The 115343-nt window shown below is 46.4% G+C and carries 105 protein-coding genes (1 of these 105 only partly in view); 49 read left to right on the top strand and 56 right to left on the bottom strand.

Going from position 1 to position 115343, the window contains the following annotated elements; translation table 11 throughout:
* Positions 1 to 84: the 5' end (the start) of a patatin-like phospholipase family protein gene (locus tag KWJ01_RS09110; RefSeq protein ID WP_304502769.1), read on the bottom strand. Its footprint begins 705 nt before the window's first position; the window shows 84 of its 789 coding nt (coding positions 1–84); its start codon is at positions 82 to 84; its stop codon lies beyond the left edge, outside the window.
* A 187-nt stretch (positions 85 to 271) separates the two neighbouring features.
* Here KWJ01_RS09110 and KWJ01_RS09105 point away from each other — a divergent pair, with 187 nt between their 5' ends.
* Positions 272 to 3673 (top strand): methylmalonyl-CoA mutase family protein, encoded by a 3402-nt coding sequence (locus KWJ01_RS09105; RefSeq protein WP_224996119.1) that lies wholly within the window; start codon positions 272 to 274, stop codon positions 3671 to 3673.
* Positions 3674 to 4311: 638 nt separating this feature from the next.
* Here KWJ01_RS09105 and KWJ01_RS09100 read toward each other — a convergent pair.
* A complete protein-coding gene (locus KWJ01_RS09100; protein ID WP_224996118.1) occupies positions 4312 to 5133 on the bottom strand; it encodes a DUF4013 domain-containing protein in 822 nt (273 codons plus the stop codon).
* Positions 5134 to 5518: 385 nt separating this feature from the next.
* Between KWJ01_RS09100 and KWJ01_RS28130 the strand changes: the two genes are divergently transcribed.
* Entirely contained in the window at positions 5519 to 5638 is a 120-nt protein-coding gene (locus tag KWJ01_RS28130; RefSeq protein ID WP_304502768.1) for a Txe/YoeB family addiction module toxin, read from the top strand.
* A 330-nt stretch (positions 5639 to 5968) separates the two neighbouring features.
* Here KWJ01_RS28130 and KWJ01_RS09090 read toward each other — a convergent pair whose 3' ends face one another.
* From KWJ01_RS09090 to KWJ01_RS09080, 3 genes are read right to left on the bottom strand one after another with little or no spacing between them, the layout of a single operon-like run.
* Positions 5969 to 6520, bottom strand: a complete 552-nt coding sequence (locus KWJ01_RS09090; RefSeq protein ID WP_224996117.1) for a hypothetical protein — start codon at positions 6518 to 6520, stop codon at positions 5969 to 5971.
* On the bottom strand, positions 6501 to 7025 hold the full coding sequence (locus KWJ01_RS09085) for an RNA polymerase sigma factor (RefSeq protein ID WP_224996116.1): 525 nt from the start codon (positions 7023 to 7025) through the stop codon (positions 6501 to 6503). Before KWJ01_RS09085 ends, KWJ01_RS09090 begins: the two co-directional genes overlap by 20 nt.
* Positions 7006 to 8412, bottom strand: coding sequence for a serine hydrolase (locus KWJ01_RS09080; protein WP_224996115.1), 1407 nt, complete (start codon positions 8410 to 8412; stop codon positions 7006 to 7008). Before KWJ01_RS09080 ends, KWJ01_RS09085 begins: the two co-directional genes overlap by 20 nt.
* 524 nt (positions 8413 to 8936) lie before the next feature.
* Between KWJ01_RS09080 and KWJ01_RS09075 the strand changes: the two genes are divergently transcribed.
* The 5 genes from KWJ01_RS09075 (at position 8937) to KWJ01_RS09055 (ending at position 10283) form a co-directional block, all read left to right on the top strand.
* The gene (locus tag KWJ01_RS09075) at positions 8937 to 9188 is read left to right on the top strand and encodes a type II toxin-antitoxin system Phd/YefM family antitoxin (RefSeq protein WP_224996114.1); all 252 of its coding nucleotides are present in this window, start codon (positions 8937 to 8939) and stop codon (positions 9186 to 9188) included.
* Positions 9185 to 9439, top strand: coding sequence for a Txe/YoeB family addiction module toxin (locus KWJ01_RS09070; protein ID WP_224996113.1), 255 nt, complete (start codon positions 9185 to 9187; stop codon positions 9437 to 9439). The genes KWJ01_RS09075 and KWJ01_RS09070 overlap by 4 nt, the downstream gene beginning before the upstream one ends.
* 62 nt (positions 9440 to 9501) lie before the next feature.
* Positions 9502 to 9723: a hypothetical protein gene (locus KWJ01_RS09065; protein WP_224996112.1), complete on the top strand. Its 222-nt coding sequence runs from the start codon at positions 9502 to 9504 to the stop codon at positions 9721 to 9723.
* Position 9724: 1 nt separating this feature from the next.
* Positions 9725 to 10015 carry a type II toxin-antitoxin system RelE/ParE family toxin gene (locus KWJ01_RS09060; protein ID WP_224996111.1) on the top strand — a complete coding sequence of 97 codons (291 nt, stop codon included), beginning with the start codon at positions 9725 to 9727 and terminating at the stop codon, positions 10013 to 10015.
* Between the two features lie 85 nt (positions 10016 to 10100).
* The gene (locus tag KWJ01_RS09055; protein ID WP_224996110.1) at positions 10101 to 10283 is read left to right on the top strand and encodes a hypothetical protein; all 183 of its coding nucleotides are present in this window, start codon (positions 10101 to 10103) and stop codon (positions 10281 to 10283) included.
* Between the two features lie 488 nt (positions 10284 to 10771).
* Here KWJ01_RS09055 and KWJ01_RS09050 read toward each other — a convergent pair whose 3' ends face one another.
* The 3 genes from KWJ01_RS09050 to KWJ01_RS09040 all read right to left on the bottom strand — a co-directional run bounded on the left by KWJ01_RS09050 (position 10772) and on the right by KWJ01_RS09040 (position 13149).
* Positions 10772 to 11413, bottom strand: coding sequence for a hypothetical protein (locus KWJ01_RS09050; RefSeq protein ID WP_224996109.1), 642 nt, complete (start codon positions 11411 to 11413; stop codon positions 10772 to 10774).
* A 281-nt stretch (positions 11414 to 11694) separates the two neighbouring features.
* Positions 11695 to 12777, bottom strand: coding sequence for a type I restriction endonuclease (locus KWJ01_RS09045; RefSeq protein ID WP_224996108.1), 1083 nt, complete (start codon positions 12775 to 12777; stop codon positions 11695 to 11697).
* 129 nt (positions 12778 to 12906) lie between these two features.
* Entirely contained in the window at positions 12907 to 13149 is a 243-nt protein-coding gene (locus KWJ01_RS09040) for a LytTR family DNA-binding domain-containing protein (RefSeq protein WP_224996107.1), read from the bottom strand.
* Between the two features lie 444 nt (positions 13150 to 13593).
* Between KWJ01_RS09040 and KWJ01_RS09035 the strand changes: the two genes are divergently transcribed.
* From KWJ01_RS09035 to KWJ01_RS09020, 4 genes are all read left to right on the top strand, one after another.
* A complete protein-coding gene (locus KWJ01_RS09035; RefSeq protein ID WP_224996106.1) occupies positions 13594 to 13770 on the top strand; it encodes a hypothetical protein in 177 nt (58 codons plus the stop codon).
* A gap of 115 nt (positions 13771 to 13885) precedes the next feature.
* Positions 13886 to 14641, top strand: a complete 756-nt coding sequence (locus tag KWJ01_RS09030; protein ID WP_224996105.1) for a hypothetical protein — start codon at positions 13886 to 13888, stop codon at positions 14639 to 14641.
* Between the two features lie 32 nt (positions 14642 to 14673).
* The gene (locus KWJ01_RS09025) at positions 14674 to 15612 is read left to right on the top strand and encodes a DUF6807 family protein (protein WP_224996104.1); all 939 of its coding nucleotides are present in this window, start codon (positions 14674 to 14676) and stop codon (positions 15610 to 15612) included.
* A gap of 111 nt (positions 15613 to 15723) precedes the next feature.
* Positions 15724 to 16587 carry a sugar phosphate isomerase/epimerase gene (locus KWJ01_RS09020; RefSeq protein WP_224996103.1) on the top strand — a complete coding sequence of 288 codons (864 nt, stop codon included), beginning with the start codon at positions 15724 to 15726 and terminating at the stop codon, positions 16585 to 16587.
* Between the two features lie 186 nt (positions 16588 to 16773).
* Here the strand turns inward: KWJ01_RS09020 and KWJ01_RS09015 are convergent, their stop codons facing one another.
* From KWJ01_RS09015 to KWJ01_RS28290, 11 genes are all read right to left on the bottom strand, one after another.
* Entirely contained in the window at positions 16774 to 17904 is a 1131-nt protein-coding gene (locus tag KWJ01_RS09015; RefSeq protein WP_224996102.1) for a hypothetical protein, read from the bottom strand.
* 244 nt (positions 17905 to 18148) lie between these two features.
* A complete protein-coding gene (locus tag KWJ01_RS09010; RefSeq protein WP_224996101.1) occupies positions 18149 to 18826 on the bottom strand; it encodes a hypothetical protein in 678 nt (225 codons plus the stop codon).
* 147 nt (positions 18827 to 18973) lie between these two features.
* Entirely contained in the window at positions 18974 to 19513 is a 540-nt protein-coding gene (locus KWJ01_RS09005; protein WP_224996100.1) for a pyridoxamine 5'-phosphate oxidase family protein, read from the bottom strand.
* Positions 19514 to 19955: 442 nt separating this feature from the next.
* The gene (locus KWJ01_RS09000; protein ID WP_224996099.1) at positions 19956 to 20870 is read right to left on the bottom strand and encodes a pirin family protein; all 915 of its coding nucleotides are present in this window, start codon (positions 20868 to 20870) and stop codon (positions 19956 to 19958) included.
* Positions 20871 to 20941: 71 nt separating this feature from the next.
* Entirely contained in the window at positions 20942 to 22378 is a 1437-nt protein-coding gene (locus KWJ01_RS08995) for a S41 family peptidase (protein ID WP_224996098.1), read from the bottom strand.
* A 333-nt stretch (positions 22379 to 22711) separates the two neighbouring features.
* On the bottom strand, positions 22712 to 23140 hold the full coding sequence (locus KWJ01_RS08990; protein ID WP_224996097.1) for a hypothetical protein: 429 nt from the start codon (positions 23138 to 23140) through the stop codon (positions 22712 to 22714).
* Positions 23141 to 23529: 389 nt separating this feature from the next.
* Entirely contained in the window at positions 23530 to 24162 is a 633-nt protein-coding gene (locus tag KWJ01_RS08985; protein ID WP_224996096.1) for a fibrobacter succinogenes major paralogous domain-containing protein, read from the bottom strand.
* A gap of 142 nt (positions 24163 to 24304) precedes the next feature.
* Complete coding sequence (locus KWJ01_RS08980) at positions 24305 to 25132, bottom strand: CPBP family intramembrane glutamic endopeptidase (RefSeq protein WP_224996095.1); 828 nt, start codon at positions 25130 to 25132, stop codon at positions 24305 to 24307.
* A 267-nt stretch (positions 25133 to 25399) separates the two neighbouring features.
* On the bottom strand, positions 25400 to 26128 hold the full coding sequence (locus KWJ01_RS08975) for a fasciclin domain-containing protein (RefSeq protein ID WP_224996094.1): 729 nt from the start codon (positions 26126 to 26128) through the stop codon (positions 25400 to 25402).
* Positions 26129 to 26529: 401 nt separating this feature from the next.
* A complete protein-coding gene (locus KWJ01_RS08970) occupies positions 26530 to 26811 on the bottom strand; it encodes a hypothetical protein (RefSeq protein ID WP_224996093.1) in 282 nt (93 codons plus the stop codon).
* Between the two features lie 288 nt (positions 26812 to 27099).
* Positions 27100 to 27978 carry an SRPBCC family protein gene (locus tag KWJ01_RS28290; RefSeq protein ID WP_370634690.1) on the bottom strand — a complete coding sequence of 293 codons (879 nt, stop codon included), beginning with the start codon at positions 27976 to 27978 and terminating at the stop codon, positions 27100 to 27102.
* Positions 27979 to 28334: 356 nt separating this feature from the next.
* Here KWJ01_RS28290 and KWJ01_RS08955 point away from each other — a divergent pair, with 356 nt between their 5' ends.
* From KWJ01_RS08955 to KWJ01_RS08945, 3 genes are all read left to right on the top strand, one after another.
* Complete coding sequence (locus KWJ01_RS08955) at positions 28335 to 29204, top strand: endonuclease/exonuclease/phosphatase family protein (protein WP_224996092.1); 870 nt, start codon at positions 28335 to 28337, stop codon at positions 29202 to 29204.
* Positions 29205 to 29411: 207 nt separating this feature from the next.
* Complete coding sequence (locus KWJ01_RS08950) at positions 29412 to 31046, top strand: PQQ-dependent sugar dehydrogenase (RefSeq protein ID WP_224996091.1); 1635 nt, start codon at positions 29412 to 29414, stop codon at positions 31044 to 31046.
* Between the two features lie 416 nt (positions 31047 to 31462).
* The gene (locus KWJ01_RS08945; RefSeq protein ID WP_224996090.1) at positions 31463 to 32755 is read left to right on the top strand and encodes a PP2C family protein-serine/threonine phosphatase; all 1293 of its coding nucleotides are present in this window, start codon (positions 31463 to 31465) and stop codon (positions 32753 to 32755) included.
* Between the two features lie 130 nt (positions 32756 to 32885).
* Here the strand turns inward: KWJ01_RS08945 and KWJ01_RS08940 are convergent, their stop codons facing one another.
* From KWJ01_RS08940 to KWJ01_RS08915, 6 genes are all read right to left on the bottom strand, one after another.
* Positions 32886 to 34898 (bottom strand): heavy metal translocating P-type ATPase, encoded by a 2013-nt coding sequence (locus KWJ01_RS08940; protein ID WP_224996089.1) that lies wholly within the window; start codon positions 34896 to 34898, stop codon positions 32886 to 32888.
* 86 nt (positions 34899 to 34984) lie between these two features.
* Positions 34985 to 35710, bottom strand: a complete 726-nt coding sequence (locus tag KWJ01_RS08935; protein ID WP_224996088.1) for a siderophore-interacting protein — start codon at positions 35708 to 35710, stop codon at positions 34985 to 34987.
* Positions 35711 to 35865: 155 nt separating this feature from the next.
* Positions 35866 to 36732: a helix-turn-helix domain-containing protein gene (locus KWJ01_RS08930; protein ID WP_224996087.1), complete on the bottom strand. Its 867-nt coding sequence runs from the start codon at positions 36730 to 36732 to the stop codon at positions 35866 to 35868.
* A 235-nt stretch (positions 36733 to 36967) separates the two neighbouring features.
* A complete protein-coding gene (locus KWJ01_RS08925) occupies positions 36968 to 37726 on the bottom strand; it encodes a LuxR C-terminal-related transcriptional regulator (RefSeq protein WP_224996086.1) in 759 nt (252 codons plus the stop codon).
* A gap of 349 nt (positions 37727 to 38075) precedes the next feature.
* On the bottom strand, positions 38076 to 40523 hold the full coding sequence (locus KWJ01_RS08920) for an outer membrane beta-barrel family protein (RefSeq protein WP_224996085.1): 2448 nt from the start codon (positions 40521 to 40523) through the stop codon (positions 38076 to 38078).
* A gap of 257 nt (positions 40524 to 40780) precedes the next feature.
* A complete protein-coding gene (locus KWJ01_RS08915; protein WP_224996084.1) occupies positions 40781 to 42127 on the bottom strand; it encodes a hypothetical protein in 1347 nt (448 codons plus the stop codon).
* A gap of 108 nt (positions 42128 to 42235) precedes the next feature.
* Between KWJ01_RS08915 and KWJ01_RS08910 the strand changes: the two genes are divergently transcribed.
* Positions 42236 to 42922 carry a family 16 glycoside hydrolase gene (locus KWJ01_RS08910; RefSeq protein WP_224996083.1) on the top strand — a complete coding sequence of 229 codons (687 nt, stop codon included), beginning with the start codon at positions 42236 to 42238 and terminating at the stop codon, positions 42920 to 42922.
* A gap of 128 nt (positions 42923 to 43050) precedes the next feature.
* Here the strand turns inward: KWJ01_RS08910 and KWJ01_RS08905 are convergent, their stop codons facing one another.
* Positions 43051 to 43617: a hypothetical protein gene (locus tag KWJ01_RS08905; protein ID WP_224996082.1), complete on the bottom strand. Its 567-nt coding sequence runs from the start codon at positions 43615 to 43617 to the stop codon at positions 43051 to 43053.
* 370 nt (positions 43618 to 43987) lie between these two features.
* Here KWJ01_RS08905 and KWJ01_RS08900 point away from each other — a divergent pair, with 370 nt between their 5' ends.
* The 9 genes from KWJ01_RS08900 (at position 43988) to KWJ01_RS08860 (ending at position 55048) form a co-directional block, all read left to right on the top strand.
* Positions 43988 to 45142, top strand: a complete 1155-nt coding sequence (locus KWJ01_RS08900) for a PA14 domain-containing protein (RefSeq protein ID WP_224996081.1) — start codon at positions 43988 to 43990, stop codon at positions 45140 to 45142.
* Positions 45143 to 45508: 366 nt separating this feature from the next.
* Positions 45509 to 45997 carry a thermonuclease family protein gene (locus tag KWJ01_RS08895; RefSeq protein WP_224996080.1) on the top strand — a complete coding sequence of 163 codons (489 nt, stop codon included), beginning with the start codon at positions 45509 to 45511 and terminating at the stop codon, positions 45995 to 45997.
* Between the two features lie 72 nt (positions 45998 to 46069).
* Positions 46070 to 46822, top strand: coding sequence for a hypothetical protein (locus KWJ01_RS08890; protein ID WP_224996079.1), 753 nt, complete (start codon positions 46070 to 46072; stop codon positions 46820 to 46822).
* 161 nt (positions 46823 to 46983) lie between these two features.
* Positions 46984 to 47796: an AraC family transcriptional regulator gene (locus KWJ01_RS08885; RefSeq protein ID WP_224996078.1), complete on the top strand. Its 813-nt coding sequence runs from the start codon at positions 46984 to 46986 to the stop codon at positions 47794 to 47796.
* A gap of 75 nt (positions 47797 to 47871) precedes the next feature.
* A complete protein-coding gene (locus KWJ01_RS08880) occupies positions 47872 to 49533 on the top strand; it encodes a serine hydrolase (protein ID WP_224996077.1) in 1662 nt (553 codons plus the stop codon).
* A 175-nt stretch (positions 49534 to 49708) separates the two neighbouring features.
* A complete protein-coding gene (locus KWJ01_RS08875) occupies positions 49709 to 50539 on the top strand; it encodes a hypothetical protein (protein WP_224996076.1) in 831 nt (276 codons plus the stop codon).
* A gap of 187 nt (positions 50540 to 50726) precedes the next feature.
* Entirely contained in the window at positions 50727 to 53450 is a 2724-nt protein-coding gene (locus KWJ01_RS08870; protein WP_224996075.1) for a YCF48-related protein, read from the top strand.
* Positions 53451 to 53958: 508 nt separating this feature from the next.
* Positions 53959 to 54150 (top strand): cold-shock protein, encoded by a 192-nt coding sequence (locus tag KWJ01_RS08865; protein WP_224996074.1) that lies wholly within the window; start codon positions 53959 to 53961, stop codon positions 54148 to 54150.
* A 376-nt stretch (positions 54151 to 54526) separates the two neighbouring features.
* Positions 54527 to 55048, top strand: coding sequence for a hypothetical protein (locus tag KWJ01_RS08860; RefSeq protein ID WP_224996073.1), 522 nt, complete (start codon positions 54527 to 54529; stop codon positions 55046 to 55048).
* A 2-nt stretch (positions 55049 to 55050) separates the two neighbouring features.
* On the opposite strand, the gene KWJ01_RS08855 is transcribed toward KWJ01_RS08860, so the two are convergent.
* The 3 genes from KWJ01_RS08855 to KWJ01_RS08845 all read right to left on the bottom strand — a co-directional run bounded on the left by KWJ01_RS08855 (position 55051) and on the right by KWJ01_RS08845 (position 59032).
* On the bottom strand, positions 55051 to 56160 hold the full coding sequence (locus KWJ01_RS08855) for a site-2 protease family protein (protein WP_224996072.1): 1110 nt from the start codon (positions 56158 to 56160) through the stop codon (positions 55051 to 55053).
* 112 nt (positions 56161 to 56272) lie between these two features.
* Positions 56273 to 57880: an alpha-amylase family glycosyl hydrolase gene (locus tag KWJ01_RS08850; RefSeq protein ID WP_224996071.1), complete on the bottom strand. Its 1608-nt coding sequence runs from the start codon at positions 57878 to 57880 to the stop codon at positions 56273 to 56275.
* Positions 57881 to 58003: 123 nt separating this feature from the next.
* Positions 58004 to 59032 carry an alpha/beta fold hydrolase gene (locus tag KWJ01_RS08845; RefSeq protein ID WP_224996070.1) on the bottom strand — a complete coding sequence of 343 codons (1029 nt, stop codon included), beginning with the start codon at positions 59030 to 59032 and terminating at the stop codon, positions 58004 to 58006.
* A gap of 107 nt (positions 59033 to 59139) precedes the next feature.
* On the opposite strand from KWJ01_RS08845, the gene KWJ01_RS08840 reads away from it, so the two are divergent.
* Together KWJ01_RS08840 and KWJ01_RS08835 are read left to right on the top strand one after the other, a co-directional pair.
* Entirely contained in the window at positions 59140 to 59853 is a 714-nt protein-coding gene (locus KWJ01_RS08840; protein ID WP_224996069.1) for a membrane or secreted protein, read from the top strand.
* A gap of 173 nt (positions 59854 to 60026) precedes the next feature.
* Positions 60027 to 60503, top strand: coding sequence for a hypothetical protein (locus KWJ01_RS08835; protein ID WP_224996068.1), 477 nt, complete (start codon positions 60027 to 60029; stop codon positions 60501 to 60503).
* A gap of 257 nt (positions 60504 to 60760) precedes the next feature.
* Here the strand turns inward: KWJ01_RS08835 and KWJ01_RS08830 are convergent, their stop codons facing one another.
* From KWJ01_RS08830 to KWJ01_RS08805, 6 genes are all read right to left on the bottom strand, one after another.
* A complete protein-coding gene (locus KWJ01_RS08830; protein ID WP_224996067.1) occupies positions 60761 to 62764 on the bottom strand; it encodes a PAS domain-containing hybrid sensor histidine kinase/response regulator in 2004 nt (667 codons plus the stop codon).
* Between the two features lie 2 nt (positions 62765 to 62766).
* A complete protein-coding gene (locus KWJ01_RS08825) occupies positions 62767 to 63558 on the bottom strand; it encodes an alpha/beta fold hydrolase (protein ID WP_370634697.1) in 792 nt (263 codons plus the stop codon).
* A 468-nt stretch (positions 63559 to 64026) separates the two neighbouring features.
* A complete protein-coding gene (locus KWJ01_RS08820; protein ID WP_224996066.1) occupies positions 64027 to 64578 on the bottom strand; it encodes a CHRD domain-containing protein in 552 nt (183 codons plus the stop codon).
* Between the two features lie 299 nt (positions 64579 to 64877).
* The gene (locus tag KWJ01_RS08815) at positions 64878 to 65675 is read right to left on the bottom strand and encodes a DUF4249 family protein (protein ID WP_224996065.1); all 798 of its coding nucleotides are present in this window, start codon (positions 65673 to 65675) and stop codon (positions 64878 to 64880) included.
* Positions 65657 to 67897 (bottom strand): TonB-dependent receptor, encoded by a 2241-nt coding sequence (locus KWJ01_RS08810; protein ID WP_224996064.1) that lies wholly within the window; start codon positions 67895 to 67897, stop codon positions 65657 to 65659. Before KWJ01_RS08810 ends, KWJ01_RS08815 begins: the two co-directional genes overlap by 19 nt.
* A gap of 48 nt (positions 67898 to 67945) precedes the next feature.
* Positions 67946 to 69577, bottom strand: a complete 1632-nt coding sequence (locus tag KWJ01_RS08805) for a hypothetical protein (protein WP_224996063.1) — start codon at positions 69575 to 69577, stop codon at positions 67946 to 67948.
* Positions 69578 to 70248: 671 nt separating this feature from the next.
* Here KWJ01_RS08805 and KWJ01_RS08800 point away from each other — a divergent pair.
* Positions 70249 to 70779, top strand: a complete 531-nt coding sequence (locus KWJ01_RS08800; RefSeq protein WP_224996062.1) for a hypothetical protein — start codon at positions 70249 to 70251, stop codon at positions 70777 to 70779.
* A 210-nt stretch (positions 70780 to 70989) separates the two neighbouring features.
* Here the strand turns inward: KWJ01_RS08800 and KWJ01_RS08795 are convergent, their stop codons facing one another.
* The gene (locus KWJ01_RS08795) at positions 70990 to 73119 is read right to left on the bottom strand and encodes a TonB-dependent siderophore receptor (RefSeq protein ID WP_224996061.1); all 2130 of its coding nucleotides are present in this window, start codon (positions 73117 to 73119) and stop codon (positions 70990 to 70992) included.
* A gap of 463 nt (positions 73120 to 73582) precedes the next feature.
* On the bottom strand, positions 73583 to 74317 hold the full coding sequence (locus KWJ01_RS08790; RefSeq protein ID WP_224996060.1) for a hypothetical protein: 735 nt from the start codon (positions 74315 to 74317) through the stop codon (positions 73583 to 73585).
* 765 nt (positions 74318 to 75082) lie between these two features.
* On the opposite strand from KWJ01_RS08790, the gene KWJ01_RS08785 reads away from it, so the two are divergent.
* The 6 genes from KWJ01_RS08785 (at position 75083) to cfa (ending at position 81840) form a co-directional block, all read left to right on the top strand.
* Positions 75083 to 75487, top strand: a complete 405-nt coding sequence (locus tag KWJ01_RS08785; protein WP_224996059.1) for a nuclear transport factor 2 family protein — start codon at positions 75083 to 75085, stop codon at positions 75485 to 75487.
* Between the two features lie 11 nt (positions 75488 to 75498).
* Positions 75499 to 76092 carry a GNAT family N-acetyltransferase gene (locus KWJ01_RS08780; RefSeq protein WP_224996058.1) on the top strand — a complete coding sequence of 198 codons (594 nt, stop codon included), beginning with the start codon at positions 75499 to 75501 and terminating at the stop codon, positions 76090 to 76092.
* Between the two features lie 32 nt (positions 76093 to 76124).
* A complete protein-coding gene (locus tag KWJ01_RS08775) occupies positions 76125 to 77024 on the top strand; it encodes a carbon-nitrogen hydrolase family protein (RefSeq protein WP_224996057.1) in 900 nt (299 codons plus the stop codon).
* A gap of 146 nt (positions 77025 to 77170) precedes the next feature.
* Positions 77171 to 79639: a zinc-dependent metalloprotease gene (locus KWJ01_RS08770; RefSeq protein ID WP_224996056.1), complete on the top strand. Its 2469-nt coding sequence runs from the start codon at positions 77171 to 77173 to the stop codon at positions 79637 to 79639.
* 272 nt (positions 79640 to 79911) lie between these two features.
* Complete coding sequence (locus KWJ01_RS08765) at positions 79912 to 80694, top strand: hypothetical protein (RefSeq protein WP_224996055.1); 783 nt, start codon at positions 79912 to 79914, stop codon at positions 80692 to 80694.
* A gap of 24 nt (positions 80695 to 80718) precedes the next feature.
* Positions 80719 to 81840, top strand: coding sequence for a cyclopropane fatty acyl phospholipid synthase (gene cfa / locus KWJ01_RS08760; RefSeq protein WP_224996054.1), 1122 nt, complete (start codon positions 80719 to 80721; stop codon positions 81838 to 81840).
* A gap of 117 nt (positions 81841 to 81957) precedes the next feature.
* Here the strand turns inward: cfa and KWJ01_RS08755 are convergent, their stop codons facing one another.
* On the bottom strand, positions 81958 to 82767 hold the full coding sequence (locus KWJ01_RS08755; protein WP_224996053.1) for a fasciclin domain-containing protein: 810 nt from the start codon (positions 82765 to 82767) through the stop codon (positions 81958 to 81960).
* 484 nt (positions 82768 to 83251) lie between these two features.
* Between KWJ01_RS08755 and KWJ01_RS08750 the strand changes: the two genes are divergently transcribed.
* Together KWJ01_RS08750 and KWJ01_RS08745 are read left to right on the top strand one after the other, a co-directional pair.
* The gene (locus KWJ01_RS08750) at positions 83252 to 83524 is read left to right on the top strand and encodes a hypothetical protein (protein ID WP_224996052.1); all 273 of its coding nucleotides are present in this window, start codon (positions 83252 to 83254) and stop codon (positions 83522 to 83524) included.
* 172 nt (positions 83525 to 83696) lie between these two features.
* Positions 83697 to 85193 (top strand): YfcC family protein, encoded by a 1497-nt coding sequence (locus KWJ01_RS08745; protein ID WP_224996051.1) that lies wholly within the window; start codon positions 83697 to 83699, stop codon positions 85191 to 85193.
* A gap of 265 nt (positions 85194 to 85458) precedes the next feature.
* Here the strand turns inward: KWJ01_RS08745 and KWJ01_RS08740 are convergent, their stop codons facing one another.
* A complete protein-coding gene (locus KWJ01_RS08740; RefSeq protein ID WP_224996050.1) occupies positions 85459 to 86802 on the bottom strand; it encodes a M56 family metallopeptidase in 1344 nt (447 codons plus the stop codon).
* 2 nt (positions 86803 to 86804) lie between these two features.
* A complete protein-coding gene (locus KWJ01_RS08735) occupies positions 86805 to 87170 on the bottom strand; it encodes a BlaI/MecI/CopY family transcriptional regulator (RefSeq protein ID WP_224996049.1) in 366 nt (121 codons plus the stop codon).
* A 200-nt stretch (positions 87171 to 87370) separates the two neighbouring features.
* Between KWJ01_RS08735 and KWJ01_RS08730 the strand changes: the two genes are divergently transcribed.
* Positions 87371 to 88282: a DUF2279 domain-containing protein gene (locus KWJ01_RS08730; protein ID WP_224996048.1), complete on the top strand. Its 912-nt coding sequence runs from the start codon at positions 87371 to 87373 to the stop codon at positions 88280 to 88282.
* A 137-nt stretch (positions 88283 to 88419) separates the two neighbouring features.
* Entirely contained in the window at positions 88420 to 89310 is an 891-nt protein-coding gene (locus tag KWJ01_RS08725; RefSeq protein ID WP_224996047.1) for a PQQ-binding-like beta-propeller repeat protein, read from the top strand.
* Between the two features lie 149 nt (positions 89311 to 89459).
* On the opposite strand, the gene KWJ01_RS08720 is transcribed toward KWJ01_RS08725, so the two are convergent.
* The 3 genes from KWJ01_RS08720 to KWJ01_RS08710 form a co-directional block, all read right to left on the bottom strand.
* Positions 89460 to 90311 carry a DUF305 domain-containing protein gene (locus KWJ01_RS08720; RefSeq protein WP_224996046.1) on the bottom strand — a complete coding sequence of 284 codons (852 nt, stop codon included), beginning with the start codon at positions 90309 to 90311 and terminating at the stop codon, positions 89460 to 89462.
* Between the two features lie 251 nt (positions 90312 to 90562).
* Positions 90563 to 90934: a hypothetical protein gene (locus KWJ01_RS08715; RefSeq protein ID WP_224996045.1), complete on the bottom strand. Its 372-nt coding sequence runs from the start codon at positions 90932 to 90934 to the stop codon at positions 90563 to 90565.
* Positions 90935 to 90944: 10 nt separating this feature from the next.
* Positions 90945 to 91163 carry a hypothetical protein gene (locus KWJ01_RS08710; RefSeq protein WP_224996044.1) on the bottom strand — a complete coding sequence of 73 codons (219 nt, stop codon included), beginning with the start codon at positions 91161 to 91163 and terminating at the stop codon, positions 90945 to 90947.
* A gap of 169 nt (positions 91164 to 91332) precedes the next feature.
* Here KWJ01_RS08710 and KWJ01_RS08705 point away from each other — a divergent pair, with 169 nt between their 5' ends.
* The 3 genes from KWJ01_RS08705 to KWJ01_RS08695 all read left to right on the top strand — a co-directional run bounded on the left by KWJ01_RS08705 (position 91333) and on the right by KWJ01_RS08695 (position 93112).
* Positions 91333 to 91497 (top strand): DUF1328 domain-containing protein, encoded by a 165-nt coding sequence (locus tag KWJ01_RS08705; RefSeq protein WP_224996043.1) that lies wholly within the window; start codon positions 91333 to 91335, stop codon positions 91495 to 91497.
* A 35-nt stretch (positions 91498 to 91532) separates the two neighbouring features.
* On the top strand, positions 91533 to 91712 hold the full coding sequence (locus KWJ01_RS08700) for a hypothetical protein (protein ID WP_224996042.1): 180 nt from the start codon (positions 91533 to 91535) through the stop codon (positions 91710 to 91712).
* 152 nt (positions 91713 to 91864) lie between these two features.
* Complete coding sequence (locus KWJ01_RS08695) at positions 91865 to 93112, top strand: cytochrome P450 (RefSeq protein ID WP_224996041.1); 1248 nt, start codon at positions 91865 to 91867, stop codon at positions 93110 to 93112.
* A gap of 90 nt (positions 93113 to 93202) precedes the next feature.
* Here KWJ01_RS08695 and KWJ01_RS08690 read toward each other — a convergent pair whose 3' ends face one another.
* The gene (locus KWJ01_RS08690) at positions 93203 to 94129 is read right to left on the bottom strand and encodes an AraC family transcriptional regulator (protein WP_224996040.1); all 927 of its coding nucleotides are present in this window, start codon (positions 94127 to 94129) and stop codon (positions 93203 to 93205) included.
* A gap of 142 nt (positions 94130 to 94271) precedes the next feature.
* Between KWJ01_RS08690 and KWJ01_RS08685 the strand changes: the two genes are divergently transcribed.
* The 3 genes from KWJ01_RS08685 (at position 94272) to KWJ01_RS08675 (ending at position 97662) form a co-directional block, all read left to right on the top strand.
* Entirely contained in the window at positions 94272 to 95798 is a 1527-nt protein-coding gene (locus KWJ01_RS08685; RefSeq protein WP_224996039.1) for an aldehyde dehydrogenase family protein, read from the top strand.
* 76 nt (positions 95799 to 95874) lie between these two features.
* Complete coding sequence (locus tag KWJ01_RS08680; protein WP_224996038.1) at positions 95875 to 96240, top strand: DUF779 domain-containing protein; 366 nt, start codon at positions 95875 to 95877, stop codon at positions 96238 to 96240.
* A gap of 105 nt (positions 96241 to 96345) precedes the next feature.
* A complete protein-coding gene (locus KWJ01_RS08675; protein WP_224996037.1) occupies positions 96346 to 97662 on the top strand; it encodes a peptidoglycan DD-metalloendopeptidase family protein in 1317 nt (438 codons plus the stop codon).
* Positions 97663 to 97721: 59 nt separating this feature from the next.
* On the opposite strand, the gene KWJ01_RS08670 is transcribed toward KWJ01_RS08675, so the two are convergent.
* The 3 genes from KWJ01_RS08670 to KWJ01_RS08660 form a co-directional block, all read right to left on the bottom strand.
* Positions 97722 to 98195 (bottom strand): Hsp20/alpha crystallin family protein, encoded by a 474-nt coding sequence (locus KWJ01_RS08670; RefSeq protein ID WP_224996036.1) that lies wholly within the window; start codon positions 98193 to 98195, stop codon positions 97722 to 97724.
* A 324-nt stretch (positions 98196 to 98519) separates the two neighbouring features.
* A complete protein-coding gene (locus KWJ01_RS08665; RefSeq protein WP_224996035.1) occupies positions 98520 to 98954 on the bottom strand; it encodes a nuclear transport factor 2 family protein in 435 nt (144 codons plus the stop codon).
* A 96-nt stretch (positions 98955 to 99050) separates the two neighbouring features.
* A complete protein-coding gene (locus tag KWJ01_RS08660) occupies positions 99051 to 99857 on the bottom strand; it encodes a helix-turn-helix domain-containing protein (protein ID WP_224996034.1) in 807 nt (268 codons plus the stop codon).
* A 186-nt stretch (positions 99858 to 100043) separates the two neighbouring features.
* On the opposite strand from KWJ01_RS08660, the gene KWJ01_RS08655 reads away from it, so the two are divergent.
* From KWJ01_RS08655 to KWJ01_RS08645, 3 genes are all read left to right on the top strand, one after another.
* Positions 100044 to 101273: an MFS transporter gene (locus KWJ01_RS08655; RefSeq protein ID WP_224996033.1), complete on the top strand. Its 1230-nt coding sequence runs from the start codon at positions 100044 to 100046 to the stop codon at positions 101271 to 101273.
* A 461-nt stretch (positions 101274 to 101734) separates the two neighbouring features.
* A complete protein-coding gene (locus KWJ01_RS08650; RefSeq protein WP_224996032.1) occupies positions 101735 to 102841 on the top strand; it encodes a GAF domain-containing protein in 1107 nt (368 codons plus the stop codon).
* A complete protein-coding gene (locus tag KWJ01_RS08645) occupies positions 102825 to 103232 on the top strand; it encodes an STAS/SEC14 domain-containing protein (protein ID WP_224996031.1) in 408 nt (135 codons plus the stop codon). The genes KWJ01_RS08650 and KWJ01_RS08645 overlap by 17 nt, the downstream gene beginning before the upstream one ends.
* A gap of 122 nt (positions 103233 to 103354) precedes the next feature.
* On the opposite strand, the gene KWJ01_RS08640 is transcribed toward KWJ01_RS08645, so the two are convergent.
* Together KWJ01_RS08640 and KWJ01_RS08635 are read right to left on the bottom strand one after the other, a co-directional pair.
* On the bottom strand, positions 103355 to 103768 hold the full coding sequence (locus KWJ01_RS08640; RefSeq protein WP_224996030.1) for a hypothetical protein: 414 nt from the start codon (positions 103766 to 103768) through the stop codon (positions 103355 to 103357).
* An 80-nt stretch (positions 103769 to 103848) separates the two neighbouring features.
* Positions 103849 to 104355 carry a PepSY-like domain-containing protein gene (locus tag KWJ01_RS08635; protein WP_224996029.1) on the bottom strand — a complete coding sequence of 169 codons (507 nt, stop codon included), beginning with the start codon at positions 104353 to 104355 and terminating at the stop codon, positions 103849 to 103851.
* A 103-nt stretch (positions 104356 to 104458) separates the two neighbouring features.
* Between KWJ01_RS08635 and KWJ01_RS08630 the strand changes: the two genes are divergently transcribed.
* Positions 104459 to 104905 carry a peptidylprolyl isomerase gene (locus tag KWJ01_RS08630; RefSeq protein ID WP_224996028.1) on the top strand — a complete coding sequence of 149 codons (447 nt, stop codon included), beginning with the start codon at positions 104459 to 104461 and terminating at the stop codon, positions 104903 to 104905.
* 94 nt (positions 104906 to 104999) lie between these two features.
* Here the strand turns inward: KWJ01_RS08630 and KWJ01_RS08625 are convergent, their stop codons facing one another.
* The 5 genes from KWJ01_RS08625 to KWJ01_RS08605 form a co-directional block, all read right to left on the bottom strand.
* Positions 105000 to 106667 (bottom strand): glycosyltransferase family 39 protein, encoded by a 1668-nt coding sequence (locus tag KWJ01_RS08625; RefSeq protein ID WP_224996027.1) that lies wholly within the window; start codon positions 106665 to 106667, stop codon positions 105000 to 105002.
* 98 nt (positions 106668 to 106765) lie between these two features.
* Positions 106766 to 108469: a glycosyltransferase family 39 protein gene (locus KWJ01_RS08620; protein ID WP_224996026.1), complete on the bottom strand. Its 1704-nt coding sequence runs from the start codon at positions 108467 to 108469 to the stop codon at positions 106766 to 106768.
* A 369-nt stretch (positions 108470 to 108838) separates the two neighbouring features.
* Positions 108839 to 109690 carry a metallophosphoesterase gene (locus KWJ01_RS08615; protein WP_224996025.1) on the bottom strand — a complete coding sequence of 284 codons (852 nt, stop codon included), beginning with the start codon at positions 109688 to 109690 and terminating at the stop codon, positions 108839 to 108841.
* A gap of 241 nt (positions 109691 to 109931) precedes the next feature.
* Positions 109932 to 110543 (bottom strand): hypothetical protein, encoded by a 612-nt coding sequence (locus KWJ01_RS08610; RefSeq protein WP_224996024.1) that lies wholly within the window; start codon positions 110541 to 110543, stop codon positions 109932 to 109934.
* 221 nt (positions 110544 to 110764) lie between these two features.
* Positions 110765 to 111796: an aldo/keto reductase gene (locus tag KWJ01_RS08605; RefSeq protein ID WP_224996023.1), complete on the bottom strand. Its 1032-nt coding sequence runs from the start codon at positions 111794 to 111796 to the stop codon at positions 110765 to 110767.
* A 405-nt stretch (positions 111797 to 112201) separates the two neighbouring features.
* Here KWJ01_RS08605 and KWJ01_RS08600 point away from each other — a divergent pair, with 405 nt between their 5' ends.
* Positions 112202 to 112699: a peptidylprolyl isomerase gene (locus tag KWJ01_RS08600; protein WP_224996022.1), complete on the top strand. Its 498-nt coding sequence runs from the start codon at positions 112202 to 112204 to the stop codon at positions 112697 to 112699.
* Between the two features lie 160 nt (positions 112700 to 112859).
* Here KWJ01_RS08600 and KWJ01_RS08595 read toward each other — a convergent pair whose 3' ends face one another.
* Positions 112860 to 113396: a YceI family protein gene (locus KWJ01_RS08595; protein WP_224996021.1), complete on the bottom strand. Its 537-nt coding sequence runs from the start codon at positions 113394 to 113396 to the stop codon at positions 112860 to 112862.
* Positions 113397 to 113550: 154 nt separating this feature from the next.
* The gene (gene ygiD, locus KWJ01_RS08590) at positions 113551 to 114372 is read right to left on the bottom strand and encodes a 4,5-DOPA dioxygenase extradiol (protein ID WP_224996020.1); all 822 of its coding nucleotides are present in this window, start codon (positions 114370 to 114372) and stop codon (positions 113551 to 113553) included.
* 202 nt (positions 114373 to 114574) lie between these two features.
* On the opposite strand from ygiD, the gene KWJ01_RS08585 reads away from it, so the two are divergent.
* Positions 114575 to 115343, top strand: a 769-nt coding sequence (locus tag KWJ01_RS08585) for an alpha/beta hydrolase-fold protein (protein ID WP_224996019.1), incomplete at its 3' end; no start/stop codon positions are given.

Here is a 115343-nt window from a genome sequence, read left to right as displayed (position 1 = left end):
TATTTGCCCAATACCCCTATAGGCACCGCCAGAGAGCACCAGGCCAGTTTCATATTCAATATTTGATGTTTTGTCAGCGTTCATTGAAATCAGTTTTGCTGTTTTACTAAACAGCTTTGCTCCTGCATAGTTTTACCACTACCCAAACGATCGTTAGCAAATAAGGCCCGGAATCCTTATTTTCGCAATCGATTGTAAGCGAACCTGCAGGCGTACTTTAAGCGTTACCCCAGGTAGCAGGTTCATTTTCAGATATTTAAATTTTTACACCATGTCTCAAGCGCTGGTTGCTCCCTATAAACCCAAACACCACATCCGCATTGTAACGGCCGCATCGCTTTTCGATGGGCATGATGCCGCCATCAACATCATGCGCCGTATCATTCAGGCCACGGGCTGCGAGGTAATTCACCTGGGCCATAACCGTTCGGCGCAGGAAATTGTGGAAACTGCCATCCAGGAAGATGCCCAGGCCATTGCCATTACCTCTTACCAGGGCGGCCACGTAGAGTTTTTTAAATATATGTACGATCTGCTCCAGGAGCGCGGTGCCGGCCACATCCGCATCTTTGGCGGCGGCGGCGGCACCATTCTGCCACAGGAAATAGAGGAGCTGCATGCCTATGGCATTACCCGCATTTACAGCCCAGACGATGGCCGCTCCATGGGCCTGCAGGGCATGATCAACGATATGGTTTCGAAGTGCGACTTTGCCACAGGTGAAAACCTGAACGGTGAAGTAGTGAACCTGAAGAACAAGCGGCCTAAAGACATTGCCCGCCTGATTTCCGCTGCCGAAAACTTCCCGGAAGCCTTCGCCAGCATCAGGCCACAACTTTCTGCAGTGGCAGAAACAAGCACAGGTACCGCCACCACACCTGTACTTGGTATTACCGGCACCGGCGGAGCGGGTAAATCGAGCCTGGTAGATGAGCTGGTGCGCCGTTTCCTGATCGATTTTCGGGAAAAGCGCCTGGCCATCATATCAGTAGACCCTTCCAAGCGCAAAACAGGTGGTGCGCTGTTGGGCGACCGTATCCGCATGAACGCCATCTCTAACGAGCGGGTATACATGCGCTCCCTGGCTACCCGCCAGAGCAACCTGGCGCTTAGCAAGTATGTGCAGGATGCGGTGGATATTGTAAAGGCTGCCGGCTTCGATATGATCATCCTGGAAACCTCCGGCATTGGCCAGTCTGATACCGAAATTACCGAGCACTCCGATGTGAGCCTCTATGTGATGACGCCCGAGTACGGCGCCGCCACCCAGCTGGAGAAGATCGACATGCTCGATTTTGCCGACCTTATTGCCCTCAATAAATTCGACAAGCGCGGTGCCCAGGATGCCCTGCGTGATGTGAAGAAACAGTATAAGCGCAACCACAACCTCTGGGATGCCAAAGAAGAGGATCTGCCGGTGTGGGGCACCATTGCCTCGCAGTTTAATGATCCGGGCATGAACAAGCTCTACAAGGCCGTGATGGACAAGATTGTGGAGCGCACCGGCGTTATGGCCCTGAAGAGTTCTTTTGAGATCTCGGATGAGATGAGCGAAAAAGTATTCATCATTCCTCCCTCCCGCACCCGCTACCTAAGCGAGATCTCCGAAAACAACCGCAGCTACGATGGCTGGGTAGAGCAGCAGGCCAGTGTGGCCCAGAAGCTCTTCGGTATTCAGCAGGCCATGGACAGCCTGCAGAGCAGCAGCATTGAGGATAAAGACCGCCTGATCAAAGGCCTGCAGGAGGAGTTTGAGCGGGTGAAGCTGGACCTGGATCCACGCAACTGGAAGATTATCCAGGACTGGCCCGAAAAGAAAAAAGCATACGCCCGGGATGAGTTTGTGTACCAGGTGCGCGGCCGCGACATTAAGGTACAAACCTTCCACAAAACCTTATCAGGCACCAAAGTACCTAAGATTGCACTGCCCCGCTATACCGCATGGGGCGATATACTGCGCTGGAGCCTGCAGGAAAACGTACCGGGCGAGTTCCCCTATACCGCAGGGGTGTTCCCCTTTAAGCGCCAGGGCGAAGACCCAACGCGTATGTTTGCCGGCGAAGGTGGACCCGAGCGCACCAACCGCCGCTTTCACTATGTAAGCAAAGGCATGCCTGCCGCACGCCTCTCTACCGCCTTCGACTCCGTTACCCTCTACGGCAACGACCCCGACTGGCGCCCCGACATTTACGGCAAGATTGGCAACTCCGGCGTTAGCATCTGCTGCCTGGATGATGCCAAGAAGCTCTACAGCGGCTTTAACCTCTCCGACCCTACCACCTCGGTATCCATGACCATCAACGGTCCGGCTGCCATGCTCACCGGCTTCTTTATGAATGCCGCCATAGACCAGCAATGCGAAATATACATAAAGGAGAATGGCCTGGAAGAAGAAGTAAACCGGAAGATCGATGAGCTCTACAAAGCCAAAGGGGCTGCTCGTCCGCAATACCGCGGGCCTCTGCCCGAAGGCAACGATGGCCTTGGCCTGATGCTGCTGGGCGTAACCGGCGACCAGGTGCTGCCCCAGGAGGTTTATCAGCAGATCAAAGCCAAAACCGTTGCCGCCGTGCGGGGCACCGTACAGGCCGATATTTTAAAGGAAGACCAGGCGCAGAACACCTGCATCTTCTCTACAGAGTTCTCGCTGCGCCTGATGGGCGATATGCAGCAGTACTTTATCGAAAACAACATCCGTAATTTCTATTCGGTATCCATCAGCGGCTACCATATTGCCGAGGCAGGGGCCAACCCTATTTCTCAGCTGGCCTTTACGCTCTCAAATGGCTTTACCTACATCGAGTACTACTTAAGCCGCGGCATGGACATCAATAAGTTTGCGCCAAACCTTAGCTTTTTCTTCAGCAACGGTACCGATGCCGAGTACAGCGTGATTGGCCGCGTAGCCCGCCGCCTCTGGGCCAAAGCCCTGCGCAATAAGTATGGTGCCGACGAGCGGAGCCAGATGCTGAAGTACCACATCCAGACCAGCGGCCGTTCGCTGCACGCCCAGGAGATCGACTTCAACGACATCCGCACCACCCTGCAAGCCCTGTATGCCATTTACGACAACTGTAATTCGCTGCACACCAACGCCTACGATGAGGCCATCACCACCCCTACCGAAGACTCGGTGCGCCGGGCCATGGCCATACAGCTGATCATTAACCGGGAACTGGGGCAGGCCAAGAACGAAAACCCGTTGCAGGGTGCCTTTATCATCGAAGAGCTGACAGAACTGGTAGAAGAAGCCGTGCTGCAGGAGTTCGACCGCATCACCGAGCGTGGCGGCGTTTTAGGTGCCATGGAAACCATGTACCAGCGCAGCAAGATCCAGGAAGAAAGCCTCTACTACGAAACCCTGAAGCATACAGGCGAGCTGCCCATTATTGGCGTGAATACCTTCCTGTCTTCAAAAGGCAGCCCTACCGTTACCCCCGGCGAGGTAATCCGCGCCACCGAAGAGGAGAAAAAAGCCCAGATCGAAACAGTACAAAACCTGCAGCAGCGCAACAGGGACGAAGCCAAAGAACAGCTCCGTCAGTTGCAGCTCTGCGCCATCCAGAACAAAAATGTTTTCGAAGGCATCATGGAAGCCAGCAAGTACTGCTCCCTGGGGCAGATCACCAATGCGCTGTTTGAAGTGGGCGGGCAGTACAGGCGGAATATGTAGTATGATAGATGTGAGACGTTAGACGTGAGATAGGAGATCACGAACCGGAACATAGACATGAATCATCCCGGATTTTTAAGGAGCTAGCATTCCTAATAGAAGTGGCCTCTGGAGATTTCCAGTGGCCACTTCTATTAGCAGTACAGTTTTTGCGAACGCAGCGAAGCGGAGTGTGGCAATCTGGCTTCTATGCGCGTAGATGCCAGATTGCTTCGTCGTGCCTCCTCGCAAAAACTAGTACCTTTAAGCAAAAACAGCCTTGGAATAGCATCCAAGGCTGTTTTTGCTTATTTTATCCAAAATCAAAATTCGGGATGATTTATTTTTTTTTATAGCCAAAGCCCGCAACAACTACCGGCCTCTGTAGACTGTGAGTCCCAGCCTCGTTAAAATATAATGAGCTACGGGGCCGGCAGATTACCTAGGAGGTCTCTGCATGTGTCCATAGGTCCCTCCTTTCTGCTGCCCCATTAGCAAGCGTAGCGAAACAATCTGGCATCTAAATGAGCAGAACCCCAAACAATTTGCACCACCTGGTTCTCCGGTAAACTAACAGGCATAAGTGATCTGCAGTATGAGGCACCAACTGCAAGCTGGCGCCAGCGGGGGCAGTACAGGAGGAATATGTAAGGCTTAGCTTATGGGGCAACAGACAATGCAGGATGAGCCTGGGGAGCAAGTTCATCCTGCTCTACCATAAGCCGGGCTAAGTGTCCGTATTCGTAGCCGCTGCTCCAGTAATACATAAAGAAAACAAAAACCGGTATAACCGGAGCCAGTACCACTGTCATGCTTAGCAGCAGGGTAGCCACGAAAGCAACAACACCATTTAGCAGCACAAACAGGTACACCAGCATTAGGTCTAGGAAATTTCTGAAAATAAACTTCAGGTTTTTGAATATAGAAAGATGCGAGTGGAATAGCCTTTTTGTGACTGCAAACCTGATCATGGCTACCCGATAGATGGGGACATAAAGGACCAGGTAAATGTTTTCCAGGGCAAAGGCCAACAGCTGTTCTATAAATTCATTTTTAATAAACGCCCACAACGATCGCACATAAAGTTCTAAGGTAAGCTGTGTATTGAAGATGAAATCAAATGTGAGCTCAACCAGGTAAACGAGGTCCCTGTACAACTCTCCCCAGCCTCCTAAACCAAACAAAGCGATGAGCGCCAGTGGCACCATCAGATAAGCAAATGTCAGCATCCAGAGCAATAAGCCATTAGAAAGAAACTTAAAGAAGTCCCTGGCCCTGGGGAGCGGATTTTCTACATGCCAACCTAGCCTGTGAACAAACTCAAAACGCCACCCCCGCAAAAGTAGCAGGTTAATAACAGGAAGGTAGGCCATGATCACAAAGATCCACATTTTCTGTATGCAGTCCTTTTGGGTGAAGGGAAAAATGAAAGAATAGAAATATAACTTCAGCCCATGTTCAACTTTTGCCAGTATAGCCATCGTTCTAAAAATTTTTATCTCAACTTATAAGAAAAAACAGGCAGCTACAGAGGAGTGGAAAGCATTGATAATGAATTAAATATAATATATTGATTCGTTAATGATATAATTTATCAATAACATTCTATATAATTTTTTACGATTCCGGTTAAAGAGCCATCCTGGCTAGCAGAGAAGAGATATTACAAAATTCATTTCAGACCGAATGTTGAAAGAGGTGAGTTAGGGATTAGCATCAGCGTCAGTTGCTCCTTGATCTTCATCCTCACGCAGGCGGGGGACTAGCAATACTGGCAAAAGACAGATAAAAACAAGTTCAAATCACCAACGAACTTATCAATAGCTGTCTTAGAACCCCTTTTAAGGCAAAGGCAAACCCGAGGGTTTGAAAAACGACCTGCAGGGCATCTGGTCCAGAAGAATCGACAGGGAACACCGGCTGGTTTATACCGTTCAGCAGGATCAGTTTATTATTGCCGCCTGCCGGTATCATTATCAGATATAACATTCCATGCATAACATCTCTGCTGCTTTCAAGCAATATGAGGCACCAGCTGCAATCTGGCGCCAGCGGGGGCCAGCACATTTCATTGAAGGTCTCTAAATATCTCCAGAAGTTTTTATTCTTTCTGCTGCCCCCTTTGCGAGCGTAGCGAAGCAATCTGGCATCTAAATGAGCTGCAGCAGGTTGATCTGCAGTGCCTGGTACGCTGGTTAATCAAAAAGCATAAATTATCCACCTCCATCAGGCAAAGTGAGGCACCAGCTGCAAGCTGGCGCCAGCGGGGAAAAGTGCCAAAATCAAGGCTACTCAAAGTTAACAGCAGCTTTACCCCTAGCCTTCTCGCTTTAATTGCAGGTACACCGCTTTTACTTTCCGTATTCTTTTTGCCCAAACACGATACAACACATATATCTGAACAAGAATGAGGGGCAGTAACAGCAAAAGGCCCCAGTATTTATCTGCTGTTAACTGTATGGAAGAAACGAAGTATCCTATAATTACAACTATGGCCACGACTCTTGAAATGATGGATATCCAAGCATACCGACGGATCTGCCGGAGGTAATTCTCCATTGAGCTCATAATATTTTCATCCCATGCCGGCTTCCTGATCAGCTGGAATCCCAGCAGGTTGTGCAGCAGGATAAGCAGTACGGCAAGAATGAGCAGGATATTCCACAGGGGCGACTTAAGGTGCCCATCAAAAAAATCGTAATAGACTGCCAGGAAAATAGCCCAGAGCATGCTTTCCACCATCAGCTGTATGCTGATCTTTCTCAACACAGGATGATAGCTGCCCCGCATAAAATGCTGAATAGCATCTTTGCCCAAAACATCATTTCCTGCATTTTTATAATCTGACTTAAAGTCGTCTAATTCCATCTTTTTCCGTTAAGAGCTCTTTTAATTTTTTCTTGATCCGGTTTAACCGGACCCCTACGTTGTTTTCCGAAATACCCATCAGATCAGCGATTTCTGCATAGCTCATTTCTTCCAGGTACAGGGCAACCAGGGCTCTATCAGCCTCCTCCAGCTTTCGGATAGCTGCAAAAAGTACTTCTTCGCGCGATGGCCCGGCATCGCTTTCTCCCACCGATGCATTTTCTGGCACTGTCGCTGTAAACTGCAGCGGCAGCTTTGGCTTTCTGAAGCTCGCCATCGCTGTGTTGAGACCAATGCGATACATCCAGCTTGTAATTTTCGATTTGGCCTGAAACTTCGGGTAGGATTTCCAAAGCTGGTAGGTGATTTCCTGAAATAAGTCTTCCCGGTCTTCGGCTGTTTCTCTGTACATCCGGCATATTTTATGAATAAGCGCCTGATGCTGAAATACATCCTGCAGAAAACTTTCTTCTACAACCGATGCTTCATTGTTTTCTGAACTCATCAGTCCTCCCTTTCCCTTTGGTGCGCAGTGAGGTAACCTTTCCCTGCTCATTTAGCTGAAAAGCAAAAGAGAGCTCCATCTTTTTGGCAAAAAACTCATGCTGGTTTTTTGCATAGATTTCGAATGGAGGATTTTTTCCAGCTTTCGCATAAAGTTTATCCATGTGCAGGAAGATCTGTAGCTCCATGCCATTGGCTGCGGTATACCTGCCCGAAAACTTCTCCAATTCATTTGCCGTAAGGTGTAGGGATTTGGTAAATGGGGCCGGTAGCTCAAATACCTTGTTGAAAGCAATTTTTTCAATATCCTTCCATAGCACCTCATCCATGGGCAAAAAAGAAACATTTGCAAGTATCACAACATAGGTCTGTTCTTCGGGATAAATAACAGCCAGGCTGGAATATCCAAAGGTACCACCTGCACAATAATATGCCTTTGGCTGGTCGCCTTTTTTCTCGCGGATGTACCAGCCCATGCCATAAGCACTATTATTCTTCTGCTCTATCCCTTTATCGCTTAGCGGAGTGAATATGTGCTCTACCAGGGCTTCGTTCCATGCTTTATCTGCGTGAAAACTGCGGATCCAGCGCATCATATCCCCGGCGCTGGAGTAAAGGTTTCCTCCCCCTTTCATGGCAGAAATATCCCGGTATGGCGAAACGATCAAGCTGTCGTCGGTGAGCAAATGATACCCTTCCGTCATCCCCGGTATAATGTGTAATGGATCGAAGGCACCGGTTGATTCCAGAGACAGTTTAGCAGTGATCTTTTGCTCTATAAGTGTTGCATAATCCTGCTGGTACACCTTTTCCAGGATACTGGCCAGTAGAAAATAAGCAGGACTGGAATAAGCAGATTGCGTACCTGGTTCAAAGAGCAGTTCCATATTAAAAATTTCCGCTAACACCTGATCTGTGCTAAGCGAAAGCTTAGAGGCTGTTGTCCAGTAATCCCTGAAGCCCTGCCAGTGAGGAACACCCGATGTATGAGAGAGCAGCTGGCGAATGCTGATTTGCTTCCATTGCGGCTGGCTAAGCTCCGGAAAAAACTGCTCCAGCCGATCGTCCAGGCTGAGCTTTCCCTCCTGATGTGCCAGCCCCACGAGCAGGCCGGTAAACGACTTTGTTATGGATGCAATTTTAAACTTAGCGTCTGCTGTAATTGGCAAGCTCCATTCATAAGAGGCGTACCCGATTGCCTGCTGGCTAATAATAGCAGAATCCCTGGCAAGCAGCACCACACCATTGAAGCCGATTCTCTGATGTTGAATGGTTAGATATTTATTCAGGACAGCATCGATGTCTTTGGCAGTTTGTGCTCTGGCAGCAGCAGTCATCAGGAGAAGGTACAGCAGCAGATGATAAGAAACAGGCTTGAGGTTCTTCATGATATTTGGTTTTCCCTATAGGTTGAGGAAAAGATGAAAAACTTACAGGCCTGTGAAATATATATTCAAAAAAATAGCTGCGTCTCTGATAGCATCACGGCTGCAGCAGTTGCGTAGCTTATGCGCCCTCCCACGCCTTGAGGATAGCCCCATCTTTGAATAACAAGTAGCAAAGAATTACCACGTCGTTATGCCATAAGGAGGCTGGGACCCATTATCTACAGGCTGGTGCAGGCGACAGCAGATTACGTTGAATATCTCTGAATATCTCCATAAGTTTAATATTTCTGCTGCACCCTTTGCGAGCGTAGCGAAGCAATCCGGCATCTAAATGCGCGGCAGCAGGTTGATCTGCAGTCCCTGGTTCTCTGGTAAACTAAAAGGCACAGGTTACCATCATCGTCTGCATTCAGCTATAACATCCAGCTATCAAAGCCACTTCTGTGTTCAACAGCAAAAAGATCCAGCTCGGATTGACAATCACAATAAAAAGTACGTAATTACGTACGTATAAAACCAGCAGTATGAAAGTGGTAAATTATTCAGAATTAAGGGCGAATCTCAAGCAGTGCCTCGATAAGGTGGCGGAAGATGCTGAAGAGCTGATCATCACCCGCAAGGATCAGAAAGATCTTGTATTGATTTCACTGGAAGAATACAGCGCCCTTAAAGAAACCCAGTACCTCCTGTCTAGCGCCAATGGTAAAAGACTAAGAGCGTCTGTGGAAGCGGTAAAGAAGGGCGACTTTCAGCAAAAAGGCTTGCTTGAAGAATGATCTTAGCCTGGACCCCTCTGGCCTGGGAGGACTATCACTACTGGCAAAAGGCAGATAAGAACAAGCTCAAACGCATCAAGGAACTTATCAAAAGCTGTCAAAGAACCCCCTTTGAAGGCATAGGCAAACCGGAGGGCTTGAAAAACGACCTGCAGGGGTTCTGGTCCAGAAGAATCGACAGTGAACACAGATTGGTGTATACTGTACAGGGGAATCAGCTGATTATTGCTGGATGTAGATACCACTATTGAAATCTCCAGTGTGAATTTGGAATCCCTTGGCTAATGAATGAGTTACTTCGTATATTTCTCTTATGAATTCACAGGACAAAATAAAAGAAGCACTACATCAATACATTGACCAGGCAGATGAGCGGATGCTTACCATTCTTCAGGCTGTCATGGAAGCAGATCAGCTCGAAGCAGATGAAGATTTGGAAAAAGCTATTCAGCTAGCCGAAGAGCGCCGAGAGCAGGTCAACAACGGCTCTATGAGTGTGAGCAGCTGGCAGGAGGTAAAACAGCGTTTGCAATAAAGTGGCTGATTTTCAAATCGCATTTACTTCTGCTGCAGAACAGGAACTGGCAGATGCTGTCAAATGGTATGAGCAGCAACAGCCGGGACTGGGTAAGCGTTTTCTACATAGGATAGATAGAGCTCTGATCCGATTGGCTAAGAATCCATATCTGTATCAGGAGAGACGCAAAGGGTTACGTGCCATGCCACTGCCTCCATTCCCCTACCTGATCATTTATGATATTCGGGAAACAGATCACATCATCACAGTATATGTGGTTCACCATACCCGTAGAAGGCCAAAGTGGTGATTCTCTTACGCTTTGGCAGCCTTATTGTAAACCAAACTACATAAGCTGAGCCCCATAGGAGGAGAAAAAGGTCCAGATTGAAACCATGCAAAGCCTGCAGCAGCGTAATAAAGACGAAGCCAAAGCACAGCTCCGTCAGTTGCAGCTCCGCGCCATCCAGAACAAAAATGTTTTCGAAGGCATCATGGAAGCCAGCAAGTACTGCTCCCTGGGGCAGATCACCAATGCGCTGTTTGAAGTGGGCGGGCAGTACAGGCGGAATATGTAGTTTGATCAGATGTGAGACGTGAGACCTGAGATGGGAGATTCACGAACCGGAACATAGAAAAGCAGGCTTGTTAAGGGCCTGCTTTTTTTAATAACCAAAGCCTGCTACAACTGCCGGCCTCTGTAGATTGTGAGTCCCGTAGCCTCGTTATAATATAACGAGGCTACGGGACCGGCAGATTACCTAGGAGGTCTCTGCATGTGTCCATAGGTTTCTCATTTCTGCTGCCCCATTAGCGAGCGTAGCGAAGCAATCTGGCATCTAAATGAGCAGAACCCCAAAGAATTTGCACCACCTGGTTCTCCGGTAAACTATCAGGCATAAGTGATCTGCAATGTGAGGCACCAGCTGCAAGCTGCGCCAGCGGGGGTGTCGCGGTAATAAACCCTGGCTACAGGAATTCTTCTTCTTGCAATCGCACGAACAATCTGGTATGCTTCTTTATCCTTATCTATGGTTTTGATAGTAAATTAGAGGGGTCTGCAGTTTCAATTACTGAGCAGCTTTATGTTAAGCTCTCTGACCAGTTCAGGCATATTTTCCCATTTATACTCCTCTTTTTCAATCTTATCTACAATATCCGGATATGCTTTAAAGTATGCTACCATCGATGATTTAAATTTTTTAGGATCTTTCTTAACTAATGTTGTTCTTCCGGTAGCGTCTACCAATATAAAATTTTCCCATAATTCCAGCTCTTCCTCCGGAAAAAAGCGAATAGTTAGGTGTGGAATATTCGGAGGTCCCACAAAAACAGAATTTCCATATCCATACGTGGTATAATGAATCACAAGCGTTAATGGACCGGGTTCTATCATCTCTACAAAATGTGCTTCTTCATAATGCTCTCTCCCTTTGGTATCTTCATGATAGAATTTCTTTAATACAAAAAAAGAGTCTGTTTCAATTACAAATCCAATGATCTTATCAACGCTTAGAGTTTTTACCTTTTCGTATTCACGAACTTTAAACTTGATTTGCCTTTTATAATCAAAATCATACCTGATAAGCCCTTTATGTTTTTGCCCTTTCGTATCATAATAACATCCCTCAAAATAATCAGCAAAAACCTGTGAATTGGCAGCAATGCAAAGCAACAGCATTGGAAAGAATAATATAATTTTCTTCATTACATAACTCATACCACAAATATATGTCTTGTTAGTAAAGGATTCCAGCCAACTAACTTGCTAAGCTTACACCCTGAAAGTTAATAATCCTTCCTTTACCTGTTTTTCCTTTCCTGCCCCCTGGCGCAAGCATCAGTTTCTGCCTTGTTGATGCCCTTCTTGCACCAGCCTTTAACCAAATATTGACTTGCACAAAATCATCTGACAAGTTCAATAAAAAAGCGCTTAAGATTAATCATCTTAAGCGCATATACAAAGCCATCAATCAATCACAGAAATTATCACCCATTCTCATAGTGATCCAAAATATCCAGAATCTGCTGCTCGTAGTTGTAGATATCTTCAAGTACAGCAAGTGGTTCTTTAATCTCGGTTTTGTCTTTGCCGAAGAGGCTGATGTATTTCTTGCCGCCGTTCAGGTGTAGGCGCACGATTGGTTTGCGATTGTTGTCATCGAGCAGCACACCAAAATAGGATTGGGTGTCGCGGTGATGAACTCTGGCTACGGGTATCTTTCTTCTGGCAATGGCACGTACAATCTGGTAGGCTTCTAATTCCTCATCCGTGGTTTTGATATTTGGATTTACCACTTCTTCCAGTGGCACTTCTGCGGCTGCTTCAACTTTTTCTACTACTTTAACATCCTTGCCAGATTCACTGTTCAGCGCGGAGGTCAGGCGATCACTTACACGCTCACTTACCAGCTGGGCAAAGCTTTTTTGTACCAAGTCTTTAAACTCAAGCATTACCTTTTCGGTAAACCTGCCGCCAAACACCTGTGAGGCGAAATAACGGGTAAAGTCATTGCTGGGCTCCTGCAGTTCAGCAACGATCAATTTTTTTATTTCTTTAATGTACTTGAGGCTACTGGCAGTTGAAAGTATCTTATCGATATTGAAGTTTGATTTATGGAATTTAGCTATTTCAGCAATGGTAGAATCCTTAAGCTGGGTGATATCGAACTCCAAGAAAGGTTTTTCATCCATTTTATTGGGTTGTTCCAGATCGGTGTAAAAGCGAAATTCAACACCATTGGTTAAGAGTGCAAAACGTGTCTTCGTTACATGGAAGTAGCGAAAGAGTTGAGAATTATGTACATCCAAAGCACAGTTCCAATGCTTGCACTCGATGATCAGAATAGGATCTCCATTCTGAAAAATCGCATAATCCACTTTCTCTCCCTTCTTTATTCCCAAATCCGCTATAAATTCTGGGACAACCTCTGTAGGATTGAAAATGTCATATCCCAGTAGATTTATAAAAGGTAATACAAAAGCGGTTTTGGTTGCTTCTTCGGTTTTTATTTGAGCTTTGAGTGTGGCTACACGCTCTGAAAGCTGCTGAAGTTGGGATTGTAGTTCCATAGATGATGAGAGGAATGATTGTTGTGTTTATTGTTTAAACAATATATAAACTTTTTCTCATCACACAATATTGATGGAATATCTTTGTAGCTCCTACTGGCGCACGTTTGCAAACGTATTTCCCGCCCTCTACAACAACCCCTTCAACAACCTTGAAAAGCTCTCCTTATAAGTATTACTAACAGGAATCAACTTATTGGCGATTTTGATGCGGTGGCGTTCGATGTGATCGATTTTGTTCAGGGCTACCAGGTAGGATTTATGGACGCGCGCAAATCTGTTAGGCGGGAGCAGTTCCTCCAGTTTGGCAAAGCTCATCAGCGCCATGATCTTTTCCTGGGATGCATCACATAAGTGCTGTAGCTTTGTCAAAAAAAACATTTAAACTCATCTTACATAAAAGATCTAAAGCCCTGCCTGCATGCTACCCTCCCCTGCTTCCTTACTCCCAAGCCAGTTTCATTATTCCAGATTCGCAGAAGCAATCATTCGTCTGGGCTATTATGGGTACATCTCCTATACACTTTTCAACACTATTTTTGATGTGGATCTGCAGGATAGAAAGGTGCTTATTGGTGCAGTTGTGGTGTATATGATGTTTCAGTTTTTCCTGCTCCATCATCTGGTTCAGGGTATAAGACTTTTATCCAAGCACAGTGCTAGATTTTACCCGATGCTCACCTTTTCCTCTGGCATTGGCCTTCTGGTGTTCATAACAGCAATGGTCAGGTATGGGATTTTGGCGAAGGGTGCTCCTTTTCATGAACCTTATTTTATGAGTACCCTTCTGCTATTTTGCATTGTTGCCCCCTATTTATGCTACAAGGAAATATTGCTGCTGATAACACATCGAAATCGCCTGCTGGATATACTGAAGAAAAATATTTAGATAGGTTTTCTGCTGTTTCTGTGCTCCGCTGGCGCTTGTTTGCAAGCGCGGGGCGATTGAGTAAATTGCATTCCTTCCCGGATAAGTTTATAGCTCGCTTGTAATAAACTAAGAACAGATTATGCTATATTGATCAGGTGTGTGCAAACAAAGCACCTCTCTCTTTATCCTTTATCCTCTATGATAACCAAAACATTGCTACCATACGCGCTCTGCCTTATGCCCCTGCTAGCTTTATGGGGCTGTGGCGATTGCGAGGATATGGACATGGGCCAGCTGCCGCTTAAGGGAGAGCTGCAGGAATTTATTCCCCCCATAGTTTCAGGCCACCAGCTTACCTACAACGGAGTTAGCTCCCCTGTTCAATACGAGGTGTACAACGGACCTGATGATGAGCTGGTCCAGGGTAAACTAACGGGTGATAAAGAGCTCAGGGGCAAACTGCTGAAGTATGAGTGCAGCGAGTATTATACGATAGAAACAGAGTATTTTAAAACCTACATCGACAGCAAGGATTTTGAGCTTAATGTGGAGGTAGTACACTCAAAGAATGTTGATCCGGTAGATAACAATTCTTTTAACAGGGTGGAAGATGTGGACGACGTACTGAAGTTTTCTCTTGGATACAGCAACAGCTTTCCGGAAACAATAAAGGTGCAAAACCAGAGCTACAGTAGTTATACCCCTGTCAGAACCTTTATCTTCAGCCTGCATCCCGAAAGAACTATTGTTGCCTCCGGTGCCCACAAATTTGCCAACCGCATTGTTCAGGAGTACCTCCCCAGCCTGACGATCAATGGTGTTACACACGAGGGAGTCTATCACCTGTACCTGGAATCGCCACAGTTTACCGGCATAGAGCACGAACTTTACGAGCTCTACCCCTTTACCTATGTGCAGGGCATCTATGTTAAATCCGGTGCCGGCTTACTGCGTGTGTATACCTCTGCCGGAGAAAACATCGATTTTCATTAACGCTGGCTGCTATAGCTACAAACCATACCACGATGAATAAAGCATTATCACTCTTTTTACTTTCTGTGCTTTTGCTGCCAGCAGCGGGACTGGCGCAGCATTTGAAATTCGTGGAGGCTGATGGTGCCCTTACTTTGTTTGATCAGGACCGCCCGGTTTTTTCTTATCAGAAAATGACCAAAAGCCTCCAGGGGCAATACCCCCGGGCCAATTATGTACATCCTTTGTATAGCCTGGCCGGCGACAGCCTTACAGAAGATTTTCCTGCTGATCACCCCCACCACAGGGGAGTCTTCTGGACGTGGCACCAGCTGTATGTCGGGGAGAAAAGAGTGGGCGACCCCTGGTTCTGCGAGGGCATCAGCTGGGAGGTGGAAAAGCCCCTGACAGTGGTAGAAAAAGAGACTGCCCTGCTGGAGGCTACCGTCTACTGGGTAAGCACCACAAGCATAGATGAAGATCCTGAACCGGACACCCTCTTACAGGAGCAGGTAAAAATAACCTACAGGAAACCAGCGGCAGCCTACTATGAGCTTGATTTTGAAGTGGTGATGGTACCACTACAGGAGCAGCTTAGCATTGGCGGCTCAGAAGATGAAAAAGGTTATGGAGGATTTTCCGTGCGCCTGAAAACCCCGGATGACCTTCGTTTCACTTCTAAAACCGGAGCCCTGACGCCTGCGAACACAGCTGTACAGGCTGGTGGCTGGGTGGATGTTAAAGGCAGTTTCAATCCGGAGGCAAAAGAGCCTGCCGGTGTTGTGATAGTATGCGAGCCCCGGGATCTGGAAAACTTCCAGGGATGGATATTACGGAAAAAAGACAGCATGCAGAATGTGGCTTTTCCCGGAAGAGTGCCCATGCTGCTGGAAAAACCGCTTAGCTTTAAAAATAAGCTTATCGTTTATAGTGGAGGCATAAGCCGGGAGGAAATAGAAAGAATATATGCAGCTTTTGCCAGAGAACCCTGATCCAGCAAAAATGGCCTTTCAGAAAATTTCGGAGGTCCCCTATCCTAAAGCGGTGGAACAACTTTGCCAGCTGTGTTACCATCTGTGCATCCAGGCATGAAACATCATATCATGAAAAATATTTTATTGCTCTTGCTGATGAGCATGGCAGCTACCGCTTCCACAGCCCAGGAAAAAACAAAGATACCTGATATTGGTATTGTGCAGGACTATGAAAATGACAGCCTGCTGAATGCACAGGGATACCGGTACCTGGTTGAATCTACTCAAAAAATATTCTCCCCGGCCGCTGTTCCTGAACAGGAATACCGGCAACATCTTGAAGTGCTGAAAAGATTACGCACCCCACTGCTGGGCAGCAACCTGTTTATACCGGGCAAGCTAAAGGTTGTAGGGCCACAGGCAGATGAGAAAGCTGTACTCTCCTATGTGAGCACTGTTTTTCAGCGGGCCCATGCTGCCGGATCTAGATTTATCATCTGGGGAAGCGGCGGCTCCAGGCAGGTTCCTGCTGGATTTGACCGCAGCACCGCCAAAGCTCAGTTTGTAGCGATGGCTAAAAAAGTTGCGGCCCTGGCAAAAGAATATGACATTACTCTGGCCCTTGAAAACCTAAACAGCACGGAAGCTAACTTTATCAATACTGTTGCTGAGGCGCTTGAAGTAGTAAAGGCCGTGGAGCATGAAAACTTTCGCCTGTGCCTGGATATTTATCATATGCTGAAAGAAGATGAGAGCCCTTCCATCATCGGGCAGGCAAAAGGCTACCTTGTTTATTGTGAGGTAGCCGAAGAGGAAGGCAGAACAGCCCCGGGCGTACATGGGGAAGATTTCAGGCCATATTTTAGTGCTCTGAAAAGCATAGGCTACCAGGGACCGATTGTGATAGAGTGCCGATGGAATAATATAACTGCACAGGGGGCTGAAGCACAGCAGTACCTACGTAAGCAAATTGATGAAGCATACAGGAAGTGAACAGAATAGACTTATTCCTGTTCCGACACAGGGGATTGGAAGATACTTGGTACCGCTCCTGGAGCAGGGAGTGCACTTCCTGGCGCCGGCTTTTAGCCAGTGCCCTGGCTTTATACAATAACTGCCATGAGCTAAAAGCCCACAGCAGTCTGTTGCATCTGTTGCTTGTACATCTATCCCGGATCCTTAGTCTGTAATTGCAGAACTAATGCTTAGCTCGGCTGCCTCCAGGAGCGTAGCTGTATCCAGCTCGCGGAAGAAATGGGGCTTTAGTACTGCTGTTGTCTGATACGTGCCTGCAGGGTAGGTCTGGGCACTGATGCTTGCATTTACAAGCACACGCTCACCAGGTGCTATGCCAAAGGCAGGCACTGCAACGCTTGCCCTGATCACATTGAGGCCCGCCGGTGCCTGGTTGGTGTAGCCAATGGAAGACAGGCTGATAGGATGGTTGCCCTGGTTGGTGAGGTAGGTTGCCTCAACTGTACGTACAGCACCTTTTGCCACTGCCGCTGTGGTAACATTTTCACTATCCAGGCGAATTGGGTTCTTTACATCCACCACCACTTCATAGGTTTTTGTAATATTGGCATTTTTCAGCACGGCATAGAACACCTTTGGATAGGTAAAGTCTATGGGCAGCCCTCCGGCAGGATAAGCGCTTGTGCTGTTAGCAGGCACACTTTCCGCATCCTGTGTGTAATACAGGCCCGTTCCATTGTGCTGAATGGTTGGGTTTAAGCCTGAAAAGTCAGTACCCTCGGGCACGAAAATGTAAATTTTACCCATGGAGGCCACAGGATCAACAATTCTGGCAGCCTCAATATCGGCCGCTAACCGGGGGTTCCTGCTTTTCTCAAACCTGAAAGCGCTTATGGCACTTTCGGCAGGTTCTGCAACAGACTCCTCTGTGATGTTTACCCGGTAGTGCACCTTTTTATCCGGCGCCGCCAGGGAGCTGATGGTGTAGGTAATGGCTCCATCTGAAAAATCCTGTGCTACGCCCAGGGCTGGTGCAAGCGTGAACCCGGCATTATTGAAGTTCGTCAGCTTTGGCGTGAGCACAAGCTGGCTGCTGTTGGGGGGAACAACGATTGTGATGGTGCCCCACGCCTCTTCTGCCCCATTTTTAATCTCCGGGTGTGTAACTGCAATATCTGTATAGGCAACTTCCTCAAGGGCAAAGTCCAGAAACCTGGCCTGGGTAATATCTACAAGTGGGTCCTTATCGCTGGAATCGTCCTGGCAGCTAACCAATAGTGCTGCAAGCGCAAAAAGTAAAACTAAGCTTGCTTTGAAGAGATGCATCTGGTTCATGAGTTGGGTGCCTACAAAGGCGGTAGCAGGGTTAATTATTATGTTTTAAATGGTGGTAAAACAGCAGATGGCTGGCTATGTCTTTAGTTATAGGGCCATCTTTCCATAAGAGCAGCATTTTTCAAAAAGGGTTGGCTGGACTAAAAAAAATCAATAAAAAAATCGCTCTGCAGCTGTGCCAGGGCTTCTCCCCTTGCAGCAATCCAAGCCTCCGGGGGTATAACTTCAGAAGGGTAGCGAACCCCTACCTGAAATTACAGCTCAACCCGCTCCAGAGGTTGGTGATCTTTGCCTGTTGCCCGGGTCCATCAAAAATACCGTACAGGCCGGCTACGGTTGAAAATTCATACCCCAGGCTGGTCTGCTTCACTTCTATTACATAGGCCTTCTCCATTTCTGACCGGGTAGATCCAACACCAACACCCGCCATGGTGCTCAGTTGTTGCGGGGCTCTTGCAGCGCTCTCAACAGACCAGCCTGCAAACTGCCACTCACTGCCTGATGCTGCACTCTCCGCCTCTTTCTCCTTAAATACCAGAGTTAATCCGTTGGGCCAGCTGACCATTTTCAAAGGACCTGCGCCACATTCGCTGTTAATGCCTGTATCTTTGGCAGGAGCCTGCAAAACCCTGCTCACGATGCCAATCAGCTGATCCTGCGGCATGCCAAAGGAGAGTAAAGCAGTGGAACCCGTCTGCTGATCCACTATTTGTAAAGCATCGGCGGTAAGAGCCAGCAGCTTCTGAGTTTGGGCTCCGGCTGGCATTGTTTCTTCGGTAGTATCAGCGGGGTTTTCTGCTCCCCGGGAAAGGGTATCGTTAGCGGTTTGGGTAGTGGTAGCATGCCCGTTTGTATTTTCTCTTTCACGGCAGCTTAGCATACTCACTGAAAGGAGCACTAAAAATGCAAAAGGTTTTATCATTGTGTTTTAGCAGTGGTATAGCCCTACATGTGCCATGCCTCATACTATCAGGGAGTCGACAAAGCGTAAGCCTGGTCAGTAAAGTCCAGGCTCTTGCTACAAGATTAGTAAAAAAAAGTCGTCACAGAACATACGAGCCTTAAGAGACTATACTGTAACCTGGCCTTCTATGGAATCATCCAGGGTTTTGCCCATGGCAGCGCCTGCAGCCATCTTGATAAAAGCAATTGCATTTCCGTGCTTGTTATCCCAGTAATAGCCATCCCTGGTTTCTACCTTAATCACAGTGATGCGGGGATCATCCACCCCTTCGGTAAACCAGGTTTTCAGGATAGGGTCCCAAAGCTCTTTAATCCTTTTCTTATCCCTGGAGATGGTGGCTACGCCCTGTACATCCAGAAAATCGGAGTGAGCCGATCCCTGAAAGAGCAGCTGTACATGCGGGTTCTTCTGTATTTCCTCATTTTTATGACTATCGTCGGCGCTTAAGAACCAGAAGTTACCTTCCTCATCGGTCTCCTGCACCGCCATAGGGCGCACACTTAGGCGTTCTTCTGTTTGCAGAAAGGTACCAAAAAAGCAGGTATCGTTTTTACCGGCTAACTCCCTGATCTTTTTTATGGCTTCAGCGCCCTGCAGATTATCATGGTTCTTTTCGGGCTGTTGGCGGTTAATGCTATTCTTCATGGTATGCTTTTTTAAATCTTAAATTCATTCCCTGTATCTGCCTTTTGCAAGGCTGACAAGCTTAAAAGGTATACCAGCATTCTCCATCAATGTTTAGGCAGCAGCGCTTTGATGAATAGATTTAACTATTTCGCAACAACAGCTTCAACACTTAGCATTCAGGAGATCAAATAGTCTTATGTTGTAATGCCCACGAACACTCATCAAAAAAATGATACAGATCTCTACATCCATCTTTTTTTTGGTACTACCAATGCTAATCATATCATCCTTAATTCAGGCAAGGAATCTGCGCAAGACCGGCGCTTATGGGGCTACGATCAGGAGTAATGCGGGTGGCTGTTTCAACTGCTGTAAATACCGCTACCCGCAGGAGGGTTGCTGTGGCCAGTGTAACAGCACAGCAGCAAACCCTCTGCCTGTTGGTACTATAGCAACTGCTTTATGAAAGTGCCTGTGGAGAAGAACTGCCTGCTGGTCCCGAGCGATCTTCGGGAAGGGGCACAAACTCCTGGTTATCGGTTGGAGGCAGCAGGATCCTGCCCTCTTTCCAGTCTGCCTTGGCCTGCTCGATGCGTTCTTTACGGGAGGATACAAAATTCCACCAGATAAAACGTTCACCCAGAGGTTCGCCACCCAGCAACATGAGCGTCGTTGCTTCTTTTGCATGTATTACAGGATCTGTACCTTTATTGAAAACCAGCATTTGTCCTGCAGCATAGCGATGCCCACTTAGCTCAATACTTCCTTTGGCTATGTAAAAGCCGCGTTCGGGATGTTCAGGGGGCAGACCAAAACGTGCTCCCTTTTCCAGCACCACATGCAGGTAAAAAAGGGGTGAGTGGGTTTTAACCCCATTTTTCAAACCAAAAGCATCCCCTGCAATCAGCCGCATCCACACACCAGTATCGGTATACACCGGCAGCTGTTCGGGTTTATAGTTTTCGAAAGAAGGTGCTGATTCCTCATCCTGTTCCGGAAGTGCCACCCAGGTCTGGATCATCTCCAGCGCTCCGCCTGCCAGTGCTGCAGGGTCTTCGAAGCGTTCAGAATGGGCAATGCCCCTGCCGGCAGTCATCCAGTTTACCTCCCCGGGACGAATCACCTGCTCCACCCCCAGGGTATCGCGATGTGTTACCTGGCCACCAAACAGGTAGCTAACGGTTGACAAGCCAATGTGCGGATGCGGCAGCACATCCATGGAAGGTGCAAGTTCGGGCCTGATGTCTACAGGGCCCGCATGATCCATAAAGATAAAAGGGCCCACCATTCTGCGCTTGCGGAAGGGAAGAATCCTGCGCACATCCATTCCGGGACCGATGGATGCTTTTCGTGCTTCTATGACAATGTCCAGCATAAGGGTTAAAAAAATCGTGTTGGCAGATAAATCAACGCGTTATAATATACTAAATGCAGGTCACTTATGCCCTATCTGTGAATAGCTCCTTCCTGTTTATTCTTCTTTAACAGATCTGTCAAAAAGGCCAGCTCGGGATCACGGCCTTCCAGCAGATCATCCGGACGCTGGGTAACTAAGAAATCCGGTTGAACGCCCACATCAGACCCCCTTCCACAAGCAGCTTTATAGCTGGCAACAGGAATAACCAGGGTAAGTTTTGAGTGAGGCAGGATGTATTCAAGGATCTCCCCCGTCAGGTCCAGCCTTTCTCCGGTGGGCTGTCCGATTATGGTGCCAAGACCGCCACATTTTACGGCAAGGGCCGTCATGTGTGCCGAAGAATAGGTGCGGGCGGAAGTAAACAGGAACAGGCGAACAGGACTGAACAGGCTGGGATCACTGATGGCAACCACAGGCTGTGCCTCAAAAACAGGTGAGTGTAAAAAATCATCTTCCTTGCTGTAGCTCCTCTCCACGCTGGCTACTGCCTTACGCATCCAGTGCGTGCTATCCAGCTGCTGTAGCAAAGGGCCTATGCGCCAGCTTTTACGGCTAATTGTGCTGTAGGGCCTGCTGGTAACATGGGCAAGGAAATAGTCACCTATAGCCGAGTTGCCTCCCCCATTTTTCCTCAGATCAAGCGCTACATTTCTGATCCCCTTGCTTTTTATAAGCTGGAAGCAGGAATCAATAAATGCTTTTGATTTTGCAAGCTGAGCATAAGAATTGATCTCCACTACTGCCAGGCTGCTTTCCGGGTACAGGTGTAATTGGCGCTGCAAACCTCCGGCAGGGAACACCAGCTTAAGAAGATCCTCTTTGCTTATACCTCCTAATTCATCCTGAAGGGTTTCTTTGCCCCTTCTGTACTGAACACTCGTAGCAGTACCCTGCAGTCCATCCAGCCAAAGCATATAGCCAAACAGGCGCTGCAGGCTTGCATTTGCTGTTTCCTCTCCGTCTGCAGACATAAGTCCTCTTAACCTGGGGAGCAGCTGCCTCACCGGCTCCCGGTTAATGGTTAAAATTTCATCGCCTCTTTGCAGAGCGCCTTTAGCAAAAGGATTTCCTTTACAATAAAGCCTGTTATTGATGATTACGACCTCCAAAGGAAAAAAGGTGCCGCCTGACTGGGTATACTGGCTAATGTCTTCTCCATCAAAGTCAACGTCAATGAAAATATGGCCATCTTTGAAACCACTTACAAAAGGAGCTATCAAACGATGAAATGCTAAGCGGTTCATTGGTTTTGTGATGCTGCTGCTGATCTGTTTCAGCTGTTCATCAGCATCTGCCTTGCTGCGGCTTTCAAACAACTTGGGGTGATTAAGCTGCAGTTGTTGATAAAGAAGATCCAGATCCTGTCTCAAAAGCCGGGGATCAATGCCTGATTGCACCGAAACACTGTTTTGTGCAAATGTAGGGATGGAAAACAGCAGGAAGGCAAAAACCAAAATCCATTTCATAGAGAGGCCCAAAAAATTAAAAGGAAGAAAAGGTTGGCATAGAGAACACAGCGTTAAAAATAAAAAATAAGCCTTGATTACTGCAAGAATAAATTGATTTATTCTAATATTTCAGAAGTCTTCTAAACAGGCCAGAGCATAGAATTGCTGCCACCTATTACGCAGTAATAGATCACCTTCAGGGTACGCAAAACTGATCGCTCTGGTCCTGTCTGTGCAATTAAAACAGCATCTTAAAAACCAAAAATTCCTGAACTTTCATCCTCGCTGCGGATGAAAGTTCAGGAACCTCCGGTAATATACATTCAGCGGTAGCCCATGCAGGCATGCCTGCTATTGCGCTACCAGCTGGGATACGTTCTTGTTGCTATGCTGCGCCAGCCACTGCTTTGCATCCTCGGGCGATGTAAAATTCTGAATTTCAATCTGCTGGTTTTGCACAGTGGTAAGCAGACTGCTTGCAGATGCTTTTCCAAAAATATCCTCGGGCATAATCACAGCCTGCTTTTTATAGCAGCCAGCCGACACTACTTTAGGCAACCACACAGTACCTGCCCATTCCTGGTCTTTTACAGCTAATACTTTCATCAACCTGATGTCTGATATCCAGTTTGTTATCCTGTGCTTTCTGGCTATCTCTATAGCTTTTTCCAAAGCTTCTCTATATTTGGCGCTGGGCACAAAACCCTTCCAGCACAAAGAGATAGCCGTGGCATTGTTTACTAATTCAATTACTACAAATTCATTCTGAAACTGTATCATAAACCAATGATTTTGGTCGATTAATTTTTGTGCGAAATAAACAAGATTCTGCAGCATCCACAATCAGAAAGCCCTGGGAGGCCCTGTAGTCAAGACCACAGGCATGTAATCTTCCTGCAGGAAGTAATGCAAAAGAAGCTCTAAAAATTTAGCCTTTTGGGGAAGTCATCCGGCAGACCTGTAATTAAGCTTTAACTAAATCACTGAGAAACAGGCAGCAAAAATCCTCCCCTCCAACGCTGCCTGTTATTTCGCGTTCTACACCCACAGGTAGTATATTTTTAAACTTAATTACAGAAGTTACCGCACAACCAGGCTTAGCAGAACCGGCAGGAGCAGATTACAGGAGCCGGTTGTTAGCAGTACCATTGCGCTAACAGTTTAAAGAGTCAGTTATCCTTTACAAACCTTAAGTTAAAACGATAGCCTTCCGGGCTGCTTTCATAAAACAGCATGGTGTGCGCAGTTCCGCCAAAACTTTCCTGTATACTAGCAGTAATGGTATCGGCTACCCAGAATTCTGCCAAATCGCCATCTGTAGGACCCAGGTTCTGGTAGATATAGCCGGCAGGCTGGGCATTAAAACCAGATGCATTATTGCCTGGCACTAAACGCCAGTTGTTTACAGATGCAAGCTTTTTAATTGCCTGCTGCTTATTTGCCCTTTGCAGGGTAAACACCACCCCCTGGCTCTCGGCAAGTGCGGTGTAATCTTCAATGGTCGGGATTCTCCAGCCTGCTGGCAACACTACTGCTGTTGCCTCTGCATAAGTATAGTACTTACCATATTCTGGTTTTTCAGCACCCGTACCATAAGGCACTCCCCCTGCTCCTTTATAATTTTCGGTAGTCCAGGTGTGCTTGCCAATCTTAGCAATGGCGTAATTTTCACCCTCTATCTGCACAGTAGTGGGCAGCGGGTCATCCTCTTCTTTGCAGGAAGATGACAACACTAAAACAAAGCTAAAAAGTAGAAGGGCAGTCGCCCTCATGCGCTCTTGCTGTTTTACCTTGTGGGCCATAAAAAATAGAAATGAAGGGTACAGAAAAACCTGCAGAAAAATACAACTCCACCACTAATACACGCAAGAGCGAAGTGAATATTACAAAACCGAAGAATAATTTTTTACACCATCTTGTTTCAGGCCTCTATTGCTTTTCAGCTTAAACCAGATGGGTCCGGCTGGCGGTTAAGGTCCGGGCGTTTTCAGCTGGCGCCTCCTCCATACAATCAGGATCTCGCCTGTTCCTCAACAGCAGGTACAGGAGCGGAAACAGCAGGGCAGTTATAAACAGGCTTAGCCATTCGTAAAGCACCCCGGTCTGTACCTCTTCCAGCTTTAAGATGCCCGTACCACTAAAGCCATAAAGCAGCCGGTACACTATGTTACCTCCCCAGTGGATGCCGGTACATAACCATATTGCGCCTGTTTTATAAACTGCATAGGCAAGGCTCAGGCCCAGAACTGCAGAAAACAAGGTATTTATAAGACTGAAGCCTTCATTCCAGGCATCGTCGAGGCAATAAAGCAGGGTAGTCAGCAGTACAAACAGGCTCATAAGGCCTGCTCTACGGCAAAAGGCATAGCAGTAGCCCCTGATACTAACGTCGTTAAGAATAGCCGCAAAGAACATAGCCAGCAGCGCCTGCCCCAGCATGGGCAAATAATAGGATGGCGCGGTGAAACCATCAACACTGAACTTTCCAAGGCCCCAGAAGGCAATATACTTCAATGCCCAGGTAGCGAAACCCAGCAGGAAACCAACCCCCAGCTCTCCCAGCCACCCCTGTTTCCGGGGCATGGCAAGCTCCCTTAGGTTTTTAAGTTTCAGCAGGTAGCGGCACACAAGGAAAGTAAGCACAAAAAAGCCCAGCCAGTACCCAAACCAGTGCTGCACCTGGAATTGAAAAAGGCGGGGAAGTCCGTTCACGTACAGGTTAAGGCACAGAAAGCCCAGACCCCAGACAGCAACTGTATTCAGGTTTTTCATTTTTTCCGGATATTCGGGACTAATATCTGAAGTTTGCCACACATTTTATAAACATGGGTCTAACTATCAGACGAAAAATATAAGCTTTCTGCAAGAAACTGATAATAAGAAATTTATAAATTAACGGTTAAGCTATCTTTAAAGGTGCTGATGTTTACAATAACAAAAAAAACCAGTCCCTAATTATCAGGGACTGGTTTTTTGATTGGTGATATCCTTTAATGCCGGACATTGGTGTATTCATCAGGAGATGAATACATACTACTATTAGTCAATATCAGCTCCGGCTGCATCAGTAGTTTCGATAACACCATTCAATACGTGAATCACACCGTTAGAGGCTTCAACATCTGATTTTACAATCTGCGCGCCACCAACATACACAACGGTACCATTCATTTCAATATTTACAGGAATGTCTTCTTCCTCTCCTCTGTCTATAAACGAATTATCATTGAAAGATGCGGAAGATGTTTCCTGTGGCAGAATGTGCATGTTTACAAATTCCATCAGTTCCGTTCTGTTCTGTGGGGCTACTAATTCTGCCAGACGTTCCTGCGACAGTTGGTTAAATGCTGCATTTGTTGGAATAAACAAAGTAACCGGATCTGCCATCTTAAGGGAAGTGGCTAAACCTGATAGTTCTACAAGTTCCACAAAAGTGGATAGATTAGGGTTTGTTCTTGCCAGAGAAAGAACATCATACTGTTCTGTATCAGCCACATCATCAAACATATCGTCATACTCCAACTGTGTATTGGCCATGTTATCCCTGGCTGTAGTCATAATGGTAGTATCTGCAACTACATCTGTATCAGTTACTACTACTGTTGAACCATCTGGTGTGGTACCAGAAGCCACTTCTGTTTCAGTTACTACCACCTGGGTAGGTTCCAAACCTGTATTATCACTTACTTCTCCTGAACTGGTGCAACCAAACATTGCTGCGGATAATACCGCTGATGCTGCAAAAAATTTTAAATATCTCTTTTTCATAGTTTTCCTGTTTAATTAATTTTAAAAAATTGGAATAATCCCACTATATTATACTTGTTAAAAGAAAAAGGGTTACAAAACAGGTTTCATGGCGTAAAAAGTCCCTATTCTTAGTCAATACTGCATTTTTCGTGATGATCGTTTTCTGTGCCTAACAGAATACTTTCTGAAATACGTTAAAATTGCAGGTGTATGTTGTATAGTATAGTGCATCTTACAGCATAATCCATCAGCTGTTCCTTGTTTAAGATTGCCTGTTCACCCTGACTATACCCCACCCCGCATAGCACCTATTGATATCCATTTTTATACAACAAAAAAGGACTGGTTCATCAAACAACCAAAGGAATTTTTCACCTGTGGCTGTTGGCAAACCAGTCCCTCCTATAAAACTTGATTATTTATTCTTCTCCAGCCCCTTCCTCTTCTGGGGCAGGCGTAAACTCCTTGTTGGCTTTTTCAACCCTGCTGTTAAATTTATCCAGCATGTTCTTGATGAGATCCTCATTATCAGAAGCATTAGAATAAACCTCAAGCAGGCCTGTTTCCACTTCTTTATCTGGTGTGTTCATCAGGTTCACTTCAAGTTGGGCCACTTTCTGAACCAGCGCTACCTGGCTGTTATGTAAATCTTCCAGGGAAGATTTAATAGAATTCAACTGATCTAACTTTGCTGCATCCATGACTTTAAATTTAAAGATTCGACATGTAATCAGATAGCAAAAGATGGCTGACTGATGGTCCGTTTACGTGTTAACAGTGCATTTAGTTGATTTACAGCAAAAACAGCAGCGTCTACTATCTCTGTCAGCACAGATCTTTGAATTGCTCTCAAGGCCAGGACTACTGCCAGAATGTGTACCCCTGCAAGGGCAGCACTTCATTTAAATTAAAAGCCCGGGATTTAAAAAATAAGCCCCCTTTGGGAAGTGTTATTTTCAGGCTAAAGTTAAAAAGGGCTCTAAAGCCAATCAGGCTTCGCAAAGCGCTTTTAGTTTCTCCAGTGCCTTGGGCCACAGTGCTGAAAACATCTCCCTGAATTCCTGATTGGCATCCATATCTACTGATAAAAGCGTACTGCCATTCCGGTTCTCAAAGCTGTAGTTCTCCAAAGATCCTGCCCAGTTTTCCACCTCTTTACCAGTTGTAATTTCCCTGCCGTTCTGATAAAGCCCCAGGTGCTCTATCGACACATACTTATGAGGGATGTTTTCTTTTATACGGCTTACCATTCCTCCCTGCTCCCCATTCTCGCCGGCACCTATAAATAGAATTTTAGAGCCCTTTTCCCAGGATCCCTCATAATGTGAATCGGGATTAAATACCGCTGTCCAGGCTGTATAATGTTCCTGGTCTAACATGGTGTTGTACACTTTTTCAGCCGGGGCATCGATCAGGATCTCAAAATGCAGCTGTTCCATTTCAGCAGACTCCTCTACATACTTTTTGAAGTTATCGAGGATAGCCTGCCAGCCAGCCTGCTGCATTTCTGCGGGATGAGCGGTATCTGCATCAAAGGTTTCTGTTACGGTAGTCCGATCCTCCTTTTCTTCAAACACAATTTTGACTTTTCTTCCATCAGGCATGCTGTAGGAGATTAGCTGCCGGGGTACTACAGCATCGTAAGTTCCCTCGAAGTCGAAGCCAAAGCTACCGTCCCTGGCTTCCATCCTGGAGAGGAATTTGCCGCCCGGCCGAAGATCATTTTCTGCCCTGCTGGTGTGCCAGTCGCCGGAGGCATTGTTCCAGTGAATGATATGATGAGGACCAGTCCAGAGCCTCCATACATTGTCTACAGGCGCATTGATAGTTGCTGCTACCGTAAGGGCTTTTTTTGCTACAGTTTCCATGGGGTATCAAGATTAAGGTTGTGTTAATATAAATATCTACAGGCAAATCTAAAATGAAAATTTTGTAGCTATGGGGTGCAAAAACGGCAAAGAAAGGGCTGTATGCGACATCCTTGTTTTGCTGTTGGCAGGGTGCTGTTGTGTGGCAAGCCAGCGGGTGGTCTCCTGTTGGCCTGATGCCTGGCCCCACTAAAAAAGCACTCAAAAACTGCCGGGCTTCTCTCTCTTTTGTGTAGATGCTCACAGGATTGGGTAATCATTGTTTAATTTTTGTTTTGCTTTCAGCTCTGGCAGGAAAGTATCATTTTAAAGAAATCTAGTGTCATTTTTTAGAGCACGCTTTTTTATCATCAGTCATGGTAACATTTCAGAATTTAGTATTGCTGGCCTTCTTTGTAATCTTCTGCAGCACCTATGCCACCGCCCAGCAGGCAGCTGCACCACTGCGTGTTATGTCTTACAACATTCGCCTGGATACCCCCGCTGACAAAGAAGACCAGTGGCCCCACCGGAAAGAGCGGGTAACTGGCCTGATCCGCTATCACCAGCCAGATTTACTGGGCGTACAGGAAGCACTGCCCCAGCAGGTAAAGCAGCTGGCAGAAGCTTTACCACAGTATGCATGGTATGGCGTGGGCAGGGACGACGGCAAGGAAAGCGGTGAATTTTCGGCTGTATTTTATAATAAAGATAAGTTCCAGGTTCAGGACAGTGGAACCTTCTGGTTATCGCCGCAACCCAACCAGCCCAGCAAAGGATGGGATGCCGCCATTGTTCGCATCTGCAGCTGGGTAAAATTAAAGCACAAGCAAACGGGTGGTGTATTTTATCACTATAACACCCATTTCGATCATGTAGGAGTAAAGGCCCGCGAAAACAGTGCTACGCTGCTTACAAACAAGATCAGGGAAATTGCCGGCAACAGCCCCTTTATCTTAACCGGTGATTTTAATACTACCCAGGATAGCCAGGCCTACGCTAACCTTATCAAAAGCGGTGAGCTGCTTGATACCGAAACCATATCTGAAAGCGGGCACTACGGCCCATCCGGCACCTTTAGCACCTTTGACGTACAAAACGAACTGGGAAAAAAGATAGACTATATTTTCGTTTCAAAGCATTTTTCTGTGCTTCAGCACGCTACGCTAACAGATGCACAAAACGGAAAATACCCCTCCGACCATTTGCCGGTAATTGCTGTGGTTACGCCAGAACTAAAGGATTAAAAAGTATTTTCAGGAACAGCATGGGCTTGCGCTCGCCAGCTTCCATACAAAGCCTGCATGATCAGGCAACATATTAACCCATAAACAACTCAAGATCATTACCTTACAAAAACACAAATGTAGCTTCCGGACTTAATAATGGCCCCTCCCCGTATAGTTAATTTCAAAAAATTAACCATATATTTATATTAACCAAAGCACAGCCTTATGATGGGATCCTTTGTGCATTTCTTAAGGGCCGGCAGCACTGCACGCGCTACAGCTGCTTTAGCAGCAGTGGTTATCATCAGCATGCTTGCTGCCGCCTGCACCAGCCGGGAATCTACCCCCACCTACAGTGCTTTTATGGATACAACCGTATCAGTGTATGGTCCATACAGGGTAGTTAAACTGCCAATAGTTAAGGGGGTTAAAACTGCCAATCCAATACAGCTGGCAAGCGGCCCCGCTGAGGTTCTCTATGCCGCGAACCAGACGGGTGAAGTTTATTCTTTGCACGATACCGATAAAGATGGGCTTGAAGATGAAGCCAGGCTTTACTGCAATGTAAAAGATTATGGACTGCGCTCTCCCTCGGGCTTTACCCACAGAGGGGATACCATCTATATTGGCACTGCCCAGCAGGTACGGGCATTTCTGGATACTGATGGCGACCTGAAAGCTGATACAAGCTGGGTATTCTTTGATGAGATCCCCAACAGTGAACATCCCTATGAATGGACCTGTGGCCTTAATTTTGGCCCGGATGGCTGGCTTTACCTGGCACTGACAACAGACTCATGGAATGCATCACCCTCACCAGATCCGAATGGTTACCGCGGCTCCATTCTGCGCATTTCTCCTGATGGTAAAAAGGCAGAAGCCGTAGCCACCGGCATCCGCTCTGTGTACGATATGAGCTTTGATCAAAAGGGAGACCTGCTTTTTATTGACAATGAAGGCGGCGGAAATCCACAGGAAGAGCTGAACCTCCTGGTAAAAAACAGCTTCTATGGGCACAATCCTGCAAAATACACTTTTAGGTCTATAACAGCACCTGTGTATGCGCTGCAAACGGAAATGGCTCCTTCCGGTATTGAATTTAACAAAGCGGATAATGACTTTGGCGGCACCGCCGGAAATCTTTTTGTATCTTTTTATGGGCCTGGCGAACGATGGAGCCGTGGTGGTGTGGGCCGTGTTGTAATTCAGCAGCTGCCCGATGGCAGTTACACTTACCAGGAATATCCTGTAGCCGATATCCCCAAGCTATCGAACCTGGCCTTTGGCAAAGATGGTGCGCTGTACCTCTCGCAACACGGAAAAGCAGACTACTGGTACAATGCAATTTATGAGAACGAAGGGGCTTTCTATAAACTGGTTTATGATCCTGCGCTTTCAGAAAAACCAGTAAAAGTAAGGGCCGGGCTTACTAAGACATTCTCAAAAAACTCCCTGGAAGCCGGTAAACAGTTATTTGCAGAACGTGCCTGCCTGGGCTGCCATGCTGTAGACGGGGCAACAGAGCTACTGGGCCCCAACCTGAAGGATGTGGCAAAACGGCTAAACAGAACCGAAATCCTGGAAGAAATCCTTAGCCCCTCAGAGCGGATCAAGCCCAGCATGATGGCCCTGCGGGTACACAAAACAAACGGGCAGTCGCTCATTGGCAGGGTGGTTAATGCAAATGAAGAGCAGATCTCCCTGATGATGACAGGCAATCATGTGGTGCAGATCAATCGCAGTGACATTCTTAAAACAGAAGATGAAAAAAAATCACTGATGTACGAGGGCCTCCTTACATCTTTAACCGATTCAGAAAAAGAGGCTCTGCTGGATTACATTGTTAGTCTAAGCGAATAAAAAGAATGTCTTGTTGATGGGCTACGTCAAGTGACTCCTGCTGACCACTTATAGCCTTTGCAATCAACATCAGCCCGGCCCTTTTTCATAGCAGCCAGTACTGCCAGCATGTAATAAAAAAAGCTGGTATTGTGCCCTGAAAAGATATGCATGTTACAACAACCACACCACCAGGCACTATTCATGCCTCTTCACACAAGCTGTGTTTCCCTAAAGCCCTGGTAAACACTACAATTATTACTTACCAAAATACTGTAAACAATCCTGATATTGTAAATACTTACCCATGTAGTGATTGGGGCTGCCTTACCAGCCATCTTTAGGCGGAAAGAGAGAGGTTTGTGATTCGGCCTGATGGAATCCTCCTGTATTAGACTAAATGAGGAAATCCTGGCAAAACAAGAATTCAAACACTTATGATTTCAGCTCCATTACCGGCAAACGAAGAGCAGCGCCTGGAGGCTCTATCCCGTTACAATATTATGGATACGCCTGTTGAGCAAGCCTACGAAGAGCTTGTGCAGCTTGCCTCCCAGATATGCGAAGCACCGATTTCCCTGGTATCTCTTTTAGATGAAGACAGACAGTGGTTTAAAGCACAAGTGGGCCTGGAGGCAAAAGAAACACCACGAGGTCTGGCTTTTTGTGCGCATGCAATTCAGAAAAACGAAATTTTTGAGGTGCCTGATGCATTGGCCGACGAGCGTTTTCATGATAACCCACTGGTAAGCGGTGAAACCGGCATCCGCTTTTATGCCGGAATGCCGCTGGAAACCCCAGATGGCTACAACCTGGGCACCCTCTGTGTAATTGATACAAAGCCCAAAACCCTCACAAAGGAGCAACGCTTTGCCCTTACCACCTTAGCCAAACAGGTAATCAAACAAATGGAGCTTACCCTAAAGGTTGAAAACCTGGGGCAGGCTAACGTACAACTGGAAGCACAGCGAAAAAACATTATCGACAGCATCCATTATGGCAAGCGTATACAGCAGGCCATGATGCCAAAGATGGCCACCATACAGGCCCACCTGCCGCAGTGCTTTTCGCTGCTGATGCCTCGCGATATTTTAAGTGGCGATTTCTACTACTTTACCGAAAAAGACGAACAGCTGTACCTGGCAGTAGCAGACTGTACCGGACACGGGGTACCGGGCGCTTTTATGAGCGCTATTGGTCATGAGCTGCTGAATGAAATCATTATTCAGCGTAAGGTAACAGAGCCTGCTGAAATACTGAACCGCCTGCACGACAGGGTAGTAAGTGCACTGAACCAGGAAGAAAGCCGCAACCAGGACGGCATGGAGATTGCCCTCTGCAGGATAGACCTGAAAAAGAGGGAAATTATATTTGCAGGTGCCAGAAGGCCGCTTTACAAAGTTTCCGAAGCCGGTGAGCTTTCTGTACTGGCCGGAGACAAACTTGGCATAGGTGGTACCCATGTAGTGGGTGTAAGCAGAAACTATAGCCAGCACACCCTTACCATAGATGAAAGAAGTACCTACTATTTTGCATCTGATGGCCTGCAGGACCAGTACGGGGGCGAAAAGAACAAGAAACTGGGCAGGAAAGGACTGCAAGCCCTGCTCATAGAAGCTAGCAAAGTGGATATCCATCAACAGCAGGCACTACTGAAAGAGGCTGTTCTTAGCTGGAAGGCAAAGCATAAGCAAATAGATGATATTCTGCTTTTCGGCTTTAAAGCCTGATGTACCAGCAGCCCTTTAACAATTGCGCTTTAAGAAAATGGTCAGGTATCAAAAATACCTAACCATTTTTATTGCATGCAGAAACCAGCATGAAAAGCTGCTTAATGCTTTCCGGAGTACAATATGCTCATTACAGATCAATGCGTTGTATGCGAACTGCATTGAGTATTGCCAGCAACGCTACGCCTACATCGGCAATTACAGCCTCCCACAGGCTGGCAACACCACCAGCGCCTAAAGCTAACACCACCAGTTTAACTGTCATGGCAAGTATTATATTCTGCCAAACAATGTTACGGGTAATTTTGCCTGCCCTGATGGAAGCGGCTATTTTAGAGGGCTGGTCGTTCTGGATAACAATATCGGCAGTTTCTATAGTTGCATCGCTGCCTAAACCGCCCATGGCGATGCCTGCATCTGCCAGGGCTACCACCGGCGCATCGTTAACGCCATCGCCTGCAAAAGCCACTGATCCTCCCCTGCTTTTTATCTGCTGCAGCTTTTCCACCTTTCCCTCCGGAAGCAGGTTGCCCCAGGCTTCATCCACTCCCACAGATTTAGCCACCTGGTCTACAACACTTTGCTTGTCTCCCGACAGCACCACTGTTTTGATGTTAAGCCTGTGCAGCTGCTTAATGGCTTGTGCGGCATCTTCCTTAAGCTCATCTGCAATTACAATGTAACCCGCATAACTGTTACCAAAAGCAATGGCCACAAGGGTATCTGCTATGCCATCCAGCTCGGCAGGATAAGAGACTGAAAACTGCTTTAACAGCTTTAGATTACCCGCCAGCAGCATTTTACCTGCTACCTCCCCTTTCATGCCATGCCCGGCTATTTCCTCTACATTCTTTACTTCGGGCTGGCTTGCAGATTTACCGGCATATTCCGTTACGGCCTTCGCCACCGGGTGAGTGGAGTACTTTTCCAGGGCGGCCGCCAGGGCTATCAGCTCGGCTGCTTCCATCACCGGGCTTACCACTTTCTGAACCCTGAACACCCCTTTGGTAAGGGTGCCGGTTTTGTCCATAACAACTGTGTTTACTTTTGCCATTACATCCAGGAAATTACCACCCTTGAACAAGATGCCGTTCCTGGAGGCTAAACCTATACCCCCGAAATAGCCCAGCGGTATGGAAACGACCAGGGCGCAGGGGCAGCTGATTACCAGAAACACCAAAGCACGGTAGAGCCATTCGTTAAACACATAATCGTCTGTGAAAAAGTAAGGCAGCAGGCAAACCGCCAGTGCCAGGAAAAAGACAATAGGGGTATACACCTTTGCAAAGCGCGAGATAAAAAGCTGGGTTTGCGATTTACGGGCTGTTGCATCCTGTACCATCGCTAATATTTTACTTAGCTTGCTATCCCTGAACAGGGAATTCACCTCTACTTCTGCTACTGTATTGAGGTTGATCATACCGGCCAGCACCGTTTCTCCCCTGTGTTTAGTATCGGGTACACTTTCTCCTGTTAAGGCAGCTGTGTTAAAGGAAGCCGAAGCCGATCGGAGGGTACCATCAAGCGCCACTCTTTCACCAGGCTTCATCTGTATGGTCTCTCCCAGTTCCACATCCCTGGGATTTACCACCGCTACGGTACCTCCTCTTAACACCCGCACCTCATCAGGCCTTATATCCAGCAGCGCTTTTATGCTTAGTTTAGCCCGTTTTACTGCCGAACCCTGGAACCACTCCCCTATCTGGTAAAAGACCATTACAGCAACACCTTCGCTGTATTCGCCAATGTAAAAGGCACCCAGGGTGGCCACACTCATCAGTACAAACTCATTGAAAACATCTCCCCGCTTTGCCTTTCTAAAGGCAAGGGAAAGTACCTCCCGGCCTGCCAGTAAATAAGCTACCGCATGTACCAGCAGGTCTGCCGGTGCTGGCAGGCTAAGGCCAAAACCCCATTTCATCACCAGCACAGCCACCAGTATAAAGAGGGCCAGCAGCAGGTCCCAGTGTTTTTTCCAGCCGGCAATTTCTACCGCTCCCGGGCTGTTGCCATGGTTGTGCGCATGCTGTTGCTGCTGTTCGGAGACTGGCTTAGCAGGCTTTTTACGCACCTCAGCCCCTTCATGACTGCAGCAGGCAGATTCTTCTATATCTGTATCTGTAATTTTATTATGTTCTATCATAATTTGCGATTAATAACAGCCCCTTTTTCAGGCGCCAGCGAATATTAATATTCTTCAACAGGATGAAAGGCAACAGCTTTCACCACCTATAACCCTATTTTTCCTTCGGCCCAGTATGCCTGGGTCTTTATGTTTTTACTACTAACGTTCTGCAGCCTTAAGGCTTTTCTGAAAACCTGTATGGAAGCAGCATTTCCCAACAGGTAAAAAACCGCCTTTTCCAGGTAAGCGGGATAGGTTTCCCTTAAGTAAACACCAATGGTCTCCGCAGAATTACCACAGAACTCCTTCTTTACTATAGTTTTTACGGATAAATCCAGTTCAGGGGGGAGTCTTAAATTTTCACCATCCAGTTCCACCATTCCTGTATAGGCCTGGTGCTGTTCCTTTATCCTTCGGGCCATACGGCTAAACAGCCCCAGGGCTGTTTCGTCTCCAAAGAAAAAGTGCAGGGTTTTAGAAGGCTGAAACAACTTTTTGCCCCTTGGTATGATCATTTTAAGAGAGTCGCCCTGGCGGAGGTCCCGTGAAAACTTACTACCCGGACCCTTCCCGTGCATATAAAATATAACATCGCACAAGCCCTTTTCCTCACAAACAGAGGCTGGTGTATAGTTACGAAAGTCACATTCGTTTACCCGGAATGCCACTGCATGGCCTATAGAGAAATCAGCTTTACTGAAATCTCCCCGGAACGTTACTCTTTTTAATGCGGAACCCAGGTATTCTGTTGCACAAACACTTACAGGAATATACTTGGAGGCCAATACTGTTTCCATTGTATCGCCTACCCATTTTGGTACTCTTGGCATAATCATACAGCTTATTGGTACTCACCTGCCCCGCCCCCAGCTTTCGGGAGTGCCCGCAGGCCAAATTTTGCATTGTGCTCCTCATGTTTAGGAACAGTACAAAACAACAGCATACCGGGGCTGTAAACAATGCCGCATTCTATGTAATAGCTGGACTATTCGCGGTACTGCTTTCTAAAGCGCTGTGGCGAAATACCGGCTGTTTTGCCAAAGAGGCGAATGAAATAGGTGTGATCATCGTAGCCCAGGGCATGCGCTATTTCTTTAACAGTGTGTTCGGTGTAAAACAGCATGCGCTTGGCTTCCAGTATAATCTCCTGCTGAATCCAGTAGCTCACAGGGTAGCCACTTGTTTGCTTTACTGCTTCATTTAAGTAAGAGGGTGAAATATGTAGGCTTGCAGCGTAGTCAGACGGGCTCTTCATGCTTCTGAAGTTTTGCAGCAGCAGGCTTCTGAACTGGCGCGTAATGGCTGCGGTACGCAAGTGTGCCTGGCCTGATGACTGCTCCCGGCTGTAGTACAGAGAAGCAAACTGGCTGATACAGGCATCCATCAGGGATCGCAGCATGTGGTGATGAAAATGGAGCTGGCTCCCTTTCTCGTAGACTTCCTGCAGAAGGACGATATTGCTGGCAAGCGTGCAGGCCTGCTGATGACTGAGCGGAATGGGCTTATTTATCTCTGCAGACTCTTCAAAAACAGGGCGAAAAACTTCGCTTAACCAGGAGGCATCTACTGCTATAAACCAGGCAAGCGACTGTGTGGCAGCAATGCCATAGTGTACCTGCCCCGGAAGGATGCAAAACACAGCAGCGCCCTCGATACTTACCTCTTTAAAGTCTACCATAACTTTAGAGGTGCCCTTTTCCTGGAAAACAAAAATATAATGATCATCCCGGTGAGCAGTCTGCAAAGAAGACTCTCCTGCCTGGAAACTCTCTACCTGCAGTATTTCGAGCCCACTTTTGTTCCGCTCCTGGATGGAATAAACCGGGATTGATGCTTTTTCTCTTTCTTTCACTTCTACAAAGTTAAGCCTGCCTGCAGTTAGGAGGTATTTACAGGGCAAAGCTACAAAAATTAAAAACACTGGACTTTTTCAGGTAAAGCTTTCTGCAGGTACAAGTGCGCAGTTAAGCACCCTAACGTTCAGGCAAATCAAAGCTACAGGGGCATAAAGTTAGTAGCAGCGTAATTTGTACCCCATGAGGAAACAGGCTTGTAATGTGGAAAGCACAAAGCAGGTGAAAACCAGTCTACAACAGCCCTGCATGAAAAGCCCAGGCAACAAGCTCGTTGGTATTTTTAAGCTTAAGCTTGTGGAGCATATTGCGCCGGTGGGTCATGATGGTTGTTTCGCTGATATGAAGGGCTTCGGCTATTTCACTACTGGTATTGCCATTTGCCAGCATCACCAAAATTTCAATCTCCCGGGGAGTAAGAGATCCTGCCTTTACTTTGTTGTGCAGGTATGTACGTGAGAGGCAAGTCTCGTAATATCCATGCCCGTTCCTGTAGGAGATAAGTAGCTTAATCGGGTGAGATTCCGCAAAATCAGCTTCGCCGGCCTGGGCATAAAATGACTGCTCCAGGATGATCTTTCCTTTGTTATCCAGCTTTAGTGCACTACTCTGCTGGTCTATTTTCAACCATTTGCCCGATGCTGTTTTAATCCTGTAATTATAGTGAAATGAAAATTTCAGCACATCCTTACCTTTATGCTCGCAGATATAGCCCACAATGTCAGGCATCAGTTTCAGCGCTACAATTTCCATGTCATGAGGATGCATGTGCATCTCCAGGAACTTCCTGTGATCGAGCTGTTTGAAAGCAACAGCAGGAATACCTATGATGGATTCTACATTCGGACTTATGTAGTCGTACTTAAAGGTCAGATGATTGAAAATAGAAACGATAACAGGCCCCGCTGACAGAACAGCATTAAGGGGCCCTGCATTTTCCAGGGACAATTCAAAAGCTGCCGTCTCACCAGGATCTGCCGTTAATTTACGCAACTCATCTGCTAAACTTTGAATTATAGCTTTTGTGCCCAAGCAACTTTAACTTTTAGAAGCAAATCCTGAATTTTTCGCAGAAATATACTTAATAATGAGGATGTTATCAAAGCAAGCAACTAAATATCTTTAACCCATCGGCTGACAAATTATAACAGGTTTCAGCGCAAAGAATGGCCGGGAATTCAGGAAAAAAACTTGCCCGATTGCGCTCAGTAAACCATGCATAAAAAATTAGGCCAGAGCAGGAGTACTATCTTTTCACACCCGGCCTTTAAAATGGCCAGTTCCCTCCCGGAGAACTGGCCTTCTTTTTTATCTGTACAAATTTTTCCGCCTGGCCTGCTGCTTAATTTCCGCCTGCACGGTTCAGCTCTTCAAGGTTAGAGTTCCTGCGCTGGGCATCGAACTGCTCTCCCTTACTAAAGCGATAGCGCAGACTTAGGCTGATGCTGCGATTGAAGAAATACTGGTTAAACTGGTTTACATTACCGCTAACATTGGCACCACCCACCACACGCTGGCCGCGGAACAGGTCATTTGCATTCACGCTGATATCCAGTTTATCGTCTAGCAGGCTTTTCTTGAGGCCAAGGTTTACCCACCACTGTTTTTGAATACGGTACAGTCCCCATGCCACCGGCCCCTGGTAGCCGGCATTTACCTCCATGCGCACACCCCATGGCAGCTGCAGGTTATGGTTAGACTGCAGCATGTAAAACACCTGGTCATTCAGTACCTGCTCCCCATCTATGGATGTGCTATACTCCTGGTAAGCCACCACCGCTGTATTGTTGGTATCCCATTTCTTCAGGATTTTAACAGGCACAATAACTGTTGCACTTAAGTTCTGGGCATCGTCCACATTATCGCGGTTAAAAGTGGTAGTGTTAGTTTCCACATCCTGGTAGGGTACTTCGGCAATAAAATCTTTGGTTAACTGGTACTCCAGCACCAGGTTGTAGGTTTGCTTAAAGGTTTGCGTTACCCCAACAGCATGGGTATACTGCGGCCGCAAAAAAGGATTTCCCTGCGCCCAGGTAAAGGGATCGAGGTAAAAAATAAAGGGATTTAGCTGATCATAATCAGGCCGCTGAATGCGACGGCTGTAGTTGTATTTAACCTCGTAATTATCGTTCACCTTTTGCTGTATAAAAAGACTGGGGAACAGGTTCAGGTACTCGCGTTCGGTAACCTGGCCTGTGGTTCTTGACTCACCCCTGGAAATGGTCTGCTCTGCACGCAAACCTGCCTGTACACTAAAACGATCACTATACTTCTTATTCAGGTTCAGGTAGGCTGCATAAATAGACTCCCTGTATATAAAGTGGTTGGAACGTGCAGGATCTTCCACTGGTACTTCCTGATTATTGAAGTAAAAGCGCAGGTCGTTATCGGAGATTACGCGGCTCACCTTCGCACCAGCCTCCATTTTAAGACCACTGCGGAATGGATGCGCAAAGTCTACTTTTGCGGCATATATATCATAACCACTGGGATTATTGCTGATCAGGTTATCGGTATAGGCAGGCTCTTCTCCTACCATTGGCACATACAGGTTATCAAAGCTGGCCTTTGACTTGTCCTGTATTTTTACATAATCCAGGTCTGCAGTAATGGTGGTGCCCAGGGTATCCAGCGTACCACTGTAGTGCAGGTTGGTGGTATAATTGGCATACCGCATGCTGGTAAAGTTGTTTGCATCAATATAAAGGGCAGGCTGCCCCGGGGCTGGACCAATATAAGTATCTGTCTGAAAATCAAAAGTAGCATCCTGGGCTACAATGTTCGCCATAAAGCCTAAACTGTGGCGGTCATTAAGTTTATAATCAGAGCCAAAACGTACCGATGGCACATCCCTGAACACATTTTCGCGTGCTTTCTGATCAAGGTAGGTACTCTCCTGCTCACTGTTGAATACCCTGGTGAAGGTACCGCGGCGTCCCCTGGCCCTGCGGGCCACATCCAGGTTTACAAACATATTCCAGGGGCCGTTTTTATAATTAATGTTGCCCCCACCTGCATAGCTATGCAGGTTGTTGTAGGTGTAGCTGCCATACACACTGCCGTTCATGCCGCGCTGATCGTTCTTTTTTAGGTTGATGTTGAGTATACCGGAAGAGCCTTCTGCATCGTATTTGGCAGAGGGGTTGGTGATGATCTCGATATTCTTGATGTTTTCTGCCGACATACCCTCCAGCATGGTGCGCAGGTCTTTGGCCGACATATAGGTCAGGCGGCCATCTAGCATAATGGTAGCACCGGCCTTACCATTTAGCTGTACGTTGCCATCCTGGTCTATGAACACGCCCGGAGATTTGGAAAGCACATCAAAAGCTGTGCTGCCGGCGGCCAGGGCAGTGCCCTCTATGCTTACCACCATTTTATCGGCTTCCTGCGTTATGGTTGGCCGCAGGGCCTGTACGGTAACTTCTTCCAGGGTTTCCACCTCCTCCTGCATGGTAATAGCACCAAAGTCTTTGGTAAAAGCTGTACCTGTAACGGTAAAGGGAGCTGTTTTCTGCTCCTTAAAACCAATGGCACTCAGGCGCAGCACATAAGTACCCTCCGGAGGAGCAGCAATGCTAAAAACACCATCGCCATTGGTAACAGCACCGCTCTGGAGCGAAGCATCTGCTGCACGCAGAAGGGCCACATTGGCGTAGGCAACAGGGGCACCCGACTGGTCCTGCAGCTTACCCGTTATGCCAGTTTGCCGGGCATCTGGCCGGGCATAAGCCGCCGTAGCAAAGCATATTGACAGGAGCCAAAAATTAACTATGTATAGATTCTTCATAGACAGTAACTTTACCCGAAGGTGCCGGAATTTTGAAAAAGGCAAAACAAGATTTACACCAGCGGTTAGTAAGCGGAGCAAGTGGATTTTTTAGTAAGACTGCTGTATCGCAGTTTTATTACAATACCTGAAAAAGAGGTTTGCTGCTACTATAAGCACAGGCAGGCACAAGCCGCTGTACAGCAGCTTAGGAGATTGGAGAATATTGAGCATTAAAAAAACTAGCACCCCTGCGTGCAGCACCCGGAGGTATTGGCCTATTGAACAACTGCAGCAAAGCCATCTTCAAAAACAGGCTTTTCACTGCCATCGAGCAGGCGAACATAATCTACCGCACCAGCACCGTGAAATTTCAGGTTAACACCCATTACCCGCCCTACAGGTTTTGTATAGGTAAGGGTGTAGATCTGCCGATCGTTCAGGTACAGGCTTACATGCTTATCTTTTACCCGGCACTGCAGCTTATTCCACTCCGACAGATCGGCACCAAAGGCAGAAAGATCCTTGTTTTTGCCCCGTACACCTACATCGCTGAAATTCAGGCTCAGGTTGCCCACACAACCGGGAGCGGATAGCGAAAATGCCATCACCCCTTGTTCTCCATCAATCAGTACTCTTACCTCCTGGCAAAGCTGTCCGCCTGCTTCAGGACTGTTTTTTACAGCAGCTTCAAAAGTGAAATTATCTGCATCAACACCAAAGTCCCGGACGTTGGTATAAACCATGGCATAATCTTTTGAGGTATCTACCTTCTTAGCCTCCAGCAATTGTGGTGAAACATGTAAGGCACCCCCGTCAGTAAGCTGCTCCGGCAAAATGTACAGGGGTTTGTCATATCCTTCACGCTCCACAATGCCCAGCCATCCTTCGGTAGGCACCAGCAGGCTATGCTCCTTCACCACCTGGTTGTTAAGGATGAGCTTTGCATGGAAATGACCGGGATAATAGTATACAGAGGTGTGCTGCCTGTTTTCGCTACTGATCCGCTCTCTTCTGCCAGGGTCCCAGTTCTGCTGAATAAATGCGCTGTCGAAGTGCTGGCCTGAGAGGTTATAGTTAAAAACCACTGTATTGGGAATACCTTTTGCCAGTGGTTCGCTGTTAAACTCAATAGCGCCTGTTAGCACAGGTGCAGCCTCTTTTTCTTTGGCTGCATAAAAAAGTATGCCCGCAGCAACAATGAGCAGCACCGTCAGGTAAGGCACCCACAGCCTGCTACTTTTCAATGAAGATGGATCAAGCTTTGATGCAGGCTGACTGGCCTCCACTACAGCTGCACTGACAGGCGCATGATGCTCCGGGATAGCTGATGTTTCTTCGGCATCCAGCTGTAGTTTAAAAGCCCTCCAGTTTTCATACCCTAAGTACAAGGCCAGTGCATTAAGTGTGCTTGCAGATGGGCTACCGCTGTAGTTAACCTTTCCCCACAGTCTTTTAAGTGTGGTAACACTTAAGCTTATGCCGGTTGCTCCCAGGATTTTCTCGGCTGCTTCCTGAAAATCAGCCTGCGACCAGGCTGCACTACTCCCCCAGCCCAGCTTCTCCTCTACCAGCTCGCGGCAGCGCTCCAGGTAATATGCATCAGGTTTTAAGTCAGCGTTCATGCTTACACAGGATTGAACAGAATTGAACAGGTTCTGAACAGGCTTTTTGCCCCCTTTCAGCCTATTTGCTTTTCAATTACAAATTATAAAAATCTAGCACCTAAAACGATGGCTTATCTTAAAGTTTATTCCAATCCGGTAATGCCGCTTGCCTGGCTCTTTTTCATGCTCCTGCTGCTCTGTGATAACATACTCTTTGCACAGAATAATGAAGTTATTCCGGAACTGGATGGCATTCATGATACCTCTTTATGGACACTTAGCAGGCGCCAGGCCACCTATCAGAACGGCGAGGTACATTTAGATGCAAAGCTAAGCGATGGCATCCTGTGGCTTAAAGACCTTGAGTTTTCTGATGGCACCATCAGCTTTAGTGTAAAGGGTAAAGACGATCCGGGAAAAAGCTTTGTGGGACTGGCCTTTCATGGCCAGAACGACAGCACCTATGAGGCTGTATATTTCCGTCCCTTTAACTTCAGGAACCCCGATAGGAAAGCACATGCGGTACAGTACATCTCACATCCTGCTTACCCCTGGGATAAACTAAGACGCAGCCACCCCGGCAAATATGAAAATGCCATACAGCCAGTTGTAGATCCTAATGAGTGGTTCCAGGTAAGGATTGAAGTAGACCGTCCCCTGATCAGGGTATATGTAAATGGGGTACAGGAACCCTCGCTGGAGGTAACGCAGCTCATCAGCAACGGAAAGGGCTGGGTTGGCTTCTGGGTTGGCTATAATTCAGAGGGCAGCTTTAAAGACTTGAAGATTAAGCCCGCCGCTAGCGCACAATAACTGTAGGCAGATCATTCTTATGCTTCGCAGTCCTCTTTCTGATTGCTGCACTACAACAACAGTCTGTACCAGGTAATATTGTTAAAGCGGAGTTATACATTGGTACATACAGGGCAGTTTAACAAGCACTAGTAGTTCCTGGCATAGAGCAGCACACCATTGAGCAGGGGGCGTTCAAAAGCATATGAGAGACCTTTGCCTACATATGATTTATCGGGCGTTGAAATAAAGAAAGAAGCCGAATTGGGTACCTGAAAGCCCCAGGTACCGGAAGGCTTAAGCTCACCCGGCAAAATAATGGATACATGGCCGATCCCCTCCTGGTTCAGGTAAATGGCTACAACTGCTTTGCCTGCATTGGCAAGCTCCTGCGCCTGAACCAGGGCTGTTTGCTCAAAACCTTTTCCCAGCAAGCTCCACTTTTGGTTCTCCTTCAGGTAAGAGGCTATTTCGCTCACCAGCAGATGCCGGCCAAGTTCTTTGGAGTAAAAGTCATTGACTTTGTAAACAGTACTAAGTGCACTGCCTATAAACTTATTACATGGATTAATGCCGGCAGTAACTACATTATCGCAGGCCCTGAACTGTTCTAAGTCCCTGTTCAGGTCCTGCATCCAGTTTTTGTTTGTCTGCTGTGCATGCGTGGCAAAACAGAAAAAGAAAGAGCATAAAACAATAATTAATCCTTTTTCCATAGACCAGAACATTAAATCTTAAACAGCTGATTAAGCATTTATCAGCAACGCAAACCTGCGGAATGTGGCATTAACATGCTTTCTGATGTAGCAGGATATAGTACATGTGTGGCGAATCCTTCATAAAAACACCTGTACCTGCTTCTGCTAAGGGTTTATGTGTAGGTAATTAATAAGTTCAGGTTTCAGACTCAGAGCATGAAAAGCAGCCAGCCAGAGGGAGTACAGTTCCAGCGCTAAGGCAGCCGTTTATCGACAAAATATGCCTGTTCATCAACTAAATAACAATAGAAGACCTTTATGCTTTTGATGGTGCTGTATTACAGGCTATATTATGCTTAAACTTTTTTAGCACCAAAGCCCCGACGCCATGAAGGATTTTTCAGCTTTGCTTTTAACCCTGTACCTTGTACTCTTAGCGCCCGCCATGCTGCAGGCACAGGATACAACGGCAGTACCTGCACCAGCCCATCAGCCAGCAAATGGACTACTCGGTGAATACTACAATGGTACAAACTTTGAAAACAAGGTATATTCACGAATCGACGATGTGATAAATTTCTCCTACACCAGGCAAAGTCCTGCCCCGGGTGTAAGAGGCGAATACTACTCAATTCGCTGGACGGGCAGCCTTTACGCCCCTGTAACGGGCACTTATAAACTAAGTGTGCGGGTAGACGATGGCATCAGGGTATGGCTGAACGGGGTAAAAATTCTGGATCAGTGGAAACTGCAGGAAACCACCACCTATTCCGGCCAACTGGAGCTGAAAGGAGGCAAACACTACCCACTCAAAATTGAATACTACAATGGCCCTATTCATGGGGTAATGCAGCTAATGTGGGAAATGCCGGAAGAAGAATACAATCTCTTCAGCTTTTTCAGGAATGACAGAACCAGAAAGCCCATTCCAAATCAATACTTGTTCCGGAAACCCCCTACAAAAGAACCCTCCACAGCCATTGCAGGTATCAGCAGGCAGGAGGTGGTAAATGATTCGGCAAATGCTGTGCAAGTCCGGCCAGCGCAGGAAAAAACTGTAGCAAAGCAGGCCCCGGCACCACAACAGTCAGCACAAAATACAGCAACAGCAGCCCCTGCTGTTTTAAGAAACAGTATACATAACGATGAAACTGCTACAGCCCAGGAACTGAGGGAGGAAGACATTTTTGAAAATCTAAAGCCCGGCACAACCATACCACTGGAAAACGTACTTTTTGAACAGGGAAAGTATGTTTTACTTCGGGAGTCATCCGGGGCTTTAGATAAACTCACCCGAACGCTTGTCAAATACCCCCATCTGAAGATCAGGATAGAAGGCCACACCGATAATGTGGGTGATCCTGCCATCAACCATTCACTTTCGGTATACCGGGCAAAAGCAGTGGCCACCTACCTGCACGAGCATGGCATTGATCCCCTCCGCATTGAAATTGATGGCTATGGCAGCAGCCGCCCCCTTGCAGACAATAGCACAGAAGAAGGCAGAGCCAGAAACCGGAGGGTTCAATTTGTTGTGAGATAAGCTTCCTTAGGCCTGTAGAACTTTAGAATGAGCCTCTGTGCTATTTATTTAACAGCTCGCTTTTTGTTGTAAAGCTGTACTACTTTAGGCATATCCTACAATTTGTACTCCCCGTTTCTAATTTTTTCCAGCTATTTCAGGATAGTCACTGAATTAACCCCTATTTCCCATTCTTATTCCGGCACAGGACAAACATAAGAGACAAAAGCCTCCCCTTCCATCACTCCTGAAGATTGTTGACAAACCCCTTGCCGGCGCAGTCGCAAATGGCTGCTGATCGGTTGTGCGGTGTACGTAAGGTTTGTATTCATTTAGCCCTTTTTGTCCATAGCTGAGTGTTTAACTTTGCCCGGTGAAAACTATATAATGAAAATATTTAATATGCTAAAACCGGCATTTTTCGCTCTCCTGTTCATTTGTTTAACCACCAGCCTTAGCGCACAAATAGTCAAGGGCAAATTAGGCTATGTGATCGATGGTGATTCTTTTTATATGACCCAGGAAAATGGCCGCACCCTCAGGGTAAGGGTATATGGCGTTGACAGCCCGGAAATTGATCAGGCTTTTGGTCCTGAATCAAAAGAATTCCTGAATGAATACCTGAAGGATAAAGCACTTACCCTCTCCCCAACCGGCACCGATAAGCTTGGCAGAACAGTAGGCGTTGTAACCGTAGAAGACAAAGATTTAGCAGAAGAAATGCTCAGGAGTGGCCACTCATGGCATTATAAGAAATACTCCCAGGAAGCCAAACTGGCACAGCTGGAAACGGAAGCTAAAGCTAAAAAGCTTGGCCTCTGGAAAGACCCGGCAGCCCAGGCGCCCTGGCAGTTCAGAAATCAGCAGGGAAAATAAACAAATGCTAAACCCACTGAATATTCTTTGCAGGCAATCAAAATCAGGTGTTGTACAGTAAACCTCCGGTTCGTGAAAAACACAATCCTACTTATTTTTGCTGCTTTGTTATTTAACCTGATTGTAAAGGCTCAGGAAAAGCTTCCTTTTGAGAAACAAAAGGTGGTACTGACTGATGGCACCGAAAAATTGCTATGGATTAGCCTGGACGAAAAAGCCGATTTGCTGCATTATAAACCAGACGAAAACAGTAAGCCCGAAAACTACAATCCCTCAGATGTAGTAAGTTTCGAGTATGCCAATCAGCAATATTATTCCCTGCCGATGCGCGACGGCTATTTTACCTTCTTTAAGGTTTATCATGAAGGCCAGGAATATGCCGTGCTTGAAAAATCGCCCAGCTACAAAGCCCTGAGGGTTATAGCTGAGGAATCTAATGGGGAGTATTCCTTCTGCCAGAACAGTATTAATGACAAATTTTACCTATGCTATCGCGATAGCAACACTTTTGGTTCTGGTTCCAGGACCGTGTACAATCAGGCCTTCTATGGCAGTTACATCCGAAAGTTTGTAGTAGATAAAATTGTATACCTGGCCATTGAGGGGAAGCTCAAGCTGTTCTACCTGGAGACTGATGAGCGCCTGAACCCCTTTGATAACGGAACGGGTGCCCGCCCGGGGAGGTACAAAACGGAAGAGATGCTGTCAAAATTTATTGAAGACGAGCAAAAGATCAAAACTATTCAGAAAAAGGTAAAGAAGAATAAGCTGGACATCAGGTTCCCGCCACACCTGGTCATTGCCTTAGAGTCTGTCTATCATTGATGGTATCAGTAGAATAAGATTAACAGGCCAGACTGAAAGCCGCAAAAAGCCGGGATAATGCCCGGCCCCCTCAATCCTCAGCATCAGATTAAAAGGGCTTCAATATTTGAAACCTTAAGCTGTTCTTTCATATCTTAAACCATCTTACCTTATTGCCGAAGATGGAAAACCTGAAAACAGGGCAATTTTTTGGACAAACCAACCAAACCATACAGTTGGAGGGCATTACCCTTACAGATACAGAATACACCCATGAAAAGGTAGACTGGCATTATCACGAAAACGCCTATTTTACCTTTATTCTGCAAGGGCGGGTGCTTGAGGGAAACAAGAAGGAAACTTATAACTGCTCTGCCGGAAGCCTCTTGTTTCACAACTGGCAGGAATCGCACTATAACATAAAGCCCAAAGGGTTTACCCGCGGCTTCCATATTGAACTGGAACACAATTGGTTTAAGAAACTCGACATTGATTTGAGTGCTTTGCAAGGAAGCATCAGCCTGCAGCATCCCGATCTGAAAAGTTTGATGTACCGCATTTTCAAAGAAACCAAACTTAACCATAGCAGCAGTTCCTTGTCAGTTCAGGTCTTGCTGATTGAACTTTTAAGCCGCATGGCAGTGGTACACAGCAGCACCTCCGAAAAAACTCCCCTGTGGGTAGCAGCTTTGAAAGAAATACTGCACAACACAGCTGCTGTTGAGCTGACTACAGTAGGAGAACTGGCACAAATACTGGGAATTCACCCGGTACACCTCTCCAGGGACTTCAGAAAATATTTTGGATGTAGCCCGGGCGAGTACATCAGAAAAGTAAAAGTACAGCAATCTCTCTCCCTATTACCCAGCAAAGCGCTTTCATTAACAGAAATAGCGCTAACCAGCGGCTTTGCCGACCAGAGCCACTTTATCAGGTGTTTCAAAACAGAAAACGGCATTACTCCATCTCAATACAGAAAGCTGTTGATAGTTTAAAGTCTGTATGTTAAATCTGTTCTATTTTACATTTATGTTTCTTGCTTGTTTTGGGTACAAATACAACTAACAGGTATGAGACATTCCTTATTAGCAAGCTTATTGATTTTGGCATGCACAGCAACACTCCTGGCACAGCAAAGTAACCTGGTTGTAAACAGCGGCATCACCTCTCCTCTGCACAAAGCCAATATAGGCAAGATCAGGTTTGCAGCAGATATAGAGCCTGCTGAACATTATACAGAAGCAGACTTTCTGGATTCTTTTTTACTGAAGAGAAAGGCTGATCTGAACCTGCTGGCTTTTATGGATAATTCGCTAACGAATTATCTCCACACTTTAGCCCCGAACCTGCAGCCGGAGCAACTTGTGCTGCAGGGAAATTACCAGTTTACTTTTTATGTAGACGGCCAGCCAATATACCAGGAAAACCTGCATCCGGGCGCTGGCAGTGCCCAAACAAAAAACACAAACACTTTGCTGACTGTGCCCCTCTTAAGCACTCAAAATGAGCACATCTGGAGCAGATTTCTATGGAGCAGGTTTTTGGGCAGTGGTGGCGAACAGGTACTCACAGAGGGTAAGCATAAACTTAAAATTGAAATTCGCCCATATGTGAACAATCCAGAACTGGTGGTGGGTGAGGTAATTGCAGCAGGGCAGCTTGAGTTGACTATCAGAAAACCACAGATTGATACTTCAAAAGTAACATTGAATAAGATAATACCGGCAGAGGGCTGGGCCATCTCGAAAGAAAGCTTCGACAGCAGCAAAATAAGAGAACTGAAGGCAAGCATTGACGAAGATATGCTCATCGATATCACAAGTCTGGTGGTAGTAAAGAATGGCAGACTTCTGATAGAAGAATACTTCAACGGTGCCGATCGTAACACACTACATGATACACGTTCTGTAGGTAAATCATTTGCCTCAACCCTAACTGGCATTGCTTTACAGGAAGGACACCTGGCACATGTGAACCAAAGCCTGAAAGAATTTTATACGCTGAAAAATTTTGCCCACTACACTCCAGAAAAAGAAAATATTACCATCAAAAACCTGCTAAGCATGAGCTCGGCATTTGATGGCAACGACGCCTTGTCCCTCTCACCGGGAAATGAAGAAAATATGTACCCCACAGAAAACTGGGTGAAATTTACCCTGGACCTGCCCCTTGATACTGCAAAGCCCGCAAAAGCATGGAAATATTTTACTGCCGGGGTGGTGCTGCTGGGCGACATACTACATAAAACAGTACCTGGGGGGCTGGAGAAATATGCAAATGAAAAACTATTCAGGCCATTGGGTATTACAGCTTATAAATGGCAGCACACCCCACAGGGAGTAGCCAACACAGCCGGCAGTTTGCAGATGCGCTCCCTGGATTATGCAAAATATGGCCAGTTGTACAAGAATTTAGGTAAATGGAATAACAAACAGATACTTTCTAAAGATTGGGTAGAAGAAACCTTCACCCGACACAAGGCTATTCCTGAAAGAGAAAACGAATACTATGGCTACCTCTTCTGGAACAAACAGTTTAGTGTAAATGGCAAGCCTTACGAAGCTTTTTACAGTGCCGGAAATGGGGGAAATGCTATTTTTATATTCAAAAATCTGCCGTTGGTGGTGGTAATTACTGCTACCGCCTACGGTGCACCTTATAGCCATTCACAGGTACAGGAAATGATGGAGCTGTATGTGCTGCCTGCAGTAATAAATAACAAAACCCGGTAAGTAGAGCCCTACAGTTAACAGGCGCAGTCAGCGCCTTTCAGTCCCTTCACCACAAACTACAGATAGCCTGCCATACATACGGTTTGCCGCTCATATCAATATTCTTTAACTACAAAAAAATTAACCTGCAGCCAGCCAACCATTCCCATATATTTGGCTGTCATACTACAAACACTTGAACATTTTTTCACCACCACTAGCCATGCTGATGAACACCATCAACAGAATACTGGTTGCGGCACTTTGTGTTGCCGTTTTCTCCTGCGCCGATGACGAGAACTATACGCCCGTGCCACTTGAAATCAATGAGCCGAGCAGCAGGATCAGCACCAGGAAATTTTATCACGCCGACGGGTCTTTTGGCCTGGTTAAGTTTATTTATGACAGCCAAGGCAAACTGCAGCACAAAGACTGGTACAACACTGGAAATGAGGTGGATTTCCAGGAAGATTTCATTTATGAAGCAGGAAAACTGGTGAGAATAGACAGGGTTATTGGTGAAGATAAGTTTGCGGAAGTTAGACTTTCCTATACCAAGGGGAAGATCAGTACCATGGAGTACTGGATGGAAGATAACCAGGAAAAACTGCAGAAACAGCATACCACACAGTATGAATACCAGGGTGAGCTACTATCTAAAACTACCAGTGTGCAGCATGATGGCTCCCCTTCTTACTACAGCCTGTACACCTATGTAAACGAAAATATTACCACTATTAAAAGTTACAGTCTTGCCACCCATGTATTGTCTGGCGAATCGAGATATACATACGATGATAAACCTAATCCTTTTTATAAAGTAACCGATCAGTACCTGGGAAGCCCGCTGGCATCCTCCAGGAACAATGTACTCCAAGACTATACATTTTCTGCCAGCAGCGTTCCACAGGAGCAGGAGATTCGTTACAGCTATTCTTACAATGAGAAAGGCTTGCCTACCGAGCTTTTCCTGGTCAGCAACGAAAATAAACAATACCTGGACGAATCCTATACCTACCTGGAATAGCAAAACAGAGACTGAAAATGCTTTATCAGCGGGCAGATATGCTTTTGACCATAGCGACTACCCGGCTGTAACATTTTTTTGCTGCAAGCTAACGGTACAATGAATTCTTGCCGGAACAGCTGCAGCAGCTGTTCCGGCAAGACCTTTTTTACACACCCTCAATCCTGCAATGATTTTTAGAGTTTAAATGAAACAGTTTAAGCACTCCCTCCCCCTGCTGCTCTTGTTTTTAACAGCCATGCAGCCCCTGCTTGCACAGTGGCAAACCATTCATCCACAATCTTCCATCAACCAGTATTTTGGAGCTGTGGTAAGCCCTCCTAACAGTAGCCTTTTGTATGCTGCAGGGCATAGTCTGGCCATTTCTTCAGACGGCGGCAACAGCTGGGCTCTACAGGAAAATTTTAAGCTGCCCCCGGTAACACCCGCTTCAGCCTATTGGGATATCTGCTTTACCAGTACCAGCACCGCATTCCTGGTGAACGAACATAAGATTTTCAAAACCGAAAACACGGGTGCATCCTGGAAAACTGTTTTAGAGCTTAGCCCCAATAATGCAAAATACTCGTCGAGTGCCTTTTTCCGCTCCCTGTTTTTTGTAAGTGCAGAAACAGGCTTTGCCGTAGGTGATTTCAATAAAATATTCAAGACAACAGATGGCGGAGATACCTGGACCACCCTAAGCTGGGACTCAAAGACCATTCCCTACCGTGCCATTACCGATGTATACTTTATAGATGAAAATGTGGGCTATGTATCCGGCTACCAGTCGGATGACATTGTTATGAACTTTGGGTTCACCCAGTTCGTCATGAAGACGGTTGATGGTGGCAGAAACTGGCAGCAGGTTACCATTCCCACCAACTGGAACTTTAGGGAAATAAACATACAGTTCCTGAATGAAAGTGAAGGCTTTGCGCATCTTACCAACTCGCAGGAGTATGATGAAACCTACTACACGCTGGATGGTGGCCTAAGCTGGACTAAAAACTCTCCGGATAATTTCAGGTACATCCATAAGGCATACTGGCAAAACAATGGAAAGGGCTTTCTGTACGGCATTGACCAACAGAGCAGGATTTTGCTATACAGAACAGAAAACCTGGGACAAAGCTGGGAGGAGGTTGCCTTACCGGTCTTCTTATACCAGGATGTAAACATCATAACAGATTTCCTGTTCAGCGATGAGCATAAAGGTGTTGCCGTTGGCTCCGGGGGCAGTATTCTTACTACCCAGGATGGCGGAGAAAGCTGGGTATCCAGAAATAAAGCCTACCCCCACTTTTTAGCATTTAAGTTTTATAACCATCAGACGGGCTATGCCAGCAGCGGAAGAGGCTTGTTTAAAACAGCTGATGGCGGAACTAACTGGCAGATGGTAGATGGTTCTGTTTATTTGCCAATAGCAGACTTTTACCTGCAGAACGAAAACAACGGTGTTTTACCAGGGTACCGGGGCACTGCCTTTAAATTAACAGATGGTAAATTATCAAAGCTTGACCTGCCGGTAACCTTCCTGTACAGGAGCTATATGCTCCAGCACCAGGACTCCCTGCTGATATGCGGTACAGCCATTCAGCCAAAAGGAAACTTTCTATTAAAATCGGGCGATCATGGAACAACATGGAAAGTACTCTCTATTGAAGGTGAAGGCTCTATCATGGACATTGAAGAGGTAGAGAACAGCCTCTACATTTCACAGACCAGTGGCATCTCTAAATCTGATGACGGTGGCCATAGCTGGACAAAGATTAGCAGCTTTAGCCAGGATTACTTACAGCACGTTACTTTTCTTGATGCAAACAGGGCGGTGGCATACTTCAGCGCTGCCAGGGTCTGCTACTCCGAAGATGGCGGAGCCACCTGGACTCCCGTAGCTCAACCCTTCAATAATGAAACCACTGTCTACAAATTTTTAGCTGTTAATGGCTCTACGGTATATGCCTGCGGCTCTGCCTACAGTGGCCGCACCACTTATGGCAGGATCTGGAAATCTGACGATGCAGGAAAAAGCTGGACAGAAGAAGTTATTGGTGATTATATCGCTAATGGTATCAGTGATCTACAGTTGGTTGGGGGTAACCTTTTAGCAAGCGGTGGTTACGGACAGTTTTTCAGGAAAAGCCTGGGAAACAGGCAGTCACAATGGATTAGCTTTGATGCACTCACCGAAAAAACCTACCTGGATGCAGACTTCAGCCTTTCCGCTACAGCAAGTTCTGCTTTACCCGTACATTACACCAGCAGCAATACCAGTGTTGCCACTGTGAACGGAGCCGTAGTGACAATTGTAGGAGCCGGTGAAACCATAATCAGGGCGCATCAGCCGGGTAACGATCTTTATGAGGCTGCAGCAGTTGTTGCACAACCCCTCACTGTACATAAAAAGGCCCAGCATATTTCTTTCAATTTACCGGAAGAAGTAAATGCAGGATCAGCCCCGATTGAGCTGGAGGCAAGTTCCGACGCAGGGCTGCCCCTTAGCTTCAGCAGCACTAATACAGCAGTAGCCACTGTTGATGGCAACATACTTAGCATTAAGGCCCCAGGCGAAACAACAATAGAAGCGAGCCAGGCAGGCAATAATAATTACAGCCCGGCAAGTGTAGCCCAGGCACTGCGTGTAAAGGTAGTAACCGCAGCCGGCGACCCTGCAGTTGCACAGCCATTGGTTTACCCAAACCCAACGTCTGATGTCATTATTTTTGAGGCCGCTCCAGTGCAGTCAGGAGCAGCTGTGGTAAAAATTTACGATGGCACCGGCAAACTGGTAGAAAAGCATACTGGCAAAGCTTCTGCAGAGGGCACATTCACTGTAGATATCAGGCACCTGGCTCCAGGCATCTACACTGTAATGCTGGAAGATCAGCAAATAATCTCAAGACGCATAGTAAAGATCAGAGCTCGGTAAAGCTGCTGTTTTCAAAAATTCTCTTTTTTTTAGAGGCAGTCGGGATTAAAGCAGCTTAATATGGGTTATCTTCCTGAAGAATTGCAATTCAGCATCTGTAACAACACTACTAATGTCTAAGTCAAAGGAAAAATCTTCCATAAAGGAAAAAAAGAAAGAGCCGGCAAAAAGCCTTAAAGAGAAAAAAGCCGATAAGCTGGCCAAAAAGAAAGCCAAGCGCGATTAAATTAGCCACCTGCTATTTATACATACACCAGCCCTGCAGCATTCAATGCCGCAGGGCTTTTTTTTTTAAATTCTTTTTCATCTTAAGCGGCTAACCCACCTACTGCCGAAGAGCAATAACATTTGTTAAGCACATTTCCACTTTATAATGAGACTATTAGAAGTATTTATGCTATTTAGAAGGTTTTAATAGGAGATTGTAAACTTTTTATTCATTTTTGTACAAATTAATGAACGCATCTGCCGCATAAAATGTAGTAGGTGTATATTGAACAAATTACCAATGAATACAGGAACAGTAAAATTTTTTAATGAACAGAAGGGATTCGGTTTTATTAAAGAGACAGGAACAAATCAGGAGTATTTCGTACACATCTCAGAGCTTGTTGACGAGGTCAGAGAAAATGACGAAGTAACTTTTGACCTTCAGGAAGGAAGAAAAGGACTAAACGCGGTTAACGTTAAACGCGCTTAGTTTTAAATATAAGCCATCATTGAAGAAGCCTTGCTTACAGCAAGGCTTTTTTTGTGCCCTTTCCTGCCAGTATTCTGTTCCAGCGCCCTAGATCAGCCGCATCAATCAGCAATAATCGCATGTCAGAATTTAGTGATAATTCCTGCATATTTTTTGATGCGGTAGTTTGACATAAACTAAAATAAACCATATTTTTAATAAATGTCTGTGAAGCCTTTTCTATTCGCCGATAAGTCGGTGCATACAAAGCCATCAATCTAACCAACAGCTTATTATTGGCCTTTTATTGTGTAGCAAAACTGTCAATATATTGCTACCATTTACGCTATTTAAAACCACTGATTTGTTCTAAAATCCTGCTTTGACAAAAATAAAGATGGAAAGGACTTTAAAACGCCCTAATGGCAGTGTCTTTGTCAGCTTAACCTTTATTCCTGAAGAAGAATACATCTTTGTAGGCTGGGATGGCTACCTCGATCTGGAAATGGTAAAACAGGGGTCAGAAGAACTCCTGGCCATGATAGAAGAAACAAAGTCACAGAAAACGCTGATCTGCAACAAAAAAATTACCGGCCCCTGGAACAAGGCAAACAGCTGGTATGCTGCAAGCTGGAATCCAAGAGCAAAAAAAGCAGGCCTTAAATATATGGCAGTAGTAGTTTCTGATAACATCTTCGCACAACTATCGCTGCAGGGCTTTGAGAAAGTGTGCAATGGCAACTACAGTGTATTCTGCCATAACGATGCAGAGGTGGCCAGGGAATGGTTGCTGAATCAGAATAAAACAGGCAGGGACAGCATAAACGGGCAGTTGCACTATAGTTACCCGACCACCCCCCTTACTTGTAATGAAGATGCAGGCAGCGTACTGCAGCCTGTAAGCCTGTATACCATCTGAAACTAAGATTGCCTAAGGGCGGAGTCTACCATCAGCAGCTCGTCGATATTGGTTTTGTTGACGATGCCTATAAACCTGCCATTTTCAATAACCGGGTTTACCGTGCTTGCTCCCGTCATCATCTTATGGTAAACCTCCTGCAGGGGCATATTGGGGTGCAGCACAATATAATCCTGGCTCATGGCCTGCGATACAGGCGCTGTTTTACCATTTTCTGATAACCCCTTTATCAGTTCCTTGCGCGTAAGCACCCCTACCACCCTATCTTCAGCGGCCACTATAAAATCATGCTCCTGGCTGTTCAGCAACAACTGCACTGCCTTATCCAGGGTATCTTCCGGCGACAGCAGGCTGAATTTCCTCATCACCACATCTTCCACCCTGTAATCAGACAGCCCTGTTCTGATGCTTTCGTATTTGGCTTCTGATCCGGCACCCAGGTAGACAAAGAAGCCTATGATCACCAGCCAGAAATTAAAGAAGAAACCAAAAAACACAAAGGCAACTGCCAGTAGCTGCCCAATGGTGGCTGCAATGCGGGTTGCCCTGGTGCGGTCCATGCCAAACGCAAGCGATGCCCTTAGCATTCTGCCACCATCTAAGGGAAAGGCAGGAATAAGGTTAAATACCACCAGGATAATATTTGCTACCAGCAGGTTAAAAGCAAACGGGAGGTCGATCTGCTGCAGATCGGCAGGGTCGGCATTCTGAAGAGAGGCAAAATCGGGCATTTGCCCGCTAAACTGCAGGTACGCCCACAGGATTGCAGCAATAACAACATTTACAAGGGGGCCTGCAGCCGCCACCATCAGCTCCTGCCCCGGTTTCTCCGGCATAGCCTCCAGGCTGGCAATACCGCCAATGGGGTACAGGGTAATGCGCCGGGTATTGATGTGATACTTCCTGGCGGTAAGGGCATGGCCATACTCATGCAGCACCACGCAGGCAAAGAGCGCAAGTATAAACAGCACCCCTTTCAGGCCTTCGCCAGCATCCTGGTTGATGTTGTAATACATATAAAACACCCACACAAGGATGATCCAGAATGTCCAGTGAATGTATACCTTAATGCCGGCAAACCGGCCAATGTACAAAGAGAGCTGCCGTTTCATAAAAATTATCTGTTTAAAAAATTTCGGACTGCGACCTGCCTTTCGCATTGTGCTGTTGCTTAGCAAAAACAGGGAAAAACCACGATCAATCGTGCAGCCGTGCTTTATCAGATCACGTATCTGCTAGGCGGGCAAGCACACCTTCGTTAGCCTCCAGTCGGCTGCCTGTTTCTAGCTCCTGTTCTTCCCAATCCCGGTTGGTGGAGAGTACAACCCTGCCCCTGATACCTCTGTCTTTTGGTTTGAAATCAACAGCTTTATCTGTCATGTTTAAAACAAGCAGGAAAGAAGTACTGCCCTTCCCTCTTCTGATATAGGCAAGCAGCTTTCCATCTGTAAGTACGGGATAGTAATCGCCCATCATCAATGCCGGCTCTTTCTGGCGCAGCTGAATTAACTGCCTGTAGAAATTAAGAAGCGAATGAGGATCTTTCTTTTGAGCCTCAACATTTTGCTGTTCAAAGCTTTTAGGCAGACGAAGCCATGGCTTGCCAGTGGTAAAACCTGCATTTTCGGATGCATCCCACTGCATGGGTGTACGCTGCGGATCTCGACTCTTGTTGTTTTCCATGAGCAGCCCCTGCGGGTCTTTTTGCTCCTCACGCGGTATTTCTACATTCTCCATGCCTATCTCATCGCCATAATACATAATGGGTGTTCCGCGCAGGCTTAGCAATAGCATGGCCGCTACTTTTGCCTGCCCCCTCCCAATGCGGCTGAGCACGCGGGGCTGGTCATGGTTTCCGATCACCCAGTTAGGCCATGCCCCATCCGGCAGGGCTGCTTCGTATTTATCGATGGCAGCAGCAACTTTTTTTACCTCCCAAGGCAACAGCAGCAGCTGGTGATTGCCCGGCAGATGAGCCCCGCCATTGTTGGCCCCGTAATAGTCTACAATTTTGTTGATGGAAAGGTACAGCTCTCCGATCATAACTTTTTCGCTGTACTCATCCAGCAGTTTGCGGAACTGGCGTACTATATCATGCACCCCGGGCTGGTTGCTGGAGTAGGCCTGGATCAGCTGTTCGCTGCTGGGCATATCGGGCTTGTAATCCGGATTAACGGGATTATCCCTGAATTTTTCATCTTTGATCAGGTACCACATTACATCTACCCGGAAACCGTCTACGCCCTTATCGAGCCAGAAGCGCATGGCTTCCAGCATTGCCTTCAGCACGTCGGGATTTCTAAGGTTCAGCTCTGGCTGTTCTTTCAGAAAGGTATGGTAATAATACTGCCCGGTATGCTTATCCCACGCCCAGGCTGGTCCGCCCAGCACGCTAAGCCAGTTGTTAGGTTCTGCGCCATCCGGCCCTGCATCTTTCCAGATATACCAGTTGCGCTTTGGGTTATCTTTTGAGGAGCGCGACTCCTGAAACCAGGGATGATGATCGGAGGAGTGGTTTGGAATAAAATCTACAACCAGCTTCATGCCACGGCTGTGCACTTCATTTAACAGTTCCTCAAAATCATTCAGTTTTCCAAACACAGGATCTATGCCGGTGTAGTCAGAAATATCATAGCCCAGGTCTTTCATGGGCGATGGGTAAACGGGCGTTAGCCATACAGCGTTTACTCCCAGCCACTGCAGGTAATCCAGCCGCTGAATTAAACCCCGGATATCCCCTATGCCATCGCCATTGGAGTCCTGGAAGGAACGTGCATAGACCTCATAAATAATGCCTGATTTCCACCATAGATCCTGTGTTGCCTTTGCCATTGTGTGCCTGTTAATATTAAATTACCAAACACCAAAATGCAGCTTGCTGTTTATACGCCTGCAGCTAACAGCAATGTCCAAATCGGGTAGAATACCCTCGTGATCAACACAGCAGTAAGATCCTTAACGTGTAGGCATACCCTCACTAACCCCTATATGCCCCGGGAAAACAGCTGGTGCTGCAAGCAGGGAGGTTTTGAGGAATCTATCTGCCTCTGCTACCGTTTCCTGCGGTAATTCTTCCATAGGCATATGTCCTGCTTGGTCAAGCACAAACAGGCTGCTGTTTGGCAGGTCTTCATGAAAGCGCTTGCCATGCTGCAGCGGTATCAGTTTATCCTGACCTCCCCAGATAACCAGTACCGGCAATGTAAGGGATGACAGCTGCTCCCATGGCGAGGGTTGTGCGATACTCTCCATCCGTTCAGTCAGAGCCTCCCGATTTCCCTCGCGGCAGGTCATATCGAAATACAATTCAACAAGCTCAGCTGTTACCTTCTCATTATCGCCATACAGAAATTCAAGGCTGCCCCTGATCACCTCCGGCGGGGTCATCATCTCCATCAATTCTCTAAGCGCAGGTACACGCATGATCATGTATGATATGGGTAAATCTGAGAATGGTATTTCGTCGATTTCCAGTGGATAACCAGCGGCATCAATCAAAATCAGCTGCTGAACCTGTTCAGGGTAGGTTAGTGTGTATCGCCAGGCAATTTCCCCTCCTATGGAATTACCTGCCAGCACGCACTTTTTGATATTTAAGTGCTTCAGCAGGATGTGCAGGAACTCAAGGTAGGTCTCAATGCTATAATCGCCAGTAGGATGAGGGCCTGTTAAACCGAAGCCGGGGAGATCAAAGCGCAGAATAGCCTGCTCATCCTTTAGTTGCTCTGTCCAGCCATTCCAGGTAAATAAAGAAGAACCTGTGCCATGAATCAGTACCACGGGCACCGAATCTGACTCCAGCCCCTCAAACCTGTAATGAACCTGCATCCCCTCTACTTCAATATAATCAGAAGGTTCAACTCCATACTTTTTGTTAAGTGCTTCAACGGGTATATCCGGCACGTAGTAATGCGCTCCTAAACAAACAAATATTATCGAGATAAACAGCAGGCTGTAAAACACTATCTGCGCTACTTTTCTCATTAGATTATATTAAAAAAAACAGACTTACCCGTAGGCTGTACAATCAAGGATATTAACTTTTACGTTATTATAACACGTTATGTTAGTCTCACTCAAAACTTACGTTTATGCTACTACTTATACTGCTTTTATCACTGGTAACACCAGCACTTCAGGTGCAGCCCTCGGCTGCGAAGCAGCTAACAGGCGCCTGGGAAGTTAGTTTGCCAGACGGTACCCAGGGCCTCTGGATCATAGAAGATGATCATTTTTCCATTACCTATTACAAAACAGCTACGCCTGAATTCATCAATACCGAGGGAGGTAAATGGTCACTCACCAAAGATGGCAATATAGATTTACAGTGGGAGTTTAACACCAGAGATCCAGAATTGGTAGGGCAGCGGCAAGCATTGGCCTATAAGCTGCAGGACAACACCCTTGTTGCCGGTGGCAAAAGCTGGAAAAGAATTGACAATGGCACGCCCGGTGAACTAAAAGGAGCCTGGCTGATTACCGGACGTGAACAAAGCGGAAAAATGAACGCCATGACTCCGGGAGCACGTAAAACCATGAAGATCCTTTCGGGCACCCGCTTTCAGTGGATTGCCTACAACAGCGAAACCGGCGATTTTTTTGGTACCGGCGGGGGCTCTTACACCACCAGGGATGGCAAGTACACAGAAAACATCGAGTTTTTTTCCAGAGACAACGCACGCGTAGGTGCAAGCCTGGATTTTAACTACGAATTACGCGATGGCAAATGGCATCACAGCGGCAATAACAGCAAGGGAGAACCCCTGTACGAAATATGGTCTACTCGCCAGTCTGTGGGAATTTAACCCTACACAGTTCAGGACTTTGGAGCCGAAAATTAAACAGCAACCCCTGAGGATTAAGCCCTACCAGCAGCCATCACATAAATCCTATACTTTACTCATTTTCAGCCTATTATATTCTAAATTTCCTTAACACTTTAGCGCTATCCATGTTCCTTAATAAAAAAGGAGGCATCATGGATAGCGTACAAAGACACCGGATTACTATTGAACAAATCGGGATTAAATACGGACTTATGCTGGCAGGTGCTAATACCGGCTTTTTTCTGCTGATGGCCCTGTTTGGCTGGGAAGATGAAATATGGCTGCGTTTTGTTAATCTTGTGTTTGTGTTTCTGTTTGCCTACCGGGGCATGCAATATTTTAAACACCACACCCTTAATCACTGGACCTACCTGAAAGGACTAAGCCTGGGTATGTTTGTTGTATTGACAGGATCTGCGATCTTTGCCGTGTTTCTGGCTGTTTACGGGTTGATCAATCAACAATTTATAACCTCCATCAACGAGGCTACCAACATCAGCATTGATTTCAATCCTGTGTTTATTGCCTTTATTGCTTTTGTGGAAACCCTGATTTACGGTTTTATTATGGTTTTTGCAGCCATGCAGCGCCTAAAGACAACGCATATGCAGGATTCTGTGCATATTTAGCCTGCCACTACTTACCCCCTCCTCCCCTGCGTTTTGCCCGGCTGCGCTGCCTGCTGCTGATAGGTATCTGGTTTGGCTGCACAGTTTTATAAGCGTTGGGCAAAAAGAAAATTATGTGCTAAACTACTCTCCAGGGCTACCAGTTTACTACCAGTTCAGGCGGCCTCTGGGGCTGTTACGGCAAGAGGCGCTTACAGATGATGATGGGCTCTTCCATGTTGTAGCATACTCCAAAAAAGGCCTGGCGCTGTTATGCTTCAGGCCTGAACGTGCTTTTTCAGGGCAGCAATTGCCCGTTCAAAAGATTCTACAAGATGGGCATTTGCCTGCCGGAGCCTGTTTATATCTGCAGAAACAAGGAGGGAGCGACTGATGCTTATAGCATGTTCAAGCTCTTTAGCTTCCAGCAACTGCAGCGACATTTTTATCTTGTGCGCCAGTTCTCCCATCTTTTCAGCATCTCTGCTTAGCAGGGCTTCAGAAAAGCATTTTTTATAATCCTGAAAATGATTAATTGTTAAGAGCAGCAGCTTTTTAAATGTGGCACTGTTAGATCGGGTTATGCTCTGATACTGCCGCAGCGATACTACCTCCCCGGGCTGTTGTGTATGCTGATGGGGCTGGTGTGCTTCGGGAACCGGAGTGGCAACTAAACCACCGGCTTCTGCTCCTGTTTTTTTTGCACCGTACCGCACTATGGCAGCGTACAGTGCTTCAGGTTTGAAGGGTTTACTTAACAGGCCTGTGATTCCTGCAGCCTCTATTCTTTCCTTGAAATCAAATTTTGCCGAGGCTGTAAATGCGATGATTGGCAGCTTGCTGCAATCTTTTTCCTTTAGCGCCCTAATGGCAATACTTGCGCCATATCCATCTAAGCCAGGCATCTGCAGGTCCATCAGTACTATATCGTAGGTATTTCTGCGGGCAAGTGCCACTGCTTCATTCCCATCGGATGCCAAATCATAAAGCACCCCCCATTCCTTTAAGTACTCTGTTACCACCATTACATTAATGGCATTATCTTCTGCCAGCAACAGCCGTACGCCATCCAATGCCTGCTTAGCTGCTGGAGCACTACTTCCTGTCAGGTCTTCGGCCGCCGCTTCCCGGCCAATGGGCAACTGCAGGATAAAAAAGAATTCAGATCCGCCACCCAGGCTGCTTTTAACAGAAAGCTTAGTGCCAAACAATTGTAACAGGCGCTGGCAAATTGCCAGTCCTAAGCCTGTTCCACCATATTTTATACCAATTTCCGGGCTCGCCTGGGCAAACTCCTCAAAGATCTTTTCCTGCTTATCCTCCGAAATTCCAATACCTGTATCTTTCACCACCACTGACAGAACAACAGTATTTTTATTGCGCTCCAGCAGTTGCAGCTGCAGGCTTACAGATCCCTGTTCTGTAAATTTAATTGCGTTGCCAAGAAGGTTAGTTACTACCTGCCCCAGCTTTACAGGATCTCCATACAGGTTTGGGGGAATATTGTCATCGAGCTGTAAATTAAGCTGCAGCCCTTTTTCCTCGGCCTTGAACTGCAGCCCATGCAGGATGCTGTATAGCAAATGGTTGATATTGAAGATTTTTTCTTCGAGCGCAATCTTACCCGATTCTATTTTACTGAAGTCAAGTATGTCATTGATCAGGTTTAGCAGGTTCTCTGATGAAAATTTAAGGACATCGATGTATTGTGCCTGCTGGGGTGTTAGCGCAGTTCTTTGCAGGAGATTGGCAATACCAATAATTGCATTCATGGGGGTACGAAACTCATGGCTAACGGTAGAAAGAAAAGCAGCTTTAACTTTTACTGCTTCTTCAGCCCGTTTTTTGGCCTGCAGGAGTTCCACCTCATACTTTTTCCTGTCGGTGATATTAAAAATGGTAGCACGGTTGAGCACAGGGTTTCCCGCACTATCTTTCACCTGAACTGCATTAAGTAAAACCGGCAGAGAACCTCCTTTTTTCTGCAGCAGCTCGTAGTTCAGCTCGTTCACAAAACCCTGCATCTTAAGCAAAGGAGTATGATGGGTTTCGTAGAAGATTCTTCCGCCAATAGAAACAAAATCCTGAAGCTTTTTCTCGAACAGAACCTCATGGCGCTCGTAGCCAATCCACTTCAGGAGTGTACTGTTGATTTTTACGATAAGACCATTGGGGAGCGTGGAAAGATAACCACAAGGGGCATTTTCATAGAGATCTTCCGCACTATCTTCTATGAGCGCTGCTGCAATGTACTTATCCCCATCGTTCTTATTTTCCTTCAAGCTTAATTTATAAAAGGTTGAATGGCGGCAATGGTTTCTTCAGGGGCACTTAGGTGCGGACAATGACCGGTTGCTTCTAAAAATACCAGTTTACTCAGAGCCACCTGCTTTGCTACAAAATTGCCGACCTCCAGGGGAGCAATCACATCTTCAGAGCATTGAAGAATAAGCGTTGGTACCGTGAGCTTCAGGAGGTCATCCCTGTTATCAGAGAAAAAAGTAACCTGGGCAAATTGTTTTGCTATTTCAGGATTGGTGCTGCAAAAACTGTTCGTTAGCTCCTCCCCCAGTTCAGGCTTATCGGCATTGCCCATGATAACGGGCGCCATGGTACTTGACCAGCCCAGGTAATTGCTCTCCAGGGAGCTGATCAGGGATTCGATATCTTCTCTGGAAAATCCCCCGTAATAATCATCTTTGTTGATGTAACAGGGAGAAGGCCCCACCATCACCAGCTTTGCAAAAACCGAAGGCTGCTCAATGGTAGCCAGTGCACCAATCATGGCACTTACAGAGTGGCCAACAAAAATGGCATTGTTTATAGAAAGGGCATTGCAGATCTCAAGCACATCACTGGCATAACCTTTAAGGCTGCTGTATTTCCCCGGGTTATAAGCGCTGCTATCGGACTTGCCATGGCCCACATAATCAAACAGCACCACTTTAAAATGCTTCTGGAATGCAGGGGTAATAAACCGCCACATGTGCTGATCACACCCAAAGCCATGGGCAAAAAGCATATGTTGCGCTCCCTCTCCAAAAATATTTACATTAAAACGCTTCCTCACATCCATGGTCATCAGGGGTAAAATAGGCAATTATGCAATGCTTGGTTATTCTTTGTTAAACATTTGAATATGTTCTTATTAAATTTATTGAACATTACAGACTATTCCAAAGCCGTGGACCTAACACAGTCAATAACATTTGCACAACACAGGCTTTTTATTTGCCGCCTCGCATCGATGCTTTTCATGCTGTAGCCCCTACGCTGCACCTTTAGCCCATTACATACTTTATCAGCGGGTAATCATATTGATCGCCAAAGATTTAATTGTCTGTGTTAAAATTTAACCCAGCAGCTGCAAAACACACCAACAGGTAACTATTGAAAAAAAAGAGCAGCAGCTTCGGCTCGTTTTACCAAACCAAAGCTGCTGCTCATCTATACAATAGGGAACTCCTGTTTTAGACTTCTAACAAGCCACATTAAACACGCACCATCCCTAATTAAGCTGAGTAATCCAGTAAGGGAAGAGTGCTTACCATGGATCCAGCACTGCATTGCTTTTTACCTGGCCCCGGATCTCACCACCCCCATACTGCAGAGTATGAACGTTTACATACGTCTGTCCGTCAATCATCAGGTTAACAAGATCGGAAAGGGAGCTGCCCGCAAGCGCACCCTGCAGATTGGCTGCAGTAATGGTACCCTCTGCCAGAATGCCGCTAAACCGGCCCGGGATCAACACCGGCGGAGGACCATCAGGATACAGCCACACCACCACACCTCCATTGGTACCGGCCGGCGCCATATGTATGTGGGCCATGCGCACGTTTTCGATATTTGCCACCATCAGCTTGTAATGCAGTTCCGTACCATCTTTGCTAAGCTGAAAAATAGCCTGGCCGGTTGCATTTGTTTCAACTGCCGGCACTTCCTGATCGCCGCTAAGGTGGGCTCTTAAGTTTACCACCCTGGAGGTGCTTTTGTTAGCGCTTGCATCCTGCATTACAGGATCAACACCTTTGTCGTCACATGCCGTAAAAACGAGAAAGAGAGCAGACACATAGAGTAAAATTTGCTTTTTCATTAGTTATAAAAATTAAGTTGAGAATGACTGGCTGCCGTAAAGTTCAATCCTGTTGATGCATCTGCTCTGTGCCGGTACATGCGTCCGGTTAAAGCTTTATGCCAGTACGCCCGCAGCTATTCCATTGGTTGCCTGCAGTCTGTGTAAAATGAAAATAATTTTTTGAGACGAATGAAAGATTAACATCAGGCCATCAGAATCAATAACTGCATGATGTGTTGATGGCAAAAAGTAACGTTTTGCATATTGAAGCCAGCTGTGTGTAAAAGGCTACAACGATGCTGCAATATGCTGAAGATCTATAGCAGCGAAAGCGTATCGGTAGTGCAGTAGGTAAAAATACCCTGACCGCCCCTGATGTTTGAAGGAAGAGCTACGGGTGGTTCGAATGGATCTATGTTTGACTTGGAAGCCTGCTGAAGCGCCAGTTGAAAATGGTAGTTGGCCTCCGTTATCCTGTACAGGATAACTTTATTAAGCTGCTCCTCCTCATTTAGCTGCAGGCTTATGCTAAGTTGCTCATCAGCAATCGAGGTATAGTTGTAGTAATAGGTTTTCCGGAGCTCTGCATCCCCCTTACTACTTTCAACATATACTGCAAAATAACGGTTTGCTGCATCTGCTCCATTATTGCACCAGAGCTGCAGCAGGTTGTTTTGCAATTTCCACTCTTCAATCTGCACTGGTGCAACCACCGCTGTTGCTGCATACAGCGTATCCTGCAGTGATTCACTGATAATGCGGATGCTGATAGAATCCCCACTGCTCATGTTGTGCGGGAGTTTGTAGGCGTTTGCATAGTTAAATAGCTTTCCACCCTTAGCATCGCGGTAGAAAAAGTTACTCAGCTGCATCGAGGTATCGGGGGTACTTACAAAAGCACTTGCATACCAAACCAGCCTAAGCGAGAGATCATCCTGAAAGTTATTGGTGCGGCTCAAACTTAACCGCAGGGGGGCATCCGGAGTCAGGTAGGCCTCTACAAAGTAACTATCCTTTCCCTGGGGCAATACCAAAGCAGCCTCTTCCTGGAGCGTACAGGAGGATAGGAACACCAGCAAAAGCGAGGTGAGAGCGTTTATAATTCTAGCATCCATGTGTACCTTACTGTTGGTGTTAATGGTAGTAGGGATTTTTGTTTGGCAACTATCCTGCCACTTCCATCCTCCTGTGGCACCACTTCAAAATAAAAGAAATAGGGATTGGCCTGGTTATATACATTGTAGATCCCGAAGTTCCACTCGCCCCAGCCCCGGCGCTTTTGTCTGCGATACGACACTGAAGCATCGAGCCGGTGCGTAGGCGGGGTACGTATGTTGTTGTAAGCACCAAACTGAGGGGTTGGCACTGGATTATAGCCCGGCGTCATGCCCTGCACCGGCAGTAAACCCTCCGGAAAGGTGTAGGGACTGCCTGTTTGCAGAAACCACTGCCCTGCCAGCTGCCAACCTCTGCCAAATTTCCAGTTTATGCCTGCATTGAGCTGATGACGCACATCCTGCACCGGGAAAACCCATTCTGTATGGCCACCCACAGGCGGCAGGGCCAGTTTTGTAGATGCAAGTGTATAGCCGGCATTTAGCTTAAGCTGCTGCCAGTTTGCCTGAAATTCCAGCTCCAGCCCCGCTGAACGGCCCTTGTGAGCGGTAAACTCCTGGGCATAATCTTTAAGGAGCACTGTTGCATTGGGGTAGTAGAGCTGCCCCTGCAGCCAGCGATGATACAGACCAGCATTTAGCTGGTAGCGCCCAAGTTCTTTTCCGAGGCTTAGCCCCAGCTGATCTGCTTGTTGCAGTGGAATCTGACGGGAAGCCAGGCGCAGAAAATCAAAAGGCATGCTGATGCCCAGCACATTTACCTGCTGATGAAACTGGTAGGTTCTGTCGTAATAGAGGCTGGGGCTTGCCCAGTTGGTATTTTTATATTGTACACGTGCACCAGGTGCCGGTAACAAACTGCCGTTATACAGGTAGAGGCGGTTACCAGCTGAAAGGCCAAAGCTGCCATAATCCAGCTGCGCCTGAATGAACAGGCCACTGGTATAAAGCTGTTCGCTAAGCACATCTCTGCTTAACTGTCGGTGCTCGGTATCATAATTTCTGGCAACAGACTGTGACTGCAGCATTTGCAGAAAGGCACCCGTTTCTATCACACCTTTTTTAGCAAGTGGAAAGCCAAGCAGCACATTGCTTAGCCAGGCACTGCTACCCTGCTCTATGCGATCTGTCTCATGCCGCTGGTGCTCCATAGCAAAAGCATAATGACTAAAGCCATGGGTGGTTTCCAGCCAGGTGCTTCCCAGCGATTGCCTCCAGCGGGCAGAAACAAGCCTGTTTCCCCAGGATGCATTAAGGGTAATTTTTTCGTTTGCAGCTTTGTAACGATCATTGCTGCCAAATAACATCAGAGAAAGGGTTCCCCCAGGGAGCTGGGTAGTTAGCTGTATGTTCAGATCGCCAAAGGCATAATCGGGCAGGGTGTTTTCTCCTTCTCTACTAACCTGAAGCTCGTCGTAGAGCTTTGCCAGTAGCTGGTAATAAGAGGACTTTGCTTTTGCATAAATGCCTGTTTTCAGCTTTGGCAGGTAGCGCTGGTAAGAAACATCAGAACTTAATATGCCAAGCCCAACCTTCAGCTGGTGGTCTTTTACACCATGCGCCCGGGGCTCTGTAAGCAGGTATGCCGATAGCCAGCCACCCGCACTGGCAGGATAGGCACTTTTATACAGTGTACTGGATTGAAATGCATCGGGATCAAGAGAACTGTTGATGCCCAGCAGGTGAGCGCTGTTAAAAACAGGTACCCCCTGCATTAGCACAGCAGTCTGGGCATTGGTACCTCCGCGTACAAACAGGCCGCTTTTGGTTTCTCCAGTTTGCAGCACTCCAGCGGTACTCTGCAACGCCCTGATCAGGTCTGGTTCCCCCAAAGGGCTACGGATCTCTTCAAGCGCTGCCCTGCTCAACAGCTTTGTTTCTGTTAAGGCAGCTGTATGATCAGGGCTGGCCACAATCTCAACCTCCTGCAAACTGGCAGCCAGTGGTGTTAAGAAGACCTGGGTAGTGGTGCCTGGCTGCAGCAGCAGTATAGTATCTTTATAAAAGCCATGCTTAAAATGTACTGGCACGGCGCCTCTCTCCTCTTGTGCTTTAAGGCTAAACGCACCATCAAGACTGGTCAGGATCAGGGTATCACCTGTTCTCACCTGCACATAAGGCAATAGTTCCCTGTTTTCTGCATCGTAAACACTGCCCCTGATCTGGGCGTGCAGCAGAAAGGGAAATAGAAAAGAGCAAAGGAGCAAAAGAGGGCTTTTCATAGAAGAAAATGCCCTTTACGAAAGGTAAAGGGCATTTATTAAAGCATGCTATTCCTTAGGCTTTACTTTATATTTCAGCAATAGCTCCAGGTTGGCAGTACCTTCCAGATCACCATCTTCTTCGAAATAGGCACCTGTCATGGAAACGCGGCTTGGGTAGCCATACTCATCAAACTCCAGGTATTCCATATTGCCATAAGAATAGTTATTTGGCACTGTTACACGCTTAAGCGCGTTTACAGTTTTATACCCATCCAGTTCCGGTACTAGGGCTGTAATGGTGTTGCCAAAGAAATTCTTCAGCTTATAATCGTACTCAAGGATGGCTACTTTATGCAGACCTGCTTCACGCACAAGAATCTTTAACTCTTCGTGTCTGGCCGTCACAGGGTTGTATTCGTAGCGCCAGTCCCATTCTGCCTCAGTATAAGCCCAGATTTCGGTTGGGTTGCCTTGAGCATCGTATACAGCCTTCTGTATTTCTTTTGTGTTGCCTTCGCTATCAGTTTCAGTAGTAGAAACCAGCTTATTATTGCTGTTGTAAGTATAGGTAAGCGTAACACCATCTGCTCCCCAATTACCCGCTTCATCTTTGCTGTAAGCTTTGGTATCCTTTATAAGTCCGGCAGCAGTATAGGTGTAGTCAATATAGCTGCCTGGCTCTTCGTTACCTTCAACAGACTCATACATACGGGTAATACGGCCTTCGGCGTCAGTTTCAAGCTTAACCACCTCGGTATTATATATATCACCTGCTTCTATAAATCCTTCCAGGGTAATTGTTTCCCACAACTGAAACCACTGCACATACATACCTTCATCATCAAAGCTAGAAATATGATAGTAGTGCTTATATTCTGTATCACTGATTTTTTTTGATACTACATAATCATCATAACCTGCCTGCCCTGGCAGTAATGAAATACAGTTAGGGTACTTGCGGTATCTGTATGTTTCCTGGCTGCTGCTGTATACCAGCTCGTAACCGGTGAATGTACCATCATTGTTTGATTCTGTATAGTGATCACCTTTGTATTGAGACTGATCTACATACTGATCACTGTAATTATGCCATACCGAAGAATACTTCACTTCATTACGTTCAGCATACTCTTGTAAAACATAGCTAGAGAGTTTACCATTCTGGTAGTTTTTTGATAAATCAAATATTTTACGCGTTTCCAGATCCACAACTTGGTTACTCTCCAGGTAGGTAAGCTGGTAGTCTGCATTATACTGTGCTTTTACAACAGGTACAGAACCCAGCATTACTTCTTCCAGAAATAAGCGTCCGTTGGTATCGCCCAGGTGTACGGCCGACCAGTTCTCACCGGTACCACTGATCTTAAACTCGCTTACATCTCCGTTGGTGAGGGTAATCCTCATGATACCCGTATGCTCGTTGTAGGTAATACTTTGTATACCCACACCGTCCTGACCATTCAGAAGGGCCAGGTCGCCCTGCATTGCCTCTGTGAAGGCTACGCGCTGGCTGGTACCATTGCTGTAGGTAATTACCAGCTCGCTTCCTTCTTTTTTGAGAGCGGTAATTGTTTTGCTTTTTTCTGCAGCCAATTCCTTTTCAAGCCTTTCGTTATCTGCCTGAACGTCCTTGTCTGAGCAACTGGCAAAAAGGGCAAGGCAGCATATGGCCAGGCCCGATAATCTTTGCTTATACATAGAGGAGTTAAAATTTTTTAGCGCAAGTTTAATAAACTATCACTACCAAGTATGTGCTTTGTTAGCAATGAAATTACATACGCGCGTTTTATGAAAGAACAGCCCATAATTCAACCTCTCAGGTCGGCATGAGGAGCTGAAAAACATTATCTGATTATAGAAAAGAAACCACAAGCAATACTATAGCAGAGTAAACACTACATGCTAAGTCGTGACTAAACAGCTGATATGCATGGGATAAACAATAACTTTTGTCATGTATTAGCAGCACCGGGAGCTGTGATCGGGTATAACAGTCTACAGCGGCCTGTGCCTGTTATACTTTAGCTGAAGGGTGAATTGGCTTAAAAATGAACACAAACAAATAATTCATTACATCTAAACTTTCCAGCATCTCCCACATTGCGCGCAATTATCTCCCAGGTAGCTTCATACAGGCTACTATTGTTCACTGGCTTATTTTAAAGGTCTGTCTGGGCTAAACCCTTAATGCATAGAAATTTATAAGCGGGAAACAGTCGGCATTTTTTTTTAAAATCACACCTCTTTCTTACATTAGTATTGTGGTGTTTGTTACAGATAAAAGCTACCAAATGCCATCTTTTTATTTTACACATCCGTATAAAGGGTATCTAACAAACATGGTGGTACCATTCCATTAGCCAACAGCTATGAAAATACTTTTATTAACAACCACTCACAGCGGTCTTAGCCAACGTACTTATTTCGAACTGGTTGAAAGAGGTCATTCGGTGTATGTTCAGCCCGCCACCAGCGATGCCGCCATAGAAGCAGCGGTTGCCTTTTATCAGCCTCAGCTTATTATTGCTTCTTTTATCAGAAGAGCTGTTCCCGCAACTGTACAGCAAAACTACCCGATCATCAACGTAAGGTCTGTAAATGGTACAGACAGAGGTGCCAGCAAACTCGATGGTACACTGGCAGAAAACCTGCAGTGCTGGCGCATTACTTTTTCGCAGGTATCGAAAGAAAGAAAAAGTCTGAACAACAGCATTTCACATAGCATAGAAATGCCCCGTAAAAACAGAAAGATCTTTTACAAGCATCACATGGCACAGGCTGTGGTAAACGATATACTGGAGGCTGTAGAAAAATACGACAGAAAAACTTTTGCTGCCAATGCCCTGCAAACGATAGATTCAATGATAAAAACCAGGCTACAGAGCGTTTATCTATCATAGCGCCACTCTCCCTCCGCTAAGATCCCTCCACTGTTTAACTGCCAGAAAGCATTCACAGTGTAAGCTGCTTAATAGGCTGCATAAATTATTAAGCCTCCTGCTTTAGTAATCGGAAAGTAAACTTTCCGATTACTAAAGCAGGAGGCTTGTTTTTTTTTAACCACGCCAGATCCGTTAGTGGCTGGCGTGTTGATCGGGGATAATTTACGCTTACATATTGTAGCTGATACCACTGAAGTACTGCCTGCCCATACGATCGGTGCCATAGTACTCGCGGTTGTCCTGGTTTAACAGGTTTTTAGCTCCGGCAAAAAGGCCAAGCTTCTTATATACCTGGTACGACACCCTTGCATTCAACAGCATTTTACCTGCAATTCTGCCATCTTCACTTGTGTAGGCAACATCCTGCTGAGCAGACATGGTGTGCTTGCTGAAGTAGTAAGCAGAAGTGTTGACATTAAGCTTAGCCGTTGGAGACCAGTTTACATACCAGCCGCCAAACAAAGCAGGGGTATTCTCATGCTTTACATCCCTGCCCTGGTAAGCTACACCTGTCTGGGTTGGATTGTTGTAGTAATCGAAGTTGCGCAGCTCGGTTTCCTGCAGGGTAATGAACGGACGAATCTGCCACTGCCGGGAGGGAACCCAGGTAACAGATGCTGATAATCCATGCTGATGTGCTGTATATGGCACATTATCCGGTTGATTAACCAGGAAGAGCCCATCCCCTTCCATCTCTGCCCTCTTGAATACATATACACTTGCATCTTCCAGCCGCTGGCTGAACAAGCTTAGATCCAGCTGCAGGTTTGATAGTAGTTGTGCCCTAAGTCCCAGCTCGGTCATGGTATTGCTGCCTGGGCGCACCTCTCCATTTGCCGATATTCTGATGTAGGTATTAGCACCAACTCCGTAGGCTGTATTCACAAATGCATTGCTGTAGAATATACCACTGAGCGATTTCGCATGCACTGCACGCAACATCCAGCGTTCATTTATTGCGTAGGTAGATGCAAACTGGTAAGAAACAAATGTATCGTCTGATACATCAAACTTATCAAAACGGCTGCTACCAATAAGGCGTAAGCCCTTCAGTGGAGTGTAGTCTGCTCTTAAGGAGCCAGAGAGAATATGCATGCTGTGATCTCCCTGTATCAACCCGCCAAAGGGAAAATTCCTGCTCTGCTCTAAATCGTTGTACCGGGTAGACTGGTAGCCCAGCGACGGACGAATGCGCAGTTTATTGTGCAGCTTTAGATCGTAATCTGCAGCTACATCCATGATCCTGAAGTCGTAGGAAGAGGTTACATACTCATTCAGCTTGTTTACATCATCTTCTCCTTTCAGGTAAGACAGCCGCAGGCTTAAATCATTGATCTTACTGTTAAGATTGCCGTAGTAGCTGGTAGTACCTGAATAGGAAAGCGGGGTTCCCATTGTTAAAAATACTTTTTGACTTTCTGCAGACTGCATACCTGAAGAAAACTCAAATGATACCCGCTCCGAAGGATTATAGGTAGCATAAGCATTTAATCCGCTGCGCTCAATGGCAACTTCAGGATCCAGCCCCAGGGCTTTTACCCGTTCTGCCTGAAAATCGCTGCTTTTCATGTAAAAAGCCGGTCTGTCGCCGCTGGCGTAAATGAACTGCTCATCATCGAGGCGGTTGTTTTTCTGGTAGTTACCGCTAACACCAAGGCTGAATTTGCTCCCCAGCTGCCTGCCAGCTGCTATGCTTCCATTCATGGAGCCCGAGGGCAGTGAACCCTGCAGCTGACCGGATACTAGCAGCTCGTGTTGTTTAAACTCGCGCGTAATAATATTGATTACGCCAGTAACGGCATTTGGCCCGAAGAGTGGTGCAGAAGGACCGCACACCACCTCAATGCGCTCAACATCTGCCAGGTCTATGGGAAGCGCATCCCAGGCAGTACCCCCCAGGTTATAATTAAACACCGGGCGGTTGTTGATCATTACCAGGGTAAGGGTATTGATCTGGTTGATGCCTAATGTGTATTTGGTGGTATTATCAAATCCCCGCAGGTGAACATCATAAACACCATTGCTGGTTTCACGCACAATAACCCCCGGTATCAATCTTAAAGCTTCAGGTATTGACCACACACCTGCTTTTGCTATCTCATCGCGTGTAATACTATAGGCAGCAAGAGGAGCATCAAACTGCCGCTCTTTTTCCTTAGAGGCCGATACGATTGAAATGTTGAGCAACTCCTCCAGCGGCATATCATACAAGTCCTGCTGTTCAGCCTGCGCAAATGCGGGCACGGTACCCGCCATCAGCCCCAGCACAACAAAACATGCTTTCGTTATTTTTTTCATAATAAGTTGTACTTATACTTTGACGGCTCAAAGGTACAACCCGGTCCAGCCCAAATATTATAAGCCGTATCTACACCCTTACATATGTATGGCCTAAATACTTTCACAATAATTTTGTACTGGAATAATACTATTTATTTATGAATATTAAATAAAACCTAGAAATCAGAACATGAATAAGCCAAAAGGAAAGGATTAGATAAAAAGTCATGACGTAAGGGTTTACCCTTAAAAAGCAAATTATGCCTGTTTTACGTCACAGAGCATCTCCAGACATCACAGCAGGCAATATCTTAAGCCCCAAATGGTATTACGTTGAACAATGCTTAGGCAGGGGCAGCAACTAGTCCACAGCTCATTAGCTACAGTTGTATAGCAGGTAAATTATTCTGAAGGGTAAAGTAGGCACAGGCAAACAGTATATAGCAACTAAGGAATGATATTTAACCGGGTAACGGCCCGTCTACTGGTACACAGCCTCCAGTGCCTCTGCCAGCTCATAGGGATCCCGGATATCAAGCTTTTCTCTTCTGGCTTTATGCTGAACGGCCAGTAGCTTGCGGGTATCTTTGATGAAACTATCAAGCATAATTTCAATCATTTTATCTTTAGGCCGCACACCTTTTCCATTATCGAAAATATTTGTGCGCTCGTCTGTTTCCATGTAATAGAGTTTAAAGTTACCCTCTATAGCCAGGAATACGAGTCTCTCTACCTTAAACTCCCTTCGGCCAACTGCAGTAGAAAGATCAGCGCTACCGGGAGCTCCTGTACCGGGGAATGACAAGCGGTAGCTAAGATAAAATTCATCTTCAGTGCTGTTGCGGCTCAATGCCCAGATCTGGCTTACTTCTGCAATGGCCCTGATCATTTTATAATTAGGTTCTTTCTCAAGCACCGCAAACTCATCTCCTTCGTGCAGCACTTTCAGAAATGTAGTGTAGCTATCGCTTAGGGGTACTGTGTAGTACCTAAAGCCGGCATAACTGAAAGTTTTTACGTCTGCTGCTTCAAGCACAAAGGGTTCGTCTTCCTTATTTTCCTTAATGTACAGCAAATCTGCCTGCTCATCCATACTAATCCAGAGGCTGCGTTCTTCTCCTGTGTTTAAAATAACATACTGTTGCTCAAAAGCTTCAGTCTGGGCAAAAGCATTCACAGAAAAGAAGAAGAAAATTAGTGGAAGCAGAGATTTCATTGGATCATCTGGTAAGTTGAGAATAGAACCAATCCAAATATATCAGAATAGGAAAGAACAACATTCACACAGCGCAAACGCCACTATTGCAGCCCTGTTTTTTAATGTAATATATCCCTCCTCACCAGGTATTTATACAGTTATATTTAGCTTTTGTAGGGAACCCGGAGCTTTTACCCCCTTAAATTCAGCAGCCGGGAAGGCCGGGCAAATGATAATCGCATCAATATACTGCAGCTATTTATTCCTTGCCCAGCATGCAGTAAGCGCTTAAAATCAAATTGTATTATATATAGCCACAGCACATTAGCCGCAGCTAGACTGGCTTTAGGGCTGTAGGTTTACCTCTGTAATAAAATGCCTGAATTTACCCCCTGAACCAGAGGTTTCAGGAAGCTTGTAAAGAGCCAGCACTCCCATATTAAAAATTAGAGCCTTAGCGTACAGCTGCTCCAGCTACTGGCAGATTACGAGCGTTTTGATTCCAGACCAACTGAAGCCAAAATGCCCATCCGGGCGGATGAGAAACTTAACTTTTTTAAGCCTGTATAAAAAGGCATGCCACCTGTACAGGAGCATGGGTTTCGTTATAAAAGAGGGCGCATATACGGCTGTTTATGGAATATTGTAACAGTAAGGGTTGCGGTTCGTATCCTTTTACTGGAGATAAAATAATCGCCGTTTAGCCATTGGTTAACGGTTTTTTTAGCCTCATTTATTTTTACATTTGCCCCCATATTATAATCATTCAAGAAAAATTAAGCCATGAATGCACTGGAGACGATAAAACAATATTACACTGCCTTCAATAATAGAAATTATGAAGGAATGCTTGCCCTGGTACATCCTGATATACACCATGAACCAAACCAGGGAGAAACACGGATGGGCAAGGAAAAATTTGAGGAATTTCTCCGTAATAATGATGAGGCCTATGAGGAAACACTCAGCGATATGGTTTTCTTCACGGCAGAAGCCCATGAATCACGTGTTGCAGTTGAGTTTACTGTAAACGGAATCTACAAAAAGGGAGATGAAGGCTTTCCTGCTGCCCATGGCCAGAAATATGTATTACCGGCAGCGGCTTTCCTGGAGGTAAAAGATGGAAAAATTATCCGCTTGAGCACATACTATAACCTGCCTCTCTGGATCAAGCTAGTATCTGAGTAAAGCCCTACACAATGCAGGAACTAACCTTTATTACTAAACAGGGCAATAGCATTAGAGATGTTTTCGATGATCTGGCTGCTTTACGCATAGCGGTATTTCATGACTACCCCTACCTGTACGAGGGCACCCCGGCATACGAAAAGGAGTACCTACAACCATATGTCCGATCGGAGCGGTCGTTCCTGTTTGCGGTTTACCACGATCAGCAAATGGTAGGGGCTACCACCTGCATTCCGCTTCTTGACGAAACAGCAGAGATCCGGCAACCCTTCGAAGAAGCCGGCTATGCGCTGGACACTCTTTTTTACTTTGGAGAAAGCATCCTGCTTAACCCCTACAGGGGTAAGGGCCTGGGGCATCGTTTTTTTGATGAACGGGAAGCCCACGCCCGCAGCTTTGGCACCTATCGCAAAGCCTGTTTTTTTTCAGTAGAGCGGGAACCAAACCACCCCCAAAAGCCTGTTAATTATCGTCCCAACGATGAGTTCTGGAAGAAAAGAGGGTATGTAAAGCAGGCTCAGTTACAAACAACCCTTAGCTGGCCAGATATTGGCCAGACCCATTCTACGCCTAAACCATTGGTTTGCTGGATGCGGGATCTTTAAATATAAAACAAGTATAGTATAGCAGATAAAGAATGAAAATAAATGTGGCAGCAGCCCAATACCCAATAACAGAACATAAAAGTTTTAAAGATTGGCAGGCTCATATAGAGCAATGGGTAGCTGAAGCGGTGAAACAAGACGCACAGCTTTTATTATTCCCCGAGTACGGTTCCATGGAGCTGGTAAGCATATTTCCGCAGGAGGTTAGAAGCGATATCCGCCTGCAGGTGCGGGAGCTTCAATCCATCAGGGAAGAATTTTGCAATGTTTTTTATGCGCTGGCAAAAAAATGGGATGTGATTATTGTAGCACCCAGCTTTCCGGTGCTCGAAGAAGGCAATATTCATAACCGTGCCTATGTTTTTTCACAAAAAGGCCTGGTCGGTTTTCAGGATAAATTCTTTATGACCCGCTTCGAAAACGAAGAATGGGGCATACAGAGCGGGCCAAAGGTACTAACCCTTTTCGAGGCTTCATGGGGCAGCTTTGGTGTGCAGATCTGTTACGATGTAGAGTTTTCGATGGGCTCGCAGCTGCTAAGCTCGGCAGGGGCCTCCATGATACTGGCACCCAGCTGTACCGAAGCCATTCGCGGGGCTACCCGCGTACACATTGGCGCCCGGGCACGCGCACTGGAAGCACAGGCCTATACCGTGGTATCTCAAACCATAGGGGATGCACCCTGGTCGCCTGCCGTAGACATCAATTACGGCTATACCGCCTTCTACTGCACACCAGACCTGCACCTGCCGGAAGAAGGCATCATTAAAACCATGCCTCCGCAAACAGCAGGCTGGCTCATCCAGTCACTGGACTTCACAGATATTGAAAGCGTTAGGAATAATGGCCAGGTGTTAAATTTCAGAGATCATCAGCGCTTTCATTCCAGGTTTCCCGACGAAGATATACTGCTGATGAGAAAGCAGCTGTGATGCCTCGTTTGTGAACATTGATTGAAAGGTAAAACCTTATGAAGCTCTCTGCGGTGCAGAGAGCTTCATGCTTTTTATAAATTCTACTGCATGCCTTGCATCACAGCCACTGCTCCTGTAGTTTAGCTGCTTAGCTTTTTTTACCCATGAAGTATTATTTTCCGCTCCTGCTCCTGCTCTTTTCATGTGTAGCCAATACACCAACAGCACAAAAGAATGGCGACAAACCCAGCCTGGATACCAGACTTTCTGAACTGAAAAAGTATGAGGGCTTTGTAGATTTCTATTATGATGAAGAGAAGGATAAAGTGTTCCTGCTACTCGACACCTTCAATACAGAGCTGTTGTACGTGGTTTCCCTTGCTGCCGGTGTAGGCTCTAACGATATTGGCCTGGACCGGGGCCAGCTCAGCGGTGAGCGCATTGTTAAGTTTGACCGCCGCGGCCCAAAGGTGCTGCTGGTAGAACCCAATTACCGTTACCGGGCAATCAGCAACAATGCCGATGAACGCCGCTCCGTGGAAGAAGCCTTTGCACAATCGGTGCTGTGGGGTTTTAAAGTAGAGGCAGAAGAAGGCAAGCGGGTGCTGGTAGATGCTACCGAATTTTTTCTGCAGGATGCCCATGATGTGATCGGAACTTTGAAAAAGACCAAGCAGGGCACCTATAAGCTCGACAAAGACCGCTCTGCCCTCTATATGCCCGGCACCAAAAACTTTCCGCAGAATACAGAATTTGAAGCAACCCTTACCTTTAGCGGACAAGCCGAGGGAGAGTGGATCCAGAGCGTAACCCCCTCTCCTAACAGCATTACCGTAAGGCAGCACCATTCTTTTGTAAAGCTGCCCGATGCCGGCTACGAAGCACGCGAATTCGACCCCAGGGCAGGTTATTTCTCTACCTCCTATTACGACTATGCAACCCCGATCAGCGAACCAATAGAAAAGAGATTTATCACCCGCCACCGCCTGCAGAAAAAAGACCCCGCTGCAGCAGTGAGCGAGCCGATTGAACCAATTGTGTATTATCTGGACCGAGGTGCACCCGAGCCTGTGCGCTCTGCCCTGCTGGATGGTGCCCGCTGGTGGAACCAGGCCTTTGAAGCTGCCGGTTTTAAAAATGCGTTCAGGGTAGAGCTGCTGCCCGAAGATGCAGACCCGCTGGATGTACGATATAATGTAATTCAGTGGGTGCACCGTTCCACCAGGGGCTGGTCCTATGGTGCCTCGGTAGTAGATCCCAGAACGGGCGAGATCATAAAAGGGCACGTTTCGCTGGGTTCGCTGCGGGTGCGGCAGGACTACCTGATTGCAGAGGCCCTGCTGGCACCATACGCAAACGGGCAGGCAGTACCCAAAGATATGGAAGAAATGGCCCTTGCGCGCCTGCGGCAGCTATCTGCCCATGAGGTAGGCCATACCCTGGGGCTGGCACACAGCTACTCCTCCAGTGCAGAAACTTTAGCTTCCGTTATGGACTACCCCCACCCTATGGCCAGCCTGGAAAACGGAAAAATCACACTCACCAACGCCTACGACGATAAAATAGGCATCTGGGATAAAGTAGCCATTCAATGGGGCTATGGGCAGTATGCAAGCAAGGAGGAAGAAGAGAAAGAATTGAACAACATCATCAGCAATGCCCTGCAGCAGGGCCTAAGCTTTGTTTCTGACCAGGATGCACGGCCACAGGGTGGTGCACACCCCTATGCACACCTTTGGGACAATGGAAAAGATGCTGTTGATGAGCTGAACCGCGTGCTGGAGATCCGTGCAGTAGCACTTAACAACTTTGGCCAGAACAACATTAAACCTGGCGCGCCCCTGGCCACACTGGAGGAAGTACTGGTACCCCTTTACTTTTTTCACCGCTACCAGGCAGAAGCTGCAGCAAAGCTTATTGGCGGTGTTAACTACCGCTATGCATTGCGCGGCGACGGACAAATTGGAACGCAGCTGGTTCCTGCTGCCGAGCAGCTAAAGGCCCTGGATGCCCTGCTGTATACCGTCTCGCCAAAAGTGCTGGTACTGCGCGAAGAGATTATCCAGAGTATTCCGCCAAGGCCAATGGGTTATAACCGGCACCGCGAGCTGATCAGGACCCGAAACAGCATTACCTTCGATCCGCTGGCAGCAGCAGAAAGTGCCGCCGACCAGACCTTTGGCCTGCTCCTACACCCGGCCAGGGCCAACAGGCTGGTAGAGCATCATGCCCGTAACAACCAGCAACCAGCCTTTGATGCCGTTTTGAACAAGATCCTGAACAGCACTCTTCAGGCGCCTGCACAGGAAGGATACCCCGGAACAGTTCAGATGACTGTAAATGCTGTAATGCTTCAGCACCTGATGCGCCTCTCTCAGCACCAGGATGCACACGGAGCAGTAAAAGCCCTTGCCAGCCAAAAGCTGCAGGAGCTGGTACCCTCCCTTAATGCCAGGGCTAAGAATACCCGCAGCGCAACCTGGGGCGCCCATTACCGCTACCTGGCCAAACAGATAGAAGACTATCAGGAAGATCCTGCAGAATTTAAGCCTGCATCATTCCTGCAGGCACCTCCCGGCCAGCCTATTGGCAGTCTGGATGGCATTCCCTTCTGTAATATGGAGCAGGAATAGATCAATCAAAAGCATAACCACCAACTCCTTCCTGTGCATACCCTAAAGCGGTATTTGCAGGAAGGAGTTTTTTTTTTGCATTAACATGTTTAGAACCTGCCTGGTACAGCTAAACTTCAGAAGGCTGCTTACCTGCTTAGTTCACCATCTACCGTAAGCTCAGTTCTTACACATGAGTTAGCATTAACCAACAGTGCCTGCTGAAGAAAGGCCTTAAACAATAGAAGAATTGCTACGGTTTATATTGCATCCCCACAGGTAAACAACTCCAGATGATGCATACTCCTATTTTTTCAACATCTACGCTCCTGCTCCTATTGCTGATACACACACTTCCCCTATGTGCACAGGATGCACAGCAGCAGGATGGATTCGAGGAGCCAGTAAAGGAGTTAAACTTCATGGAGAGTGTTTATAACCAGGAGAAAAAGGAATTCCAGCTTTCCTTATTTGGCAATCATTTCGAAAGAGGGGGTCTGCATATGTACAACCTTAGGTACGAAGTAGAGTATGGTGTAACACAGCGCCTTCAGGCAGAGGTTTCCCTGCTGAACACAAGAGCAAGGCCCCTGGAGACAGCAATGGACCACCAATCCTTTTACCTGCTGGAGGGAGGTTTACTTTACAACCTGATAGATACCAGAAGATTTGCTGCTGTTGTAAGCATGGTTGGCTTATTCCCCCTGAATGAAAAGAAAAGCATGCCCGAAGGCGAGGAAGATGTTAACGTATACCAGTACACTCCCCACCTGGTGCTGGCAACCCAGCTGGGCCGGCTACAGCTTCACCTGGATAATGGCCTAGAGTTCAGGGGAGCCGACAGAGAGTATTTCAGCAACCTGGGGGCAATTCTACCCCTGGGAGACTTTGTACCAATGCTGGAGCTACTGTGTTCTTACGAAGATGAAACAGAGGTATTTCTTGGCCCCGGCCTGGCCTGGAGCGGCCTGGAAAGTTTCAACATAATAGCAGGCAGCACATTTGACTTGAACAGGAATTCAAAACAATGGGGTGTTAACCTCGCCTTTATATATGAATTTAAAGCAGGCCAATAACCGATAATAATTCTCTCTCTCTTCATGAATGCACAAAGCAGCAGGCAAAATATTGCCAGAATTTTAAAACCGGCAGGCATCGAGATCAATGGTCCCAATCCCTGGGATTTGCAGGTACACAACGAGCAGTTTTACAGCAGAGTACTCCGGCAGGGCACCCTTGGCCTGGGCGAATCTTATATGGATGGCTGGTGGGATTGCGAACAGGTTGATGAATTTGTTTTTCGTGCAGTACGGGCAGATTTGTACAAGACTGCCAAGTTCGGATGGAAAACAGTACTGGAGATATTGCTGGCCAAAGTGATGAACCTGCAAACTAAAAGAAAAGCAGTCGATAATATTCACCGGCACTACGACATTGGCAATCGTCTTTACCAGCGAATGCTGGACAAGCGCATGACCTATACCTGTGGGTACTGGAAAGGGGCCGATAACCTGGACCAGGCCCAGGAAAACAAGATGGATCTGATATGTCGTAAAATAGGGCTGAGGGAAGGCCAGCGGGTGCTGGATATTGGCTGTGGCTGGGGAAGCTTTGTTAAATTTGCGGCTGAGAAATATGGAGCAAGAGCAGTGGGCATTACTATTTCCCATGAACAGTTAAAACTGGGCAGGGAAATGTGCAAGGGACTCCCCGTAGAGCTCCGCTTTCAGGACTACCGAGACATCAATGAAAAGTTTGATCACATAGTTTCGATAGGAATGGCCGAGGCAGTGGGTTACCGCAACTTGCGCCCCTATATGAAAGTGGCTGCCCGCTGCCTGAACGATGATGGCTTCTTTTTACTGCACACCATTGGCCACCCTTTTTCGAAAACCTCTCCCGATCCATTTATTGATAAATACATTTTCCCCAACTGCCTGATTCCCTCCCTGAAGCAGCTCGGAGCTGCCATGGAACATCTGTTTGTGGTGGAAGACCTGCACAATTTCGGCCCCTACTATGACCCAACGCTTATGGCCTGGTTCCGGAATTTTGACCGGCACTGGGATGAGCTAAAGGATAGATATGATGAGCGGTTTTACCGCATGTGGAAATACTACCTGCTGACAAGCGCAGGATCTTTCAGGGCACGCAATAACCAGCTCTGGCAGATTGTGCTATCCAAGAAAGGCGTATTGGGTGGATACAACTCTGTTAGGTAAACCCCATATAGAATATTGAATAAAAAAAGCAGGAAACTCATAAGAGCTTCCTGCTTTAACTCTTTTAAAGAGTCCTTTTTTCAAAGGCCTCTTTAAAAGTTTGAGGCTTAGGCGCAATTATCTTTGCATTCCCGGGCCAGTGATATCTTCAGTTTCGATGACAGCATCTACAACATGTATTACACCATTAGATGCCTCTACATCGGCTTTCACAATCTGTGCACCGCCAATGGTAACACCTGTGGGATTAGCAGCAGCACCAACACCAGCCCCAACAGTAGATGTTGTAACTGGAATCTGCTCGCCATTAGCCAGGTCAATTACCTGTCTGCCGGTAAAGCTCGCTGTTGTAACTTCCTGGGCCATTACGTGCCTGTTCAGTACTTCAATTAATTCTGTCCTGTTCTGTGGATCTGTCAGCTCGGCATAACGCTCTGCAGACAGGTTGCCGAATGCTTCATTGGTTGGAATGAAAACAGTGATCGGGCCCGCTGCCTGGATAGACGGAGTCAGGTTTGCACTCTCAACTAACTGCACAAATGTCGATAGGTTAGGGTTCATACGTGCAAGTGCAAGTATATCGTACTGCTCTGTATTATCTACGTCTTCAAACATGTCTGCATAATCCACTGCATCGTTGGCCATCTGCTGTGTTTCAAGGCCGGTGCCGGTAGCAGTGCCATTGTTCATTGGATCGGTAGTGGTGCCGGTTGTACCAGTAGTTCCATAAGTACCGGTAGTTCCTGTTGTTCCGGTAGTGGTGGTACCATCATTGACCATGGGGTCATTGGTTGTACCGGTAGTAGTACCTGTTGCCATTGGATCGTTAGTTGCCGTAGACTGGTCAGTCGCTTCGTTTGTACCTGCACAACCGAAAGCAGTAACTGCTATCACAGCCAGCATTGCTATAGGTTTTAAAAAATTCATTTTCATAGTTGTTTTTATTAATTAAAAAATTAATTCTAAATGTATGGCTATTCAAAAAATCATACATCCTGATAACAGATTGAGAAACAATTTGTTGAACTATTCTTATATAACAGCCCTACATATGAGTGAATATGCAGAATGCTATAAAGAATATGTCCCAGAAAATCAATTCCTCAACTGTATCCTTCTACGAGTTTAGGTCAATGCTGGTTGTATTTAGTGAAGATAATACCCAGCAGGCCCGGGCATTAAAACCTAATGACAATCCTGTTTTTGTACTAAAACAGCTGTTATCGGAAACAGGGCTTCCGACTCTGCTTACACAGAAATGTAGAATCAAGGCAATAACAAGGTTCAGGTGGGTGTTTAGATCTGCAAGCCAGTAAAAGAATTTTAATAAACTCCCTTGATTTTCTAAACAACCTTGCAGAACCTACGTTTTCTTATCAACAAATATTCTTTAAACTAAAAAACAATTTTTATGGAACCCAGAACAACATTCAAAGATAGGACAGCAACAGGTAACAATAATCCGGAGCACAGAGAAGGACCAGTAGCAACTGCCATTGAGCAGCAAACCGCTAAAGTGCCCTCTGACGTATTTCTGTGGGCTGCTTTGGGCTCTATGGCTGCTTCCCTTACCCTAAAGCTGATGGGACAAGATAAAACAGCTCTCTTTGTAGGCCAGTGGGCTCCATCTTTCCTACTTTTAGGTACTTACAATAAAATAGTAAAACTGGAAGGCCACGACTGATCCGCAGATTAGTTAGTCCGGATACTTAGATATAAGTGAACAGAGCACGCAGCCAATGCGTGCTTTTTTTATTGCCTGCCTATCCACAAAAGAACAACAGCTAACAGACACGCAGCAGCAGCATCAGAGAAAAACTGTAAGAATCATTATCTTGCTCCATTGATCCTGCAACATGATCCGATCTCTTCGTTTTCCGACACCTTTTACGGTAATTTTTATCGTAATATTATTAAGTGCCCTTGCTACCTGGCTCATTCCAGCCGGCTCATACGACACCCTGGTATATGATCAGGAAGCAAGAGGTTTTGTAATAAACTCTGCTACGGGCACCAGAAACCTGCCAGCCACCAATGAAACTTTAAATACACTGGGGATTCCAGTAGAGCTGGAAAAATTTACCGCTGGTAATATCAAGAAACCAATATCTGTTCCCGGCACCTACAAACCCACAGAAGCAGAGCCTGCAGGACTCTCAGATATCATTTTTGCCCCCATCAGGGGCATGTACGAGGCCATAGATATCATTCTTTTTGTGCTCATCATTGGTGGTTTTATGGGTGTGTTCAACAGGTCGGGCGCTTTCGACGAAGGCATCGGCTACCTGGCAAATACACTAAAGGGCAGGGAAAGCCTGCTGATCATACTGGTAACCTCACTGATAGCCATTGGTGGCACCACCTTTGGGCTGGCAGAAGAAACCCTGGCATTCTATCCGCTGCTGGTGCCTGTTTTTCTGGCAGCAGGCTACGATTTACTGATCCCCGTTGCGGTTATCTTCATTGGTTCCTCTATCGGCACCATGGGATCTACCATCAACCCTTTTGCTACCATTGTGGCTTCAGATGCAGCCGGCATTAACTGGACTACCGGCTTTTACAGCCGCCTGGCCATGCTTGTTGCTGGCACAATTATATCCATCCTGTATATTTTACGCTATGCCAGAAAGATAAAAAGAGACCCTTCCCTATCCATGGTTTACAACCCTGGCAAAGAGAGCCCCGCTACAGCTGCTGCAGATCACACCCGACACCAGGCTGTAGCTACTGTTAATAAAGTTTTGCTGCTGCTTTTTGCATTAACATTTGCAGTAATGATCTGGGGAGTTTCTTTTCGGGGCTGGTGGTTCGAAGAAATGACAGCCCTGTTTCTTGTTGCAGCCATTATCATTGGTTTTTTGCAGCGCATAGGGGAGCATAATTTTATCGAAGCATTTCTGGCCGGAGCCAGGGATCTGCTGGGCGTTTCACTTATTATAGGTGTTGCCCGGGGGGTTACTTTTGTGCTGAATGAAGGCCAGATCAGCGATACACTGCTTTTTTATGCTGCTAACCTGGTAGAGGGCATGTCTGGCTTCCTGTTTTTGCCGGCGCTCATGTTTATATACTTTGTACTTACCCTTTTCATCTCTTCTTCCTCTGGCCTGGCTGTAGTTACCATGCCAATTATGAGTTCCCTATCTTCCCTAGTAGGTGTACCTACAGAAGAAATTGTTAACGCCTACCTGTTTGGCTTTGGACTTATGACCTTTATTACCCCCACAGGACTTATTCTGCCATCTCTGGCTATGGTGAACGTTAAATATAATGTTTGGCTTAAGTTTATATGGCCGCTGCTTGCCATACTGGCCCTGGTAGGCATTTGTATCATGTGGGTGGGGCTGCTACTTTAGAGGAACAGCCTCTCTGCCAAAACTTTTTCTGCCACACCAAGCGCAGGCTTTTCCCATACAGGCTGGTACTAAAGGGATCAATTCTATTAAGCGCCACCCGGAAAGCGCTGCCACCTGCCTGAATTTTAATGTTGACTGTATCAAGCAGCATGGGGCGGCCTTAAAAAATACTTTCTGATGTGAACGCAAAAAAGATCCGGATAACAGCCGAATCTCTTTTGTTGGCAATCAAAAAGATGTAGTTTCTGTATACCCTGGGGCTTATTTAATTTTTCTGTTTAGTTGTTATGATGATTGCTCCTCCCCGAGCTTTATCGCCCCATTTCTGCAGGGCCTGTTCCCCTTTCAGCACTTCCATCTGAGAAATCATGTCCGGAGATAGCCTGTTCAATTCTGACTCAGTAACTTCCCTCCCATCGATGATCAGCAGCTTATCTGCCATGCTCTCCGTATCAGCTTCAGCATCTCCACTGGCCTGCCTGATTTTCACTGTCATTGCACGGGCAGCTTCTGTATTACTGTTTTTCCTGGTATTAATTACCACAACCCCACTGGCAGCCTCTTCTCCAAATACTGCTGTGGCATTTTCGCCCTTGAATACCTCTACACTTTCAATCTCCCCCGGGTCAAGTGTACTAACATTTTCTTTGCTCCATTCTTTACCATCTACATAATAGTAAGAAACCTCCGGCAGGGTGCTCTCCTGCCTGCTACCCGGTTCATCAGCCAGAATTAGTTCTTCCTCATGATCAGGAACGCTGCAGGCTGTAATCAGGCCGCACATAAGCGGAATCACTAAAGCATACTTAAAGGCATGTACCCTGGCAGATCGTTTTTTGTTCATCATGGCAATACGTGTTTTGATTGTTAAAAAATTGAAATTGTTTACCAGAGAAGAAGCCTCCGGAAGCTTGCTGATCTTTAGTAAACTATACTGGTAAAACCTGCTGTCTATATTACCCTGCAGCAACTGCTGATCGGTAATAAACTCAAGGTTTTCGCTGATTACTTTTTTTGTGAGCCACATTGCCGGGTTAAACCAGCAAAACAACAACAGTAGCTCTGCCAGCAGTATGTCAAGACTGTGAAGCTCTCTTACATGCACCTGCTCATGCTTGAGAATAGCCAGCAACTCTTGTGGTTCATGGTAGCCGGGATTCACATAAATGGTACTCCAGAAGGAAAATGGGTTAACAGCCCCCTCTACGCACCTGAAATGATAACCTGCATGGCTGGCAGGCTGTGCCTGCCGGTGCAGACGGTACAGCGACGTAAAGCGTAGCAGCAACCGCAACACCATCAGTGCTGTAACACTCCAGAACAAAAACTGAAGCCAGTACCAGTAATCAAAGGAGGAAGCCTGTTGCTGTACCTGTTCGTACTGCAGTACGGGCAGCACCACTTTATAAGCGCCGTTTAGCTCCAGAGGCCTGCTGAACAGCAGGTTTATGTCAATCAGTGGATAAATTATTGAAAACAGGAGTCCGAACAGCAGGAGGCCCCGGTTGAGCCTGTAAAATGTGAGCGGGCGGAACACCAGCCTATACAAGAGGTAAAACAGAACCAGTGCTGTATTAAGCTGTATGATGTATACGATAGCGGATGGCATACTTACTTTGTTTCCTTGTTTTCAATCATCCGGATTATTTCTTTCAGATCTTCTGCACTGATCTGCTCCTCCCTGGCAAAAAAGGCTACCAGTTCTTTATATGAGTTCCTGAAATATTCGCTCACAAAGCCGCTCATAAATCTCTTTTTATAAAGCTCTTCTTCTATCAGCGGCTTATAACGATAGGTATTTCCAATTTTCTCGCCGCTTAAGTACCCCTTCTTCTCCAGGTTTTTTACAGTGGAGGCAAGCGTGGTATAGGGTGGCTTTGGCTGCCCCATTTCATCCAGAAACTCCTTTATAAAGCCACCGCCTCTTTTCCATATTACCTGCATGGCTTCTTCTTCCTGCTGCGTTAGTTTTTCCATACAATTACGATCTTTTCGTAAATCTACGAATATTTCGTAAATAAGCAAACATTATCCCTAATTCAATAGAATAGTCTTGGCCCACTTCGACATGCGTCGCGATTTGAGGCCATAGCTGTATACCAGGTATAGTTTGTGTGGAGGCTGTAACAATTCCTGCAGGCCATTTAAAACTTAGCCCTGTTTTTGTAGATTTGGGCATGCGATCTCTCCTGCTGCTATTGCTGATGCTGTGCTCACTGCATGTTTCCCGTGCTCAGGCCCAAACAGATACAGTTAACACAACAGTGCTTAACAAGCGTAAGCTCCATACTGCAATAGCCACAAGCGCAGGCTTTTATGCAGCAGGCATTAGCTATCTCCGTTTTGTGTGGTACAAAGATCATGAGCGTGTGCCCTTTCATTATTATAACGATGCAGCTGGTTACCTGCAAATAGATAAGTTCGGGCATGCCTGGGGTGCCTATCTTGAAAGCTACATTGGGTACCACTGGTTAAGGTCGGCAGGCTTATCCAGAAACAAATCACTGGTGTGGGGCGGCGGATTGGGCTTTATCCTGCAGGCACCTATTGAAGTTTTTGACGGGATGTATGAGGGTTGGGGCTTCTCCTGGTCTGATATGGCAGCAAATGCTGCAGGCTCCGGCATTGTAATAGGCAACGAGCTGCTTTTCAAAGAGCAGCTGGTAAAATATAAGTTCAGCTTTGCGCCCTCACCCTACCGGGAGCAGGCCCATGGCTACCTGGGCGATACTGCCCTGGAGAGCCTCTTTCTGGATTACAATGCCCACACCTACTGGCTTAGTATGCCCCTCAAAGAACTGCTCCAACAGCGTCGGCTGCCGCCCTGGCTAAACCTGGCAGCAGGCTACAGTGCAAACGGCATGTATGGAGAGTTTAAAAACAGAAGCTACTACCGCGGGCAAGCCATTCCCCCGGCAGAACGTTACCGGCAGTTTCTGCTGTCTGCAGACGTAGACTGGACGCGTATTCCCACCAACAGCAGGTTTTTAAAAACACTTTTTAAAGGGATGGTATTCATCAAACTGCCTTTCCCTGCACTGGAGGTTAACAGCACAGGAGCTTTTAAGCTTCACGGCCTGTATTACTGAACACCTACAGCCTGTCTGTTGCTAAGGCTGGATTGATTGCTTTTTTCTCTTTTATGAATTTCTGCTAACTTATGCCCCAACATCGGTTTTTTTATTTATTTGTTACTATTTAATCTGATCAACCAAAACTGAACACTATGAAAAAGTTATTTTTACTACTGTCCGGTGGAGCCATTTTCTTTTCCTCCTGCAACAGCCAGGGCGAAAACACCACCAGTGAAGTAGCGACTACTGACACCACTGCCACCAGCACCACACAGGAGCCACAGGTACGCCTGGAGCAGGCCTGGGCTACCGAGGCTGTTCTGGAAACGCCTGAATCGGTTTACTACAATCCCGATGAAAATGTATTGTATGTCAGCAACATTGCAGGTGAGCCAAACGCCAAAGACGGAAAAGGATACATCTCCAAGGTGTCTCTGGATGGCCAGGTAGTAAACAAAGAATGGGTTACCGGGCTCGATGCACCAAAAGGCATGGCTATGATGAACGGCACCCTTTATGTTACAAATGTAGATGAGCTGGTTGCCATAGACAGCAATGGTAAAATAACCAACCGCTACCCTGTAAAGGGCGCAAAATTCCTCAACGATCCTGTTACTGCCGACAACAAGGTGCTCTTCACCGATATGCAGGACAACAAGATCTATGCATTCCAGGATGGTAACATAACCGTGTGGAAAGAAAATAACCTGAACAGTCCTAACGGATTGGCTTACCACAACGGCAATGTGCTGGTAGCTTCCAACACCCTTGATGTTGTTTCCCCTGATGGTGAAAATGAAGAACTAGCTACAGGCATCAATGCCGGAGATGGCATAGGCATTGTTGATGACAACAGCTATCTGGTATCGAACTGGCATGGCGAAGTTTATTACGTAGAGAAGGGAAAAGACAAAGTTAAGCTGCTGGATACCAAAGACCAGAACATGAACACTGCAGACATCACCTATATTCCCGAGCAAAACATGCTGCTGGTACCTACCTTCAGTGATAATCGTGTGGTAGCTTACCGGCTGAAGAGATAGAAGCTATAAATTAACATAAGCACTACACTAACGATAGGAGTAAAAGCTGATTGTTAAATGATTGTAAAAATGACAAAGCCCCGGGCAGTTTGCCGGGGCTTTAGTTTTACTAGGTTCTTTTTTTGTCTGCGCCTGAACCTTTACGCACATTATCCATCGTTGGATGTTCTCCAGGCATCAAGCTCCTGGATCTGTTGCCTGTTATTTTGAATGATTTGCTCTGCTATCGCTTTCACCTCAGGGTTCTCGCCAAACTGCATTTCAACTTCAGCCATTTCTATGGCATCCTGATGATGTAAGATCATAATGTGTGCAAAATCATGATCTGCATCTCCATTCAGGTTTTCCTGTAGCAGCTGGCCCATGGTGCCTTCAGTAGCATTTTTTAACTGTTCCTTAGGCTCAGCACTGGTAGTGCCGGTAACTGTACCCGAGGCACCAGTTGTACCTGTAGTACCCATTTGCTGAGTTGTGGTACCTGCGCTATTGGCTGCAAATTGTTGCAGACGATCAATTTCCTGCTGTTTGGTTGTGATCATTTGCCTGGCCCTGTTGCTTATTTCAGCATTATCTCCCGACTGCATTACCTGATGTGCCATGTTGATAGCACCCTGGTGGTGATAGATCATTAATTGGGCAAATGACTGATCTACATTTCTTTCCTCCAATTCAACACCTTCCATTTGTTGCAACATATCCTGCATTGGAATCACCAATTGCTGTGTAATATTAGGGAGCTCTGCAATAACAGTTGCATCATAATTACCGGCACTCATTGTTTCTGTATCAATACCCTGGCCGGTGGTTGCTACATCTTCCCTGGTTAATACATCGTCGTTATTGGCCGGGTCTGCACCTGCACCTATTGATTCGGTAGTAACCGTTTGTGCCTCATCAGCTGCAGGATCCTGATCTGTTGTCGCCACTGTTCTGTCTGAACAGGCCGAAAAAAAGTAGCCAGAGGCTAACAGTGCTGCGATTAAAAAATTCTTTCCTCTCATGGTTGTTTTGGTTAAACCTCCTCTATTAACGAGTGCCAGCACAAAGAGTTGAACCACTACACCACTAACGATCAACAGATTAGCTGCAGCTCAAGCTGATTTTAGGTCTGCATGGGCTGATTTAACACCATTTAGTAAGAACCTCATATTTCTTAAAAAGTGGTACGTTATGACAGCTGAAAACTTCATGCGGCAGGTCTTACTCAAAAGACAGCATCAAGGCCTAGTATCTTCAGGGGGAAAACGACAGTTCAAATGCTTTCCCTGGAGCTGCCAGGGTTTATAAAAAAGTAAAACAGAATGCTTCCCAGCACATAGCATACAACATCCAGCCAGTCGGGTGTAAAGCGGTCGGAGAAAGCAGGAAACACCACCTCCGAAACAACTACTATAAAAAATGTAGCAACCACTACATCCAGTACGGTCAGCCTGTAGTTATCCCCTCTTCTGAAAAGCACACGCCTCTCAGCAATCAGCAGGGTTAGCACTATTGGCATCGCCAGCAGGGTATCCAGGTAGGAGTCAAGATAAGCAAAGCTAATACCCAGACCTTTCTGCAGGAGCTGATGCAGCAAAAAGAGCACACAGCAGACGATAAAAAATGGTGATTTAAGAATTTTCATGCTGCAGCAATTATAATCCGCCAATAAAAACTCCTATTAAAAACAGCAGCACCACGGGTGAGAAAGCCGTAAGCAGTAACAGTACTATGCTTTTAAAAAAGATCTTTACTATCTGAAGAAATAAGTTATCAGTTGGATCCGGCTTAACCCACTGCCCCAGATCTCTGATCTTCTGCATGAGGAATTTCTGTAGTTCTTTACCAAATGACTCATCCTCCCTTTTATCCATTTTGGAAATTTTAATGGTACTCAGTTTATCAATCGATGCCTCCTAAGTTTTGTTCATCTTTACTCCTTCATTCTTATTACCACAGCCTTGCAGTACAGGCAAACAATAGTCTGTGGCAGCTGTTAGCTGAGTACAAACCATTTTTTAAATCCTTTAAACAAACCTTGTTATGCTTAAATGGGCATTGATTTTTTTGATACTGGCGATTATTGCGGCAGTCTTTGGATTTGGGGGTCTGGCTATCGCATTTGCTCAGATAGCGAAAATACTGTTTTACATCTTCCTGGTAGTGCTGGTAATTGTACTGATACTTGGCTTTAGCAGGGGGTGGTAATTGCTGCAGTCCACAACCTTCTTTTATATAAAGCCATGAATCTCACGAACCAAATCTTCAATGATATAAGATTTATGTTACAGGGGCTAATGGAGGGACCACAGGAGAAAGTAAGAACACAAAATCTATCATCTCCAGAATACCTCCACATTCTGGCAGGAGCCCTCATCTTATACCAGGTAGTCTATCTGGGTAAGCAAAAAACAATTTCATGAAACCAAAGCCAGGCAGCTGTATTACTTACTGAACTGTTTTGAACAGCTGCCCAATACCCGCTGAGGTATGGCCAGTGGCAAAACAGGCTGAATTAGCTGACAACTTATATCCCGCCATCTAAGTATGTACTTTTTCTATTACAAACTTTCCTATGAATAACATACCTAAAGACAAGAATCTGGATAGTACGCTATCGCTCATGCTGGAGGGTTTCCCTTTTATCTATAACCGTTGCCGCCGTTATGGCTCCAATATATTTGAAACAAGGCTCCTGATGCAGAAAACAGTGTGTCTGCACGGTGAAGAGGCCGCAAAGGTGTTTTATGATACCACTAAATTCAAGCGCAAAGGGGCAGCACCAAAACGGGTGCAGAAAACACTCTTTGGGGAAAAGGGAGTACAAACACTGGATGGTGAAGCACACCGCCACCGCAAGGCGGCATTTATGTCGCTAATGACGCGGGATAACATACAACTGCTGATGGTAATGCTGGAAAACCACTGGCGACTGTACTCCCATAAGTGGGAAACAGTTGACGGCCTGGTGTTGTACGACGAAGTGCAGGAGCTGCTGTGCAGAGCTGCCAGTAAATGGGCAGGTGTTCCCATGCAGGAATCAGAAGTAAAAAACAGGGCGAAAGACTATGGTTTGATGGTAGATGCCTTTGGTGCAGTGGGGCCCCGCCACCTGCGTGGCAGGCTGGCAAGGTCACGTGCCGAAAACTGGATGAAAGGCATCGTAAAGCAAATCCGCAGCGGACAACTAACGCCTGATCCCGGAACAGCCGCTCATCTGTTTTCCTGGCATCAGGACCTGGATGGCAAGCTTTTGCCAACAAAAGTTGCTGCTGTTGAAATCATCAACATCATACGGCCAATTGTGGCCATAGCCCGTTACATTACATTTTCTGCGCTTGCCATGCATGAGCACCCCGAGTACAGGCAGAAACTACAGACAGGCGAAGAGGACATGGTAGATCTTTTTGCACATGAGGTTCGGCGTTACTATCCCTTTGGCCCCTTCCTGGGAGCACGGGTAAAAGAAGACTTCGAATGGAGCGGCTATCACTTTCCCAAAAACAGGCTGGTTCTGCTGGATATCTGGGGAACAAACCGCGATGAAAAGCAGTGGGAACAGCCCCATAGATTCTGGCCCGAACGCTTCAGAAACTGGAATGGCAGCCCCTTCAATTTTATTCCGCAGGGCGGAGGCGACTTTATGGCCAACCATCGCTGTGCTGGAGAGTGGATTACCATAGAAGTAATGAAGCAGGGTATAAATCACCTGGCTAACCGCATCAAGTACGAGGTACCCGAACAGGATTTAGGTTTTAGCCTGGTAAGAATGCCAACCATACCCAGGAGCAGATTCATCATTAAAAATGTTACTGTAAAATAAGCATCAGCATAAAATTGCACCCACTTATTTAGTAAGACCCAGGAGCAGCTGCTGGCACAACAGCAATTTATTAACTAGCTGGCGGCAATATTAAGAGCTGGTTTGCTGGTAGGCCTTAGGTGTAAGGCCTACTTCTTTTTTGAAAGCACGTATAAAGTAATTCAGATTCTGGAATCCCGACAGGTAACAAACCTGGGTGATGCTGTTCCCGGGCAGATTCAGGTATTCTTTTGCCAGCCTGATACGTTCTTTCAGAATATAATCTGCTGGCGTATAGCCAAACTCCTCCCTGAACTTCCGAAAAAAGCTTGCCCTGCTCATACAGGCTTTGTCGCTAAGCTTATCAATATCGATCTTTTCGCGGATATGCTCTTTTATATAAGCAATGATGTGCGCAAAGCGATGGCTGGATGCAAGCGCTAGGTGGTTGGTTTCGAATAGCTGGCGTGCCTGGGTTTGCATAAGCCGCACCAGCAATTCACGCAACGCCAGGCTCACCAGTATGTCTTTTTCGCGTGATTTATCATTAATGCTGATCTTGATAAGCCGGTTTACGATCTCGGCAAGCTCCTTATTGTTTGCGAGGTGAAACAGGTGCTCATCTACTTTCCATTCTTCTCCTTTTTCCACCTTTGGATAGCGCTCGTTCAGCAGGCTGATGGTAGAGCGGATCTGGTCTGCAGAAATAGCCAGTGCTATGCATTGGGTGGGGCTTAAAACACTGGCTTCAGGAAAATCGATTTTCATTACTTCATTAGGCGGTACAATTACCGATTCTCCCGGGTAGTAATCAAAAGCAGGCACATCCGTTAAATGCATTACCTTTTTACCCCTCAGCATGCTGGTGAGCACCCAGTCGCCAAAAGATAAATTAACATTACTGGCCTGCTGGTGTGTTTCAAAAACGTTCAGTTCACAGTTCTCCAGTGTATAGGCAGAGCGGTTTTCAACCAGTGTAAAAAGTGACTTCTCCTGAAGCACTGGCAGCGTCTGCAAAAAATATCCCGATGATCCCATGTTTATAATTTTACAACAATTCTTTCGATCTCGCAAACGATTGATACGATAAGTACATCGATTGATACTATAGGTTGAGCACAGGATCTGAAATACTGGCAACTTATGCATAAATATTTTTACCACTAAAAACACCTGCAATATGGAAACCCTAACCCTCGAAAGACCAGCCGATCTGCCCCGCCCCGACTTTAAAGAAAAGTACGAACATTTTATTGGTGGAAAATGGGTAGCACCTTCATCGGGAGAGTATTTCGACAACATCTCTCCTATTGATGGTAAAGTATTTACCAAAGCCGCTCGTGGCAATAAAGAAGATATAAACCTGGCCCTTGATGCTGCCCACAAGGCTTTTAAGCACTGGTCAAAAGCAAGTGCCGCTGTTCGCAGCAAGCTGCTGCTGGATATCGCCGACCGCATGGAGCAGAACCTGGAGCTGCTGGCACGCGTGGAAACCATTGATAATGGCAAAGCCATCCGTGAAACCAGGGCGGCAGACCTGCCGCTGTGCATCGACCACTTCCGCTACTTTGCCGGTGCCATCCGTGCCGACGAGAGCACCATGTCGGAGCACGATGAACACACCATTAGCATAAACCTGCAGGAACCGCTGGGCGTTGTTGGCCAGATTATACCCTGGAACTTCCCGCTGCTGATGGCTACCTGGAAAATGGCCCCTGCCCTGGCTGCCGGCTGCACCATTGTAATGAAGCCTGCCGAGCAAACCCCTACGAGCATCATGGTGCTCATGGAGCTGATCCAGGACTTGCTGCCTGAAGGTGTGCTAAACATTGTTACAGGTTTTGGGCCTGAAGCAGGCAAGCCACTGGCACAATCGCCCAGGGTTGCCAAAGTAGCCTTTACCGGCGAAACCACCACCGGCCGCCTCATCATGCAGTACGCCTCCGAAAACCTGGTGCCCGTAACCATGGAGCTGGGAGGTAAATCGCCCAACATATTTATGCCCAGCATTGCAGAGGCCGATGATGAGTTCTTTGATAAATGCATAGAAGGTGCCGTGATGTTTGCCCTCAACCAGGGAGAAGTTTGCACCTGCCCTTCGCGCATACTGGTACACGAAAGCATCTACGACCACTTTATGGAGCGGGTGATTGCCCGCACCGAAGCCATTAAGATGGGTAACCCGCTGGCCGACGACACCATGATGGGGGCACAGGCATCTAAAGACCAGTACGAGAAAATTCTTTCCTACTTTGATATTGGCAAACAGGAAGGTGCCGAAGTACTTACTGGTGGTGGTCCTGCCAACCTGAACAGCGGCCTGGAAGGGGGCTACTACATTCAGCCAACTCTGTTCAAGGGAAACAATAAGATGCGGGTATTCCAGGAAGAGATCTTTGGCCCTGTAACTTCAGTAACCACCTTTAAAACCACTGAAGAAGCTATTTCCATAGCCAATGATACCCTCTACGGTTTAGGTGCCGGCCTCTGGACGCGTGATGCACACGAAATTTACCAGATGCCACGTGCCATACAGGCTGGCCGGGTGTGGGTAAACTGCTACCATGCCTATCCTGCGCATGCGCCATTCGGTGGCTACAAAAAATCTGGTTTTGGCCGGGAAAACCATAAAATGATGCTCAACCACTACCGCCAGACCAAAAACATGCTGATTTCCTATGATAAGAAAAAGCTTGGTTTCTTTTAGTTGTCTCATTTAGTTTAGCTGGTTTATAGCCCTGCCTCAGCTGAGGCAGGGCAATTTTTCATTTAAATATCAAATTATGAGTGTAGCACGCGTAGACATTACCCAAAGCGCCAGGGAAGTAATAGACAGGCTGCGCGCCATGCACGGTCCATTGATGTTTCACCAAAGCGGTGGCTGTTGCGATGGTTCGCAGCCCATGTGCTTTGAAGATGGCGAATTTAAGATTGGCGAAAGTGATGTGCTGCTGGGGGAAGTTTACGGTTGCAAATTTTACATGAGCCGTGATCAGTTCGAGTACTGGAAACACACCCATCTTACCCTGGATACCACCCCCGGCAGAGGCTCCAGCTTTTCGCTGGAAATACCTCTTGGCATCCGTTTCCTGATCCGCTCCCGGCTGTTTACAGAAGAAGAAATGGCTCAACTTGAGGCTGTTGAGTAATTTCAGCCCAGCGGCATGCTCTAATTGAACTGGAGCTCTTTTTGTTGCAATTACCGATTTTTGAAAGATGTAAACTAAACCTTTTTCGGTACCGTTTCTGATGGTATGAGAAATGGACTATATTTAATAAGCGCAATATTATTATTACTAACAGGCTGTAATGGCGCTATAAATCAGGTCTTTACCAGCACAACACCTTACGAGGCCTATATCAGAACGCTTGAAAAGGCAGAGCTGGCAGAAACACCCATGGTGCAGGCCTGGATTGCTGCCGGTCAGCAGGTGTTCAGAGATTCTGTTATTGTTACCCTGCCCCTGAGCGAGGCTGGCTATTTTAGTGCCGGCGAACCTACTGCACGTGCCTACCACTTTGAGGTAAAAGAAGGGCAGGTACTTTCCATAGCCGGTAATAGTGAGGCCGAAGCCAATGCAAGGCTGTTTCTGGACCTCTTTGTATGGAGAAATAATGAATGGAAGCAGGTGGAGCACAGCGTAGCCGCGGGTGATACCCTTTTTCAGCTTAGCTATGAGTTTGATAACGATACAAGAGGCCTGCTGCGCCTGCAGCCGGAGCTAATGGCCAGGGTGTATTACACCATCAGTATATCCCCCAATCCTGCTCTTATTAACCCGGTATTCGGTGCCACTAACCGTTCAATTGGCAGCTTGTATGGAGTTGACCGGGATGGCGGCAGGCGAAGCCATGAGGGTGTAGACATCTTTGCGCCCAGAGGCACCCCTGTAATTGCTCCTACCAATGGCTTTATCTCCAGGGTAGGCAACAACAAGCTGGGAGGTAAAGTAGTATGGATGCAGGACCAGTCCCGGGGCCAGTCGTATTATTTTGCTCACCTCGATTCGCAGCTGGTGCAGTCAGGTAAAAGAGTGCTACAGGGCGATACCCTGGGGCTTGTAGGCAACACCGGTAATGCACGCACCACCCCTCCCCACCTCCATTTTGGCATATACCAAAGGGGGAGTAAAGACCCAATCAACTACATCCGCACCCTGGAGGCTGCCACCCTTAGTCCTCCCCTGGATACAGCCCTTATGTCAGGGGCCTATGAGCTAACAGCCCGGCAAACAAATTTGCGTTCCGGCCCCGGAAATAAACACCTTGTGCTGGAGCAACTGCCCCGTGATACCTATGTAAAAATACTCGGGCAGAGCGGCGACTGGTACAGAGTTTTGCTACCTGATCAGAAACAGGGGTACGTGAGCAAAAACCTGGTTGCGCCTGTAGCAGGTGGCGGTACTGCGGAGGTTCAGGCCGCTGCTCCACTGCTTTCAGAAGCTCGGCCGGATGCTGTGCCAGTCACTTATTTTTCTGATACCGGTAATGTAGAGGTACTGGCCCTGTATGGTAATTACAGCTTTGTGAGAACAGCAGATGGAAAAACAGGCTGGGTACAGCAGCCTTAAAACAACAACAAAAAAGGGCCTTGAGGCCCTTTTTCCATTTTCGTGCTATTAATGTATGATTAACGGATGGCAATTTGCTTTGGCGGACGAGGCTTAGCCTCTTCTTTTTTGGGTATGCTTAAACGCAGCACACCATCTTCATATTTAGCCTGTATTTTTTCATCATCAACCACTTCTTTAGGCAGGCTAAAACTGCGCTGGAAGGACTGATAGCTAAATTCGCGCTTGGTATAGCGTTCACCTTCTTTTTGTTCATTTTCAGTCCTCTTTTCAGAAGAGATGGTCAGCACATTGTTATCCAGTTCTATCCTGAAGTCCTTTTTGGACATTCCGGGAGCAGCCATCTCAACTTCATAACCATCTGCAGTTTCGCGAATGTTTACTGCAGGTATGCTGCTGCCAGTGTTAGAAAAGTTGCTGTTGTTCCAATCCAACCAATCCCTGGTCAGATCGAAGAAACCTGGAAGAACGCTTCCGTTGTTGAATCTTGATAAGCTAGTCATAATTACCTCCTTTTCTTTTTGTTCAACCATTGTTAAATCGCTAAAAAGTTGATTAAAATGACACTTAGCCTAAAGCAAGCCCTGTACCAAACAAAAAATCAGGGCTTATAGCGTTCAAAACATGTTTTTAAAGTAAAAATTTGTCAGGATCACGTACATTTTTACAGCATTAGAATGACAGAATGTCAATATCTGTCATTGGCATAATGCCATAATTAAGCGCTGTTGGCAGTGAGTGTGTTGCTTATAGCCAGCAGATACTGTTTAATCATAAGCATGGAAGTGCCTGCCTGAAACTAAAAAAGCAGCAGCATATCTCAACCGCTGCTGCTCTTATAAATCGGATTATGATAATCAGGCTTCTCCCCCTAACTGGCGGCACAGATCCTGGTGGTCCCAGTTTACAGAAATGCTTTCAATAAGCCCCTGCTCATTGAAGCGAAAAATAAAAATATGGTCTGAGTTAAAGCGAAGGCCTTTGTTAGGTATGCCGGCAAAATCCTTCACCTGGGTACCACCAATGTTTACTTCGCAAATAAGACTTCCATGCTGATCTATTCTTGATTTTTTGATCGTATTGCTGATATCAGGAAAAGAATCGATGAGACCAGTCCAAAGATACCTGCCGATTCCCTCTACCTTACCGGCGCCATCATCTCCCAAAGGGATAAATGCAGCCACAGCTGAAGGAGAAAAAAGCTCCAGCATTTTTTCAATTTTACGCTCATTGTACCTGCTGAAAAAGTTGAGCGCGGCAGCATGCTCCTGAAGTTGAATACTTGTTTCCATAGGTTTGAATAATTTGAATGTTAGATCAAAGGTACAGGCTGCCACTGCTGGTAGTATTGTAAAAAAAAGACTTTTGCAGAAGAACCTCAGGAAAAGCTAACTAAGCTGCGAAAGCAGTTCTTTATTGAACCTGTAGTAGCTGGCCGGATTTCGGCCTATGAAATTCGAAAAGTCTTTAATAAAATGAGCTTGGTCGTAATATCCGGCATCCAGAATTACATCGTGCCAGTTGATCTCCTGCTGGTGTATCAGCAGGTTACAAACATTGCCCAGCCTTAGCAGCACAGCATACTCTTTGGGGTTAAGCCCAACCTTATGTAAAAAACTTCTCTGAAATTGCCTTGTGCACACATTCAGCTGGCCGGCAAGCTGCTGAATATTCACCTTACCTTTATGCTGTATCATCAGTTCAGTGGCCCTATCTACATAGTTTGGCTTTACCTTTCGGGAATTTAGCTGATGGGCAAGAAAGGCCTCCAGTATACTGCGCCTGTCCTCCAGGCTGCTGGCCCTGGGGAGCTGCTCCGAAATCAGTAAAATTTCCTTTCCCAGCAATCTTTCCAGGTCTACCCGCCTATTCGTCATATTTCTCATGCCGAAACCAAATATGCTGCATATGGCCGCAGGTTTGAATACAATTCCAGCCATGGCAATTTTCCCGGGTAGTACTAGCCTGTAACTGCTGGTGGCCTGTCCGGCTAAAAATGCAGGAGATGTTTTATATACACCACCCGGCTGATGTACTTCGTAGGGATCACCGTAGTTAAATACAAATGCAGTGTAGCCGTTTGGAGGGCTTTCTGCCTCGAAGGGTGTTGTACGTGGGGTACTGTCTTCCCAGAAAAAATAAGAATCTACATAGGGTAGAAAATCAGGAGAAGGTTTAAGTTTTTGATACAGCAAGCGCACCTCCTTTATATCATTCTCTCTATCAATCTAATAAAAAAATGCTCAATTTGGTATAGTAGCATCATGAAATTAAGCCTGCTGGTGCCCACTTACAGTCCTGATTTAAAAAAAACAAGATTTCCAAACCTGGAAAAGAACAGCTTCCTGTAACTTTGCATTTTGTAGTTTAGTAGTATAGGCATGTCTATCATCTTGAAAGAAGCGCCTGCCGTCAGCAGCAGCAAAGTAGCCGAAAAGGCAGTGTTTCCTGTGCTATTTGCGCTAAGCATTTCTCACCTGCTCAATGATACCCTGCAGTCGCTCATTCCATCTATATATCCGCTGGTAAAGTCTTCGCTGGGCATCAGCTTTACACAGGTAGGGCTTATAACCTTCACCTTTCAGCTGGTGGCCTCGCTCCTGCAGCCCGTGGTGGGCATGTATACCGACCGCAACCCCAAGCCTTACTCCCTGGCCATAGGCATGGGCTTTTCCCTTACCGGGCTGGTGCTGTTATCGCAGGCGGGCAGCTTTTCAACTGTGCTGCTGTCAGTGGCACTTATCGGTATGGGGTCTGCTGTTTTTCATCCGGAAGCCTCACGCCTGGCACGTATGGCCTCTGGCGGCAGGCACGGTATGGCGCAGTCACTCTTCCAGGTGGGTGGCAATGCCGGCAGCGCACTCGGCCCTTTACTGGCAGCGCTGATCATTGTTCCTTACGGGCAGTTTCACATCATCTGGTTTTCACTTGCCGCACTCTTAGCCATAATCATCTTATCAAAGCTGGGCGGATGGTATCGGAACAACCTGTACAGGCTTAAGAAAAAGCCTGCAGGCAGCAATCGCGAACAGGAGCTGGCAATCCTTTCTCCAAAGAAAGTTGCGTTCTCGCTCTTTATCCTGATGGTGCTTATCTTCTCCAAGTATTTTTACATGACCAGCATGCACAGCTACTTTACCTTTTACCTGATCAACAAGTTTGGGGTATCGGTACAAAGCTCGCAGCTCTACCTGTTCATGTTTTTGTTTGCCGTTGCTGCAGGTACTTTTATTGGCGGCCCGGTAGGCGATCGTATTGGCCGCAAATATGTAATCTGGATCTCCATTCTGGGTGCAGCACCATTCACCCTCCTGCTCCCTTATGCCAACCTGTTCTGGACGGGAGTTCTGAGCATGTGTATTGGTGTGATTATCTCCTCTGCCTTTTCTGCGATTTTAGTATATGCCCAGGAGCTGGTACCCGGTAAGGTAGGCATGATCTCAGGGCTGTTCTTTGGTTTTGCCTTTGGTATGGCAGGCATTGGATCAGCAGTGCTTGGCGCCCTGGCCGACCATACCAGCATTCAGTATGTGTTTACCCTCTGCTCATTTTTACCCCTGCTGGGTCTGGTAACAGGCTTTCTACCAAACATTGAGAAAAAGGAAAGTTAAAAGCTGTATGTGCCGGGCGGCTGATCGTACGGCACTGACAGACAGCAAAAAAGGATTAGCTAACACTAATACAAGTTTGAGAAATGTAAGAATACAGCCTGATCGTCAGCATTTTTCCTTTTTTTATTCAATTCGCTGCAAACAGCTACCCCTAACCATTTAACCACCAGCACATTAGCACATTTCCAAACATAGTGGAATACCCTTAGCCTCACGTGGTTTTCCCTTAGCGCCAGCTGGCACTATTTTGAGTCTGCCCTACATTTTTAGTCGACTCACTCATTAAGTGCTACTCATCATCAGAAATCTGCAATTAGCTGACTATTACTTTTTCAACATTATTGCTGGGCAGAACGGCATGTGATGTGCGGAGATAATTAGGCTTACATTTCAGCCATAATACCTCCATACTTGTAGCAGAAAATGCTATTAGACAAGCACATAGGTTATTGATCTGATTTATGAGATTTCCATATAAGCTGATAAAATCTGAAAGTTTAGAAGTACTGAAGTCGGAGTACGAAAAGCTGTTAAGTTCCAATAAGGCAGCAACAGCTTTTATAAAGGAAATAGAAAATGGAAACCTGGAAGCCCGCTTCAGCTTTGAAGATGGTTCTGCAGAGGGTCTTTCTCAGGCGCTGCGTTCAATGCAGGCGCAGCTGCAGAAGATAGCCGAAGAGGAACTGGAAAGGAACTGGTCTACCAAGGGCCTGGCCTTATTTGCAGATATACTGCGTTCCGATGCCACCAATGCAGCAGATTTCTATCAGAAGATAATTTCTAACCTGGTAAAATACCTGAATGCCAACCAGGGGGGGCTTTTTCTGGTAGAGGGTGCAGATACCGAACACATTACCCTGGACCTGGTATCCTGCTATGCTTACAACAGGCAGAAACACATCAGTAAACAAATTGCCCCCGGCGAAGGCGTCATTGGGCAGTGTTTCCTGGAAAAGGAAACCATTTACCTGACCGATGTACCTAATGAATACATTAAAATCACCTCTGGCCTTGGCGCTGCAAACCCTTCCTGCCTGGTAGTAGTACCCCTCAAGATCAATAGTGAAGTACATGGTATCATAGAGCTTGCCAGCTTTGATGTGCTTAAGCCCTACCAGGTAGAATTTCTGGAAAAACTGGGCGAAAGCATAGCTTCTACCCTATCGAATGTTAAGGTAAACGAAAGAACTAAGCGATTGCTGCAGGACTCCCAGCAACAGGCAGAGGAGCTGCGTGCACAGGAAGAAGAAATGCGCCAAAACCTGGAAGAGCTCAACGCCACACAAGAGAACCAGGCCCGCTTACAGAAGGAGTTATTAGCAAATGAGGAGGAACTAAGAGCCCAGCTGGAGGTACTGCAGGAAACCAGAGCTGAAATTGACCGCGTTAGGCAACTGGAGCAGGAGCGCGCTAACGAACGGATTGAAAGTCAGAAAAAAGCCACTGAAAAGCTGGTGGTAAAATTCAGACAGAATGAACAGGACCTTAAAGCTGAACTTCAAAAATTAAGAGAAGAATTAAACAATTTAAAAACGGACAACATAACACCACATGAAACTAGAAGTTAAAAACAAACTGGGTGAGGTATACTATTCTGCTCAGTACAACAGCAAAGATAATTGTGTAGTAAGCGAGTGGAGAGGCTATGTTAGTGCAGAAGAAGTGATTGCAGCTGTACAACAGGTAATGGACTCTTTTGGCGACCTGAAATTCAGCAACTCCCTTAATGATAGCAGCAAAGGCGAAGGCTCCTGGGACGAGGCCAATGATTGGCTGGCAAAAAACTGGATTCCCTATGCCATTGCCAACGGCCTAAAGAGGTTTGCCTTCATTGTATCCGATGATGTTTTTTCGGCAATGTCTTCTGATGATCTTGTTACCAAAATACCCGGTGCCGGACTTGAAATGAGAACATTTCAAACAAGAGCCGAAGGAGAAGCCTGGCTTAAAAGCGCATAACACTGGTTGAATCCATCCACAGCACAAGTGTTTAAGCCAGTACGGATAAAAACAGTTTTTTCAAGAGCACTGGCAAGCAAAGCATAAAAAAAGCAGGTAACTGTCAATTACCTGCTTTTAAATTATCCGCTTATCTGGTCTTTTTGGTCTTTCCGATCAGGATTAGGAATATGCTTTACATAATCGAAATCCAGCAACCTGGTTAAACTGCCGCGGTGAGCATCAAAAGACAGGTTCTCCACTTTCGTTTCCAGCACATTATCATGGCCTACCAGCATGTGGCGGGAAATATTATCTGTATTTTCTTTATTAGCAGAGTAGAGCGCAACATAGTCTTTCATGCTGGTACCCTGCTTGGTTAATACAGAATTAAGCTTGTCTATTACGGCTGGTTCTGCTCTTTCAGCAAATCCAAAATATCTGAAATCGCCATTTTCTTCTATTCTATGGCGGGGAAAGTTATCATGAATTTGCTTTTCAAAAGACTTTTCTAATTTCTCGTCCTCGAAATGATATAATAAAACGAAATTTTCCATATGTAAGGGGGTTTAATGTTCTACAAATGTTATACTTATAGGTACGGTGCAGAAATGCAGGGGTTTATCTACAGCCCTTATCACTGGCTGATAATTTGACCGTTTTCCCTTATTTCCACATCCATATTTTTGCCCTTCTGCTTAAATTCCACGTCATAGAATTTTCCCTTTTCGGCATTATCCACCTGCTCAATTTCGGTTATTTCATCTTTATCATAGTCTTTTTCAATAACATCCTGCACTGTCTTTGGCAGCTCGTCAAACTTCAGGCTGCTTTCTGTTTCTATCCAGTTACCTTCTTTGGTATAATCTGCCCGGTATTTTTCACCCTCCTGCTTAAAGCTGGCCTCGTAGTAGCCATTGGCATCTTCGTTCCATTCAACATCAGTAGCACTGGGGTACTGCCGCTCAAAGCTAGCTTTGGCCGCATCCATGTTAATCCCTGCAGCAGTACCTGCCGCAGAGGCTGTATTGATGCGATCTGCCTGTTCTAAAGAGCTCGTACTATCCTGCCCACTGTTGGTTTCTTCCGGTGAGCAGGAGGTGCAGCAGATAATAGCTGCAAATAGAAAATAATATTTACTCATGATTTCCTTCGTCTACATGAATTCCGGCTGCAGCAGTATTTCCTTTAGCTGATATGCCTATCTTTGCAGCAGAAACTTTTTATTAATCAATACATAACAGCAAATGAAAACCGCAGAGATTCATACGAATAAGGGAGTAATGAAGGTGCAATTTTTTGAAAAAGATGCTCCCAAGACTGTTAAAAACTTTGTAGACCTATCGCAGAAAGGTTATTACGATGGGCTGTCGTTTCACAGGGTAATTCCAAACTTTGTGGTACAGGGCGGCTGCCCCGATGGCACTGGTGCCGGCGGACCAGGTTATACTATTCCATGCGAGCTGGATGGTGAGAACCAGTACCACGACCGCGGCGTACTGTCTATGGCCCACCGCGGGCGCAACACCGGGGGCTCGCAATTCTTTATTTGTCACAACCGCCAGAACACAAAGCACCTGGATCGCCAGCATACCGTGTTTGGTAAGGTGGTTGAAGGCCTTGATGTGATAGATGACATCCGTCCCGGAGATACAATAGAAAGAATAGTGGTGCAAGAGGAAGAAGCACAGTAAACTGCTGTCAGCTGAACTTCAACATTTTAAGATTAAAACAGAACAGCCCCGGATGCTCTCCGGGGCTGTTCTGTTTTTGTGAATTCAATAAACACTACTCAGTTTCCTGCCCCGACAGATCGTAAAGGCGCACCTCAATATCAATCCTGCGGAAGCTGTCCAGCTCCTTGCCAATGGAGGTAAAGTCGCTATGCAGTATTCTTCCGCACATTACGTTTTCTTTGCGGTACCAGGTGATCTTACTGTCAAAATCACCGATTTGCATAGAAACCCAGGGGTCATATACAAACCACACCCTTTTCTTTCCTATTGCAGGAGCATACGCCTTCCGCAGTTTGTTAAGGTAATCATATTCATCGGTTGCACTCATGCGCACATCGGGCAATTGAACTGCGTTAATTCCAAGCCCGTATACTTCGTTGTAGTACTGGTACAGGTGCTCTGTATTCCAGTATAGAAGTACCACATCTCCCTCCTGCATATGCTCTTTGATGTACATAATACCTTCGCGGTAGTATGATTTTTTGCCAGCTGCAAACATATCTGTATCTATCACCTGCCTAGCCGATAAAAAGACCGGCCATAACAGCATGATGGCCGGCAGCAGATAACGCCACCTGCCAACTTTAGCAGGAAGGTACCTGGTAATACGCTGGCATCCTTTAGCCATCATGAGGATGGGAACAGGTGCCAGAAACACCAGCAGCCTGTCGTAGAAAGGATATTTATCTATCATGGCCGCCAGCAGCGTAAGTGCAAAAGGAAGGAACAGCACCAGGAAACGTGTCTTGTTTTCTTTGTAGAAGAGCAAAGCACCAAGGCCCCAGAACAGGAACATAGGCGCTGCCATTTTGATAATAAATCTAAGCAGCGAGCTTTGTAAGGCCTCTATCTTATAGTGACTCCAGAGTACATTTAAGGGATAATCCAGAAAAGAGTACAGGGAATGGAATATCCAGCTTAGCACATCAGTAAAAGATGCATCCAGCGGCAAAAAGCCACCTCTCAGCCTGAACCACTCCATGAGCCATTCGGCATCGGCCTGCCTGGAGATAAACAGGTAATAGCTTAGGCCAAAGCTTAAGAGCCAGAAGGTAAAGGGAATGATGGACAGGAACATAGCCCGCCACTCGCGCTTTAGCAGGTAGTGCAGGCTAACAGCCATGGCAATGCCTGCCAGAAAGAAAATTGCCGAATAAGAAAACCAAAGGATAAGAGCGCCCCCTACCCCCCACAACAGGAGCGATTTAGCATCGAAGCGGTCATGATAGCGGATATACAGGTACAGGCAGAGCACAGAAGCAAACATTTCTGTACTGTACTGTTTGATCTCTACTGAATGATACACCAGTACCGGGGAAAAAGCCATCAGGCCCATGGCCAGTAACACCCCCATAGGCCTAAGGAAATAACGGGTTACTGGCAAGAACAGTAAAAGCGAGGCAACACCCGTAATGAGCGGAATAAGCCTTAGTGCCATTTCTTTTTGCCCGAACAGCACCACACAGGCTTTCACAAGCCACAAAAAGCCGATAGGTGCTTTTTGCTCATAATAGAGCTGGCTGGTGGCCAGTTCCATAAAGCTCATCTTTACAAAACTGGTTACCAGGTACAATTCATCATTCCACAGGGAACGGTTATCAACATAATGGAACAACCTTAGAAAAATACCCGCGCCTATCACAAACCATGCCCACCGGTTCAAAGACAGAGACAAAGGCCTTCTGCCAACAGGCCGCTCTAATACAGCTGTCGTCTGCATGGGTTTCAGATGTTTTGTAATGATATTCACTTTCTAAAGGTATAGGTAAAATATACAAGCTCCATCCATCAGAGGGCATGTTCGATTGGTGTTAAATGCTAGTGCTGAGGCTTCTGTTCCTGTCCCGACAAGTCATACAACCGTACTTCTATGTCCTCGCGCAAAAAAGAATCTATCTCTTTGCCTATGGTGGTAAAATCTTTATGGAGCAGCCGCCCCCCCTGTACATCATCAACAAGGTACCAGGCTGGCCTGTGATCATAGTCGCCAATTTCCAGCACCAGCCAGGGATCATACACAAACCAAACTCTTTTTTTACCGATGGCATCCTGGTATTCAGGTCTTAGCCTGTTCAGGTAATCCTCCGCATTTTCAGAAATCAGTCGAACATCACTTAACTGCTTTCCATTGATGTTAAGATCATAAGAAGCGTTATAAAACTCAAAAAAAGGCCTGGCATTCCAGTACAATAGTACCACATCTCCCTCCTGCATATGCTCATGCATATAAAGGATGCCTTCCTTGTAGTATGATTTTTTATACTCTCCAAACAAATTAGTATCAAGCATTTGCCGGGCCGAGCTGTAAAAAGGCCAGAAGAGCAAAATAGCTGGCAGCACATAACGCAGTGTTCCTACTTTTGCCGGTAGGTAGGCCGTAACCTTCTGGCAGCCATGTGCCAGCAGCAGAATAGGAATTGGCGCCAGGAAAACCAGCAGCCTGTCGTAAAAAGGATATTTCTGAAGCACAGTACCAATAAGCGTAAGCACAAAGGGGATCAGCAGCACAAGAAAATCCATTCTGTTCCTGCGGAATATAGCCGCATAGCCAATGCCCCAGAAAAGGAACATGACTACTGCCATCTTAAGGAAAAACTTGATGGCAGCATTACCGATCTCGTTAAAAACCTCTGCATTCCATAGTACGCCCAGGGGGTATATCATCATTCTGTAGAGCGACTGGAACAACCAGCCCAGGAATGCACCCACGGAGGCATTCAGTGGCGGAAAGCCATGCCGCTCCCTGAACCAGACCACGAGCCATTCGGCATCGGCCTGCCTGGAGATAAACAGGTAATAGCTTAGGCCAAAGCTCAAGAGCCAGAAGGTAAAGGGAATGATGGACAGGAACATTGCCTGCCACTCGCGCTTTAGCAGGTAGTGCAGGCTAACAGCCATGGCAATGCCTGCCAGAAAGAAAATTGCCGAATACGAGAGCCACAGGATAAGTGCGCCCCCTACCCCCCACAACAGGAGCGATTTAGTATCGAAGCGGCCATGGTAACGGGTGTAGAGATACAAAGAGAGCACAGAAGCAAACATTTCTGTACTGTACTGCTTAATCTCTACAGAATGATACACCAGCACCGGTGTAAGGGCCATGATACCCACAGCAACTACTGCCCCCAGTGGTTTAAGAAAATATCGGGCTACTGGTAAAAAAACAAAGAGAGAAGCAACACCTGCGATAAGAGGAATAAGCCTTAGCGCCATCTCCTGCTTACCAAACAGCACCACACAGGATTTTACCAGCCATAAAAAGCCAAGCGGTGCTTTTTGCTGGTACTCCAGGGAAGGGTTGGTGAGCTCCCAAAAACTCATTTTGATGAGGCTGGTAGATAAATACACCTCATCTATCCACAAAGAACGGTTATCGAAGTAATGAAACAGCCTTAAAAATACACCCAGACCTATGAATATCCAGATAAGGGTAGCAAGCAGGCTGTGCTGCTCTTCATGCTCCTGCAGACCGGCAAGAGCCGCACGGGGCCCTGGCGATCTTAATTCAAACTTGACTTGCAAAATCCTAGAGGTAAAGTTATTGATTATCTGTTCTTTACAAATATCTGCTTGCTTAACTCAATGCGTACCCTACAGTAGCAATTAAAAATCTTAAAGTCAAAAGCACGCAACAAAGATAAAAAAGCCAGCAAAAAGTGATATGTGAATTAAAGCCTAATTAAACTTCAAAAAATTACAAGGGGTAAATATGCTTGTTATTACTACAACCGACAAGAAAATCAGAAGAAATAACAGCAACAGATAGTAAATGTTATAAGCTCTGCCCTAATTCTTTGGTACACTATAGCTGGTTTGGCGCTCTTCCCCAACAAGTACAAGCTAAGGCTCAAAAAATGTATAACAAAAACTATCTAATGTTATAATTTACACTCACAGCCAGTAATTAAAAAGATTTATTTCAGACCTGGCACCAAACCTGAAGGGTAAGGTAGAGGTGCCAAAGCCTTTAGACAGGTAAAGATAGGGCTGCTCCTTATTGTACCATCCATTAACGTAGCGGCCCGACATAAGAGGCAACTTAGGCACCAGGTTTAGAAACCTCACCTGGCCGCCATGGTTATGTCCGGCAAAGATGTAGCTGATGTTCAGCTGATCTGCCGGGCTGCGGGTAGCATTCAACTCCTTTAACCTTGCCAGCACCGGCTCCTGCTGCAGCGGACTATGGATCAGCAAGATGTGATTTTCTTCACGGCCCACTCCTTCCACAGCCTCCAGAAAACAGGAGTCACTTTCTATGAAATCATCCAGACCAGTTATTACAAACCGTTCTCCCTGCAGCATGTAGGTCTGTGACCTGTTAATCAGCAAATCGCAGTTATATCGGCTGTAAATTTCCTGCAGGCTGCTTATGGCTAGTTTGTCTATATGATCATGATTTCCAGCGATTGCTACTTTTTTTATCTGCACGCTGATGCGGGAAAAAAACTTCTCTACTGTTGCTGCTTTCGTGTCACCATCAAGCGTATCGCCTGCAATCAGGATTAAATCTGGCTTGATTGTGTTTATTGTTCTGGCAAGCTTCTCGTAGTATGGCCAGTAAACCTTTTTTATGTGGAGATCTGTGATCAGCAGCAGCTTTAAATTTTTGTTTCGCTTACTGCTGCCAATGCTGAAGCTCTTACATTCAAAAAAATACTTCTCCAGAAATAAAGCGTCCAGGAGTACCACAGCTGCACCTGCAAACGATGCAGCAAGCCCCCATTTTATCCATTTGATATTCATCTAATAAACTAAACCAGTATCCAGGCCCTATAGCAGGCACTCGTAATTTTATGTTCTAACTTAGAAATCTTAACAGTACAACATAACGGTTAGCTTAGCTGCAGGTTACTGCTGTGGCGGGGCAGGCAAGCAGATAAAAGGGTATCGCCCCTGCTTATAAAAAAATTCACTCAGCACCGATAGCACAAAAAAAGGGCCTGCGGATGTCCACAAGCCCTTTCAAACATCAGGTTTTTAACAATTATTTTTTAACATTTTTGTTGATGTACTGCGCCAGCTCTTTTCCAGCCTTTGCATAAGATTCCTGAATTCTGTAGCCAGAATCGAAATCGAAGCCCATGGCATCTCTGCCCGGTGCTTTGTCGATGGTTACAACTGCCAGCTGATCAGACAGGGCTGCTGTTTTTACAAACACAGCCTGCAGGTTAACGAAAGCAGGCCTGCGCATAACACCTACGTTGAAGCCGGGCTCAGTGAATACGGTTTTGAGTACAATGGTATATTCAGCATCTGGATAGTTACCTACCTGCACATCATATTTTTCCAGGTGAGCATTCATCAGCTCTTCAAAGCGCGGCTCAAACCTTGCCTTACGGTCAGCAACCCAGTTTTTGTGCCATTCGTCTCCTTTACCAGGTTCTTTTGCATTGTAATCGCTTACCTTTTCGGAAACGTAATCCTGCTCATTCTCATACTTACCTACTCCCATGTTTTCATAATCGTAGATTACGTTAATGGTCTTCTGGTCTTTCAGGAAATCAAGATTACCTGAGGTAAGCTTAATTTTTTGCGCAAAGCCTGTGGTTGCAATCAGCACCATCAGAATAGCAAGGGCTAATTTGTTGATTTTCATAATAGTAAGATATTATTGGGCAAAAGTGTGAAAATTTTTCTAAAAAAAATAGCCTTAACACAAGACATTTAATAGCTCTTTTCAACCTTTTATTACACCCTGCGGCTCCTTACCATACAACAAGCTGAATCGATATCTAAAAAAACAACCTCCCTGCAAAAACAGAGAGGCTATTTCCTGACCAAATTATGGTTACTGACTAACAAATTTATTCAAATAAACTACCGGATTTGTTGTTCTTTTCTGTCAGAGGTCTGTCGTTCTATCATCCAGCCGGGGTAGGTTTGAGCAGGCTTGCTTACCTCATCCAGCTGCTGTAATTCCTGCTGGCTAAGCTCAACTTCCACTGCTTTCAGGTTATCTTCAAGCTGTTCTGCTCGCTTGGCACCAATAATCACACTGCTTACTGCTTTTTGATGCAGCAGCCATGCCAGCGCCAGCCGGGCAACAGATATCTGCTTTTGACCGGCGATGGTATGCATGACATCCAGTATATCAAAAGCCCTTTCTTTATCTACCGGCGGAAAATCAAAATTCACCCGCCTGGAGCCTTCAGGCCCTTCCCCACCTCTTTTGTACTTGCCACTTAGCAAGCCTCCTGCAAGCGGACTCCACACCATGAGGCCCATTTTCTGATCTTCCATCATGGGCACCAGTTCACGCTCAAGGTCGCGGCCGGCAATGGTGTAGTAAGCCTGCAGTGATACAAACTTGCTAAGCCCTTTATATTCAGCATATGCCTGGGCCTTCATGATCTGCCAGGCAGCCAGGTTGCTGCAGCCAATGTACCGAACTTTGCCACTACGCACCAGGTCGTCAAGGGCACGTAGGGTTTCTTCTATGGGAGTAATGGGATCAAAGCCATGTATCTGGTACAGGTCTATATAATCTGTATCCAGCCGGCGCAGGCTTTCCTCTACCTGCCACATAATGTGGCCCCTGCTTAAGCCGGTTTCGTTTGGTCCCTGGCCCATTCTGCCCCGCACTTTGGTTGCCAGCACCAGCTGATGCCTGTTTAAGCCAAGCCTTTTTACAGACTTCCCGGTCATTTCTTCTGAAAGACCTTCGGAGTAAACATTTGCAGTATCGATAAAATTGATGCCGGCATCTACCGCTTTTTTGATTAGCTCGTCTGCTGTTTCCTGGCCAAGCTGGCCAACAGCGGCAAAATAGCCTTTACCACCGAATGTCATGGTACCAAAACAAAGCTCCGATACCAGCAGCCCGGTGTTTCCTAAGGTGTTGTATTTCATTATTGATTTGAATTAGGTTGTTTTTCCTGTATTAGATGCTCTATTGCATAAAAGTTCTGCCACTGCCTTTGTTTGGAAAACAGCAATATAATTCAGCTGCTTATCCGGCTTAAAAATTCCGGTGAAAACAGCTGTGTACTATGGCCGGACAATAGCGCAGCAGCATACTGCAGAGTGGAAACAGCCCTGCTTGGCTTCAGGCGGCACAGCAGAGAAGCAGGGCTGTGTTAAACATTTTTGCAGATGGCAAGTATTCTTAATACACAGGCACGAAAAATGGTGAGCCTAAATTACTTAACCAGCATCATTGGAGGCATGTAAAATTTAAGACTACGTTTTACCCTGCTGTTTTTTTGTGCTGCTGACATTATTTACGTTGTTTAGCACATCTTTTTAAATAATTACATGAAAATCGACAAACACACCGTAGCATCAGTAACCTACGCACTTGAAGTAGAGGGTGAAATGGTAGAGCAAACCGACAAAAGCAATCCTTTAACTTTTCTGGTGGGTGTAGGCATGATGATACCAGGTTTTGAGCAACAACTGGTTGGAAAAGAGCCTGGCGAAAAGTACGACATTACCGTTCAGCCCGAAGATGGCTACGGCGAAAGTGACCCGCAGGCGATAGTTGACCTTCCTAAAGACGTTTTTAAAGTGAATGGAGAGCTGCAGGAAGATCTGCTTGTAGAAGGGAATGTTATTCCGCTGCAGGATCAGAATGGAAGCCCGCTGCAGGCAGTTGTGCTTGAGGTTGGAGACGATACCGTTAAAATGGATTTTAACCATATGCTGGCTGGTAAAACCCTGCATTTTACCGGCGAGGTAGTAGAGGTAAGAAAGGCTACTGAAGAAGAAATCAACCACGGCCACGTACACGGCCCTGGCGGACACCACCATTAATATAGATCTGAAACCGCAATCAAGAGCAGCACGATAGAAATATCTTTAAAAGCCCTGCCTGCTTTTCTGCTTTAAGATCTAGGTTTACATCAATTTAAAAGCACCAGCCTCTCATACAGAAGCTGGTGCTTTTTATTTGTTAAGGGTACCCTTTGATGATTTATCCCTGCTTAACCAGCTGAATTTCGCAATGTAGTTTTATCTCATCACTTACTACCACACTGCCTGCTTCGGTTACCGCACTCCAGGTTAAGCCAAAATCTTTCCGGTTAATTTTACCATCTACTGTAAAGCCGGCTTTGGTCTGGCCGTAGGGGTCTACCACAATACCTCCAAACTCCACATTTACCGTAACGGGTTTGGTATTACCACGAATGGTCAGGTCGCCGTGCAGCTGGTATTCATTGCCCGATACATTCTCATATCTTCTACCTTCAAATCTTAGCTGCGAATGGTTGGCAGCATCAAAAAAATCAGGTGATTTCAGGTGTGTATCACGCTGCTCGTTATTGGTACTGATGGAATCAATGTCTGCCGTAAACACCACTCCTGTTGGGTTGCTGAACTGCTCATCTTCGGTTTCAGCCACCAGGTCAAAGCTGCTGAAGTAACCGGTTACGGTGGTAATCATCAGGTGTTTAACTTTAAACTGCACTTCGCTGTGTGTTGGGTCAACTTTCCATTTTACATTGGCCATCTTAAATAATATTAAAGGTTATAAAAAATATTTTAGGGCTGCTAAACAGCCGCCGCATTGGGTGCACTTTGATTGTTGTTTCAACATTTTTAACTGTACTACCGGAAAGGTGTTTATACCTGAAGGCCTTTATTCACCTTATCCTTAAACTTTACTAAACATCAATTTTCACTGAAGTCATGGTAATGGAGCCAACCACAGCCTCATCGTTGAAAAAGCTGGCCTGCTCATTTTCTTCCTGTAAGGCAAGCGCATAAATGAGTGGCAGGTAATGATCTGGTGTTGGCACGGCAAGCTTAACGGCAACGCCAAGCGTTTGATAGTTGATAAGTGCTGCATGATCTCTGTTCCGGATCAGAGATTTTATCTTTTCATTAGCCTCTATAGCCCAGTCAAAACCTGTGCTCAGGTGCCAGTCCAGCATACGGAGGTTATGAACAATGTTGCCGCTTCCCATAATCAGCACTCCTTTTTTCCTTAGTGATGCAAGGCTCTTTGCCAGCTTATAATGTTCCGCGAGATCCAGGCTATAGTCAAGGCTTAGCTGCACTACCGGAACATTGGCACTGGGGTAGAGGTGTGTGAGCACACTCCAGGCTCCGTGATCGAGGCCCCAGTCGTGCGTAAGTGCTATACTGTTATTTTTAGCGCTTTCCTGTGCCGCAAGTGCCAGTTCGGGATCGCCTTTTGCAGGGTAGCGCATATCAAAGAGGGCCTTGGGAAAGCCTCCAAAATCATGAATAGTTACGGGCTGCTCCATTGCTGTTACATAGGTGCCTTTGGTAAGCCAGTGCGCAGAGATACAAAGAACAGCCGTGGGCTTGGGAAGAGATTCTCCCATCCTGCGCCAGCCCTTTGAGAAATTATTTTCCTCAATAGCATTCATAGGGCTGCCGTGCCCCAGGAACAAAACTGGCATGGCCCCAGATTCTGGCTGTTCCGGCAGGGCTGTCAGGTGTTTAAGCTTCGTCATCATACGCAAAGTGCAGTCAAAACAAATATACGAATTTTACATCTCAATGTTTAAACATCATTATATTAAAAAATATCCCTCCTCCTACAGCAAATCTTAACAGGCGGCGTTTAATATTAACAGCTCCTTAAGCTGGTAAAAACAGGTGTTTGTATACTTAGAATACTTAACTTAACAAGAACCTACAGCAATCAAAACCAGATCTATGCGACTGCCCTTAATATATCTGTTAACCATACTCTGCAGCCTGACTGCACTAACAGTTGCCGCACAGGAGGTACCTGTTTATGTACCTGAACTTTATATCAGCAAGGGCGATACCCTACCCTACAGGATACTGCTGCCCCAGAACTTTGATCCCGAACAACAGTACCCGCTGGTGCTGTTTTTACATGGTTCCGGTGAGCGCGGCAATGATAATACAGCCCAGCTGACCCATGGCAGCAATTTATTTTTCAGAACAGATATCAGGAATGACTTTCCTGCCGTGGTGGTTTTCCCGCAGTGCCCGGCAGAAAGCTCGTGGACCAGCGCAGTTATAACCAATAATGGCAACAATAGAGAATTTCAATTTCAGACCGAGGGAGAGCCTACGGCTGCCATGCAGCTGCTGCAGGGTTTGCTGCACGAGCTAAGAGATCGCTCTTATATTGATAAACAGCGGCTCTATGTTGGTGGCCTTTCCATGGGCGCCATGGGTACCCTGGAGCTGCTCAGGCGGGAGCCGGGTAAATTTGCGGCTGCCTTTGCCATCTGTGGCGGAGATAACCCGGCCAATGCCCGCAAATACAAAAATGTGCCCTTGTGGCTTTTTCACGGATCAAAAGATGATGTAGTTCCCCACTCCTTTTCTACCACGCTTGCCGACAAACTGGAAGAAATAGGAGCCAGAAACATTAAACTAACCATTTACCCCGAGGTAAAACACAACAGCTGGGACAAAGCCCTTGCAGACCCACAGTTACTGCCCTGGC

The organism is Cesiribacter sp. SM1 (assembly GCF_020178975.1).
GTDB lineage: Bacteria > Bacteroidota > Bacteroidia > Cytophagales > Cyclobacteriaceae > Cesiribacter.
This window is presented reverse-complemented; position numbering and strand designations above follow the sequence as displayed.

Excerpts from the sequence above, each read along its gene's own strand:
- KWJ01_RS08950 (WP_224996091.1), top strand. The coding sequence starts at position 29,412 with ATGATGGGATCCTTTGTGCATTTCTTAAGGGCCGGCAGCACTGCACGC.
- ygiD (WP_224996020.1), bottom strand. The coding sequence starts at position 114,372 with ATGATGACGAAGCTTAAACACCTGACAGCCCTGCCGGAACAGCCAGAA.
- KWJ01_RS08750 (WP_224996052.1), top strand. The coding sequence starts at position 83,252 with ATGGAACCCAGAACAACATTCAAAGATAGGACAGCAACAGGTAACAAT.
- cfa (WP_224996054.1), top strand. The coding sequence starts at position 80,719 with ATGAATGCACAAAGCAGCAGGCAAAATATTGCCAGAATTTTAAAACCG.
- KWJ01_RS08935 (WP_224996088.1), bottom strand. The coding sequence starts at position 35,710 with ATGCCAAGAGTACCAAAATGGGTAGGCGATACAATGGAAACAGTATTG.
- KWJ01_RS08740 (WP_224996050.1), bottom strand. The coding sequence starts at position 86,802 with ATGCCATCCGCTATCGTATACATCATACAGCTTAATACAGCACTGGTT.
- KWJ01_RS08770 (WP_224996056.1), top strand. The coding sequence starts at position 77,171 with ATGAAGTATTATTTTCCGCTCCTGCTCCTGCTCTTTTCATGTGTAGCC.
- KWJ01_RS09050 (WP_224996109.1), bottom strand. The coding sequence starts at position 11,413 with ATGAAGAAAATTATATTATTCTTTCCAATGCTGTTGCTTTGCATTGCT.
- KWJ01_RS08855 (WP_224996072.1), bottom strand. The coding sequence starts at position 56,160 with ATGAAACGGCAGCTCTCTTTGTACATTGGCCGGTTTGCCGGCATTAAG.
- KWJ01_RS08665 (WP_224996035.1), bottom strand. The coding sequence starts at position 98,954 with ATGGAAACAAGTATTCAACTTCAGGAGCATGCTGCCGCGCTCAACTTT.
- KWJ01_RS08920 (WP_224996085.1), bottom strand. The coding sequence starts at position 40,523 with ATGAAGAATCTATACATAGTTAATTTTTGGCTCCTGTCAATATGCTTT.
- KWJ01_RS08805 (WP_224996063.1), bottom strand. The coding sequence starts at position 69,577 with ATGTATAAGCAAAGATTATCGGGCCTGGCCATATGCTGCCTTGCCCTT.
- KWJ01_RS09080 (WP_224996115.1), bottom strand. The coding sequence starts at position 8,412 with ATGAAGAACCTCAAGCCTGTTTCTTATCATCTGCTGCTGTACCTTCTC.
- KWJ01_RS08710 (WP_224996044.1), bottom strand. The coding sequence starts at position 91,163 with ATGGATAAAAGGGAGGATGAGTCATTTGGTAAAGAACTACAGAAATTC.
- KWJ01_RS08600 (WP_224996022.1), top strand. The coding sequence starts at position 112,202 with ATGAAAATCGACAAACACACCGTAGCATCAGTAACCTACGCACTTGAA.
- KWJ01_RS08685 (WP_224996039.1), top strand. The coding sequence starts at position 94,272 with ATGGAAACCCTAACCCTCGAAAGACCAGCCGATCTGCCCCGCCCCGAC.
- KWJ01_RS08975 (WP_224996094.1), bottom strand. The coding sequence starts at position 26,128 with ATGAAAAAGAGATATTTAAAATTTTTTGCAGCATCAGCGGTATTATCC.
- KWJ01_RS08980 (WP_224996095.1), bottom strand. The coding sequence starts at position 25,132 with ATGAAAAACCTGAATACAGTTGCTGTCTGGGGTCTGGGCTTTCTGTGC.
- KWJ01_RS08795 (WP_224996061.1), bottom strand. The coding sequence starts at position 73,119 with ATGAAAAAAATAACGAAAGCATGTTTTGTTGTGCTGGGGCTGATGGCG.
- KWJ01_RS08835 (WP_224996068.1), top strand. The coding sequence starts at position 60,027 with ATGGATAGCGTACAAAGACACCGGATTACTATTGAACAAATCGGGATT.
- KWJ01_RS08645 (WP_224996031.1), top strand. The coding sequence starts at position 102,825 with ATGAAACTAGAAGTTAAAAACAAACTGGGTGAGGTATACTATTCTGCT.
- KWJ01_RS08630 (WP_224996028.1), top strand. The coding sequence starts at position 104,459 with ATGAAAACCGCAGAGATTCATACGAATAAGGGAGTAATGAAGGTGCAA.
- KWJ01_RS08635 (WP_224996029.1), bottom strand. The coding sequence starts at position 104,355 with ATGAGTAAATATTATTTTCTATTTGCAGCTATTATCTGCTGCACCTCC.
- KWJ01_RS08625 (WP_224996027.1), bottom strand. The coding sequence starts at position 106,667 with ATGCAGACGACAGCTGTATTAGAGCGGCCTGTTGGCAGAAGGCCTTTG.
- KWJ01_RS09035 (WP_224996106.1), top strand. The coding sequence starts at position 13,594 with ATGCTACAAGGAAATATTGCTGCTGATAACACATCGAAATCGCCTGCT.
- KWJ01_RS08840 (WP_224996069.1), top strand. The coding sequence starts at position 59,140 with ATGCTACTACTTATACTGCTTTTATCACTGGTAACACCAGCACTTCAG.
- KWJ01_RS08845 (WP_224996070.1), bottom strand. The coding sequence starts at position 59,032 with ATGAGAAAAGTAGCGCAGATAGTGTTTTACAGCCTGCTGTTTATCTCG.
- KWJ01_RS08905 (WP_224996082.1), bottom strand. The coding sequence starts at position 43,617 with ATGGAAAAAGGATTAATTATTGTTTTATGCTCTTTCTTTTTCTGTTTT.
- KWJ01_RS09075 (WP_224996114.1), top strand. The coding sequence starts at position 8,937 with ATGAAAGTGGTAAATTATTCAGAATTAAGGGCGAATCTCAAGCAGTGC.
- KWJ01_RS08990 (WP_224996097.1), bottom strand. The coding sequence starts at position 23,140 with ATGATACAGTTTCAGAATGAATTTGTAGTAATTGAATTAGTAAACAAT.
- KWJ01_RS08790 (WP_224996060.1), bottom strand. The coding sequence starts at position 74,317 with ATGAAATCTCTGCTTCCACTAATTTTCTTCTTCTTTTCTGTGAATGCT.
- KWJ01_RS08730 (WP_224996048.1), top strand. The coding sequence starts at position 87,371 with ATGCGATCTCTCCTGCTGCTATTGCTGATGCTGTGCTCACTGCATGTT.
- KWJ01_RS08820 (WP_224996066.1), bottom strand. The coding sequence starts at position 64,578 with ATGAAAAAGCAAATTTTACTCTATGTGTCTGCTCTCTTTCTCGTTTTT.
- KWJ01_RS08595 (WP_224996021.1), bottom strand. The coding sequence starts at position 113,396 with ATGGCCAATGTAAAATGGAAAGTTGACCCAACACACAGCGAAGTGCAG.
- KWJ01_RS09020 (WP_224996103.1), top strand. The coding sequence starts at position 15,724 with ATGAAAAATATTTTATTGCTCTTGCTGATGAGCATGGCAGCTACCGCT.
- KWJ01_RS08895 (WP_224996080.1), top strand. The coding sequence starts at position 45,509 with ATGAAAATATTTAATATGCTAAAACCGGCATTTTTCGCTCTCCTGTTC.
- KWJ01_RS08670 (WP_224996036.1), bottom strand. The coding sequence starts at position 98,195 with ATGGTTGAACAAAAAGAAAAGGAGGTAATTATGACTAGCTTATCAAGA.
- KWJ01_RS08745 (WP_224996051.1), top strand. The coding sequence starts at position 83,697 with ATGATCCGATCTCTTCGTTTTCCGACACCTTTTACGGTAATTTTTATC.
- KWJ01_RS08945 (WP_224996090.1), top strand. The coding sequence starts at position 31,463 with ATGATTTCAGCTCCATTACCGGCAAACGAAGAGCAGCGCCTGGAGGCT.
- KWJ01_RS08605 (WP_224996023.1), bottom strand. The coding sequence starts at position 111,796 with ATGAAATACAACACCTTAGGAAACACCGGGCTGCTGGTATCGGAGCTT.
- KWJ01_RS08680 (WP_224996038.1), top strand. The coding sequence starts at position 95,875 with ATGAGTGTAGCACGCGTAGACATTACCCAAAGCGCCAGGGAAGTAATA.
- KWJ01_RS09085 (WP_224996116.1), bottom strand. The coding sequence starts at position 7,025 with ATGAGTTCAGAAAACAATGAAGCATCGGTTGTAGAAGAAAGTTTTCTG.
- KWJ01_RS08765 (WP_224996055.1), top strand. The coding sequence starts at position 79,912 with ATGATGCATACTCCTATTTTTTCAACATCTACGCTCCTGCTCCTATTG.
- KWJ01_RS08815 (WP_224996065.1), bottom strand. The coding sequence starts at position 65,675 with ATGGATGCTAGAATTATAAACGCTCTCACCTCGCTTTTGCTGGTGTTC.
- KWJ01_RS08885 (WP_224996078.1), top strand. The coding sequence starts at position 46,984 with ATGGAAAACCTGAAAACAGGGCAATTTTTTGGACAAACCAACCAAACC.
- KWJ01_RS08610 (WP_224996024.1), bottom strand. The coding sequence starts at position 110,543 with ATGAAAATCAACAAATTAGCCCTTGCTATTCTGATGGTGCTGATTGCA.
- KWJ01_RS09105 (WP_224996119.1), top strand. The coding sequence starts at position 272 with ATGTCTCAAGCGCTGGTTGCTCCCTATAAACCCAAACACCACATCCGC.
- KWJ01_RS09045 (WP_224996108.1), bottom strand. The coding sequence starts at position 12,777 with ATGGAACTACAATCCCAACTTCAGCAGCTTTCAGAGCGTGTAGCCACA.
- KWJ01_RS08715 (WP_224996045.1), bottom strand. The coding sequence starts at position 90,934 with ATGAAAATTCTTAAATCACCATTTTTTATCGTCTGCTGTGTGCTCTTT.
- KWJ01_RS09015 (WP_224996102.1), bottom strand. The coding sequence starts at position 17,904 with ATGAACCAGATGCATCTCTTCAAAGCAAGCTTAGTTTTACTTTTTGCG.
- KWJ01_RS08860 (WP_224996073.1), top strand. The coding sequence starts at position 54,527 with ATGGAAAGGACTTTAAAACGCCCTAATGGCAGTGTCTTTGTCAGCTTA.
- KWJ01_RS08880 (WP_224996077.1), top strand. The coding sequence starts at position 47,872 with ATGAGACATTCCTTATTAGCAAGCTTATTGATTTTGGCATGCACAGCA.
- KWJ01_RS08640 (WP_224996030.1), bottom strand. The coding sequence starts at position 103,768 with ATGGAAAATTTCGTTTTATTATATCATTTCGAGGACGAGAAATTAGAA.
- KWJ01_RS08720 (WP_224996046.1), bottom strand. The coding sequence starts at position 90,311 with ATGAGAGGAAAGAATTTTTTAATCGCAGCACTGTTAGCCTCTGGCTAC.
- KWJ01_RS09005 (WP_224996100.1), bottom strand. The coding sequence starts at position 19,513 with ATGAAGAATAGCATTAACCGCCAACAGCCCGAAAAGAACCATGATAAT.
- KWJ01_RS08810 (WP_224996064.1), bottom strand. The coding sequence starts at position 67,897 with ATGAAAAGCCCTCTTTTGCTCCTTTGCTCTTTTCTATTTCCCTTTCTG.
- KWJ01_RS08705 (WP_224996043.1), top strand. The coding sequence starts at position 91,333 with ATGCTTAAATGGGCATTGATTTTTTTGATACTGGCGATTATTGCGGCA.
- KWJ01_RS09070 (WP_224996113.1), top strand. The coding sequence starts at position 9,185 with ATGATCTTAGCCTGGACCCCTCTGGCCTGGGAGGACTATCACTACTGG.
- KWJ01_RS28290 (WP_370634690.1), bottom strand. The coding sequence starts at position 27,978 with ATGGAAACTGTAGCAAAAAAAGCCCTTACGGTAGCAGCAACTATCAAT.
- KWJ01_RS08775 (WP_224996057.1), top strand. The coding sequence starts at position 76,125 with ATGAAAATAAATGTGGCAGCAGCCCAATACCCAATAACAGAACATAAA.
- KWJ01_RS08850 (WP_224996071.1), bottom strand. The coding sequence starts at position 57,880 with ATGGCAAAGGCAACACAGGATCTATGGTGGAAATCAGGCATTATTTAT.
- KWJ01_RS08865 (WP_224996074.1), top strand. The coding sequence starts at position 53,959 with ATGAATACAGGAACAGTAAAATTTTTTAATGAACAGAAGGGATTCGGT.
- KWJ01_RS09025 (WP_224996104.1), top strand. The coding sequence starts at position 14,674 with ATGAATAAAGCATTATCACTCTTTTTACTTTCTGTGCTTTTGCTGCCA.
- KWJ01_RS08615 (WP_224996025.1), bottom strand. The coding sequence starts at position 109,690 with ATGAATATCAAATGGATAAAATGGGGGCTTGCTGCATCGTTTGCAGGT.
- KWJ01_RS09100 (WP_224996118.1), bottom strand. The coding sequence starts at position 5,133 with ATGGCTATACTGGCAAAAGTTGAACATGGGCTGAAGTTATATTTCTAT.
- KWJ01_RS08700 (WP_224996042.1), top strand. The coding sequence starts at position 91,533 with ATGAATCTCACGAACCAAATCTTCAATGATATAAGATTTATGTTACAG.
- KWJ01_RS09065 (WP_224996112.1), top strand. The coding sequence starts at position 9,502 with ATGAATTCACAGGACAAAATAAAAGAAGCACTACATCAATACATTGAC.
- KWJ01_RS08970 (WP_224996093.1), bottom strand. The coding sequence starts at position 26,811 with ATGGATGCAGCAAAGTTAGATCAGTTGAATTCTATTAAATCTTCCCTG.
- KWJ01_RS08900 (WP_224996081.1), top strand. The coding sequence starts at position 43,988 with ATGAAGGATTTTTCAGCTTTGCTTTTAACCCTGTACCTTGTACTCTTA.
- KWJ01_RS09090 (WP_224996117.1), bottom strand. The coding sequence starts at position 6,520 with ATGGAATTAGACGACTTTAAGTCAGATTATAAAAATGCAGGAAATGAT.
- KWJ01_RS09010 (WP_224996101.1), bottom strand. The coding sequence starts at position 18,826 with ATGATAAAACCTTTTGCATTTTTAGTGCTCCTTTCAGTGAGTATGCTA.
- KWJ01_RS08695 (WP_224996041.1), top strand. The coding sequence starts at position 91,865 with ATGAATAACATACCTAAAGACAAGAATCTGGATAGTACGCTATCGCTC.
- KWJ01_RS09000 (WP_224996099.1), bottom strand. The coding sequence starts at position 20,870 with ATGCTGGACATTGTCATAGAAGCACGAAAAGCATCCATCGGTCCCGGA.
- KWJ01_RS08725 (WP_224996047.1), top strand. The coding sequence starts at position 88,420 with ATGAAAAAGTTATTTTTACTACTGTCCGGTGGAGCCATTTTCTTTTCC.
- KWJ01_RS08955 (WP_224996092.1), top strand. The coding sequence starts at position 28,335 with ATGGTAACATTTCAGAATTTAGTATTGCTGGCCTTCTTTGTAATCTTC.
- KWJ01_RS08870 (WP_224996075.1), top strand. The coding sequence starts at position 50,727 with ATGAAACAGTTTAAGCACTCCCTCCCCCTGCTGCTCTTGTTTTTAACA.
- KWJ01_RS08780 (WP_224996058.1), top strand. The coding sequence starts at position 75,499 with ATGCAGGAACTAACCTTTATTACTAAACAGGGCAATAGCATTAGAGAT.
- KWJ01_RS08910 (WP_224996083.1), top strand. The coding sequence starts at position 42,236 with ATGGCTTATCTTAAAGTTTATTCCAATCCGGTAATGCCGCTTGCCTGG.
- KWJ01_RS08650 (WP_224996032.1), top strand. The coding sequence starts at position 101,735 with ATGAGATTTCCATATAAGCTGATAAAATCTGAAAGTTTAGAAGTACTG.
- KWJ01_RS08655 (WP_224996033.1), top strand. The coding sequence starts at position 100,044 with ATGTCTATCATCTTGAAAGAAGCGCCTGCCGTCAGCAGCAGCAAAGTA.
- KWJ01_RS08915 (WP_224996084.1), bottom strand. The coding sequence starts at position 42,127 with ATGAACGCTGACTTAAAACCTGATGCATATTACCTGGAGCGCTGCCGC.
- KWJ01_RS08800 (WP_224996062.1), top strand. The coding sequence starts at position 70,249 with ATGAAAATACTTTTATTAACAACCACTCACAGCGGTCTTAGCCAACGT.
- KWJ01_RS08825 (WP_370634697.1), bottom strand. The coding sequence starts at position 63,558 with ATGGATGTGAGGAAGCGTTTTAATGTAAATATTTTTGGAGAGGGAGCG.
- KWJ01_RS09030 (WP_224996105.1), top strand. The coding sequence starts at position 13,886 with ATGCCCCTGCTAGCTTTATGGGGCTGTGGCGATTGCGAGGATATGGAC.
- KWJ01_RS08690 (WP_224996040.1), bottom strand. The coding sequence starts at position 94,129 with ATGGGATCATCGGGATATTTTTTGCAGACGCTGCCAGTGCTTCAGGAG.
- KWJ01_RS08995 (WP_224996098.1), bottom strand. The coding sequence starts at position 22,378 with ATGAAATGGATTTTGGTTTTTGCCTTCCTGCTGTTTTCCATCCCTACA.
- KWJ01_RS09055 (WP_224996110.1), top strand. The coding sequence starts at position 10,101 with ATGCAAAGCCTGCAGCAGCGTAATAAAGACGAAGCCAAAGCACAGCTC.
- KWJ01_RS08940 (WP_224996089.1), bottom strand. The coding sequence starts at position 34,898 with ATGATAGAACATAATAAAATTACAGATACAGATATAGAAGAATCTGCC.
- KWJ01_RS08785 (WP_224996059.1), top strand. The coding sequence starts at position 75,083 with ATGAATGCACTGGAGACGATAAAACAATATTACACTGCCTTCAATAAT.
- KWJ01_RS08675 (WP_224996037.1), top strand. The coding sequence starts at position 96,346 with ATGAGAAATGGACTATATTTAATAAGCGCAATATTATTATTACTAACA.
- KWJ01_RS08755 (WP_224996053.1), bottom strand. The coding sequence starts at position 82,767 with ATGAATTTTTTAAAACCTATAGCAATGCTGGCTGTGATAGCAGTTACT.
- KWJ01_RS08985 (WP_224996096.1), bottom strand. The coding sequence starts at position 24,162 with ATGGCCCACAAGGTAAAACAGCAAGAGCGCATGAGGGCGACTGCCCTT.
- KWJ01_RS08735 (WP_224996049.1), bottom strand. The coding sequence starts at position 87,170 with ATGGAAAAACTAACGCAGCAGGAAGAAGAAGCCATGCAGGTAATATGG.